This window comes from Nitrospirota bacterium (assembly GCA_016195565.1).
Classification (GTDB): domain Bacteria; phylum Nitrospirota; class Thermodesulfovibrionia; order Thermodesulfovibrionales; family UBA1546; genus UBA1546.
In genome coordinates, this window is the sequence record JACPZK010000004.1 from 1 (window position 1) to 115,343 (window position 115,343).

Below are 115,343 nucleotides of genomic sequence, written 5' to 3' on the forward strand. Positions count from 1 at the left end.
ACCATCAATTTCCAACGCATGCAAACACCTCCCTTCCAAATAGCTGTCTTTTTATTACTCCGCCCAGTATCCAGTCATCTCCACCTCGCTTTGCGTAGATTGTATCGTCTCCGCCTCCGGCTTCTATCCGGTCATTGCCGGTTGTGTCATAAAGCGTATCTTTCCTGTTCGGTGAGGGGTTGCTCGCATCTGTGATGATATTGCCCCAGTCGTCGTTTCGGCTCTGTATGCCCCCGGCATCGGGATCAAAATCATGCGGTGTCAAATCGCCTATGGTGGTGTTGGTGGTTACTGGATTGGAAGGGGTATCCAATAAATTTATACCAAAATCACCACTCTCAAAGTTCTCATTGAGGATGGCAATCTTAGCGTTGGTAACAGCATCGTATATAACTAAATCCGTGCCTTCTATGGTTGCTTTTATTTTTCCGTCAGGGTTTTTATAAGAACCGTCCGGTTGTTTTAAGAGGAGTTTGATTTCCTTGCCATTAACAATAACTCTGTTATCGCCTTCTTTATCTTCAATGGTATCTGTGCCGTCTCCGGTGTTGATGTAGTAGATGTCGTTGCCCGCTCCGCCCTCTATATAGTCGTTGCCTTTGCCTCCTGTTGTCTTGTCGTTTCCTTCACCACCGTAGATAACATCATTACCCTTACCGCCACTCAACATGATATCGCTACCTTTCTCACCGAAGATAAGATCGTTTTTGTCAGTGCCGGTCAACTCATCCATAATTCTGTTTTCTTCCAGATAGGCATAACTTGAAAGACCGGCTCCTACCATTACTTCTCCGTCTATGGACATGCCGACGTTTGTGGCAAAATTGGCGATAAGATAGTCTCTGGCATCCTTTATATCAGTGAGTATATCCGCATAATCGGCGTTTGCCGGCGGGTATTTGGCTTCATATGCAAGAATTGCTTTTTTATTCCATGTATACATTCTTATCACTTCTTTTGCTTCGTTGGGGTCGGTGAATGTTGCTCCAACGTCATAAAGGCCGAATAGGTGGGCCTCAGCATAACGGCGAGAGGCATGCTGTTTGTCTGCATTTGAACCGTACCTGATTTCAAACCATGCTTCGGCTCGGTTATCGTTTTGAATGGCTGCTATTGTGGATTTGATTTTCTTGCTGATTTTATCAGCCACAGGATCAACCATTGTGTAGAGCAGTGAAAGAACGGCAATCCTTTCCTTTGAATCCATAAGCTGAGAATGGCCGCCAAGGGCGATGTCTAAGGCAGTTTCGTATTTGGTCAGTTTTAGTTGAAGCAAGGTGGTTGCTGCTGGTTCGGAGGGCAGGGTTAATGTTAGCCCATTCAGCACTTCATCTTTTGTTTTCTTGCCAGCATGATAATCATTCAACAATGTTTCATCAGATGGTGACAAGGTAACATTTATACTTGCCAAATCGCTTTTTATTGTCGCAACGCTGTTTTTTAGCAAGTCGTAACCATACCCGATAGCAATACTCCAGTTTGAGTTACTATCTTTATGTGGCTTCAATCCAGAAAAATCTGTGCCATCTCTTAATGGTGCATTTTCATAACCCTTAATATTGTAATCCCTATCTTTTTGATAAGATCCATTTTGCCAATTTGTATGTAATCCCGTGAGTGCCATTTTCATTGTCCTCCTTGTTTTTTGATCTTATCTTTTATAGAATTTTCTAATTTTTCCGTATTCTTTTGAATTATATCTTCTACATAATAGTTCGAAATAGGCTTGTTCATCTGCCGCAATTTCCACGATGCTATATAATGTTCCATAATATAGGCATCAGCTCCTTCAATAAGCAATGACAAGGAAAGGTCACCGGCACTATTATTCAAAGTTATTTTTTTAATATATGGCGGAAAACAAGCTATATCACCAAACTTAACAGAGTTTATTATTTTCTCGGCATCAATCCATAAACTAATGTACGATAGCGGATTTGCACCACATTGTCCCTGTGCTCGTGCTTCATCACGTCTGATTTCAATCCTAACTGTCTTATCTTTAAGCACACATTTTTGTTTTATTGTATCGCCGGGCCATAGTAAATATAAACCATATCTCTTTTCAAGATTTTTGAGATTATTCATATTTAAAGAAAAATCTTTCTTTACAAAATCACCTATATTGGACATTCCTGTCGATTGTATCTCCAAAAATTCAACTTCCTTTGCACAAGTAATCTTTACAAAATCATAATACTCGTCTCCATAAGCTGATACTGTCATCAACATCACAAAAACTAAAGCAAAAAATACTTTCTTCATCCCGCCCTCCTTTTTTAAAAGCTATCAGCCGTCAGCTTTTAGCTGTCAGCTATTGCATATTTCGCAGTATTTAAGCACATCCTCTTATAAATCTCACCTGTCATTTTTGACAGGTCGCCTCAAGCTGCAAGTTTGAATATGCCGTTATATAGTGCCCTTCGCCCACGAAATTCTATTGAGGTTGAACCTCCATAATTAAAGAAGTGCGCGTCTTTTTTATTTGAGCCGTAGAGAAAATCATTGCCTGCTGCTCCTGATAGTAAATCTCCTTTTTCATTTATGCTCTGTGCTGTTTCTCCTGCTGCTATGATGTCTTCCATCTCTCCTTTGTTTTCTCCGAATATCTGGTCGTCTCCTGTGCCTCCTGCAAGCACGTCTACTCCGCTTCCGCCTTCTATGATGTCAGCCGCTTGTTTCGTATGCGATGATTGCATCGTTGCCTTCTCCTCCTAAAAGCCAGTTATCTCCTCCGTTTCCTGCCCAGATGCCGTCATTGCCGCTTCCGGCTTCTATTCTGTCGTTAGCAGATGTGTCACGAATAATATTTGCAGCTTCGTTTCCAGTGATGGTGTTGTTGGTTACTGGATTGGCAGGGGTGTCGAGAAGATTAATTCCAAAGCTGCTAATATCTTCTCCAAGTTCTATTATCCCACCATCTGGAAGGACTATTTTATAAGGCGACTTCTTGTTGACCGATGCCGTTCCGTCAGGCGATGTCCATTCTGCATCTCCTGATTTGTAAAATGTCTTCATTACCATCGCCTTATTATTTGCATCTACCCAGATGATTGCGTTTTCACCTTCATTATCAATAATCTTGTCATTCCCATCTCCGCTGCTGAAGTAATAGTCGTCATTGCCTGCTCCACCTTCTAATATGTCATTTCCCTTGCCGCCGGAAAGAATATTGCTTCCATTACCCAGTCCGAAAACAAGATCTGCCTTATCGGTATATTTGGAATTGTTTGCACCGGCTAAAATGACTTGACCATCAATCGTGTTCAGATTGTCGGTAGACAAACCAAGACCCTGTAAAATTGACCTGATCGTCTCCTTATAATCCGTGGAACCCGCAGAAACCGACATCGCCACTTCTTGTCTTTTGGCGGTCAAATAATTGATGATATTGTCTTTGCGGTAAGTAATTAGGTCTTTGGTAAGCTGATTGAAATCAGTGAGACTATTCGCATTAAGCATCGGTGAAATATCATAGTCCTGCAACAGTTTCACATAGGTAGAAAAAGCTACGCCGTTCCCATCTGCAAAACCTGTGGTCAATAATGTAGCTGTCGATGAAGTTTGAATCACATTGCCCTGTGCGTCAGTAGTGAAGCAATCAGAATAAATTTCAGCCATTGCCTCTGCCATCTTCTTTGCTCCGACAAGATGTGCTGCTGCCGAAATACCTGCCGCTGTCAGGGTAATCGTATCCGTACCTACTGTTTGTCCGTTGGCATCGGTATAGCTGATGGTAATAGTTTTGCCAATGAGTTGGTCAAATTTAGTGCTTGAAAAATTGGATAGGGTATTGGAATCAGACCTTACAGCATAATATTTACTGACAAAGTTTTTTCCAATATCGGGAACTCCGCTGAATTCCATGATGCCTGCCAGTTCCAGCTATAGGATTGTTCGCAACATCTGAGAGAGATTGAGGAGTGATACCAAGCAGTTGTTTGCCGATCCCATCAAAAAAGTTCATATAGTTCAGTTGATCCTTGCCAACCTGGTATATCCCGGCATAGGCGTTGTTGTATCCCCCCAATCCGCCATATTTACCGGAATTTTCCATCCATCCAAGCGCATCCATAAAGCCTATCCAGTCAGTGCGGCTCACATTGTTGTTAATGAGCACATTATTATCCGTGTAAAAATTTTGTGTTTTGCTCCAAATAATATCGCCCATGATTATTCTCCTCCTTTAGTAAGTTCTGTTAGATTGCATTGATTGTTAAGAAAAAAGTTTTTGCCGTCAGTGGTCAAAAATAATGGCCCCATCCAATATGGCAGTTCGCATTTTTTCTGGGTTGGCGGGAAACTCCAGTGTCCAAAAGTATCATCTCCCTCACGCACCCATAACGGTCTCATTGCGAAATACTTGCTGCCGTATGAATAAATAATTCCACCGCCATAAAAGTAATCTTCTATTCCGTCGAAATTTGCATCAATTATAGCGTCAACTCTACCCCATAACAACTCCGGTGGAAACTTTGTGAGTGCTTTTAGCTTTCTTAAAATCTTAGATGCTTCTTCCTCGCTATACATTTTATCCAGCGACTTACCCTCGGCAATCCACATCCTCTGGTTGTCAGGATAAGGAATGCAGACATTTAACCTGTTGTCAGCCAAAGTAAAACTATATCCTCGTGTAAAAGAAATGAAATCAAAATCCAACTCCTTGTGATTATCATACCGAATGGTCAGATAAATATCCCTCGGAGCCACTTTTCCTTTTTTGATGATTTCAAATACTTTTTCTATCCCAATGCGCTCGGCACCTTCAAACACTGACAGATCGTAATCAAATCGTGGAAGGGATTTATCAATATGTATAAGAGCAAACGCCTCCCGTTCGTCTTTCTTTCCATTCTTGTAAAGATCATATCGGCTGTATCCAATCTTCTTTTCCTTATCTATCCACTCCACCTTCAAAAAGGCATCGCACATAGGGAATTTCTCTTTCAGTGCCTTGGGCGGGTTTTCCATAAACCCAATATTCTTGAAGACCAGTTTGGCGTTACTTTCACCTGCCTCTGCGGAGAAAGACTTTGCTGCTGCCATTGTAACGCTCAACATCAAAAGCATTATTCCTAAAATAAATTTATTATGCATAGACTGTCCTCCTTATTTTCCATTTTGGCTTCATGCTTCATTATGATTTTCCCCCGTTTTATACCACATCTCTTTTATAAATATCACCTGTCATTTTTGACAGGTCGCCTCAGGCGACTCGCCGAGGAGAGTATCTTAAGCTGCCATTTTGAATGTTTCATAACCTTTTGCCTCTCGCCTATAGCCTCTTGCCTGTTACCTTTCGCCGTATTGAACCACATTTCTCTTTATTCCTGTCACCTCTCAAAAATGACAGGGGAGGTCTGGCATAGTTTTTGACTTGTTTTGCTCATACCTTGTGCTATAATGTTTTTATGAATACAACAGTTAGCGAAATAGACCATATCAAAGAAATGCTTCCTGTGCTTCCTGAAACAGCCCTGCACGAACTCAGGACATTTGTTGACTATCTTGCCGATAGGGAACGGAGGCGTAAGGAACTGGTTGAGCGGGTATTGAAAGCGGAAAAGAGCCCTGAGACGATAAGATGCGCTACTCCTGATGAATTTATTCAGGCCATTATGAGCGCTGATAATGTGGAAAATTGATCCCGACAAGACTTTTCTGCGGCGCGCCAACAATCCTTTTGACCCAACGCTGCATACACATGCCCTCACAGGAGAACTCAAAGGCAAGTACGCCTGTTCGCTAACCCATGAGTTAAGGGTTGTATTTAAGCTACATGACGACATTGTTCATCTCCTTGATATCGGCACCCATGATGAAGTATATTAATCTCTTATGAAATATCAATCTATTATGTTATACAGGAAGTGGTATTTCCTGTTTTTCATACTTTGCTTGTACGGATGCGCATCTCCAATATACGTTAAAGATCATGCCAGGAACTGGATAGCAAGGCCGTTATCAGAACTTAAACAGGCAATGAAGAGTCCTGATTCGTATGCTTCAAAGAGCGGGTGGAAAGAAACTACTTACCAGCTTGCCAATGGGAATTCTGTGTATATCGAGCCTTTTAGCGAGGATTGTTTTATACACTGGGAAATAAGTCCGAGAGGTACAATTATTCGCTACCGTGCCGTAGGAAGCGGTTGTGCGCAGGAGTCGAGACCTGACAGTTTCATACGGACGGTTACGCCTCCCCCACAGTAGTAAAGCAAAAAATATTTCTGCTTTTTCGTGCTTCTATTTAATAGCATTTGATGCGGTTTGTATATACGGGCAGTAGGCGCGTTCGTGGCAGTTTCTGCAGGTCTGTTCATTCAATGGAAGGGCCGTAAAATCTCCTTTTCTTAAATCCGAAACTGTTTCTTCGAGATACTTGAGGCAGGTCTCTATGTAATCATCCATTGTGTTGCTATCTTTTTTCCCGGGCACCCAGGTGATTTTGGTGTCTTTGACAGAGTATATGCCTGCGCGGTTTACTTTGAATCCGAGGGATTTCATCAAAGCCGCATAAAGGAACAACTGAAGGCTTGCGCCTTTATTCACAATCTCTGTCCTGCTGAGCTGTGCTGCGCCTGTTTTGTAGTCAATGAGTTCAACTTCATTTTCATTGTTTTCTGAACTTTCAACTTTCAACTTTTCACTTTTCACTTTTTTATCTATTCTGTCTATCTTCCCTCTGAGCTTTATATTTTTTAGGACCTCTCCTTCGACGGGAGCTTCAGCCTTCATAAACGAATATCCCTCGTCTCTGAGTTCGCTTTCAATCTCATAGATTTCAGGAAGGATGGAAAGGAATGAATCCCTTATGAAATTTTTCCAGTAGTTTTCAAGAGGTTTTTCATCAAGCAGTTTTCCAAGGATTTTTTCTGCCTCTGCCTTCATCTCATCAAGGCCTGCAAAGGGTTTTGCCATTAACTCCGCCATGATTTCATGGATTATTGTGCCGAGAAGCATTGCCTCAATCTCATATTCTTTTGTTTCTGAAGGTTCAAGCCTGAGAATCTTTTCTATGAAGAATTTCCTGTGGCAGGCCCTGTATGAATCTATGTCTGTAACCCGTATCTTTGAGTTTTCGCCGAACTGTTTTTTTATCAGCCTGCTTTTGACGCCTATCTCTTTTATATGTGTTGAGAGTGGAATCTCCGTATTTCTCAGGAGTTCTTCTTCCCTGCACAGGATTCCAGGTATCTTCTCTGCGGCCTCAGCTTTCCACGGCAGGAAAGGCGAGGGCAGGAAAAGCCTGTCCGCCTCCATTGCAGGATAGGAGAGGTGGAGGTTTTTTGACGGCAGCGCTGCTGTCAGCCGCCGGAATATAAACTGCTGAAGGTTCAGGTATTGCTTCATATTAACAAGGCCTAATTTTGTCTTAACATTGTCAGGCAAAAGAAGGTCTATCTCAGGCATGGAAGGCAAATCTCCGTCTTTCAGTCCCCCGAGGTATAGATATTCAGGCTCTGCGCCGCGCAGTTCAAAGAAACCTGAAACCTGCACGCCTTCTCCTTCCGCCTCTTTCTCTGAAGTATTCAGGATATATCTGAGGCTGTCAATGAATTCCCGCAAACCGCCTCTGCCGACATCTGTAAGCATGAGATTGTCTATGAGGGACAGCTCTTTCAAATCTTTTAGAGGTTCTGAGACCTGTTCTTTGGTGTCTGCATCTTCTGTATCAGAGAAATCCAACTCTGAAAGAAGTTTGTGGAGAGCTTCTGATATCTGCTTGAAGGTCCCTCTGTCTTTCAGGGATTCAAGGGGGTTGAGTTTTTTAAATACCCACTTAAACTCTTTCTCAATCTCAGGGAGAACATCTCTTAGTGCAGGGCTCTTAACATTCGACAATGTTTTTGATAAGCCCAGCCATGAGTTTTTGCCTTTGATTATCCCTGAGTAAAGCGATATCTGCGGAATCCATTCCCTGAATATGGCCGACATCTTCTTGAAATGCGGGGATGTAAGGAACCGCGAAAATGGAAGCCTTGGATAGTCGTCTGCGACTGATTCAAGCATTGCTGTGAGGGCAAGGTAAGGCTCTGTCTTTCCTAATGGTTTTGAGATGGAGAACATGCAGGGGATGCCGTATCTCTTGAATACCCTCTGTACAATGTCATGATAAACATGCAGTTTGGGAAATGCGAGAATTATTTTATCTAAAGACCTGCACCTGCCTGATATGAACAGGTTTTTGATGTGCCGTGCAATGCCCTCAACCTCTTCGTCTATTCCCGGATATGAGACATATGACAGCCTTTTTTCTGATGACGGCAGGGGAATGGCCGCCTCAGAGCCGGAAGAGTGTGTTTCAATGCTAAAGTTATTCTTGATAAAATCGTCAAAACTATTTGTTATTGAAGTAAAATTATCATCATGTGGAATTGAGATAAGAGTTGTCTCCGTCTGCTCAATCAGGCTCTTCAGGATAAGCTCTTCTGAGGGTGTGATCTCGTAAAATCCGTCAAGAATAAGGATGGCAGGGCAGTAATTATAACCGCTTATAATAGCAGGGCACTCTGCCATGACATCGTTTTCATCAATGAGATCCTGCGCAGCCAGCGTTTCCTGATATTTCCTGAAGATTTCAATTGTCTCCATTGCCCTTTTTGAGCCTTCTTCAGGGACGTTGAGTTCTTCAAACACGCTTTTGAGTTCTTTGTTAATGACCTCAATGTCTTTGCAAGGGAAATACTGCTTTATCTCATCAATAAAGCTGCTTATGATTGAGGAGAAGCCAAGGCCTTTGCCTGAAAGCCTTGAGATGATGATGGGTATAATTGATCCGGATAGCGGGGTTTTATTTCCATGGAGAGAGTAGAGTTTCTTTGAGAGCTGTTTTATCGTCATCATCTCAGGCGGGATGTAAGTGTTTTTTGTCAGCTTATGAAAAATCCTCTGGCTCTCTCTTATTTTCCACGGGGTAGGGGAGAGGCAGAGGATTCCGGAATAATCATTGCCCTTTGTTTTTGAGAGGGCTGTTTTCAGCAGGTCTTCTGTAAAGCCTCTTCTGCTAAAAGGGACATAAAAAACCTTCACCTGCATTACGTTCTGTATTCTGCGTTGACTCTTATATATTCCTCTGTCAGGTCGCAGGTAAGCACCTTTGCAGAGGCAGCGCCTTTGTTCAGGTTTATCAGTATGCTGACTTCGCTGTTGTTTTTCAGATAACTATTCGCATCTGCGTCTTTTCCTGCGCCTGTGCCTTTATTTACCACCTTGATATTTCCTAAATGAATGTCTACGTTTTCGTCATTGAATTTTATGCCTGAATATCCGAGCGCAGCCATAATCCGTCCCCAGTTTGCATCATTTCCGTAAACTGCTGTCTTTACGAGATTGGAATTTGCAACAGAGAATGCAGCCTTTTCCGCCTCTTTCTCATTATCTGCGCCTTCAACCTCTATCGTGATTAATTTTGTGGCTCCTTCTCCGTCTTTAACGATAAGCCTTGAAAGTTCGTATGTAATATCATCAAGGGCCTTTTTAAAGATTTTATAGGATGCAGAGTTCTCTTTGATTTCAGAATTGCCCAGCATTCCGTTAGCCATTATCAGCGCCGTGTCATTTGTGGACATATCGCCGTCTATTGTTATCCTGTTAAATGATTTCCTCACAGAATCTTTTAGAGCCTTGCTTAGCGCTCTTTTTTCTACCGAGATATCAGTCATGATGAAACATAGCATTGTTGCCATATTCGGGGCTATCATGCCGGCGCCCTTGCATATGCCTGCAATGGTTCCTGTCCTGTTTTTGATTTTTATCTTTTTTGTGATAACCTTCGGAAATGTGTCTGTTGTCATTATTGCGGATGCGGCGTCACGAAGAGTGTGCCTGCCAAGATTGGCTGTGAGCATGGGAATTACCGCTTTTATCTTTTCCATGGGCATCGGTGTTCCGATGACGCCTGTTGAACAGACATAGACGAGGGAAGGTTTTATCTTCAGGTTTTTTGCCGTGAGCGACGCTGTCTCAGCGGCATCCTTTATTCCTTTTCTGCCTGAGCAGGCATTTGCATTTCAGCTGTTTACGATGATTGCCTGTCCCCTTCCTGATTTAATCCTTTCCATGTCAAGTTTTACCGGAGCTGCCTTTACCCTGTTTGTTGTAAAGGCCCCTGCGACGTTTGCCTCTGTCTTCGAATAGATTAGTGCGATGTCTTTTCTGCCCGGCTTTTTGATTGCGGCTTCTCCGGCGGAGAACAGAAAACCTTCTGGGATATGTGTCTTGTCTTTATTCTTTAGCATTGCACCTATTTTATCATATTTATAATGCATTAAAGACATTTCATTTCCATAAGTATGTTTTTTATAATCATGATTGTGTAAGATAATATCTGATGAGAGAAAATTCGGGATGGATAAAAATGTTTTCCGTGATTAAGGATAAAATCACCACCGGGTTCTCCGTATTCTGGCACTCAGTTAAATCTTTTATTAAAAACGATAATTCTTCTGCGGCTGCCTCGCTTGCTTATTACTCGCTTTTCGCGTTGATTCCGCTGCTGCTCTTGCTGTTTTTTGCTCTCAGTTTCTTTATAACATCCTCCAAGGCTATTATGCAAAAGCTTACCATACTCATCAGCCAGTTTATTCCTTATTACAGCGAGACCATACTTAATGAGGTTTACACACTGGCAAGGCATAAGGGCATGTGGAAGATAATAAGCCTGGTGGCGCTTCTGTGGATGTTAATGCCGCTGATGAGCGCTCTGAGAACTGTATTTTATAATATTTTTAAGGTTGAAAAAAGACCGTCTTTTTTGAAGACTAATATTCTGGATCTCAGCGTAATACTGCTTACATTGTCTCTTCTTGTTGTTGTCAGTTTCTCAAATGTGGCGTTTAAGAGATTTCTTGTTCTTGGCGGCAGCACACTCCCTTACGATATTGCATCTTACCTCCTTACTGCTGCTGTAATATCAATATTTTACCTTGTTTTCATACCCGTAAGGGTTCCATTCTCATATATATTTGCGGGCTCAGTGCTTACAACATTGCTGTGGGGGATAATCAGGCCGTTATTCGGTCTTCTGCTTACGTATAACCCTCAGTACGGTATCACCTTCGGCTCATTAAAGGCGCTGTTTATCATTATTATATGGATATATTACTCGTTCAGCGTGCTTCTCTTCGGAACAGAACTAATCGCCAATCTAAGGAGAAAAGACGTTCTGCTGCTGCGCGGGCTGTTTTATGAAACACAGACTGACAGGAGAACACAAAAGCTTAAAAGAAAGTTCGGGCGGGATTATAAAGCAGGAGAGATTATATTTGAGGAAGGAGAAAAAGGCAGCGAGATGTTTTATATTCTCTCCGGCAGTGTGAGGCTGATTAAAAAAGAGCAGACGCTGAGAATTATGCGGAAGGGTGAATACTTCGGAGAGATGGCGCTATTAATCGGGACCTCGAGGACGACAAGCGCACGGGCAGAGGAGGACAACACTTCTCTTGCCGTTATAACCCCTGAGAACTTTGAAATGCTTCTAAGGGAAGAGCCGAAGATAGCGATTTCATTTTTAAAGGAACTTGCTCACAGGCTTAAGAAGACAAATGAAATTCTGCAGTAACTCCTTGATGAAAATATATTTGATTTTCTGTATCATAAGGCTTGCCATTAGACAACAGGACGGAGGAAAAGGGGCGTAGATGGAATTAAACTCTTCCGCAGGAAAAGACAAAAGCGCACTGATAGAAAGACTTCTCAAAGAGCTTCCTGTTTTTAAAAGCCTTTCGAATAATTATCTGAGCCGTATTGCAAAGGATTTCATTGTCTTTCAGGCCAAAAAGGGTGAAACGGTATTTTATCAGTCTGACAGCAGCACAGACCTTTACATAGTTCTTGACGGCGCAGTAAGGGCATCGCTACTAAATCAGGAGGGGCAGGAGCTTGTTCTTGCGACCTTTGATAAGGGGGACTTTTTCGGCGAGATGAGCCTTCTTGACGGAAAACCGAGGTCTGCCACGATGATAGCAGTGGAGGACTCGGCGCTCGGAATGCTGAAGAGGGAGAGGTTTCTTTCTGCGGTCAAAAACGACCCCATGATTGCCATTGACCTTCTCTCCGCTGTAGTGCAGAGGCTGAGAATGGCAGACGGTATGATAGAATCCTTAGCGTTTCTGGATGTCAGCCAGAGACTGATGAAATTGCTTCTGCAGATAGCAAAGGCAGAAGGCGAAAAAGACAAGAGCGGCTTTTTCAGGATAAAAAAGCTCACCCACAAGGAGCTTGCAGCCCGCACAGGCGCATCAAGAGAGGCCATATCCAAGGTTATAAAAGTGCTTGCTTTCAAGGATGTTGTGAGAGAAGAAGGGGATTGCTTGCTTATCTCTCCTGAAGCAGAAAGCGGGATGTAAAAATGGTGAATTTTCACTTGACAGCGCAGCCTTATACCTTTACACTTTGATATATAGTGTAAAGATGTCTTCCGGTCTCATTTTAATGGGTTAAGTTCTAAATTCTTGCAAAGATAAATAAAGTAAAAACAGGGAGGTATCGTCGAGTGGGCAGAAAAATGATAGCTGTATTCCTTTTCGTATTTATTTTTTATGTCTCTGTTAATATTGCCGAGTGTTTTGCTGAATTAGAATGCGTTGATGCAGAGGGCGAGGCTGTTATTGTGAACAACGATGTGCCGTCTGCAAAAGCAGAGGCAATAGCAAGGGCAAAATGGAGCGCGATAGAGCAGGCGGTGGGTGTTGAGGTTAAGGCGCAGAGCGTGGTTCAGAATATGACGCTTGTTGACGATGCTGTAAGCAAACAGATAAGAGGCGTTATCTCTGGCTTCAAAGAGCTTGCCAAAGAAACGCGGAAAGATACCTTTTGGGTCAGGATAAATGCATGTGTTGAACCTTTAAAGGCTCAGGATGCACTTATGTCATTAGCCCTGAATAATTCCTTAGTGGTTTTTATTCCTGCAAGGAAACCAAAGGTCGTAAGCGAACATAGCAGCAAGCACAGCACTTCTCTTCAGACGGCTGATGAATATGATGAGACAAACATCCTTTCAGAAAAATTAATTGGAAAACTTATAGAGCAGGGCTATCAGGTTGTTGATGTGGCTCCAACTCATGCAATGGATGCCGCTGATATCGAAAAGGCGGTGAAGTCCGGGAATTATATGACAGTGAGGTCTTTGATGTATAAGTTTCTTTCAAATGTCCTGCTTATCGGGAAGATTGATTATACTATCTCAACAAAAAAGGGGGAGGATATCGGTTATGGCATTTCCATGCCGTTTCACAATGTCACTGTCAGGCTTACTTACAGGCTGATTACCAGAGATAAGGCAGGCAAGAATATTATTCTTCAGGCAGGCGCTGAAGAAGCAAAGGGACTGGCAATGAGCGTGGAGGATGCAACTGAGAAGGGTTTGCAGGCGCTCCAGGAAAAGATCACCCCGATTGTGTTAGAAGCCCTGTCAAAGCACATTAAAGGCGCTTCAAAGAAAATATCCTTTACAGCAAAGGACGTATCAGATATAAGCGTGAATTTCCAGATAAAGGAGATATTGCAGAACACCGCGTGGGTTACCTCAGTCGAGGAAAAGAAACTCGGGGAATTTCTGGTTGGTTATCCGGAAAATATAGTTTATCTTATAAACAGCCTTGTCCAGAAAGGATTCAGACTCACGAACTTTACTAATTTGTCTGTGACAATGGAATACAGGTAATTCATAAACTTACAGGCCTGATTTAATTAAGGGGGGATTGCATGAGAAAAGTATTTATCAGTTTTCTGGTTGTTGCCATTATATGTATTAGTGCTTTTACATCCGAGGCGGCAAAGAAAAAAGTAGCGGTTCTGGATTTTGAGTACGGGACAATAAGGGACCGGTGGTGGCCCGGAGACTGGGATATAGGTAAAGGCATATCAGATATGATGGTAACGCAGCTTGTAAAAGACGGCACTTTTTCAGTGATAGAGAGAAAACAGATTGAAAAGGTAATCAGCGAGCAAAAACTCGGAGCCAGCGGCCTGGTTGATGTTTCAACTGCAGCTCAAATCGGTAAAATCCTTGGTGTTAAGTATGTGATTCTGGGAAGCATTACCCAGTTCGGCATTGATACTAAAAATATTGATACCGGCGGCTTTGGAAGGATGTTTGGGCTTGGAGCAGATGTAGGTGTATCAACTGCTGTTGCTACTGTATATATTGATGCAAGAATGATTGATACTACAACTGCTGAGATAGTTGCTGTAGCTGAGGGCAAGGCTTCGGAAAGCAAAAGCAATGTGAAAATTTTTGCAAGTGATCGGCATCGGGGATACGGCCACGTGGCAATCGGCAGTTCAGGATTTGATGGTACCATTCTTGGACAGACCACGCGCAAGTGTGTAGAAGATGTAGTAAAGCAACTTTCAGGAAAGACGACCGGCGCGGGAACATCTGGAGGAGCAATAAAAACAAAGGTGGCTGATACTGATGCCGGGTCAAAGACAGTTTATATAGCCGCAGGCAGCGGCGAGGGGATAACAGTCGGCCAGACCTTGTATGTTGTTAAGGTAAAGAAAGAGATAAAGGATCCTGAAACAGGAGAGGTTATAAAAAGGGTGGTAGAGACAACGGCAGAGATGGAAGTGACCGAGGTTGACAATAAATCCGCAACTGCTACAATTGTAAAAGGAAACATAAATGACATAAAGATAGGAGACAATGTCAGTTCTACACCTTCACTTTAAAACAACAAAACAAAGGCATTACAATGAACAAAAATGATAAAGAGGAATTGACTATACTGAGAATGTTATCAATACTCGCATTGCTTTTATTAGCATCTGTCGCATGTGCGCCGCCAGCTATTAAGACCACTGCCCTTATGCCTGCAAAGTTTCATGAAGCTGCACAGTTAAAGGAAGTGGCTGTATTGCCTTTTGAAGGTGAGAGGGGAAGAGAGTTTTCAGCTGAAATTGAAGGAGTTCTGGCAGGCGTAAACATTGGTGATAAACAATATTTTTCTTTGGCAGATAGCTAAAAAACAGGAAAAATCGCCAGTTTAATTGACCTGAAAGGCGGTGTTTTTGTCGCTTTATAGAAACTTTTAAGGCGGAGGTGAATTTTACCTTTACATATATTGCTGTTAGTGGTAAATAGTAAGAAGAGACGATGCTAATGCTATTAATAACTTTAACGACAAAACGAAGGAGGTAGGTATGAAAGGCTGTATGAGAGTTCTGTTTATGGTTTTTATTCTTGCGTTTGTTTCTTCGTGCGGGAAGCAGGTTGCTAAATGCACGGACCCGACCGACAATCCGTCTCACCACTATTTAATGGGGATGCAGGCGCTGGAGGAGAAAAAAATTGATGTTGCGCAGAGCAAGTTTGAAAGGGCTAATTTTTGCGATGAAAAGTTCTCTCCTGCCCATGACGGTCTTGCCATTGTTTCAGCTTACAAGACTAAACAACAGGCTGACGCAGCATTTAAAAAAGTAGAGACTGAAAAGGCGATGGAACACCTCAAAAAAGCAGGCAAGCTTGCGGAAAGCGCTGAGGATAAATTTGACCACCTTGTGGCAACGATGAGAGTATACAGCGCCATTAAACCAACAAAAGACTGGCTGAAGACAGCAGAGGACGCTTTCAGCGATATTCGCGATCTGAAGGTTGAAGAAAAGAAGCTGACTTATTATCAGGGCAAAGAGGCTGCGGATTATTTTATGGGCAAGGCATATCTTAATGCATTAGAGTTCAGGCAGGCAAGAGATAAGTTTGCCGATGTCCTCAATGCAAAGAGAGAAGGCAAATGGAATGAGAAGGCTGATAAGGCGCATAAGCGAGTAGACAAGATAGTCCGCGCTATGGCAGGCATTACGGTAGGCGATGTCGGCAAGCAGATAGCTGTTAAAGATTCAGTCACAAGGGCAGACCTTGCGGCGCTTCTTATTGTTGAGATGAAACTTGACAAGCTTTTTGCAGGACGCATCCCGGTAAAATCACAGATTGACAAAATGAAGGCAGAGTTTACGCCGGCAGATGTGCTTAACCATCCATTTAAGGAAGAGGTGCTTACAATAATGAAGTGGAAGGTAAGGGGGCTTGAGCCGAAGTTTGACGAGACTACGAAGGCATATCTCTTTAAACCGTCGGATGTTGTAAAAAGAGGCGAAATGGCATTGATACTTGAAGACGTATTAATTAAACTCACAGGCAAAGAGGAACTTGCCACTGCATTTTTCGGACAGGATACATCACCGTTTCCTGATGTGAGAAAAACATCGCCGTTCTATAATGCTGTTATGAATATGACAACAAAAGGTATTATGGAAGGCGAGCTTTCAGGCGAGTTCAGGATAGATGCTCCTGTTGACGGAGCAGAAGCTATTCTTGCAATGAGAGTTTTAAAGCAGAGGATGAACATTTATTAGCATTAAATTAAAAGTTGGAAGTTGAAAATGAAAAGTTTTAAAACTCTTAATTCTAAACTTTTAACTCTTAACTTAAATAAAAGGAGGACGATATGAAACATAAGAGATGGCTTATCGGAGCGTTGATTTTACTCATTGGACTTGGAGGCATAGCTGTTGCCCAGCAATACCCGATGGATCAAATGGGAGGACAGCAGCCGCCTCAACAGCCTCCCCAGTCAGGCACTGTTCAGGTTGACGCAAGTTTTACTGCTGCAAATGAGTGGCTGAGCAAGAATAATCTTTCTTTAACCGGCAGCGCTGCAGGCAGGGATGACAATGCTGCTTTCAGTCAGGAAATGATCTTGTTTTACGGCGAGGCGTATGGCAATCCTGCGCATACTAATATCGCGCAAAGGGGAGGCATGGCTAAAAGGGCAGCAGTAGTTGTCGCTCAGAGATCGCTTGCAGAATATATGAACGGCTTTGCGATTGTCGGCGATACGCTGGTTAAAGACGGCGTAGCACAGTATGATGTAATCAGGTCTGCTGTTGCTGGGTTCATAAAAGGCATGCAGGTAGTATTTCAGGATTACAGCCCAGAGAAAGATACTGCCATTGCCATAATCAAGGTAGGAATGCACGGGCCGGATGGTTTTGCAACCAGCGTGTATAAAAAGATGTTTGTGTCCGAAAAAAAGATGGACCCCCAATTCGTAAAGGCTATTCATGAGGTAGACGGCAAACCTGCACCTAACTTTAAGGCAGCGGTAGTGCCTATTGAAAGTTACGATGGACTTATAATTGACGCTACTGAGCAGAACTTCAGGCCTGCCCTGATAAACAGGGTGTTCACTCCCAAGGGAGAACTGCTTTACGATCCATCAAAGATAAGCCAGAAAGTGCTTGTTGAGCAGGGATGCGGCGAATATACAAACAGTGTGGACAAGGCAAAGGCTGCGCTTGATTCAAGAGGCGTAAAAAACCCTCTTATTATTAAGGCAGTAGGCACGGTTAGCGTGTCTGACCTTCAGGTCTCCGATGATGACGCAGTGAGTATCTTTTCGGCAAACCAAAAGAAAGGTTTTTTTGCAAGCGCGAAGGTAGCATTTGTGTTGAAATAAATAACGTTAAAGAGTCAACCCCGAGCTGATCGGGGCATGGGTTTAAGCATGAGTGACAGACGATTAGAGCGTCTGTCACTCATGACGTTATGGGGATTCTTTAGGAGGTAAAAGGCTGATGGCTATCTTAATAATATTCCTATGCATGGTTGCAGTTTTTTCTCCCCTGCCGTGTTCAGCCAAGACCCTTATTCTTGACGGAGATCTGGAAAGCGGGATAAAGATGTCCCAGCAGATCAGCTTTGACGTCCAGCAGAGCGTAAAATCATTAACTTTTAAATTTGCTCTTCCGACTGAATTTTCCAATAAGGCAACGTCACAGGGTGTTGACAGCCTGAATATAAAATTTACGCCTGAACCGGTATCAGTTACAGATGATATAGATAAATTCGGCAACAGGTTTAAAAAAGTCAGGTGGGAGAACCTTAATCAGCGCGTCAATATTACAATATCATTCAATGCCCGCATAAAAGCGGAACTGCGTTCAATGGAGAGCACCGCCCCGTTCCCTTTAAACGGAATATCAGGCAATGACGCTGTATTTCTCAAGCCGACACAGATGGTGCAAAGCGACAATGAAGAAATAATGGCCCTCTCAAGGAGGCTTACAGGCAATGCAAGGACCACTCACGATGCCGTGAACGCAATACTTAACTGGGTAGCTGACAATGTGAAGTACACTTACAACCCTCCTCAATACGATGCGATACACACGATGAAAACAGGCAAGGGCAATTGCCAGAACTTTGCGCATCTCTCAATGGCATTGCTAAGAGCCGCAGGCATTCCCTCCAGAATTGTCGGCGGCATCAGCCTTAAACGCCAGTGGAAGGTCCCTGTTGAAAACGGTTATCTTGTGCAGGATATGGGGCAGGGCGGACATGCATGGATGGAGATATTCTTTCCTGATTTAGGATGGCTTTCCTATGATCCCCAGCAGTCAAGGCAGTTTACTTCAACAAGGCATATCAAACAGACGCACGGACTGGATTCAAAGGATATTAATGACTCATGGTCAGCGTCTCCCTATCTGCCGAAATACAGCGAGGACATAGAAGCTGTATTTAATAACGACAACATCAATATAAAACTAAGGTCTTCAAAGAGCGCTCCCGTATCTTATATAATGAGCAATAATCTCATGGCAAAAACAATCGCCCCTGAAAAACCACTGCCGCCGATTCCTAAACCTGAACCGCCTGTGACAAGGCCGGAACCTCCGGTTAAGCCTTCCCCTAAAAAGAAAGGCATTATCGAATTCGGCAATACGGACTTTCCAACACTTGTTGATGCCTATCAAACTGTTGGAAATGTTGCTACAAGGATTCTTGATAAAGAGACTGCCGAGTATGTAACATCACGGTATATTTATGCACAGGCGTTTACCGTGACTGATACGATGACAATGTATGAAGTGTCTCTTGCCATGCGAAAATTCGGAGGCGACGGCACGCTCTATATTGATATTGTTAAGGATGAAAATGGGAAGCCAGGTTTTGCCGGAGAAAGATCGCTGCCTGTTTTCCTTGGAAACATAAAGTTCCGTCCGGGTTATTACTGGATAGATTTTGTATTTGCTAAAGCTAATGAGCCGTCGCCTGTTCTTAAGCCGGGCAAATACTGGATAATACTCAGGCATTCAGGAGAGGCGATAGTAAACTGGTTTTATATTCCCGGCAATGCTTATGGGGACGGAGACGATACGCGTTCAACTGTTAAGGGCTATAAATGGGAAGACCTGCTGAATTACGACTTCGTGTTTAAGGTGAGGGGGAAAATATAATGAAACAATCATGTCTCAAGGAGAGACAAAGAGCAATGAAAGTGTCATTGCGAGGAGCGAGATTCCTCACTTGTCATTGCGAGACTCACAAAGTGAGACGAAGCAATCTCAAAACAGGTTCGGAACAGGCTCCGCAGTCTTTAGATGCGAGATTGCCACGCCTTCGGCTCGCAATGACAAGTTAGATGTATTTTCAGATGAAAATACTCAGTATACTGGCTGTTTTTGTTTTTTTCATGCTTTCGGCAGACGCCCTGTCTGCTGAGAAGGCGCAGAAACAAAACCCGCCCCTGTCCAAAGAAGAAATTCAGAAGTTAAGAGATATAGCAGTGATTATCGCGGAAGAAATAACAAGAAGAAACATAAAGTCTGTTACAATAATAGATTTTAAAGACATTGAAGGCAATCCCTCAAAAAGAGGGAAAACAGTTGCTGCTGAATTCCGAAAGCAGATGGAGGCTTTAGGCAAGGCAAATTTTACGGTTAAGGACAGCGGCGGAGGCGCTTTGGTTACGGGAATGTTTCTTCCGTTTAAGGGCGGCGATAAATGGAGGCTGGACATAAAAGTCATAGAAGCTTTGTCGCCTGACAACAGGCTTATTACCTCTTACAGCGGGTTTTTCAGAAAAACAAAAGGGGTGAAAAAATGAAAAATATATTGTCAGTCTCATCAATCCTATTTGTTTTAATATTCCTTTCATCATGCGCGCCGACACAGGAGATAAAAAAAGACACGCCTGAAGCACAGGCTGTTGCAGAAGAAGAACTTCCAAGAATCGTTGCAGTCCTGCCATTTCAGAACGATACAGAGGAAAGAGGCATAGCAAATCAGGTCAGGAAAGCATTTTACAACCATTTCAGTTCCAAACCTTACAGAGATATTGAGCCCTCAATCCTTGATGAAAAAATCGTGCATCTGGAAAAAGCTACAGGCAAAACTGTTCTTGAACTGAAACCTGCTGAGGTATGCCAATCGCTCGGATGTGACGGGCTGGTATATGGCAGGATCACTGACTTTAAAAAAGTTTACGCTGCTGTTTATTCCCAACTCGGTGTGGAAGCAGAGGTATGGATAGTGAATACAAAAACAGGGAAAGAGGTATTAAGGTTAAAGGACGCTGTGAGATACCACGAAGGCGGAGTTCCACTATCTCCGCTTGGAATAATAATGACTGCTGTGTCTACAGCTATGAATCTCAGGGAGATTCAGCAAGTAAGGCTGGTAAGTGAGCTTGCTTACAAGTTAAATGAAAAGATACCTTCTCCGTCAGGAATGGCCGCTGAGGACAGGCCTGTAATTAAGGAAGTGCTGACTAATATAAAAGAAGGGCCGTTCGGAAAAGGCAAGATAATCAGGGCAGGGCTTGAAGGCGACAAGTCAATGGTGGCAATGTTTGACATAGGCAATTACAAAAAGAACATTCCGATGAAAGAGGTAAAACCCGGCATCTATACCGGAGAATACCTTGTGCTGCCCGGAGATAACATAAAAGACATGCCCATCGTTGCTACGCTGAAAAAACCCGGCGGATATGAAAGCCAGTGGATGGATGTAAGCGGTTTTGTGACGATTGATACCACTCCGCCCCCTCAGGTCAAGGGCGTGAAGGCGAAAGGATTTCACGACAGGATTGAGCTTGCATGGGAGCCGTTAAAGGACATATCCGACCTCGCAGGTTATAAGGTCTTAAGAAGCGAGCAGCCTCTAAGCGGATATGCTGAGATAGCTAAAGTAGAAGTCAGTATTTTTGAAGATAAAACAGCCAAGCCTGATAAGATTTATTATTACAGGGTTTCGGCATTTGACCTGACAGGCAATGAATCAGACCTGCAGGACCCTCTCAGGGCCTCTCTCGTATCCAAAGAACCTGTCCCGCTTTCAGGCGAGCTTAAAAAAGATACTGTTCTTTCGGGAAATTATATTGTGAAAAACAGCCTCACAGTCCCCAAGGGTTTATCGCTGACGATAGAGCCCGAAACGCTGATTATGTTTGATGAGAATGCATCTCTCAATGTTTATGGCAAAATGATTGCAAGCGGAAAGGAATCTCCTGTTGAACTTATACCCGCAGGAGATAAAAAGTGGAAGGGCATAACCGCTGATGGAGCCAATATCGCGGTCAGCGGTTTCCGCATTAAAGGCGCAGCAACTGCAATGCTTTTGCGAAACACAGAGGGCTCAATGGAAAACGGTGTAATCACAGGCAGCAATATCGGAGTTTCTGTCTCGGGCACACCCTCTGTTGCAATGAAAGGCTTAACAATCTCAGGCAATAAAACAGGGATTGAGCTTCAACAGACAGATGCAAAGGTTCTTCAGGCAAACATCTTTCAGAATGCCGAAGGCATCCGCATAAAGGGATTTTCAGGAGAGATAAAAGACAATAACATCGTTGACAATGAGAAGAACATCTCATCCGAATCAAACATAAAAATTGGCGCAAACTATCTCGGCTCCATAAACGTAGATGAGATGAGAATAAAAGGAATCAGCTTAACAAAGACGTATGACAATAAAGTTCCTGACGGCAAGATTGTGGATGCTATTTTCAACCCCTATGCGCTTCTAAACAATGAGGAACGCCAGAAAAAGGCAACGGAATTTCTTATTGAGGCAGGCAGCTATTTCAGGCAGAGGAATTACGGCAAGGCAGTAACGCTTTTTGAAGAAGCATTAAAGGCATTCCCGACTGCTGATACATATTATTACATTGCGCTTTGTTATCAGGAGATGAAGGAAGATGAGAAGGCTCTGAAATATTTAAAAGAAGGCGTTGAGAAGTTCCCGAAAGATTCCACGCTCCAAAAATCCCTCGGCCTTATGTATTACCAGAAGGGCAGGGATGCAGAGGCCAAGAAGGCATTTGAAGAAGTCCTGCGGCTGAGCCCCGAAGACAGACAGGTTAAATTCATGCTTGAGAGGATGAAGTAATAGAAGTTCAACGGAGATGCAATCAAGGCAGAATACCCAATCCGTTCTACTGGGCGGTGTTTATATTGCATGGTGAGGGATAGTTGTTTTCAGTTATCAATAGATAAATGAACGAGGAGGGTGCGATGAACAGAACTATTTTTTCAGCCGCTATTCTGATTTTTTCTTTTGTGTTTTTAAGTAATGCATGGGCATCTCCTGCAGAGATAGAGAGTGTCCCGAAAATCCAGAACATTGTCCTTTATCCGGACAGCGCAATGATAAAGAAGGAGACGGTCTTTATGGTTAAGAAAGGCGAAAATATCATAAGGATTTCCGGATTGACTGTAAATTTAACGGACGAATCGGTTCAGGTGAATATTAAGGACAAGGCTGCTGTCAGGATATCCGATGTCAAGGTTGAAAAGACATATCTCCAGAAGACAATGCAGGACAAGATACAAAAGCTCCAGTCGAGGCTTGAAAGTATTAATGAGCTTATAAAGGAACACTCAAATGAAATCTCCGCAATAAACAGTTCCATCGAATTTTTAAAGAAGACAGTTCCATTCCCCCAAAACCAGAAGGTTACACAATCCGAGGTCGAAGGACATGCTAAGTTTATCGAAAAATCTTTATCGGCAAGCTACGACAGGACTGCAAAACTTGAAAATAAAATAAAGAAGCTTAATGAAGAAAAGAGGGCAGTGGAAAATGAGCTTAAAACCCTAAGCTCATCAAGGGATGAAAGCAAAACAATCGTGATCAATCTGCTTTCGAATGCAGACAGGGAAATTAATCTTGGGCTTTCCTACATTGTTGCAAATGCAGGCTGGTCTCCGCAGTACGATGTAAGGGCTGACTCTGCCACAGGAAAGATTGATATTGTGTGTTTTGCAGTCATAACCCAGTCTACAGGTGAGGACTGGAAGAATGCGAATATCGAGATATCAACAGCAAGGCCTTCTTATGGGCCTCCTCCGGAACTTTCCGCATGGTATGTGGATATTTACAAGCCGAGGCCTTCAAGCTATAAATATAAAAAGGCTGTTAAAAGTGAAGACTTAATGATGGCGGAGAAAGTATTTGAGGCAGCTCCGGAACAGCAATTCGAAGAGCCGAAGATAAAGGCAGAGGCCACATCATTCAGCTTTATAATCCCGGGCAAGGTCAATATTCCATCAGACAACCAGCCGCACAGGATATTAATCGCATCCTCATCCAAAGAGGCTAAACTCGACTATTATGCAGCGCCGAAGCTCTCAAGACACGCGCATTTAAGGGCAGGACTTAAAAACCCGCTTCCGTTTCCAATCTTCTCAGGGCAGATGAGTATATTTTTAGATGAACGCTTTGTGAATACAACATCTGTTAATAAGCAGATTCTTCCTGACGAGGACATGAGCCTGTCGCTCGGCATCGATGAAGGTATTAAGATAGAGAAAAAGCTCCTGAAGAAATTTACCGAATATTCCGGAGTGTTTTCAAAAGATACTCAGATAAACTACGAATATGCTATTGACATTGTCAGCAGCAAAGACAAAGAAATCGGAATTAATATCCGAGATAATTTTCCTGTCTCAAAGAATGAGCAGATAAAGATTGCCCTTGAATCTCCCAAAAAAGAAGATGCAAAAATCTCCGACGAGGGGATAATATCATGGGAGTTAAGGCTTAAGCCCAATGAGAAGAAAACCCTGAAAATAAAATTCAGGGTCGAGCATCCGAAGGACTTGAAGATTACCGGATTGGAGTAGGGTGCGAGTATTGGGGGAGGGAGGGAAATAATATGAACCCGAAGTTCGTCAAGACATTTGTTTGGGCTGCGGTAATCAGCATTTTACTCGGCATGGCTGTTATGTCCCCTGCCGGCAGCTTTTTTCTCTACTCAGTTGCAGTGCTTTTTGCTGCAATTCCGACAATCTTTGGCACTAAGAGAACGCGTACTGCAGCCATCGTGATATTGGCTCTATCCATTGCCTTGCTTGCCGTAACATATCCGAAATTTAATATTGAAATGACGAAATATAGAGAGCGTGCTCATAAGAAGTCTTCAGAGGGCTCGGCAGTGCCGACTCATCCGCAACAAGGGAGCAGGTAAACACTGAGATATTTGTGCAGACGGGATATTATTGAGGTGGGATAATAAGCCTTAAACAGTCTTTTGCTGTAAGGATTTTTAATAGCAGATTTAATCAAACAAAAAGAGTGAGCGGGTTATGAAATTAGAGAAAGTCGCAATGTGAAAATTACCTTTACCTATGAGAATAGTGCTGATATAATTTGGTTCAAAAAAGAGATGCACTATGAATAGAAAGATATTTATAAGCCTTTTTCTCTTTACGTTTTTCTTAACCCCTACCTTTGCCTCTGAAAAGCAGGAAAGTCCCGTAAAACCTGAAAATATTGTTTATGAAAAATACATATCAGAGGGTAATTTTTTTGTTGTATTGATCCCTAAAGGATGGGGCAAAAAAGAAAAGGATTTTTCACACGCTTACACAAGAACAGGGGATAAGGTATTCGGAGTAGAGCTTTCCGGACCGCATAATGCTGCTGGCTGTGTTCCAGTAGAAAAAGTACATGGATCTGGAGGTGAGGTTATCCAAATAAAGCAGGGAAATGTCGGCACTTTCCATGAACTCCGGATAGGTGTCACAAATATAATTAAAGCTGATTATCTTGATGAGGCTGGCATAAAAAAGCATGGTTTAATAGCTATATTGACATTATTTATTGAAGGGAATCCCCCGCAAGAAAAGGACTTTAAAGTTCATGCGGGGCAAAAGATAATAATGGATAAATACTTAGTGTATGTGGAAGAAATACGAGGAACTGTTAAAGGCTTAGTAATATTGCGGATAGAAGAGATTTCTAAATCTCCGTATAAAGACGAGGCCCGCCTGACAATCTCCGTTTTGTATTATGAGTACGGACAGTTTTTTAAAAGTTATGAGAGATATATCAACCTCAAAATAGGGACTTTCACACGCCTCGCCCCGGAAAAAGATGTCTATATTACAAATACGGCAGTGGCGGGAAGGGAGGCTAAAAAGTTTGAGATTGAAACATTTGAACTTATTCCCCTGCCTTTTAATCCGCCTGATTTCAAGGAAGGCATCATATATGAAATTGTCCCGCCTTCAAGGAAAGTTACAGTCATAGAAAGATACATTGTAATCCCTGTTGAGAAAGGTTTTTATGTATTGAACTACAGGGCATCGCCTGATATTGCAAAAAGTATTGAAGGGATATTTGAAAAGGTTTTAAACTCTTTTGAACCATTGATAAAATGAAAAAATTATACGGCTGGGAAATTTTTCATGGGAGGGGATATGCTTAGATTTAAGAATTTATTCCGCTTTTTATCAGTCTGGTTTTGGGTTATTGCCATATTGTCAATCAGCCATGTTGCTGTCTCTGCCGCTGAAAAGCCTGAGATTTTTGTGCAGATGGGACATACAAAAAGAGTTAACTCTGTAGCCTTTTCTCCTGATGGTAAATATGCCTTGTCAGGGAGTTGGGATAAAACCCTCAAGCTATGGGAGATTGCATCCGGGAGGGAAGTGCGTACTTTTTACGGGACAGAGAAAGTGACCTCCATAGCCGTAAGTCCGAACGGAAAGTATGTCATTTCGGGAGATGAAGATAGAGGAAAAAATCTAAAACTATGGGACATGGCGTCAGGGAAGAGGATAAGGACTTTCAGCGGGGATATACATAGAGATACCGACTATATACAAGATACCGACAATGTCATCTTCAGCCCTGATGGGAAGCATGTGTTATCAGGAGGTGAAAACCTTAACTTATGGGATATTGCATCAGGAAAAAAATTGCGGACTTTTAGAAATGCTAACAAGGATAACGCTAGAATTGTTTCAATAGTCATAAGTCCAGACGGCAGGTATGTAATTTCTGGGAGCAGGTACAACGGCCAAGTGCAAATGCCGGACGGAACGTTTACTAACGCAAAGAGTAGTGATAACACCATCGGAATATGGGATATCGTCACAGGTGAAAAGATAAGAGCCTTTAACGGGGGTAAGGGTTGGGTTACAGCGATAGCCATAAGCCCAGATGGAAAGCATGTTATTTCGGGGGACTATGAAGATAGCGCCAGGATGTGGGACATCGCCACAGGCAGACAGGTTAAAGCATTCAATGTGGAAGGGGTTTCCTCTATAGCTGTAAGCCCGGACGGTAAATATGCCCTATTCGGCGGCGTCATGAATATCAGGCTCTGGGATATTGAAAAAGACAGGGAGATAAAAACCTTCAGCGGACATAGTGGTTGGGTTCGGTCTGTCGCCTTCAGTCCTGATGGAAAGTATGCGCTTTCGGGGAGTGATGATAACGCCCCCATGCTATGGGATATTGCATCCGGCAAAGAATTAAGGAGCTTTGGCGGATATACGCAACAAGTTGCCTCAGTATCGCCAAGCGCAGTTGGCAAGAAAATTCTCATAGGTCAGGAAGTTGGTTTGCTGAATCTCTGGGACATTTCAAACGGCAGGCAGATCAAAACAATCAAACACACCCTTGGTGTTCGTGCTGTGGCAATCAGCCGCGATGGCACGTATGCTGCGGCAGGCGGGTGGGATTTTCCAGAAAGCTCTTCGACCATCAAACTCTGGAACATTACAACAGGCAGGGAAATACAGACTTTGAAAAAAGCAGGGGTGTATCACTGGGCTCGCCCTGTGGCAATAAGCCCTGGCAATAAGGATATTTTTTGGTCGGTTGGCTCCACGCTCATGTTATCGGATATTGCAACAGGGAAAGAAATAAAGACATACAGTGGTGGACACAAAGCAGAAATCCAATATGCAATGATGAGTGCTGATGGCAGATATGCCATTTCTAACGATGGTCTGGCGCTTAACATCTGGGATGTCTCTACGGGCAAAGCAATAAAAACTTTTGATAATAAAAATTGGGGATATCAAGGGACTTTTAGTTCAGACGGAAAGAACGTCCTCTTGATGGGTTTCGATTACGATAAAAGCAACAAGCTCATCTTCAAAATTTGGGATATTCCGACAAACAGAGAAATAAGCACATCGGCGGTGCAATACGACTCTAAAATCAAAACTGGTAATATCGACTTATTAGCCATGAGTCACGATGGCAGATTCGCACTTTGGTCGGAGAACATGACCTTGTACCTTTGTGAAATCTCGACCGGAAAAGTGCTAAGAACTTTATCCGGGCATGTGAACCGAATATCCTTCATAGGCATAAGTCCTGATGATAAGCATGTGTACTCCGGAAGTTATGACGGCACAACCCGCCTCTGGGACATCTCCACCGGCAAAGAACTCGCCCAGTTCATCAGTTTCACCGACAGCGAATGGGTTATCATCACCCCTGAAGGCTATTTCAACGCCTCACCGAATGGCGCCAAGCATCTCAATGTCCGTGTTGGCAACAATGTTTATTCCATAGACAACTTTTATGAAAAGTTCTTTAATCCTGTTTATGTTGCCTCTGTGCTACAGGGCAAAAAGGTTGAGGCGGTTGCAGATATAAGGAAAGGAATCTTAACGCCTCCTGATGTCAAGATTACCTCTCCTGAGCCGAACACATCATTCAGCACAGACACTGTGACAATAACCGTCTCTGCGAAGGATACAGGTGGCGGTATTGATGAGATACGGCTTTATCATAATGGCAAGGCAATTGGCGAAGATACGAGGGCTGTAAAGATCGTTCCAAAAGGCAGCGAAACAATAAAGACATACACAGTTGCCCTCGTTGATGGACTTAACACATTCAGGGCAACTGCATTCAGCAAAGACAGGACAGAATCAAACCCGTATGAACTCATGGTAAAACTCACAGCGCCATCAAAAGAGGTCAACCTTTATATCCTTGCAGTTGGCATAAATAAATACAAAAACCCTGCGTTGAACTTAAACTATGCAGAGCCTGACGCGCGGGGGATTGTGAATTTCTTCAGAGAAAAGGGCGGACTATTTAAAAAGGTCACTGTCATTGAGATATATGATGAGAAAGCCACCAGAGAGACGATAATCTCAAAGTTAAAGCAATTGCAAAACACCCAGCCGCAGGATGCAGTGCTGATATATCTTGCAGGACATGGCGAAAGCATTGGCGACAAATGGTATTTTATTCCCCATGAACTCACATATCCTGAAAGAGAGGAGGACGTAAAGACAAAGGGAATATCATCGGATGAATTTTCAGGCTATATAAAAAATATAACTGCACAAAAGATGCTCGTCTTGATTGATGCGTGCAAGTCAGGAGCAGTGCTTGTGGCATTCAGGGGTTTTGAGGACAGGAAGGCTCTATCGCAGTTGTCAAGGTCAACAGGTGTGCATATAATAGCAGCATCATCCAAAGACCAGTTTGCGGCAGAGGTAAAAGAACTCGGTCATGGGGTATTCACATACACCCTCCTTGAGGGATTAAAGGGCAAGGCAGCAGGCAAAGGTGAGACTGTTACAGTGAGAAAACTGATGGGATATATAGAAGAAAAACTGCCTGACATAACGAAGAAATACAAACAGGAGGCGCAATTTCCAGTAGTTGACTCAAAGGGAATGGATTTTCCGTTGGTAATAGTAAAATAGAACTGAAGGAGGTTGCGTTATGCTAAAAATATTTATTTCAGCGATTTTGAGTTTATTTCTATTCTCTAACCTTTACGCTGCACAATCAACAATCATTGAATCAGAAGGCTATGCATGCATGGGCGAGGATAAATCAATGAAGCAGACAGAGCATGCCGCTATGGCAGATGCAAAGGATAAAGCGGCAAAAAATGCAGCCACTTATATCAAGGGCGAGACAAAGGTAAAAGACTCACAGTTAGTTAAGGACATCATTGAGGCTTATAACAACGCTACAGTTGTAGTTGATAAGGAACTTGAAAAGGGCTGGTACACTGACCCCTCATTAGGCAAATGTTACAAGGTAAAGATAAAGGCAAATGTCATACCTGATGAAAATGCAATGAAAAGAATCTCTCAGGGAACCACAGATGATCCCTCTGCGCCTTTAAATGTACAGGTATGGACAGATAAAAAGGAATACAAGGAAGGCGATAAGATTAAGATTTACATGAGAGGCAATAAGCCGTTTTATGCAAAGGTTATCTATAAGGAGACAACCGGAAACCTAATCCAGATTTTACCAAACCCTTACAGGAAGGATAACTACTTTAACGGCGGTGTTATTTATGAAATCCCCTCAGGCAATGACAAATTTGAACTTGAGGTGAACCCTCCTTTCGGCGAGGAAAGCATTATGATATACGCAAGCGTCTCTCAGCTTGGAGATTTAGATCTGAAAAAAGAGGGCGGCGTCTATCAGGTAAAAACTAAGCCAAAAGATATAGGCATAAAGACAAGAAGCGTTAAAGTTAAGGAAGTCACAGAAGGGAAAACCCAGCAGGCAGCAGATTATTCTGAGGGGGAAGTTGTGGTAAAAACAGGGAAGTAACAGTATGCTGCTGCTATTCGGGCATAATTTTGTGGTTTTGAAGGATGTCCTATAAAAGGGAAAGTTTCTACGATATTCTGAAAAGAAGAATGTCTTAAACTATCTATAAACCTCTAACTTAAGGAGGGTGAAATGAAAACATTCAAAAAAATAACCATGCCAAGAATCGTGTTAATCACTTCAATTCTGTTCCTTACCTCATGCGCAATGGCAACGGCAGTCCCGGAGATCTATTTAAAGCAGAGCGATTTAAAGATGGAGCTCAACAAAGAGGCTTACGGCATAGATACAATGTATGTTTCAAAAGATGGAAAGTATATGCTAACTGGGAGTATGGGAGATGTTTTAACGGGACTCGGATTATCATCAAAGAGGGCTTCAATGCGGCTATGGGATCTGACAGAGGGAAAGCAGCTTCTAATGAAACCTACGTCGTCTGAACGAATGCACTCAGTTGCTCTATCGTCTGACAGCAGATATTCTGTGACTGGCGGGTTGGCTACAGTTCATGGTTGGCAATCAAAACAGGCAGCTATTCTTGAAATATGGGATATTGCTAATAGCGTTTTATTAAAAGATTTTAAAGATTTGCATGGTTCAGTAGTCAGCAGTGTGAATTTTTCTCCTGACGGGAGATATTTGCTTGCCACCGCAGGAACTGATATTCATCTGATTGACACAAAAACATGGAACATAGTCAGGACAATGAGTTATAAGTATCAAAAGTCATATTTTTCCTCTCCATATTTTTCCTCTCCATATTTTTCCTCTGGAGTCGCAACATTTTCCCCGGATGGAAAGTTCATTCTTTCGGGAGGACTGGATGCGGTAGTCCGATTGTGGGATGTTGAAACGGGAAGAGAGATCAGGCAGTTCCACGGGCATAAAAAAGGAATGTGGGGGGGTGTTAGTGCTGTTGCCTTTACTACTGACCGTTATGCGCTGACAAGCGGTTGGCATGACGATAATGTCATGCTCTGGGACATCAAGACAGGTGTTGAAGTTAGGCGATTTTCAGGATTTGAAAGTTATATGTTTACATACGTGTCCGGGCTTGCACTTTCTCCTGACGGCAAGCATGTGTTGATTGAGGGTTTTCCACTAAAGATTTGGGATATTCAAACGGGAGAAGGGTTGACAGATCTTAATTATATATGGAAAGGGATGAAAACTGCGAGTATTGGAAAAGCCCAGTATCATCCCAACGGACAGCATATTTTATTAACGTGGGGTGAACCCGCAGTTAGGATTTTCGATATCAAAACCGGCGAGGAAATAGCAGTCTTTATAGGCTTCGAAGACGGCGAGTGGCTAACAATTACAAGCGAGGGGTACTACAACGCTTCAGAGAAAGGCGCCCAGTATCTGACTGTTAAGATGGGTGATAAAGACTACATGGTCGAGAGTTTTTATGACGTCTTTTACCGTCCCGATGTTGTTACAGCCAAGTTGAGGGGGGATGACATAAGCGGTCTGATAACTATTACAATGAAAGACGCAATCAAAAGCCCTCCGCCTGTAGTTGAGATTAGCCCGATTGCGTCATCTCCAACATCTCCAAAGGCAAAAGTCTGCTACAAGGCAAAAAGCACAGGTGGAGGCATTGGAGAGATAAGGCTCTTTCATAATGGAAAACTTATCGAATCAGACGGCTACTACAAAGAAACGGCAAAGACATCAGACAAGATGCAATTAGCACAAATAAACAGCAAAACAATCTATGAAGACATGCGGAGCGTCAAAATAAAAGGCATAGGAGAGATAAGCCCGATAAAGAGCAAGACAAAAGGAGAACAATTTGAAGCCTGCAAAGAAGTGGACGCAATAGCAGGAGAAAACGAGATAAGCATAACAGCCTTTAATAAAGACAATACAGTACAGGGCTACATGCAGACAGTAAAATTCAACTCAACAATAAAACAGGAGGACGCTAATCTTTATATCCTTTCAATAGGCATAGACCAGTATAGGGACAACAGTGTCGCCCTAAAATATGCGGCAAGGGATGCAAAAGACATTGGAGAAAAACTGATGAGACAATCAGCGACATTATACAAGCCTCAGAATATTCATTACGAGCTTCTTGCTGACAATATGGCCACAAAGGCAAACACAATAAGCAAAATAAACGATCTTTCAAAGATAATCAAACCCACAGACAGCTTCATTCTCTTCGTAGCAGGACACGGAATACTTTTACAAAACCAGTACTACATGCTAACCAGCGAATATGACGGAAATGTAAATGAAGGCACAATGATAAGTTCAAATGAAATAGTTGAAATATCCAAGAAAATAAAATCCCTCTCACAGTTATTCATCTTTGACACATGCCATGCAGGAGGCGTGGATTATATCGTGAGCGGATTATATGATGCAAGGATGTCAGTGCTTGCAAAGAAGATGGGGCTTCACATATACGCATCAGCCAATTCAAAAGAGCAGGCAATGGACGGGTATCAGGGGAATGGTTTATTCACCTATACTCTACTTGACGGATTAAACAATAATAAAAATGCAGACAAAAACAAAGACAACAAAATCTCGCTCACAGAACTTGGAGAATACTCAAAACAGACCACAACAGATATATCAAAAAAGATTGGGCATGCACAGACGCCTCTAATCATAAACTTTGGAAAGGACAATACGGTTTATAATTTGAGATGAGGATATCAAACTATTGCAAATGCATTGAAGGCAGATGCGAATGGGGTAAAAAGGAATGAAAACAAAAAGGATAACTGAGAGTATTCTTGACACAATACTTTATCTTTCCGGACTTTTCAATTTAATCCTTAATGCATTTAAAAATCTTCCTTCCCTTAGAATCGGCCCTGTGCGCACTGTTTTCTTCAGGCAGATATATTTTGCCGGAATTGAGACTTTAGGCAAGATGATAATCATAGGGCTGTTAATCGGGATTGTCATAATAAGCCAGATTACAAGCCTCATAGGCGTCGGAAGAGGAGAGCTTATAGGGAAAATACTGGTTTGGGTTGTAATCAGAGAGTTAGGCCCATTATTCGCAGCAATAGTAGTGATTGCAAGAAGCGTTACCGCAATATCCGCAGAACTTGGCTCCATGAATGCGCAGGGCGAGGTTGCAAGCATTGAAATGATGGGCATAGACCCTGAGCGATACCTGATAATGCCAAGGATTATTGCGCTTACATTGTCAGCGGTCATGCTGACTTTTTATTTTGAACTTGCAGCCATACTCGGAGGCATAACTGTCACATCGCTATTCTGGGGCATTCCATTTGAGCAGCATACTACAGGGATACTGTCTTCCCTGACCATCCCGGAGTTATCCGCATCTCTTGTGAAAAGCCTTTTGTTCGGGCTGGTAATCTCAGCAGTAAGCTGTTCTCAGGGGCTCAAGGTCAGCGGAAGCATAACCAAAATACCACAGGCAACAACAAAGGCGACAATGCAGAGCCTGTTTTTTGTGTTTATCTTTGATGGTATAATAACCCTTATATTTTTCCTATGATTACACTTGAATGTGCAAGCCTTAAGGGATTTTTAGATTGCGCTTCACTGGCTATCTCCGGTGGAAAGGCCTGTGTTGTTTTGACAGAAACCGAGTTCGAGAAAAACCTTCTCCTGAGAATATTCACAGGGCTGACAAGGCTGGATTCAGGCAAGATTTTTATTTTTGAAAAAGAGGTATCATCTTTTTCATCCGGCGAGCTCAATGCCGCGAGGAAAAGAATGGGCATTGTCTTGAACAATGGAGGGCTTATAAGCAATCTCAAGGTCTGGGAAAACATAATGCTGCCCTTGTCTTATCATTCATCCTTATCACATCATGACATGGACGAGAAAATGATAAGCATTTTGGGTAAAATAGGCTATGACGATGACCTGACAATACTTCCGGGCCCTTTGCCTGTTTACAAAAAGAGGCTTGCAGGGTTTGCAAGGGCCATGCTTATGGAACCTGATTTGATTATCTACGATTCAGTTTTTGAAGGCTTAAGTCCTGATATCAGAAGTAAAGTGCTGGAAACCATTACTGCGTTCCAGCGTCAAAAAGAGGGCAGGGCATCTCTGTTTTTTGACATGGACGAAGGGTTGCCGGATTATATCAGAGCAGACAGCATTTACACATTAAAGAAGGGGAAATTTTATGAAAGAAACTGACCCGAGATTCCTAAGGCTGACAGGAAAAGTAGGATTGTTTTTTATTATTGCAGCCGCAGGCATAATAGCTACTGTGGTTTTTATTGGAATTGAACGCGGCGTCTTTACGGCTAAATACAGGATTAATTTTACGGTTGATAAAGGCACGGGATTTTTTGAGGGCATGCCTGTCAAGCTTTCAGGATTTAAGATCGGTAAAATAGATTCCATGTCGCTTGATGAAAATGCAAAGGTTAAAGTCACCCTTTTAATCAATAAGAAATACAGTAAATGGATACGGCAGGATTCAAAGGCAATGCTTACGAAAGAAGGCTTCATAGGCGAGGGTGTTATAGACATTAGCGTGGGCAGTACTAATAAGCCTGTTATCGGAGACGGAGGCATTATCCAGAATGAGAAGGCAAGGGGACTTGATGAAATTGCGGAAGAGATGCGTCCGGTAATAGGCGAAATTAAAGATATCATAACCTATATAAATGATCCGAAGGGCGACATTAAGCAGACCCTTTCAAACCTTAAAACATTGTCTTCCGGCCTTAATGCAACAAAGGAAAATGCTGACAAGCTTTTAAAGAACGCTGACAGTAATATTTCAGGCGTTTCGTCTGATGCTTCAAAAGCCCTTAAAAATATTGATAAAACTGTTTCGTCTATGAACGATAAAATAAATCCTGTAATCGATAAACTTAACAGGACCATGGACCATGCAGAGAAAACAACAGCAAACCTTAAGGATGCGGTGGAAAAAGCAGCTCCGAAAGTGCCGCCGCTTTTAAATAAAGGCGAGGACGCACTGAGCGACACCAGTGAAGTTGTAAAGTCTTTAAAGCAGATATGGCCTATACGCCTCTTTATTGAAAAGCCAAAGGACAGCCTTATTCATGGAGACAGCTATGAATAGCAGCCGGCAAGAGATAGTTAAAAGTTTAAAGTTGAAAATTAAAAGTTCAAAACTTAAGGCTGTTTGCTGTTTGCTGTTTGCTGTCTACTGTCTACTTCTGATTGGCTGCAGTGGCGCTCAAACCCAAACATTGTCCGCCGTTAATCTGAGGGCAATTGAATACAACCAGAACGCAGCGAAGGCTGTGGAAAAAGGCGATTATGAAAAGGCATTGGCTTATTACATGGAAGCCCTGAAGATAAACCGTTCAATTGAAAATACAGAGGGAATAGCCGTTAACCTTATAAACATAGCTGTGCTATATCAGAAAAAAGGGAATCCCTCAAACGCACATGAATTTGTAGATATAGCTTTTTCCATGCCTGATATAAGCAATGAAATCAGGTCAGATGCAGCGTATGAGAAGGCAAGGATTTATCTAAAGGAGAAAAATGCTGCGAAGGCAAAGGAGTGGGTTAATAAGTCTTTGTCCGTGGATAAAGGGCTCCGCGAGGGAAGCAGATGGAATCTGATGGGAAGAATTTCCTTCGCAGAAGGCAAATACGACGAAGCTGCTGCAATGGCAAATACCGCGCTTAACCTCAACAGGGAAAACAAGCAAAGGGCTGAAGAGTCAAATTCTTTAAGGCTGATGGCTGAGATAAATGCTCAGAAGGGCCTTTATTGGGAATCAAGAGAGTTATACAAAAAATCACTTGAGATTGATAAGGAGCTCGGAGACAGCAAAAAAATTGCCACGACTCTCAGGGGAATAGGAATGCTTTCTTTAAAACAGGGGCATTTTCAGGATGCCGCAATTTTTTATTTGAGGGCTTATGATGTCAGCAGCAACGCCGGGGATACGGAAGGGACATCAGAGGCGCTGGATTCCCTGTCAGATGCATACCGGAAATCAGACGATGATAAAAAGGCAGAGGAAATTTTGAAAAAGAAAGCCAATCTCGAAAAAGAGAAAAAGAAATAGATTCCAGATGAGATTTGATGTAATTACAATCTTTCCTGATATCTTTAATGCCTACCTCAATGCCAGCATCCTTAAGAGAGCAGCAGAAAGAAATATTATTGAAGTAAAGGTCCATAATCTGAGGGATTTCACGACTGACAGGCACAGAACTGTGGATGATTATCCTTATGGCGGCGGGCCGGGCATGGTGATGAAGCCCGAGCCGTTCTTCAGCGCGGTGGAGCATATTAAATCCGACGGCATTCCAAGGCGCGTTGTTATGCTGACGCCACAGGGGAAGACATTTAGTCAGGATATGGCGCTTTCTATGTCCGGACAAAATCAAAATATGATTCTTATATGCGGCAGGTATGAGGCTATAGATGAAAGGGTAAGAAGTCTTGTTGATGAGGAGATTTCCATAGGCGATTATGTATTGACTGGCGGAGAACTGCCTGCTTTGGTTATAATAGACAGTATTGTTAGGCTTATCCCGGGCGTGCTTGGAGATGAGCGCTCTGCTGAAGAAGAATCATTTGCATGCGGCGGGATACTTGAATATCCGCATTACACAAGGCCTCCTGATTTCAGAGGGCTTAAGGTGCCTGAGGTTTTGTTGTCAGGAAATCACAAGGCAATATCTCAGTGGAGAAGAAAAGAGGCTTTAAGATTAACCATTGTCAGAAGGCCTGATCTTATGTCCCAATATGTATCGGGGTTGAAAGACGAGGATAATAAATTGGTTTCGGAAATAAAGGAGGAAGAAAAAAAACATGAATATGATTGAATCAATTGAAAGAGGATACATGAAAGAAGTTCCCGCATTCAATGTCGGCGATACTGTCAAGGTATCCGTAAAAGTTGTTGAAGGAGACAAAGAAAGGCTCCAGCCTTTTGAGGGCGTTGTTATCGCAAGGCGCGGCGGCGGAACAAGAGAGTCTTTTATGGTCAGAAAGATATCTTTTGGCATCGGAGTTGAAAGGATATTTCCGCTGTATTCTCCAAACATAGATAAGATTGAAGTAATTAAACAGGGTTCGGTAAGAAGGGCTAAGCTTTACTACCTGCGAGGTAAAAAAGGCAAGGGCACACGCATAAAAGAGAAAGAAAGAGAATTTGTACAGCAAAAGGCTTAATGAATATCTTCCTGTATGATGAATCCCTGAGGCAAAAGGGGTTTTGCAGGATTGCCGGGATAGATGAGGCAGGAAGGGGGCCATTGGCAGGTCCTGTTGTGGCTTCTGCCGTGGTCATGCCTGACGGTAAAACAATAAAGGGACTGCGGGATTCAAAGAAAGTTCCTGAAGCCGAAAGAGAAAGCCTGTTTGACGATATAATGGGTTGCTGCCTTGACGTCGGCGTAGGGATAGTAGATGCCGGGGAGATAGACAAGATTAACATTCTCAGAGCTACAAAGCATGCGATGGAAAAGGCAATAAAAGCCCTCTCAGCAGAACCTGACCTTTTACTTATAGATGCCGTGAAGCTGCCCCAGGTGCATATTAAGCAAATTTGTCCGATAAAGGGGGAATCTGTCAGCGCCTCTATCGCAGCAGCATCTATCGTCGCAAAAGTAACAAGAGACAGGCTGATGCAGCAATATCACGAAATCTACCCTGAATACGGCTTCGAGAAGCATAAAGGATACTGCACAAAAGAACATATGGAAAAATTACTCAGCTATGGGCCTTGCCCTATTCACAGAAAAAGCTTTGATAAGGTAATGGATTTAGCACTGCCATTCGGGCAATAAAAGTGTTTAGTATCAGTGAATAGTGCCAGTAGTTTTCTGAACACTGACACCAAAAACTGACACTGGCAGAATGAGAGGGTATTATGGAACAGGAAAGAATAGATGAAGCGTTAGAGCTTATATGGTTGCTTGAAGAAGAGGGGCGCACGGAGTTCAACAGGTTTAAATTAAACTCCGATGATGTTAATTTTGATGAGATGGTTAATGAGATGATAAAAAGCAATCTTATCCTTCTTAAAGAAGACAAGGTTGGATTCACAGAAAAAGGCCGTATGCTCGCAAAAGGACTCATCCGCAGGCATCGTCTTGCAGAACAGCTCTTTACTGATGTTTTTGAGCTTCCTGAAACCGCTGTTGATGCTGACGCATGCAAGATGGAACACATCCTTAGCGAAGAATTGACAGAAAGCGTCTGCACTTTTCTTGGACATCCTCCAAAATGCCCTCATGGAAAGCCGATACCAAGAGGCGAATGCTGCAAGAAATATAAAATAGAAATAGAACCGCTGGTTGTCAGGCTGACTGACTTTGAGGTCGGGCTGAAAGGAAGGATAGTTTTTATAGTATCAGCCGAAACATCAAGGCTTAACAGGCTCAGCTCTATGGGCATAATTGCCGGAAGCGTAATAAAGTTACTGCAAAAAAAACCCTCCCTTGTTATTCAGGTTGAAGAAACGGCAATCGCAATAGATCCTGACATTGCAAAAGAGATATACGTTAAAAAAACCTCCTGATACAGAAGGAGGCTATGCCTGTTTTTCGGCAATATTAAACTACCATTTCAATGGTGCAGATGTTATACGATATATCAGCCTCTTACAAATTCTCATGCGGGGCTATCCGCTCCACTTCGTAGAGACTTCAGCCCCTATTCTGACAGACCCGTGAATCTTGCCTCAATCCAAACACAGCCTCCTTATTCATGCCTGCCTTGCTACAGGTTCATCCCGCATGTTAAATTTTAAGATGCAGCGAAAAGTGCATATTCATACATTCGGATGCCAGATGAATGTCCATGATTCTGAGAAAATGGCCGGCATTCTTAAGGCTGAAGGCTATATCAAGGCTGCAAATGCAGAAGATGCAGACCTCATAATCTTTAATACCTGCAGTATAAGGCAGAAGGCAGAACAAAAATTCAGAAGCGAACTCGGAAGGATAAAATTATTAAAAACCAAAAACCCGCTGCTTAAGATAGCTGTTGCGGGCTGCATTGCACAGCAGAGGGGGAGGGATATACTTAAAAAGAGCCCTCATGTGGATTATGTATTCGGCCCGCAGAATATCCACAAATTAGGCGCTATGTTAACAACAAATGCTATGGTTTGCATTGAAGATAACCCAGAGATTCAACACACCGACCTTCCTGCAGAGAGAAAGGAAAATGTTAAGGCATGGGTCTCCATAATGTACGGATGTAATAATTTTTGCAGTTATTGCATAGTGCCTTATACGCGGGGCAGAGAAAGGAGCAGGCCCAGTCAAAATATATATAAAGAAATACATGAGCTGGCTGAAAAAGGATTTAAGGAAGTAACTCTTCTCGGACAAAATGTTAACTCTTATAATAGCGATACTAATTTCCCCGGACTCCTGAGGAAAATAGACACCATAAAAGGGGTTGAGAGGATAAGGTTTGTCACATCACACCCCCGGGACCTTTCTGATGAACTGATTTTATGCATTAAGGAATTGCCAAAAACCTGTGAACATATTCACCTGCCGCTCCAGTCAGGTTCAAGCAGAATACTCAAGCTTATGAACAGGGGATATACCTATGAGGACTACATTGAAAAGGTCAGAAAACTCAAAGAAAGTATCCCACAGATTGCAATAACAACAGACCTTATTGCAGGTTTTCCCTTCGAAACGGACAATGACCATTCCATGACCATTAAAGCCTTAAGAAGCATTGAATTTGACGGCATTTTTGCTTTTAAATTTTCTCCACGACAAGGGACAAAAGCCGCAGAGATGGAAGGAAGCATTAATGAGGAGATAACGTCGCAGCGGCTCAATGATATACTCGGGCTTCAGGACGACATTACTCTAAGTAAGAATGAGGCGCTCAAGGGAACACTTCAGGAAGTGCTTGTTGAGGGTGCAAGCAAAACAGACAAGAGAAAGATAACAGGCAGAACAAGGACAAACAAGATAGTTAATTTTGAGGGTGATGAGGCGTTCACTGGCTGTTTAGTTAATGTTGAGATTAGAACAGCGATGAGGCACTCTCTTGAAGGCAGGCTCACAAGTCAAAGCCGATAATACCCACAAAGGTGCGTGTCTTGATTTAAAACCTAAAGTAAAACATTCAGAACTTCTTGAAACTATTTTAAAACAAACAACAATAAGGTATCTCAAAAATGTTCTAATAGAAGAGAACAATATGAAGGGTACATGCTCCGGGACAACAGGTAATCACTTGAAAGTTATCGTGCCCATTGATAACCATTCTCGCGGATCCCTTATTACTGTAAGGATTCAGAGCATTCAAGAGGGTAAGCTTATCGGCATCCCAATCTTTTGTCACAACTAATTGATTCTAAAGGTATTTCAGCCTGCCTAAAACTCGTTCATATCCGTAGAAACCTATACAGACATTGACCTGAGCCCCGCTACATATCGTCTTAATAACAACTTATCAACAACCTTTGTTTATAGCGTATGTCCGATAAGATATATTATGTTAAATTAACATAAACACAAAACCATAGGGTATCCTATAGTGGGGTTGATCGTGCGAGGCATGGAGTTATATGAAGGCTCCCCTGTCTTGTTAAGGAAGTGTTTTGTAATTGCCTTAAATTTCAATAAGTTCGTAGTCTCTGCTTCCAAGCCCCAGCCTCCCAGCCTCCTCTATCTGCATGCGGTAAGGCTTCCTTGAAAGCTTAAAAAGAATATCCTTGGTTTGCCTTCCTTGCTTTCCAGGCGCGATTGCCGCTGATTGCGGTAAGGGCTTTGCCTTTAAGAGTATATCAGTCGTTGCCTGCTCAATTGCCACTATGTCATCAGAGACAAGAATTCCCTGATCCTGCATGACCGGCACATCAGCAGCCGGCATGCAATCACATTCAGGCTGTATTTCTGTAAGGAAGTTTATATAAATCACTTTATTAGGCTTGAACGTACTTAAAACAGCCAAAGCAGCTTCTGCGAGGGCCTTCATGAATCTTTCATCATCTCCCGGCAGCATCAAGGCGCCTTCCGGACAAACCCTGGTGCACCTGCCGCACCTCCAGCAGTCATCTTCGTTATAGCCAAACATTTCGTTTTCGAACTTTATCAGTTCAAGAGGGCAGGTTTCTTCGCATTGAAGACAGAGCGCACATTTTTCTTCATCCCAAAGTAACCTGCCCTCACCTATTGTATGCATTGCGCCCCTTCCGCACTTCCATCCGCAGTGTCGATGACTGGAACTTATCCCTCCCATGGCAACGTTTTTAATTGCACCGGCATAGCCTGCCTGAATATGCCCCTTTACATGTGAACAAACGACCATTGCGGGAACATCATAGATAAGGCTTGCAACTGCTATTTCACCAAGAATTTCGCCTGCTTTAACCATTATATTATCATTGCCGTAAAGTCCGTCACCAAGCACAACAGGCGCTCCAACTGAGAGTGAATTTATTCCGTTCTGGTTTGCGACTTCAAGATAATCCAGTCCTTTTATACGTACCGTATCTGTCACAAAAGGCTTTGCATCTATACCCTTCAAAGCATCCACAACCTTTCTCAAAAATACAGGTCTTACAACCCTGTGGGCGCCTTCTGAACCGAAATGAGTTTTCACTGCTATCCATTCATCCTTATTAAAATGTGCCGAAAGATTAATTTCCTTAAGCACCCGTTCGAGTTTGCCGGGCATGCTGTCAGCATACTTCCATTTTTTTACTCTTGCTGATGCAAAATAGACCTTTGACATTTTCCCCTCATTTCACAAGCTTATTATAAATATAGCCGATCAGCACTGCGCTCACAAAGCCATCAGCAAAACCATAGAGCAGCCCAAGAAAACTTCCAAGCGGAGTTATGCTGTAACCCGGATATATGGATTGCGCAAGAACTTCCAGAAAAAGTTTGCCGTGGCCTGTGTAATAGGAAATCCATGTTGTTATAAACAGCGAAACGCCCCAGACTGATCCAAGCGCAGCTCCGAGTGCAATCGGTCTTAATTTCATATGCACCTCAATTTTTACCCTCTATCTTAATAACTCCGGTACTTATTTGTTATCGGGAACCGCCTGTCTTTGCCGAATGCCCGCGGTGTTATTTTTATTCCCGGAGGAGACTGCCTTCTTTTATATTCACTCCTGTCTATCATCTCTATGACCTTCCTTGTGCACTCAATATCGCATCCTGAAGGCAATATATCCTCAAAACTTTTGTCGTCTTCAACATATGCCTTGAGTATGGGATCAAGCACAGGATACGGAGGCAGAGAATCCGTGTCCTTCTGATCAGGCCTCAGTTCTGCTGAAGGTTCTTTCCAAAGCACCCTCTCAGAGATTAGCGCCCTCCCCTCATTAGAATTTTTCCATTTGCAAAGTTCATATACAAGGGTCTTAGGCACGTCTTTTATAACTGCAAAACCTCCTGCCATATCTCCGTAAAGTGTAGCATATCCGACGCTCATTTCAGACTTATTCCCTGTTGTCAGAACAAGCCGTCCGAATTTATTGGAAAATGCCATAAGTATATTCCCTCTTATTCTCGCCTGAAGGTTCTCTTCTGTTTTATCTTCAGGAAGCCCTTTGAATTGCATTTTAAGACTTTCACGATAAACTTCAAATATATTGCTGATAGGCGCCTCAATTATTTTAATGCCGAGACTTCTGGCGAGTTCATAAGCATCTTCCCTGCTTTCTTTCGACGTATACGGAGACGGCATAAAGATACCTGAAACATTTTCTCTGCCTATGGCGTCAACTGCAATTGCAGCAACGAGTGCAGAGTCAACTCCGCCGCTTAAACCTATTACAACTTGTTTAAAATCATTCTTTACCGCATAATCTCTGGTGCCTAAAACAAGCGCTTTATAAACCTCTTCTTCAAATCCCCCCTCGCCCCCCTTTTCTAAAGGGGGGATGGGGGGATTATAACCGTCCAATGCTATCTCTGAGATAATCATCTCTTCTTCAAACTGTTTTCCTCTGACTATAATCGCTCCTGTTTTATCAGTTATAAAGCTCCCTCCGTCAAAAACAAGTTCGTCCTGCCCTCCGACTGTATTTAGATATGCGATTACTATTTTATTGTCAGATGCCCTTTCAGAAATCATCTTTTCCCTTAAATGTGCCTTGCCCATATGATACGGGGAAGCATTTATATTCAAAATGACCTCAGCGCCTGCAAGAGCCTGATACTTTGCAGGGCCTTCGGGATACCATATATCCTCACAAATATTCACTCCGATATTTATATCCTCAATTCTATAGACAGGGGTTTCGTTCCCTGCCCTGAAGTATCTGTATTCGTCAAAGACCCCATAGTTTGGAAGAAACACCTTGTGGTACACGCCAATCATCTTGCAGTTCCGGATTATTGCTGCAGCGTTGTAAAGAATGCTGTCTTTTCTGTCAACAAAGCCGACAACAGCCGCTATATCTTTCGTATTTTCAATAACCATGCTTAATGCCTCAAGGTTATCGTCTATGAAATGGCGCTTCAGGAGAAGGTCTTCAGGGGGGTAACCCGTAATTGACAGTTCGGGGAATATAACGAGAGAAGATTTCTTTTCCCTTGCCTTCCGGATGTAATCGCAAATCTTTAAGACATTGCCTTCAATGCCGCCGACAGTAGGATTAATCTGGGCAAGGGCAATTCTGATTCTCTTCATCTCTCTCCTCTGTCATTCCGAGGTCATTTCGACCGAGGAATCTAATTATTCAGCGCACCAATATCATGGTTTAAGATTGCTTCGGCTTCGCCTCGCAATGACATTTACACCTTTACTCAATGATAATTTGAAGCGCTTCCATTTGTAAACCCCGTTTAGAAAACAATTGTTTTTCTAACGGGGTAAAGCCGCATAAAAATTTAAAGCAACTTTTAACTTCCAACTTCTAACTCTTAAGTTTTTATGTATAATACCCCATGGATTTTTTGGACATGCTGTTTCCTGTCTCCGGCGTGAAGACTAACATTCTATTGCCGCCGCTTATTGCAATGGTTATTTCATTCTTCACCTCAATGGCAGGCATATCAGGCGCATTCCTTCTTCTTCCCTTCCAGATGAGTGTGCTTAATTACACTGCTCCATCAGTGAGCGGGACAAATCATGTCTTTAACATCTTTGCGATTCCAAGCGGTGTTTATCGTTACATTAAGGAAGGCAGAATGGCGTGGCCGTTGACATGGGTGATAATTGCAGGCACTCTGCCGGGAGTATTTCTCGGTTTTCATGTGAGGGTTTTGTATCTCCCCGATCCAAAAGCATTTAAGTTTTTTGTTGGGTGCGTATTACTTTATATCGGAAGCCGCCTGCTTAAAGAATTCATAGGTAAAGGCAAAATAAAACCTTCTGCTGCAAAGGCCCTTGAAAAAAAGTTTAAACAGCAGCAAAGTTCAAGACTAACAGCAGGCATCCCGTCTCATGCGGTTGTAAAGACAAAACATATATCATTAAAAAAGATTGAATATGAGTTCTGGGGCGAAATTTTCTCATTTAACCCTATTGTCGTATTTATTCTGTCATTTGTTGTGGGAATAATCGGAGGAGCTTACGGCATCGGAGGCGGCGCAATTATTGCTCCTTTCTGTATTTCATTGCTGCACCTGCCTGCATATACGATTGCAGGCGCTACTTTAATGGGAACATTTATGACATCAATTGCAGGAGCATTGTTTTACAGTATTCCGCTGATAGTGAATAACACCTCCTCAATGCCTGACTGGCCTTTGGGCATTCTGTTTGGCATTGGCGGGTTTGCAGGCATGTATATCGGAGCGCGCCTTCAGAAATTTGTTCCGCAGCAGCTTATTAAGATAGTATTAGGACTGATAATTATTTTCCTGTCAATCAGATACATTCTGCAGTTTTTTGCATTTTTTTGAATTCAGGCTGCATATCATGTAAAATATCAGTAAGATGCCCTTAGCCAGAGAAGCTAAAATCTATAAAACATTTATGGTCTCCATAAGCCTGATGATTATTGCAGTCCTGTCAGGGATTTTTTTTATTACAACTGCAAGAACCCGACAGTTAATAGATGAGGAAAATGTAATAAGGGCCAGGACATTATTTAACAGTATAATTTTAACAAGAAAGTGGAATGCTAATCATGATGGAGTATACGTTGAAAAAAAGAAGGGGGATAAGTCTAATCCATATTTAACAAGCCCTGACATCAAAACAACTGACGGAAAGGTTTATACAAAAAAGAATCCAGCCCTGATGACCCGCGAAATTTCTGAATATGCTGAAAAGGAAGGGCTGTTTAAATTTCATTTAACAAGCCTGAATCTCCTCAACCCTGCAAATAAGCCTGACGATTTTGAGACAAGGGCATTGTCATTATTTGAAAAGGGGATAAACGAAACTTCCCATATTGAAAAGAAGAACGGCATAACATATTTCAGATATATGGCTCCGCTTTACATAGAGAAAGAATGTCTTCAGTGCCATTCAGCTCAGGGCTATAAGATAGGCGAAGTGAGAGGCGGCATCAGTATAACCTTTGATATTAAGAATATTCGCAGTAAGTTAGAAACCTATGCGAGCATTTTCGGTCTGCTGTCCGCATCTTTCCTTTTGGGGCTTATCTTTTTCTTTACAGCGCGGTTAATAAAGAAAACTTCGGAAATTCAGCAGCGATTCGAACACCTGGCTATTACAGACGGGCTGACAGGAATATTTAACAGAAGACACATAATGACAAGGTTTAATGAGGAATTCGAAAGAGCACAAAGGCTTAAGAAAAAACTGGGATGCATCATGATTGATATAGACAGGTTCAAATCCATAAATGATGAGTTCGGTCATCTTGTCGGAGATGAGGTATTGAGAGAAGTTTCAGTCCGTATAAAGAATTCCATCCGAATTTATGACGTCTTAGGCCGTTACGGCGGGGAAGAGTTTTTGATTGTATTGCCTGATACAGATTTTGATAATACAAGGAGCCTTGCTGAAAGAATAAGGGAAAATGTAAAAGCAGATATGTTTTTAGCGGCAGATATGCCTTTGCATATCCATATTACCATCAGCTTAGGCATTACGCGCATGACAGATGGGGACAGATCTATAGACGATATCATAAAGAGAGCGGACGAAGGACTGTATAAAGCAAAAAACAGAGGAAGAGACAGAGTTGAATGGCTTTAACTGAGGAATTCCTCCCAGTTTGAGTTGCCGACAAATCTTGTCTATAATAAGCAAGAACATTTACACACACAAGGAGGTGCTTTTATGTTAAAAACTGTTGTTGACTGGGATACATGTGTAGGGTGCGGCGCATGTGCAGAGGTCTGCCCTGAAGTCTTTCAACTTAGAGATGATAAGGTATGGGTTGTCGGACTGGACAAATGCAATACCTGCAATTGTCAGGAAGCTGCCGACATCTGTCCTGTTCAGGCAATAACCGTTACTGAGGAGTAACCGGTAAAACTATGAAGGTTATTGCATTTTTAGGAAGTCCGAGAAAGGACGGCAATACAGAGCTTCTGCTTAATGAAGCAATAAAGGGGATTATCGCCTCGGGGGACTCGGCTGGGCGAGAGATTCCCGGCTCTGCTGTGCAAATCTTTAACCTCAATCTCATGAAGATCTCTCCATGTCAGGACTGTGGAGGATGCGACGAGACAGGCAAATGCACTGTTGAAGACGAGATGTCTCAGATTTACAATACAATAAAAACTGCGGACAGAATCATCCTTGCATCGCCAATCTTTTTCTTCGGGCTAAGTGCGCAGACAAAGATAATGATTGACAGGTGTCAGGCATTCTGGTGCGAAAAGTATCTGCTCAAGAAACCAATCCCTGAAGGCAAATTCGGAAGGAAAGGGCTCTTATTGCTCGTAGGGGGCATGGAAAAAGAGGATGGGATTAAGTGTTCCGAGGCAACTGCAAAGGCATTTTTCAGAACCATCAGCGTGCCTGAACATAAGACGTTGAGTGTTCTTGGCGTTGACGCAAAAGGCGCAATACTTGGGCATCCCACTGCGCTTAAAGATGCATATGAGGCAGGAAAAGAACTGGTTAGGGGTTAACTCTCTTCCACCTTCTGTGTATCCACAGCCATTCTGATGGATATTCTTTTACATACGCTTCAATAAAACCTGAAAACTTTTTTGTATCTTCAATAACCGCTTTCTCTTTATCTGCAATATCTGATAATTTTACCTCCGGATAAATCGTTATTCTATGGCCTTTATCTGTTCTGTGAATAAATGCAGGCAGGACTGCTGCCCCAGTTTTTCTTGCTATGAGCGCCGGCATCTTTGTTATCCATGCCCCTCTTCCGAGAAAATCTATTACATACCCCTCATCTGAAAGCACAGCCTGATCCATCAGAATCCCTACGGAGCCGCCTTCTCTGAGCCTTTCAATAATATTCCGCAAAGCTCCTTTTTTATAAATGACACTGTTGCCGTACCTCTGTCTTGCCTTCTCTATAAATTTGTTTATATAAGGGTTATTGCTTCTTCTTGCCACTGCTGAAATGTCCAATAACTTGTAAGATGAGGCTATTGCCACGAGCTCCCAGTTCCCGCAGTGTCCTGTTATAAATAGAATACCTTTGCCCTCTGATTTGGTCTTGTATGCATTTTCAGCTCCCTCAATCTCTACAGCATCTATTATTTTTCTGCCTGCGCCGTAATATATTTTGATTATCTCGCTTAGAGACCTTCCTAAATTCCTGAAATTATTTCTGATTAGCTTTTCAGGCGTTTCCGTAATGCTGATCGCGTGAGATGATATTGAATTGCGGAGATTTTCTATTGCGATCTTTCTTCTGCTTCTCCAGAGATAAAAAAGCAGAATACCGAGAAATTCTCCGAACTTAAGCGGAAATACTGCCAAGGGCACGGACAGCGCTACATAAAGACAAGCCTCAAGAAACCACGCCGTCCGTTTCATGCGTTATTTTCTTTTTTGCCTTTCTCTTTTTCTTCTTCTTCCTCTTTTTCCTTCTTTCCCTTCAAGGCCTCTCTTATTTCTTCAAAGCGTTTTGCAACAAGGTAATTGATTGTGCCTTCCGGATAGGTTCCATCTTCCCTTAACTCGCCTGCAGGCAGGCCTGTGAGTATTTCAAGCCCTTCCTCAGCTCTGTTTATCGGGTATATTGTGAATTTTCCTGCCTTAACAGCATCAACCACATCCTTTTTTACCATCAGGTGTTTTACATTCCGCCTCGGTATTATGACACCGTGGCTTCCGTCAAGCCCTCTCAATCTGCACAACTCAAAGAATCCCTCTATCTTTTCATTTACACCGCCTATTGGCTGGACCTCTCCGTTCTGGTCCATAGAGCCTGTAACCGCAATGCTTTGTTTTAACGGCACATTCGCAATACTGCTTAAAAGAACATACAGTTCTGCGCATGAAGCGCTGTCGCCCTCCACCATATCATAAAGCTGCTCAAATGTTATTGAGGCTGAAAGGCTTATTGGCTTTTTTGAAGCATATCTGCTGCCAAGGTAGTTCGTTATTATGAGTATTGCCTTTTCATGTATCCTGCCGCTCATCTTGGTTTCTCTTTCTATATTCACAACTCCTGCTTTTCCTGTGTATGTCGAGGCAGTTATCCTTGAGGGCTTGCCGAAACTGTAATCCCCGAGGTCAAGAACGGCAAGTCCGTTAACCTGTCCGGTTTTTTCTCCTGAGGTGTCAACTATCAGTGTCCCCTCCGCAATCATTTCACGCATACGCTCTTCTATTCTGTTGTTTCTGTAAACCTTTTCGTTTATGGCTTTCTCCACATGCTCATTTGTAACTGTCTTGCTTTTTGCCTTTAAGGCCCAATAGTTTGACTCAACGATAACGTCATTTATTTCGCTGAACTTTGACGAGAGTTTTTCCTGATGTTCCGCAAGTCTTGAGCCGTACTCCACAACCTTTGCAATGCCTGTCCTGTCAAAGGGCAGCAGCTTTTCCTCCTTGCATTTCGCCGCAACAAAGGATGCGTATTTTTGTATGTTTTCATCGGTCCTGTCCATCCTGCTGTCAAAGTCAGCCTTGACCTTAAACAGTTCCCTGTATTCTTCATCAAGGCTGTAAAGCAGATAATAAAGATAGGGATTGCCGACAAGTATGATTTTAACGTTGAGCGGAATTGCCTCGGGCTTGAGGGTTGTTGTGGATATCAGCCTGTACTGTTCCCATACGTCTTCTATTTTTACTTCCTTATTCCTTAAGGCGCGTTTCAGCGCATCATAGGCAAATATATTTCTCAGAAGGTCCAGGACATTGATGACTATATAACCTCCGTTTGCCCTGTGAAGCGAGCCGGCTTTTATCATTGAGAAATCCGTTATTGCAATCCCGTACTGTATCTTATGTTCTATTCTTCCAAAGAGATCGAAGTATGTCGGGTTGCTCTCGAATACACACGGCGCGCCTTTAGTCTCTCTATTGTTCACAAGGACATTAACTATGTACCTGGTAAATGTCGGTTCGGTTTTCGGCATCCTCATAAATGGCAGCGCCGGCATTTGTTCCTCCGTCGTCTTAAAATCATCGAGGTGCGCAAGTATGTCTTCCTTAACGCCTTCAAGATACGCAGTTATCCTTTCATGACTGCTATATTTGTTTTTCAGTTCGTCTATCAGATGTCCGACAGCAGAAAGCGCAGCCTCTCTCTCAAGCCTGGCAAGGAGGTCCTTGACAAGCTTCTCTCCGTCTCTCAATGTCCTGACAACATCATCAAGTCTGTCCTGAAGCATTTTGCCCAGCTCTTCTATTTTTTTTCTGGTTTTTTCATCCAGGGCTTCAAAATCTTCTTCCTTTAGCGGCTCTCCTGTTTTTTTGATAGGAACTATCAGTAAGCCGCTGACGGTCTTTCTTATAGAAAATCCTTTTGCTTGCGCCTCATCTTCGAGCTGAGAGAAAAGGTCTTTCTGTTTCTTTTGAAATTCCTCAAGAATAAGGTTTTTCTGCTTTTCATATTCTTTAGACTCAAAGACCTTTGGTATCTCAACCCTGAGCACATTAATAAGCTCATCCATGTCTTTCTGAAAGATTGCAGCGCTGCCCGGTTCAAGCGGCACAGCTATCGGAGCATCGGCATCCTTGAAGTTATAGACATAACACCAGTCAGACGGAACCGGTTCATTTATTGCCTGTTTGGACAGTATGGACTTGATTGTGGTCATCTTGCCTGTTCCGCTTTCGCCAAGGATAAATATGTTAAAGCCTCTATTGTTAAAGCCTATTCCAAAATCAAGCGCCCTTAATGCCCTCTCCTGCCCTATTGTTTCCTCAAAAAGAGACAAATCGTCTGTAGTTTTGAACTTAAATATGTCCTGATTGCAGCATTTGTAAAGTTCATCAACGCTAAGTTTGTCAGGCATTTTTACCTCCACGACAATGTCAGTTTATAGTATGTAATTTATTACTATGAACAATTTAGCACAAAAAAAAGTTTTAATAAAGAGATGATGATAATGTAGGCATTTATCCCTTCCCCTCCACAATCGCCATCTCCTCCGGCGTGAGGCTGTAGAGGGCATAGACCATTTCGTCAATCTGTTTTTCGAGGGCGGAGGTGTTGGCGCTGAGCGTGAACAACAGTGATCAGTATTATCTTTTCCCATACAATTCATCATGACTCCCTACATCAAGCAGGACAACCTCTTTTTCCGATATAGCAACAGTCAGCGATACCCTGTATTTATCATTTATGCTTACTGCCTGAATACCTTTTAGTTTTCCTCCGAGATGATGGTATTTAAGGTGCGGCTGAAAGGGATCTTTTTCAAGGTCGCGCAGAATATCGGCAAGCCTTTTTCTCAATTCCGGATGGCGTTTTTTGAATTTCTCTCCTGAACGCGTAAAATGAGCAGTCCATGCAAGAGTGTACATTCCTCAGTCTTCCAGTTTTAATTCTTTTATTAAATCTTTTGCAGTCCCGCGCTTAACCCTGCCTGCCTTTATATCCTCAAGCGATGCCCGGATGCGCGCATTATAGACCTCATCCTCGGCCTCAAGTAATTCGCTGTAACGCTCTTCTGAGAGGACCACATACTGAGGCTGGTTGTTCTTGATGATGTGAACAGGGCCTTCTTTCAGGACTTCATCTACGGCTGAAATCCCCTTTCTTTTTATTTCCTGTGCAGCTAATGTATTCATATCAATACTCCTTTCAATACCTTTTATGGTACTTATAATAGCTCATCTTTTTACTACAGTCAACCCCATGTAAAAGTTCCATACAAATGCGACAGGCCCCCTTTCTGGATAAGGTAGTCAATCAGAGTCTCTATGAAGGATTGCGGATTCCAGCGACAAGGCCTCTCATTTCTGAATGGGCGGAATGATTCATGATTTCCGGGTGAAATGATTAACACCCTGCATCAGCCGCACCGCCGAAGACCAAAGACTGGAAAAGAAAAGCGGCTATTCGGCGTCGGGCTGGATGCCTTTGTTGTGCATGGCTTTATTATATTTTTTAATTCTATATTCTGGAGGTTGCAGTGGTATTTTCTAAATTGGGTCATCTGTGCTGCCATAGTGCGGATTGCAGGATACGACGATCTCATAGATTAGATCGCCTCCCTAATCTGCATTGCGGCGCCTCTGGGCGCAAAGGGATACCATACCTTTCTTTTCATATCATAACTGAAAGGATAGTATTGTCCCTGCGCATTCCCTTTTGTAAATTGATTGTGGCAGATAATATCAATTTCATCATTCCCGTCATCCCACGCCATGAAGGCGTTTGCATCAAATATCTTAAAGTATCTAAAATGGCCTCTTTGTTTCTTTAAATCCTGAGTAAAGATACAGCTATTACTTTCTGATGCCATTTTTTATAGTTCTCTTATTTTCTTCTGATTTTCGCGCAACTGTTGATGAGTAGATTTTGTTGGCATTACGATTATCCTTTTTTAATGGTTTTTAGTTTGCCGTTATTATGGCTACACAACAATGGATATCCGAACATTCCTCGAATGCAAATTAGCATTTACGCCCTGGGATGATGCTCTGTATATACCTTCTTGATTCTGTCGGTTGAGACCTTAGTATATATCTGCGTTGTGGATATGTCCGAATGGCCGAGCATTTTCTGAACAGAGCGCAAATCTGCTCCGCCTTCGAGCAGGTGTGTTGCAAAGGAATGCCGCAAAGAATGAGGCGAAAGGTTGATGCCAATCTGTTTTCCGTATTTCTTAATTGTCTGCCAGAAACGCTGCCTGGTCATTGCGCTGCCCCTGTTTGTGACAAAGAGATAGTCAGACTGCTTTTTCTTTAAGATGGCAGGCCTGAGTTCTTTTGTATATTTTTTAATTTTATCCGAAGCCCTTGAGTTTATCGGAACAAGCCTTTCCTTTGAGCCCTTGCCCATAATTCTCAGGAAGCCGGCTTCAAGGTTTACATTATTATGCTTAAGAGAAACAAGTTCGCTGACACGGAGGCCCGAAGAATAAAGAATCTCCAGCATTGCCGTGTCCCTTAAAAATGTAGCGCTGCCTGTCCTGCTGTCAAGGAGAGATATGACGTCTTCAAGGCTTAGAGCTTTTGGAAGCCTTTCCCACTTTTTGGGCGTCTGAAGATTTTCTGAAGGATCTTCTTTAATGATTTTTTCTATTATCATATATCTGCAAATGCCGCGCAGGGAGGATATAAATCTGCAGATACTGGTAGTTGAATATCCCTTGTCCTTCACATCACTCAGGAAATCTAAAATATCGGCTTTTGAGAAGGAGTCAAGCTCCTTGTTTTTTGAAGTCAGAAGCTTTTGAAACAACCCAATGTCTCTTGAATACGCCTCAACCGTGTTTTGAGACAGCCCTCTTTCCACGGATAGGTAGATAAGGAACTCTTTTAATATCTTCACAAATACTGTCCCTCCGGTTTTTACCTCTCGGGCCTTATGATAAATCCTTTTCATTTTCTGCTGCTAATTTGTTATACTGTTTGACAATAAATGTCTTTACTTTTTATTATACATATACGGCAGGCAATTGCCACTAACAGCGTCTAATACCATGACAGATATGAGATGGTATAGACGCTTTTTTGCCGGATAATAATGAGATTTGAGGTAATGCGGAATGTGCAGGCTGGCTGCGATAACATCAAATAAATATTTTTCTCCTATGGAGAATATCCTCGCCCTTGAAACGATGAAAGAAGGGCACGACGGCTCAGGGCTTGGACTTACGCTTAAAGGCCTCGGCGCTGAGTTCACGGAATTAAAGAAATACCCGATAATGTCAGGCATCTGCTCTAAAAAAGGCATCAAGGCGCTTGACGATTACATGAAAAAAAACGGGTTCAGGCTCAAGCATGTATGGACTCCAAAAATAAAACCGGTAAAAGGCATTGTCCCTCGGGATTACTACTTTGCGCGGGTTTATGATTATCCGTCTTCGTATAAGGATAAATCCTTTTCTGAAAAAGAAGGCCTTTTGATGAACACGCGGCTGGCCCTCAGAAAGATTGGCGAGTCTGACGAATCAATCTTTGTGTTCTCTTTTTATCCTGATGTTATTACCTTAAAAGAAGTAGGCGACCCTCTTGAGCTTGGTGAGTTCTTCGGGCTTGACAGAGACGGTTTAAAGGCAAAGATCATATTTGCGCAGGGAAGGCAGAATACAAACTACCAGATATACCTTTATGCATGCCACCCATTCTTTATTCAGGGTTATTGCTCTATGACAAACGGAGAAAATACTGCATTTGTTCCAATCAGAGAGTTTCTGACGAGCAGGGGATTTCCGGGCTATACAGGCTATAACAGCGACAGCGAGGTTTTCACGCATATACTTCACTATACAGCAAGACAGTTGAATTACCCCTTAATCTACTACAAAGACGTGATTACACCCCTTAAGGCATCAGAGATGAAAACCAGAAAAGACAGCGGAGCGCTCAGGCTTATCAAACAGTCATTGAGGCCTCTTTGTATAGACGGGCCCAATATGGTTATCGGATTCACCCCTGACGGAACATGCTTTATGGTGCAGGATTCAAAGAAACTTCGTCCGGGTGTAGTTGCAGGCGCTAAGGGGAAATATGCGCTCATGTCAGAGGAATGCGGAGTGGACAAGGCTGTTCCGAAGAGAGATAAATCCATGGATATCTTCCCTATGAAATACGATATGGTGATTATTGCACCCGGAGCAGAGGAGGTTAAGGTATGGAACCAGCTTCAGGGTTAAGGCTTGACCACAATCACAAGCTTTCTTTAAGAGAATTTCCGTACATAATCCGCTGGCGTGATGACAGGTGCAAAAGATGCGGTCAGTGCACTGCGGTCTGCCCTGTAAAGGCAATAGAAGCAACTGTAAAAGTTCAGAGATATGTTCAGTCCGAAGGTCCTGTTCCTTCTCCAAAAGCAGAAAGAAAGGTCATCCAGATTGTTGAGCAGGTAACTGATATGGAAAGATATTGTACAGGCTGCGGGACCTGCACACTTGTTTGCCCCAATGAGGCAATAGAGCCTGAATTTAATCCTCAGAATAAATTCCTCCACTATAAAAATAAAGGCGGAGAGGGATACAAGAGAGGCGGAAGGAGAAACGATCCGGCCATCTCAACTCTGGACAGGCTTAAGTTCACAAGAATCTCAATGCTTACCGACCCTGCGCTTGACGCTGGAAGGCATGAATTCCGCGTAAGGACTCTTTTGGGAAGGATACTTCCTCCTGAGGAGCTTCCATTAAAGATTGAAAACAACAAACTCTCCGTAAACAAGGACAGCGCAAAATTTATTCCGCCTGTGCGTGAGATATATCCCATAATGATCGGCAGCATGTCAATTGGCGCTCTTTCTCCCCCTATGTGGGAAGGCCTTGCAATGGGAGTTTCATACCTCAATGAAGTTGAGGGCATGCCTGTTGTAATGTGCTCCGGTGAAGGCGGAATGCCGCCGAGACTGCTGAAATCAAAATATCTTAAATACTTTATCATCCAGATTGCATCAGGTTATTTTGGATGGGATGAGATAATCCACGCCCTTCCCCACATGGTTGAGGACCCTGCCGCTATAGAAATTAAATATGGCCAGGGCGCAAAACCCGGTGACGGCGGGCTTCTGATGGCACAGAAGGTATTGAATCTCATAGCAAGCATTCGTGGTGTTCCCCAGTTTATTGATCTTGCTTCGCCTCCCACACACCAGACAAAGTACTCTATTGAGGAAGCGGTCGCAAAGATGATTCAGTCCATGTCAATGGCATGGGGATTCAGAGTGCCGGTGTATCCGAAAATCTCAGGCACAAGGACAGCAAGGGCAGTTCTCAATAATCTTGCAAGAAACCCATACGCTGCAGCCCTTTCAATCGACGGAGAAGACGGAGGAACAGGCGCAGCATACAATGTGTCTATGGACAAGATGGGGCATCCTATTGCCTCAAATCTAAGGGAATGCTATCTCGACCTCGTAAAACAGGGGAAACAAAATGAACTGCCTCTGATAGCAGCAGGAGGCGTGGGTAAAAAAGGAAATCTCGCGGCAAATGCGGCAGCGCTTATAATGCTCGGCGCATCTGCTGTTTCTATCGGAAAATACATAATGCAGGCAGCAGCAGCTTGTTTTGGGGATGAATACAACCGGTGCAACCTCTGCAACACAGGCAAATGCCCGCGAGGAATCACAACTCAGGATCCGAAACTTTACAGGAGGCTTGACGCCGACAAAGTCGCGGAGCGCGTTGTAGAGACTTTCAAGGCGGCAGATGTTGAATTAAGAAAGATCTTTGCCCCCATGGGAAGAAGTACGGAGCTTCCAATAGGAATGTCAGACGGCCTAAGCACGGATGACAAGGCAATGGCAGAGAGGCTGGGGATAAATTATGCGTGCTAAGAAGAAATTAAAAATTAAAAGTGAAAAGTTAAAAGTTAAGAAAAATATCTTAAACTCTCAACTAAAAGTTATAAAAATACACGGCACTATCAAAGGCAAGCGTGTTCCTTCACGTATCCTTGAGGAGCAGATACAGCAGGCTGTTCGTGATGGCGCAAGGCAACTACACATAATCGCAGACGGCCAGCACGGCATAGGCGGCAGGATCTGGCCGAGGGGAGAGACTGTAAAGATAACTGTCGAAGGACCTGTAGGGCAGCGGCTTGGAAGCATGGGAATGCCGGGCACCGAGATTATTGTAAATGGAAGCGTCTCCGATGATGTGGGATGGCTTAACTGTGGCGCAAAGATAACCGTGCTTGGTGATGCAACTAACGGCGCATGGAATGCCGCTGCGCAGGGAACCCTGTATGTGCAGGGAAGCGGAGGCGCCAGATGCGACACCATGACAAAGCATAACCCGAGATTCGATCCTCCCCAGTCATGGTATTTCAGAGATGTCGGAGATTCATTTGCAGAATTTAAAGCCGGAGGCATTGCGATAATATGCAGTGTTAATCCGAGGAACCCCAAAAATATCATAGGCTACAGGCCATGTGTCGGAATGGTGGGCGGAACAATATATTTCAGGGGAACTATCCATGGCTACAGTGAAAAAGACGTAAAGCTCGTGGACCTGGCCCCTCAGGACTGGGACTGGCTAAAAACAAATATGAAACCATTCCTTAAGGCAATTGACAGGCAATCGCACTACAATGAACTTACAAAGTCATCAGATGACTGGAAAAAACTTATTGCATATACACCGCAGGAAAAACGCGGCAAAAAATGGCTCAGGGTATCCCTTCCTGATTTCAGAAAAAACATGTGGGATAAAGAAGTCGGCAGCGGCGGTATATTTGCGGAATACCTGAATCATGAACTCTCTTTATTGCCGTACATTACTACGGGAACTGACAGGCGTAACACGCCGATATGGGCCAATGAAAAGTTTGCTCCTCCATGCGCTTATGCATGCCCTACACATATTCCCTCGCACAAAAGGGCTTCATTAATCAGGCAGGGCAAACTTAAGGAGGCGCTTGAGCTTGTATTGCAATACAGTCCCCTGCCGGCAACTGTCTGCGGCGAGATATGCCCTAACCTCTGCATGCAGGCATGCACACGGGCAAGGCTTGATAAGCCTCTGGCAGTAGACAAACTCGGAGAATTGTCGCTTGACCTGCCTGTCCCTGAAAAAGCAGCTCCGACAGGGCATAAAATTGCTGTTATAGGCGGCGGCCCTGCCGGAATGAGCGCTGCATGGCAGCTTGCGTTGAAAGGGCATACTGTCGACCTCTATGAGTCAACAGGAAAGCTCGGCGGCAAGATTGAACTCTGCATTCCGAGAGAGAGACTTCCTCATGAGATACTTGAAAAAGAAATATCAAGGTTTAAAGAGCTTGGAGTGAACCTGCATCTGAATACAAAGGTTGATAAAAATAAATTCAACGAAATCTATAAGGGTCATGAGGTTGTTGCCCTGGCATGCGGAGCACACCAGCCGAGAAAGATTTCATTCCCAGGCTCAGAGGATACGGTGTCAGCCTATGATTTCCTCAAAGACATAAACCTTGGGGAAAAACCTGAACTTAAAGGCAAGAAGGTTGTTGTTATAGGCGCTGGCAATGTCGGAATGGATGTAGCTTCAGAGGCTTACAACAGTGGCGCCGAATCAGTAGTTGCTGTTGATATCCAGAAACCCGCCGCGTTCGGCGAAGAGATGCGGATAGCAATGGCAAAAGGAACTCAGGCGCTCTGGCCCAAGCTTACAGACAGATATGATAAAAAAGACAGGAAGCTTTTTTTCAAGGATGGTTCATCTATTGATGCAGACTTTGTTGTGATGGCAATTGGAGATATGCCGCAATTGGATTTCCTTCCGCAATCTGTGCATACAGAAAAGGGGTGGATTCCTGTGAATGAGAACTACCAGACATCAGACGTAAAGGTCTTTGCCATAGGCGATGTGACAGGCCTTGGCCTTGTGACACACGCCATTGGCCATGGCAGGCTTGCGGCAGACTACATAAACTACCAGATAATGCATGCCCCACGGTGGCCGGAAATAAAACAGCCGATAGCCTACGAGAGAATAAAAACAGAATACTACGATGCCTGCCGGGGAGATTTCCCGATTGAGAAGGAAGCAGAGAGGTGCATGTCCTGCGCTACATGCCGTGATTGCCGCATGTGCGAGGCAACATGCTACTGGCAGGCAATAAGCAGGGTTGAACATAAAGACGGCTCGTACGAATATATTGTTGACGATAACCTCTGCATAGGCTGCGGTTTCTGCGCAGGAATATGCCCATGCGGCGTATGGGAAATGGCGGAGAACGTTTAACTTTGGTACTTAATAGAGGAATGATGAAGAGGCGCCTCCGCCTATAGAGCTGCAAGCTTTCCGCTGTTCATCCTTAAACGTCTTTCTGTCTTTTTTTACTTTTTAGGCATCCCGTATTATCCCCCCCCTACTCCTTTCCTTTGTGATTCTTTATTTATGTACGTAAAAGTAAAGAATGTTTTTGAGATGTAGAATAATCCATACATTAGGATAATCCATACATAACATATGGATTATCCTTAAAATTTCCTGTTAAAGGACTATCTTTTATTCGATTCTCTTAATCTCTACTGCATGAAAATCCATACAAAAGCCCCTTTAAGGTTAAGGCGCCTATCACAATATTCTAATTTAAAATCAAATACTTAAAGGATACTATTTCTTTTGGCGTGCCTCTTGCTTATAAAGAAAAAACGGCTTAACTTAACATTAATACAAGGGAAAGGAATGTCAAAAAAAGCACCTGTCTTTTTTGACAGGCGACAATGAATCTCAGGATATGCTATAAGAAAGGATATCAACCCTTATTTTAAGGGTACATGAGATTCTTGAAAGAGACTTTTATAATCGGACAGCTTATGAATACGGATATGGGTAACGCAGAGAATTACATCCCATTTAATTCGGCATTGAAACGCCTGCTCTCCAAGTGTGAAGGGGGTGATGAATACGGGAAGTAAAGGGTTTAGAGCAACCGACGATAACAAGTAAAACAAATTTTATAGTATAAGGAGGAAGTATAATGAGACTCTATAAACTGAGAAATGCAGTTCTAATACTGATGATGTTTTTTGTATTATCTCTTCTTTTTGTTTCTTTAGGGTACGCTGCCTCAGATCCCTCTATTAATGATTGGGGCACTCCTCCAGGAACACCACCGCCTTGGCAGACAACGGATATCTGGGTAGATAATAATGGAAACGGAATACCTAATGAAGTGGGTGAGCCCTCAAAAGGGATTAAGAACAGGCTCTTTGCAAAAGTCAGAAACCTGGGCACAACTGCAGCGAACAACGTCACGGTGAGATTTGCTTACGCACCCTATGGAGCTTGGGGATGGTCCTCATACTCTGATTTCAAAGAGATCGCTGTTGTGACAGGCGTTAATCTAACTCAATCTGGTACTCCAGATGCAGAGAAGACGATAGAAGTTGAATGGGACTTGAGGGATCTATCTGAAAACAATGGAGGGATATGGGGTGGTTACACAGTAGGAGACTTTGACCACTTTTGTGTTTGGGTAAAAATAGAGTATCCCGGAGACTCTGATACAACAAACAACAAGGCCAGGAACAATTTCACAAATGTCCAAACCGTTTTTGGCAAATCTTATTCAATGAAGTTTCTTGTTAAAAATCCTGAAAATAAAGATGCAGGCGCTGAATTAATTATTAAGGGTATACCTGAGAACTGGAGGTTTGCGATAGAAGGAGTCAAAGACTACAGAAAATTTGTGCTAAAGGCAGGGGAGTTTAAATTGCTTACATTAACATTTACTCCGCCACAACAGCCCATTTCTGCAACACAGATAAAGCAGAATGTGGATATTTCTCTTAAGTTAGACAACAAGATTATTGGGGGTATCTCATTTGTGGCAACTGTGGAGAAAGAAAAGCCTATGGCATTTACTCCATCCGGTGGGGTCTTGAGTCCTTATTTGATAGGGACATTTGATATGAGGGATGAAGCAAGAACTGTCCTCCATATCATTAATCCAACAGCAAAAAATCTCAGGTTTATGGTGGCATTTTTTGATGATAACGAGAAGCCCCTCAAATGTATCCACGATAAGCTGAGCCCTAATGATTTGTCAGAGATAGATGTGCGCAGATATAAGCTTCCAGCAAAATTCGGTGTTGTGAAGGTTGTCTCATTAAATGAAAAAGAAGACATGCCAGAATTAGGAATAGTCGGATACCAAAGGCATTTCTTTAAAGGAATAGGAGCTACTGAAACTATATTGCAGCCTATCCCGGCAGAGGTATTGAAGGATGACCTTAAGTACATCTGGAAGATATGTAAGTAGATAACATCTCTTAATAAAATAGACAAAAAAGGGGGGTTAACATGGCTACATTCAATATCCAAGGAAAGGTTATAAACAAAGTCACAAAGCTGAGTGTTCCATATGCAAGGGTGAAAGTCTACGAGATAGACAAAGTTACCGCAGGATATAAAAGCGACTTTTTGACAGAAGGATTAACGGATTTAAATGGTGTATTCAATATAACCTTTACATGGCCTTATGATATATCTATTCCTGGTAATCGTCCGGATATTATCTTTAAGGTAATCCAAAAAATAGATGGAGTCGATAAGATTATCTACAATGAAAATCCAGCCGCGCAGACAAGATGGAACATTGGAGATATCCTTTCTGTCACATTAGAAGCAGAAGATTGTATATCTATTATCCCTACACCTTCAGGAAGACCTTATGACACTCTATTCGTCTTTACAAGAGTAGGGGTTATCGGGGTTAACACCATTCACACTGTTGGAGCAGGAGCCAGCGGCTATGCCTATCCTGATATCGATCCAGCAGCGCCAAACAGCAGGGATGCAAATTCACCGTTTGGGTCTACCCTCGATATCGCGGGATGGTTCGGTCAGTTTACTGACACTGTTCGTTATAAGATACAGTATTCATCCGATGGTGTCACCTTTACCGATATTTCCGATCCGCTTTACAACAGCTACTACGAGTTTGATCCGAGCGGTGGAAACTGGATAACTATAGCCATGGGGCCATTTACTGAGGGCGGTCAAACAAATGTGTATAAGATGCCTTATGTTGAAAACCCAGGACAGCCATGGATATTTCCTGACCTTATCGCAAAATGGGATACAACAAAGGTATTGGACGGGCTGTATACTTTAAGGATACAGGGATTTAAGTGGAATGTATCACATACCACGTTAGTACCTTCTGTTGCACTATTAATTGACCCAAGCTATGGCACCTTGAAGCTGAGGATAGATAACTCTCCGCCTGTATCAAAGATAAACGCTGAGACTGGTATTAAATATAACGGGGCCATTAAAAAAGTCTGCGACATAGTAGATTTCACATCGGGGGCGCTGAGTATAGAATTTGAGGCCAGTGACAGCAAAGGCCATCTCAGGGAGTATGTGCTCAATGCCATGTATGGGCATAACAACGCTGTATCCCCTATCCCTGCTAATGGAGCAGATAACTATTCAAACCATATAGGTCCCAGCAGGCAGTGGAACGGTGGGACGTTTACTGTCAATTATGACACAACAACTTACACCCCAGCAAAGATGCCCACATGTGCCTATCAGTTTCGTTTGGGTGTGACCAAGAGAACAACGAATGGATACGGACTTATTTATCCATGGGTAGAGGATACAATTCACATCACACTAAAGAGGCCATAGAAAGGAGAAATGGTATGAAAAAAATGACGGGATTATCTCGCACCAGCATCAAATGGTTTGCTGTTATCATTGCCGTGCTTTGTTTGAGTCTGTTGGCTGGGACGGGTGTATTTGCAGAAAACAAGGAGCGGCCCTGCGCGGATGATGTGGCAAAGTTCTGCAAAGACGTCCAGCCGGGCGGAGAAGGCATAGCGAAATGTTTAAAGGAACATGCAAACGAATTATCACCCGGCTGCAAGGAAAACATTGCTGCAACAAAACAGAAGATGCAGGCTTTTTCTGAAACGTGTAAAAATGATATGTCGAAATTCTGCAAAGATGTCAAGCCCGGGGGTGGTCAGATCTTACAATGTCTCAAACAACATGAAAGTGAACTTTCCCCTGAATGCAAAGCCAATTTGCCGACTTCGCCAATCCTGAAACGGTAATCTGATTTGATAGGCAGGGAAAGGAATGTCAAAAAAAGCACCTGTCATTTTTGACAGGTGACGATGAATCTCAGGATATGCTATAAGAAAGGATATCAACCCTTATTTTAAGGGTACATGAGATTCTTGACAATAAATAAGCTTATAAAGGTTAGCTTAATGGAGGAAGATATGAGAAACGCTGATGAAAGGCGAGGCATGGGATGGCTCCCTGATTATCCTGATTTTCGGGATTATACAGAGGAGCATGAAAATGTTAGTAAGATTATTACAGCAACAGGGGTTACAAAAAAGGCCATAAGCCTCCCCTCATCTGCGGATCTAAGGGCATGGTGCTCGCCTGTAGAGGATCAGGGCTCTCTTGGTTCCTGCACTGCCAATGCAGGGGTCGGTATGGTGGAATATTATGAGAAGAGGGCATTCGGCAGATATATTGATGCCTCACGACTTTTCCTGTATAAAGCAACAAGGAACCTTCTTCACTGGACAGGTGATACGGGTGCATTTCTAAGAAGCACAATGGGCGCACTGGTTTTGTTTGGAGTCCCGCCAGAAGAATACTGGCCTTATAAGATAGCTGATTTTGATAATGAACCGCCTGCATTCTGCTACGCCTTTGCACAAAACTACCAGACCGTAAAATATTACAGGCATGACCCACCTGCAACACCAAAGGATCTCTTATTAAACCGTATAAAAACCTACTTGCAGCAGGCCACCCCTCCATGTTTGGTTTTACAGTGTATAGTTCAATTGCACAGGCAGGCACGACAGGAAAAATCCCATATCCATGCAAAGGGGAAAAGATAGAGGGCGGGCATGCCATTGTTGCAGTCGGCTATGACGATAAGATGAAGATTAAAAACACAGGACTGTGTGGAGTGGAGACAACTGGAGCGCTTCTCATAAGAAACTCCTGGGGCATGGGATGGGGAGACGCCGGCTACGGCTGGCTGCCTTATGAATATATCCTTAAAGGCCTTGCCGAAGACTTCTGGTCAGTATTGAAGAAGGAGTGGGTGGATACGGGGGAGTTTAAGGCGTAATGGAGAGATTTAAAATTTAAACAGCAACAAAAAGGAGGGTAATATGGAGATTATAATTCCAAGAAAGCATTTTGCTAAAGTGAAATTACTATTCTTGCTTTTGGCATGTGGAATCTTACTTTTAGCGAGAGCAGATTTCTCTTATGCAGTTACTAAGACAACAGTTGAGGAATTTTCTATTCCACTGCCGGGGCTAAAGCCGCAAGGTATTACATGGGATGGGAAACACCTCTGGGTTGTAGATGGAGAGACAAAAAAGGTTTATCGTTTGGATCCCCGTTCAGGCGCTATTCTTCAAACATTCGCTGTAGATCTGAAAAAGCCTAAAGGTTTAGCCTTCGATGGAAAATCTATATGGGTTGCCGATGAAGAAACCATGAAAATTCATGCACTCGATCCTCAGAGCGGCCAAATCGTGAAAACCATACCGATGGAGATTTCTAAGGAAAAAGGTTTTAAATCCTTTGAGGGTATGACCTGGGATGGGAAGCATCTCTGGACAGCCATTTACGCTGGATTTTCGAGTTCCTTTAATCAAATAGATACAGAAAGTGGTCGGATTGTAAAGAGCATTTTTGCCGAATGTAACCCTCGGGGAATTGCATCAGATGGAAAATATATCTGGAGCATCTGCTATAACGGAGAAAATTTACCATCCAAGATTGATAAAAGGAAAATCCTTGAAAAAGAGCATGAGATGCTCCGTTCTCGCATGTTTATCAGAGATATCGAGGGAAGAGACCCCGTAGGACTGGCATACGATGGCAAGTATCTGTGGTATACAGACAGGCAATTAAAAAAGGCTTTTATGATTTACCCTGGAAATCTGGAAAAGAAATAACTAATCTTGAGAAAGGAGGCATGTCATGGATAGGTTGATGAGAAACTTTATGCTTGGCATAATAGGTCTATTTTTTGTTTTTTCTGTAGGGTGTGCCCAAAAATACGCAGTACTTATCAGTACAAATGAGGTAACTGCCGATGATACAGCTATTCATTCCGAATGGTGGTACGATTTAATTTTACAATACAAAATATTAAGAGAGAACGGCTTCAAAGACGACAAGATATATGTCCTTTATGGAAATGGGACTGATTTTGCTACTGCACATGCTGCCTACAATTCTACCACTCAGTTTGGTCATACAATTACAAATATGGCTGTCAATAAGGCCAATATCCAGTCTATATTCAATACCCTGAATGGTAAGGTTACGAGTAAGGATTATCTGTACGTATGGTGGATGGGTCATGGGGGAGGTTCCGGGCCGGGTTCCTGCAACCTCTCTATGTCTATCAGTAATACAGGAGAGACAGTTACTGATACGGAACTGAGCACATATATTAATAATGTGTCAAATTATAAGAAGCGTTCGGTTGCTGTCATGACATGTCACTCTGGAGGAATGGTAGATAATATGAATACTGCGGGTAATAAAACTGTGGCCCTCACCTCTTCGACCTGCGCTCAAAACTCTTATGACGCTCCATCCACCTGCGATGGTATTTTACATGCAGAATTTAATTACACATTGCCAAATGGTTTGCGTATGATAACTCCATGTGGTACAGCCGTTGGGTCGGACTACGATAGCAACGGTTATGTATCATTATCAGAATCGTATCAATACAATACAGCAACTATGACTTCATCAACTCCCCAGATGGGTGATCCGGATAGCATTGCGACAACTACCTATATCAAGAAAGATGAACCGTAGATGATGATATGGCAGGAGATGCAGGCTATGTGACTGCCTTATGAATATGGATGAAAGGAGGTGATATTCATGCCTAAAGGTGAAAAACCGACGTACAAAATTGCAAAGTACGACAGAGCTAATAAGTGTTCGTGTGATTGTGAATGTCAATTACCGGTTACCGTTACTGTCCTCTATAGCGGGAAAATAAGAACTCCAAAAGGTCTGTCAACTTTAAAAGCAGAGACGCCGGACATTACGATCTTAAGCGAGTAGTTGCAGAGGTCTGAGAGGGGCCTGATTCCAGATCCCCTTTTAGACAAATAGGAGGATTTTGAGAATGGAATCATTATTGTTACGCCGCGAGCCGTTCGGTGGAGTATTAGCGGAGCGAGAAGGAACAAAAGTAAAGTTTCTTAATCACACAGGGTTTGAAATAACCTATGGGATTGCCAACGGCTGGTCGGAAGATGAAATAATCAATCACATCAAATCAAAATTCGATGTATCAAATATGCCTTTAGTCAAAAACGACATCAAAAAATTTCGCAGGATGGTCTCGAATATAAAAGATTGGGATTCCGGTGAAAGCCTTTGGAAAGACCCGTCAGAAAATAAGGAATCCTCTCCTATTCCGGCACTATCCGCACCATTGGATTTATACTGGGAAGTTACCAAGCGATGCAATCTTTACTGTCGTCATTGTTATAACGAATCAGGCAGTAGAGATTATGAGCCGAGCATGGAACAGATGCGTTCTGTCGTAAATGAGCTAAGTTCAACAAAACTGAGAAGCATTGCGATATCGGGCGGTGAACCTTTGATGCGGAAAGACTTGCGGACGATTATCGGATGGCTTCGTCCCCTGGCGACAAATCTTGTATTAGCCACTAACGGAACTTTGATAGACGAACAGAGCGTTGCATGGATGGGAGAAATGATCAATGAAGTAAATTTAAGCCTAGACGCAGGCAATAAATCAGCATACGAACAATTTAGAGGTCGAAGGGGAACCTTTGATAAATGTCTTCGAGGACTGGATCTTTTAGTAGAACAAAAAGTCCCTGTTATAATCCAGACTACTATATCCAGATTCAACATAGATTCTCTCAAAGAGATTGCAACTTTGGCAATAGAGAGAGGCGCTACGGCCTGGATTGTACGGCTGCCCGTGTTCAGTGGTAGGGCTGCCCGAAATGAAGGTGATTTTCTCAGCCGGAATGAATTAATTGAAAAAGAGCCGCTCCTGTCCGAAATCAGATTACAATACCAATCAAAATTCGCAGACTTACAATTGGGGGTCAACTTCATGTGGAGTTATCAGGAACCTTATACTTATGTTCAGATAGAGGACAGGGCGATATCATGTTCCGCAGGAACTGTGGGCGTGCTTTTGACTGCAGAGGGTACATTAGCGCCTTGTCCCTTATTTTCGGGGACGGACTTCAAGTCCGACGCAGTCTGGAATGGTAACTTTCTTAAAGAATGGAAAACGGCTCGATGCATGCAGACTATGCGCTCCCTTCGTTTAAATCAGATTGGGCAATGTTTCCATTGCGCACACTTCAAAGTAAAATGCAGCGCTGGATGCAGGGCCAAGTCTTATTTGAGTGGAGATTTATATTCAACAGATCCAGACTGCGGTTACTTGAACTAAAGACAATTTAAAAGGGCGATTAATCGACTATGAGCCAAAAAATAGGAACAGCGACCATTAATAAGAAACTGCCCGAACCGGCAGATAACAGAGTGCTTGAGTTTAACTCAAAGGCTACGCCCTTCTCAAACATTCGAACCGTTGTTGCAATTGGGGGCAGAGAGGGAGGAGGTGATAAATTTATTCCGTTATGGCGCTTTTTTGCTGTGTCATGAAGTAATCTGAATCAATTTGATTTCAAAGGAGGGCAACATGCAAAAAGATATACAGAAAAAGAAATGGACATCTCCCAAGAACGTTTATCGGACAAAATGGACAACGCGGTTAGATGCAAAAGTATCGGCTTCACCGGGAAAGCGGGTTGAAGTTAATCCATTAAAAGTTCTCCACCGCTTTGATGGAGGAATGGTATACGAGAGTGCCGGTAGAAAATTCTTGCTTACTGAAAACATTTTTGGTTCTTATCCCTTTCTCTTAGTTTTTGAGCTATCGGGAAAGGAAATTGAGGTAGAATCAACTTCTTTTCATGCCGTGCCAGAACGCATGCTTAAAAGTATCGCGCCAGCGTGCGAAAAAATAGCCCTTAGCGCTAAGCTACCCGAATCTTTGCATAATGTGGAAGTGGACATAACGCCCATGTTAAGCCAAGTCGTCAAGCTGCCAAGTGGTGTGGAATTATCAAAAGCTATCCTGAAGCTTGGCAAAGGGCCTGAGGTGGCATGTGACTGCGATGTGGATGGGCCTTGCGGGTACTGCTGTGACACGTGCGATTGTGATACATGCAAGATTGAGGATATCGGAATAGATCCTATGGAAATAGTGATCAGGGGGCGATAGTGGTCGACTCATTGTTGACAGCGTCAGTACCAAACAAGCTCACTGTAATTTTGACACATAGATGCAATCAACGATGCGAGTTCTGTTTTGATGCATCTAATGTGATGTGCGCATCGAGAGGGGCCGATATGTCAATTGGGACAATGGAATGTATCGTAAAAATGTTGCGAAATTCTCTCCCTGAAAACATGCCATTCAATATCACCCTTTCCGGTGGAGAACCCACGCTTCATCCAAAGTTCCTAACTATGGTTGAAATTGTATCAGATGCCGGCTTCCCAGTGACCATTTTGACAAATGGTCAGCGCCTTGCCGATGTGAGCTTTATGAAAAAGGTGATGAAATTCAACCTATGGAACTTTCAATTTTCAATTGAAGGTGCTTCATCGGAGATTCATGACAAGAGGGTCGGTTGTAGAGGGGCATTCAAACGAACTGTTAAAGCTATCGAGAATGCGCGTGATTTTGGGGTTCGTTTTATCACAAATAGCACGATGACTAAGGCCTCTGTGAGAGAAATGTATTCTCTTATCGATTTTCTTGATCACCTTGGTGTCCCCAAAATGAACATCGGTAATACTCTTCCCGAATGTGCTGGTCACAACTGGGCTGTTATGATGCAGTATCCCACAGTTGTTGATATTGCAGAACATCTTACATTGTACGCGCTCACTAAACGAATCAGTTTTTCCTTCATAACGCCTTTACCGATATGCCTAAAGGACAAACGTATAATTAGCAATCCATCCGTATGCTCAGCTGGAAGGGTTTCCATTGTGGCGGATGCTGACGGGACTCTGCGCCCTTGTTCTGTCTGTACCTCTGCAAAAGATGAAGCGCTTCGTATTCAGGATGTCAAAGATCTTAAGGAGATTTATCGCCGAATGGATTCAATAGTCTCGGATTTTGTCAAGATCGACATCCCGGATGAATGCCGAAAATGCGAGCGCATGAGTGAGTGCCGTGCAGCATGCCCTCTATATTGGAAGGCTAAAGGTGTGGCGCGACCATCTCAGTGGTGTCAAGACACATCGGTTCTTGCATGTGAATATGATTCCCAAATGCCACAAAGTGCCGGACAATATTGCACTTGAACCTGAAGAGCGTGAAGAGGAGTCTAACAAAATAGTGCCCCAACGGCAGATAACAGAGTGCTTGAGTTTAACACCCAAAGGCTTAGCCCTTCTCAAGCACTCTAAACGTTAGCCGGTCATGGCAGGCAGGGAAAGGAGGGTAAATAAGGGTATAAAAATGAATAGAGTCATGGTCCCCTTTTAGTTTATTACCAATCAAAATAGAAAGGAGATTAATATGTTAAAGCGGTTATCGCTATTCTTAGTGTTTTCCAGTTTTCTAATAGGCATGGTGGGGTGTACATGCAAGCCAGCCGTGATCGGGTCTCTGCCTGTAACGCTTCATCCTCAGGAAACTCAGAATTGGTGCTGGGCAGCAAGCGGGCAGATGGTAATGGATTATCTTGGCCATAATGTCTCTCAATGCACTGAGGCCAATAATCGTTTCGGCCGCAACGATTGCTGCAATATCGATCTGTGCCCGCCACCAACGGAGGCCACCCCACACGGTTGTGTAGTCGGTGGCTGGCCGGAGTTTGACAAATACGGGTTCACATTCAAAACAACTGCCAGTGCGCCGCTTACCTGGGACCAGTTGAGGGAACAGATTTCTAACGAATCTTACTGCAAGAAGAAGCCGTTCGCCTTCTCATGGGGTTGGCTGGGCGGTGGAGGGCACATGATGGTTGCCAAAGGCTATCTCACATTGGCAGGGACAAACTATGTAGTTATCATGGACCCGTGGGCGCCGTGCGTCGGGGACGAGCGTATAATCACTTATGACTTTTATAACGCCGACCCAACGGACCATACGCACTGGGACGATTACTATGACGTAACATACACAGGAGGTAAATAAGATGCGAATCTTGATATCCTTACTTATTGCTCTATTTTTAATGGCCTCACAGGCGAGCGCGCAGGAGACAAAAGTGCCTATTAAGGAGATACAACCCGTGGCACAAAGGTCTCTGGAGACCTTCAGCCAGCTTGTCACAAAGGAGAACTACAGGCAGATGGGTTTTGAATCTCCTGAAGAGGTGCGCTCTGCAACCCTCGGCGCCCCCGTACAGGACTTCATGGTGCGGCTCGACAAGTTGAAAAAATACGAGCCGGGCAGCAGACCTGATGAATTGTTAACGGCAACAAGCCAGGTAATTTATCCGGTGCTTGTAAAAGGTCAGGTGAGGTCATCAATAACCCTCTCAAAGACTAAGGAAAGCTGGCAGGCCGTGTCATTCGGCGGTTTCAACTTCGTGAAACTGGTTTCAAGTACGCTAATGGAGAGCTCAAAAGTGACAGGGCTCGATTACTCATCCTATTTCCTTGTAAGAGTTCCTTCATTAAATCTCTTTTTCCTCGGCTTTCGCTCGAACAACGAGCTGATGCTTGTGCCGCTTACGGACAATCCCAAGATGGAATTCAAGGCTGGAGCCAGCATGAAGGCAGAAAAGGTCTTTTCCGCAATTCTGCCCGATGCCAAGGCGCATAACGGTCTACCAAGATAGTAAAAGGTGAATGTCGTGAGCTTTGAGCAGGTCATGGAGGTATCAGAGGCAGTGGATAGTCTTGGTTAGGTTTAAAGCGATACCGGGGCAGGCATTGCCTGCCCCGGTATTAAAGATACACGGGAGGGTAGGAGGAAGAAATGAAATCAAAAATATTTTATAAGTGGTATCTTTTAGTATTATTGAGTATTCTGATTTTCTACATAGGTGGCTGTTGCCCTCCTTTTTGTAAGCCAGAACCACCAAAACCTGATGATAGAAAATCCATATTGTCTCCTCCCACGGTCATTCCTCCGCTCTACGAATGTGCAACTGCTGTGTCAGTTCAAGGCTTTGTACCAGGAGCTACAATCGACATCTATGCTAACGGTGCACGCATTGGGGGTGGTGTCTCAGATGCACCATGGGGGCAGAGATTCTCGGTTAACCCTGCTTTGGTTGTTGGGCAAGTTATCACTGCTACTCAGACAGTAAGCGGTGTAACGAGCCAGCTATCTGACGGTGTAGTGGTTGAATCCCTTTTTAAAACCCATCCTGAAGGACTTCCAAAACCAAAACTTGAGACCCCGTTATACGACTGCGGTGGGGCTATAGGTGTTAATAATTTGGCACCGGGTGGACTTCTTGAGGTATTTGCGGATGGAAATCTTGTTGGCGATGTAAACGGATGCGGAGCCGGGCAATGGCTTTTTGTGAACCCTCCTTTTGTCAAAAATCAAGGAGTCTATGCTGCTGAAACATTATGCCTGATTAGAGGACCTCAATCAGACTTGGAAACTGTGCAAGCAGCCCCTGCATCGCTTCCAACTCCCACGGTAAGGGATGTTTATGAAGGAGGGAAATACGCTACGGTGGATAATATAGTCAATGGCGCTATGACGAAAGTTTATAACGGGGCATTGCAAATTGCCGGACACTACTGTTCTGGGGGAAGCCAGATATTCAGGTTAAATCCTCAACCTGCGGCAGGAGACAGCCTTACCGCTGACCAACAGTTGTGCAATGTAAAAAGCAATCCATCGGATCCGACAACTGTAAAACCATGCCGTGAGCTACCGGCTCCGATGATACCTTCAATCTGTGCAGGAGATGATTCCATTACTGTATCAGGTACTGCCCCGGATGCCCGTATTCGTGTTTATGCCAATGGGAATCTTATTGGAGATGGGGGCGGAACCACGATAAACTTGACCCGCCCTGTAGTTGGCGGAGAATCAATCACTGTGACACAATCATTAGGTCAATGTACCAGCCCGCCTTCTACCCCTGTTCAAGTCGGTCAAGGATCGAAAGTGGCTTGCAGTATACCACCATACAGCCCGGCCTATTGGAACGACGGGGGATTTGTTGAGCTTCATAACAATTGCTATAACTATTCCAACAACAAAAGAACAGACACATTTGCCCAGCCTGGAAGGGCAGCAGGAGCTGTTTGGCATGATAGATGCGGAGATAAGCCTTGGGAGTGGGGTCCATGTGATACATGTAAAGACGTATATAATGCCGCCATTGCCGATGGCCTTAAACCTTTGCCAGCCTCAGGAATTTGTCCCTGCAATAAGGATAAATTGGCTCTTGTTATAGCACCTGGTTGGGATTATCATTGGTATCGTCTGGATGGTGGCGGAATGTGGTCTCACAAGCCCGGGGGGACGCCGGCAACCGACCACGATAATTCCGGCAATCCCGTTGCCAATCCTGAAACAGCAGATAGGGGGGAATATACCGACTTTTGCGGCTATTTCTGCTCCTGTTCGGATGCTGCTCAGGGCCAAGGTCATGAAAATATTAACTAATGCAAAATATTTAAATGGAGGTAGAAACGTGTCTATTTTATTGCGATCAAAAAGACTTTTCTGTATAGCTATGTCGATCATAACAATATCAGTTGTGATCCTATCAGGCATTACCAGTGAAGCACAAGAAAAAGGGATGGGTGAAAAAAAGGGTTTAAAGGTGACGATACTGCTTTTCTCAGGCCGTCCTGATCCGACTTATCTATTAGAAGATAAAGCTGCAATAGAGCGATTAAAAACCTTAATCGCCACTGCAAAGGTAAACGAGAAATTTGAAAAGGCCACTGTTATCCCTTCAATCCTCGGTTACAAAGGAATCATTGTAGATAACCAGACAAAAGTTCCAGCTATCCCTGCCCATCTTGCTGTTTACAAGGGTAATATTGAAGTGAAAAATGAACGAAAAAAATTCCTGATAGATGAAGGGGGTGCTATAGAGGATCTTCTTCTGAAACAGGCAATTGAAAAGGGAGTGATAGATGAAAAGATACTTAAACGTATGAAATCAGAGACCGCTAAATAAAGGGGTATAATATGAGTGTAATCATTGATGCTATCAAGTTCAACCACGATCCAAATTCTGCTGCCAATGATGCGGTTAATATCCGTAAAAACAAAACGCAATTTATCAATGTGCCTGAATGGGTGCAGGGAATAAGCACAAAGGCTGAAGACTCTCTCGCTGCTTATGCAATAAAGGAGACGCAAGGAAATACTATAACTATTCAGGCGAGGTTTCACGCAGACGAAGGCATAGAGCAGGCTGAGATCAGGGCAATAGATCCAACTGTTACACCCAGCGGGTGTATTGGATGGATTATCAAAATACTCATTGCTATATTCGGAAATGTTTTAGGTGAAGTAAAGAAGAAGCTGGTTACCTTTGGTGCCGGTGGAGATTCTGGTTTTGTTACCTTCGAACTCAAGAACCCAAAACTATGGGATGTTGGAGTTGGTATCCATTATACAACATGGAAATGGCAATACCGTTTAAATTGTCACAGTCCATGGATAGATATAGATACCACAAGGCATAAAATATATGTGTTGTTAGAGACCCCAAAAGATCCGTGGAAACAAACACCTTATAATGCTGCCAATGACCAGCTTCCATGGACTGAGGTAATAGATTATTCCTGCATATGGGCTATTGGTGCAAAGGACAGAGATACTGCAGCAGGAAAGGTTACAGAAAGGGTGAATGCACTCGGCCCATCCATTGTTGAGTATGACTGCCCTGGCGGTGGTGGAACACATTATTCATCTCCTAAATTTAACTGTACCGAATTTCTTGAGCGACTTAAGGGCGGTTCAGGACTCGGAAAGTATGTAAATTGCACTGATTGTGCGACAATCGTTTCAACATTTTCGAATATACTTGGATGTGACTTATGGCAGTCCAGAATGGGATCTGGATTTGGACTTAACGAGGTAATTTCTATAGGCTACTCTACATGGAGCACGCCTTGTGGCTGGTCAACATTTAACTATCATGAAGTTGCATGGAAGGGAGCGTGTGGCGTTGACGACGAGGTCTTCGATGCTTGTTTAAGAGTTGATGGGGATAGTAGTCCAAGAACTTCGCCTCACACACCGCTATTACCTATAAACATGAAGTTCGGAAATTGTGGGGACCTCTTATATCGAGATCGTTTAACTTCGCTTAGTGGATGCCCCTATTGTAATCCCCAACCGGCAACAAAGCAGCACCGACAAGTTATATAAAGGAGGATGACGAATGGCTAATAATCCTGAAGAAAGACAATACAACATTAGAAAATGGGCCGAACAGGCTGGGGTCGGTAAACCTTTACTTATCTGGAAATTCTTCATGGCAGGAAAAGAAATTCCAGAATGGACGTTAATAAAGGCGCTTCCCGAAGAAATTCAAAAAGATAAAAGAACCATCACCTATATGTGGCAAAAGGGTAAAGGTAAGGGAGAAGAATTAATCAGAGTAGATGTTATAGAATCCGTTTCCTGGCGCCGAACACACGAAATATTGTTAGAACAACTAACCGGCGACTATCAGGCCTTTCAACTTCCGGAGGCTGCATCCCGAAAGATTGAATTGGGAGATGTTGCCTACACCGGTTTTGGGGAAACTATTCAATCCACAATCTTTGCCCGTGCAAATATGATTGTTCGTATCCATAGTGTTGGAAAGCAAAATATATCAATTGTTGATATAGCAAAGCAGGTAGATAATCTGTTTATCTCTAAACCAAAACCATCTGAAAAGGGTGTCATCCCGGAGATTGAACTCTTTTCCCCGGACAAGATGATTACAAGAAGGGGCGAAAAAGTGGCATTGAACATTAAAGCCAGGGACCCTCTTGATAGGCCGCTATGGTATAAACTTATGGCAGAGGAAGGGGAGTTTTTTGTCGAAGGTGAAAAGGTGTACTTTTTATCAGAAAAAGCTGGTCAACCAAAGACCTCTCTATTCGTAATCAATGAAAATGGTTTTGTATCAGGCAGCAGCCTGAGTATTAAAGCAGAGTGAGGTGTGGTTGGTATGAACGCCTGTCAGAGGAAGGTGGTATTAATAGAGAGAGCTAAAGAGGTTTTCATGAAGAAAATTAAATACGGCGAATGGGCCGTCCATCCAGAGATTGCAGAGATGGTAAAAGTCCCGAAGGTTGCTACTGCGATATGGAAGAAGATGGCCACAAAACACGAAGGCGATGTTCTGTACTATAAGTTATGGAACTTCTGGGTAAGGGCCGGCGTTAAGGCTGATTTAAGGAGTGATATATTTTTCAGGGATTACGAGAGGGCAAATGCAGATACAGATGCCCTTTTAATAGATGTTGGTTTTCCATGGAGAAAGGCTGAAACTGAAGAAGAAGTCTGGGAGCGCATAGGCCTGGTCTGGAATTGGCTCAGAGACAATGTTCAGGTTAATAATGATGAATATAGCACCATATCCTCTGTGGAGGGTGAGTGGCCTTCTATCATGGATTATGCCAGATATTATGTGAGTCATGGGAATCTTGTCTGGGCTGCTTGCTTTTCGAAAGCACATCTCTTTGCCACATTGCTTGGAAGGATGGTTTATCCGAGATTCCGTTTTGCAATTGCCGAGGCGCATCATACAGAAAATGGGGCGCCTCCAACAGCAACGCATGTATATGTAGCAGTTTATGTGAGCGACCGCTGGTTTTATCTCGACCCCACAGCGGTTCATAGCGAGGATTTTCCTGACTTTAGACATAGAAAGTCCATAGGCGTGGATAGTTTTGATACAGTAGATTATGAACATCCGTATATGCTTATACCTGTTCCTTTATCAGGTTTTGAGCTTGTTCCTTATTTACCGAAGTGAAGGAGGTCGGGTGATGATCACCGACAAATCTTAAGAATTAAATTAAGAGGAGGTATTATGAAACTACGAGAAATCAAGGCCCTTGCAAAGGGGAAAGACGTTAAGGCCGGTAATATGAAAAAAGCAGAACTTATTAAAGCTATTCAAAAGGCTGAAGGTAATGCTGATTGTTTTGGGGCTGCAACATCAGGAGAATGTGATCAGACGAATTGTCTCTGGAGAGAGGATTGTTTGAACCTGAATAACAGGTGAGGATTATACGAGGAGGGTCAGATGAAGAAACTCATTGTCGTCGTTTTAATCTGTTGTTGTTTGGCCTTTGCCGCAGCCTGTGTTACACCGCTTAAGGTTGTGAATGTGGGCGCTCCGGCCATAAACTGCGTGTTTGATCCGTCATGTAGGGTTACGGTGACTGACACCACTGCCCCTATTCCCATTCCTGCAGGAGGGACTAATTTTTTACAGTCCAGAACATTTGCAGGTCAACCTGGCGCTCCGGCCAACGGCCTTCATGCGTATGAGTACAGGATTGATCTAAGGAATGCAATGGGTATCACATATATCCCCTGTATTAGCTCAATGACGCTTGAGTTCGGCCCTGTGGTCAGCACACTTGACTACGATGGAGACGGAGTGGCCGACCAAGTTTATGTCGTCACAAGCGGGGGGCTGGGTAGCATCGGCCTTGCTTCGGCGGAGAAGGAAGGCAACACGATTACCTTCAATTTTAGCGCTCCTGTATGTGCAGGTGGTCATCCTGGCGGCGGCCAGAGCGCCTATTTCTTCGGTTTGGTTTCCACACAACCCCCGGGACCTGTTACGGCGACCGTAAAGGAGACTACTGGTACGGTGCACAACGTCCCTGTACTCGCACCTCAATGAAGGACGGTTCTTTTTTAAGTCGCCAATCCAAAATGAGGGAGGTGATGACTAAGATTTAAGCGAAAGTAGAATGGCTGAACTTCTATCCTTATAGGGTTTAATTGGTTATATGAAAACACGGATATCTTATATCAAATATGAGGGAGAAACATGGAGGACGGTATGGAGAAAGTTAAAATCAAACCTTATATTGGAACTAAAATGATTCTGCTCGCCTTCAATTGGGAATCAGGAAAAGACAGAAGTGATTTTTTAGGATTTGCAATTAAAAGATCTCCGGGTTATGGAAAAGCAAAAGAGAACTGGCTGCCCAACAGAATCAGTTTCGATGGACCGGTTAAGGGAAGGGAGTTTCCCTCCAATAAAAGTCCTATCCAAAAATTTATGTGGTGGGACAATAGAGTCAATCATAAAGACAGGTCAATAGAGTATACGTATACGATTTATCCGGTTGTTGGCAGCAAGGACAACCTAAACTTAGTTGAGAATGCGAAGAGTTCAATCAAAACAAAATTACTGCCTGATGAATTCAACGGTGTGGGGACATACTTTAATAGAGCAGTTGTCAGTTCCCAGGCATTTTCAAAAAAATTTCCGAAGGGCGTAACAAGTGCTAATAAACTTAAAGCATTAAAATGGCTTGCCGATGGCTTAGAGCAGGTAATCCCAAGCTTTTTAAATAATTCGGATGCTGTCGAAGGAGCGATTTATCATTTAGAAGATAAGTATTGGATAATACCGGCATTCGAAGATTACCCGAAGTCTATATCCTTAGTTTACGATAATGCTAAGGGTGATGACAAAACAAATAGCTATGCTGTCTCAAAACTGGGGGGAACGGCTCATGTGCAATTACTGCCCCGGACACGCACGTCTATAATGCATAACAAGTTTTTAGTTAGATTAACCGGCAACAAGGCGACTGAGGTGCTGATGGGTTCAGCAAATTTCACTACCGATGGGTTATCGCAACAAGCCAACTACTTGCATACTTTCGCCTGTCCTGAGCTTGCCGGGCATTATCTGGGCAGAAAGAGGATTCTGGAGGATGATCCTAAAAAAGCAGAAACGGCAAAACTTGCAGAATGGTCGGATGAAATCACTTTTAACGGGTTGCAAATCCGAGCGTATTTTTCACCCGAGAAAAAACCGGGAAGAATTGCCATGTCTCCAATAATTGACGCAATTAATAACGCAAAAAAATCTGTAGTTTTCTCACTATTCAGTCCTACTGACTCTGAACTTAGGAATGTTATTTTTGAAGCTGCTGACCGAGGCTTAATGATGTTTGGCTTGATAAATAAAGTTGATGATACTAAACCGGAAAGAACAAGCGAAAGGGCTGATGTTGTGGCAAGAGTTGAAATCTACCACAGATCAAAAAATAATAAGGATGTTTACGGGCATTCTTACTTTAAAAAAGACGAAGCCCCTGATGGTTTCTGGTGGGAAAAAAGCGGTTTTGGAAAAAGAAAACATCCCGTTTATATTCATCACAAGTTTATTGTTATAGATGCTGAAACCGATAATCCAACCATTTATACAGGCTCTGCCAACATGAGCAGCAACTCCAATTACAATAATGATGAAAACCTTCTTGAAATCAAGGGAGGGAAAGAGCTGGCATCCATTTATCTGGCGGAATTTTTGAGACTTTATGAGCATTACAGGGCAAGAGTTCAATGGGATGACTTTATAAAAAAGGGGGAAAAATCAACTTATAAGCTTGCGGGAAATTCAAGATGGGCAAAAGACGATTATGACTCTAATAACCCAAAATCAAAGTCAAGGCTTTCAATGGTTGGGCAATAGTTTCAACCCTGCCCTCTTAGGAGGTCAGCCGTGCCAAAACATAGAAGTCTTTCGGGGAGCCCATTTATAAACCCTAACCGCAGGACATAAGAGAAAGGAGGAAAAATTCAGGATTTACAGGTGGCTTGCAACTGAAGGCGCCCTGATATTTGATTTCGGGGCAAAATAAACTGGACAGTTCACTGTGATGGGATTGTCCCAATAATTCAAGAGAGGAGATTACAAATGACTAAAACTGCATCAGTCAAAGAATTCAACTTAAAAGTAGCCAAGCTTATCAAGGAATTAAGCCCAGAGGAAATCGTGGAAGTTCTAAGCTCTGAAGAATCCTTAATTAATATGCCGCACGATAAGAATATTCATCGTCGTGTCAGCCCTGAAGCTAAAAGCCAAGTTAGTTAATTCAGCAGAACTAACTATCTGTGCCGCAAGGCACAGATAGTTAGTAATTTAGTGAGGCAACCAAAAAATGACAGACCTTTTACTTGTTTTTCCTCCTCAATGGAGCCCTTTTCAGCCACCTCTCGCTCCGCCAAGTTTATCTGCATGGTTAAAGCGAGAAGGTTTTGATGTGTCCAGTCAGGACGTAAATATATTATTTTTTGAATGGCTTCTATCGGATGAATGCGCAGAAATACTTATTAAAAGAGTTAGAAAACTGCCCTTAAGACAATCCCAAAAGGACGGATATGAAGCTGTATTGAAGAATGCTGGTGACTTTAGGCGGGATATATTTTCACTTCGGGACTTAAAAAAATCAAAAATATCTTTAAATCATGAGGATTTGATAAAAAAATACTATATCGCCACAAAAGCTCTTGAGGTATACCTGGAAGTTATTTCAAAGATATCTGATGCTTTTGCATTATATCCATATGATTTTCGATTGAAAGGAGGCAATCTTAATTTCAATACGTTAGAACAAATGCTGCTCAACCCTCCCGAAGTGTTCAGCATTTATGCCGAACAAATAATTGAGAAGAATATTATGCCTGCAAATCCAAAAATTATAGGATTATCCTGTCTAGGACAGGAACAATTATATTTCGTTCTTTTATTCGGGCAATTACTTAAATCCAGATCGGACATTCCTATTATTGTTGGAGGAACTTTCTTGACTAGAATATTTGAGCAAGGCTCCCTGAAAGCGAGCTGGTTTACGAAATATTTCGATATTATCGTAATAAATGAAGGAGAAAAACCGTGTCAAGAAATATTGTCAAATCTCAGAGACGGCTTTGCTCTTACCAAAGAAGTTTCCGGGATAATATTTTTGGAAGATAACACGATTGTCTCATCCCCTCCCGGCAGAGCATTAAATCCAGCAGAAATACCTATTCCTGATTTTGATGACATGCCCCTTGAGCGTTATTTTTCCATTGCGACTACCCTTCCACTTCTCGCATCAAGAGGATGTTACTGGGGCAAATGTGAATTTTGTCGTCATGGAATGGTTTATGGTGATAATAATTTTAAGGTTTATGAAATTAACAAGGTATTAGATACAGTGAACCATCTTTCACAAAAATATAACATTTCACAATTCTCATTTCGAGATGAAGCAATGCCGCCTTCCATCATTCGTCAATTAGGTAAAGTGTTTCCTCCTCATGTTGAAACGGGTTGGACCTTTTCAGGAGACGTTCGCTTCGATAAATCATTTACCATGGATGATTTCACAAATCTTTATAAGATCGGATTTCGATCTCTTCAGGTAGGATTAGAATCAGGATCAGAACATGTTCTGAAATTGATGAAGAAAGGAGATGATAATTACAGAAAAGAAACAATGATTAGAAATTTAGCAACTGCAACTGAATCCGGCATTTGGATACACTGCTTTTTATTTTTTGGCTTTCCCGGTGAAACCGATGAAGACGCCAGGCAAACTTATGAGTTTGTTTTGCATCATGCAAATACAATAGGCAATTTTGGATGCGGAACTTTTATCCTGGAACATAATTCGCCAATTTTCCGTCATGTTAATGATTTTGGCGTACGAATAATGAATCAGTCCGATAACACGCGCATGAACGTATTTTATGAACACGAAGTTTCCGAAGGTATTTCAATCAAGAGAGCTTTGGAATGGATGGAAACACTTGTATCGGCGTCAAACAAAATATCAAAATTTCACGCTGTCAGCTGGATACCCAGGGAACAATATCTCTGTATTCTATCCAGAATAGAACCTCATCAACTTATAGAAGAAGGACAGTCCATCCGCACATTTAAAAATTTACCCCAAAATGCTTCTTTATCGGAAATAGCCAGTTTGATTTCGCATCCAAGAGAAGAAAATACTGTTATATTGATTAATCGAATAAATCACCGGATTTTAAATCTAAAAGGCAAATCGTCTGAACTAATACGCTTATTTTATGAAAACGATTTTGAGTTGCTCAAAATGCATGAATATTGCCCAAATTGTATCGACTGGCTCTGAGGCGTTAAACCTCTTTAATTGTTCCGCGGCTCATCCTTAGCTGTCTCCCTGCCTTGCGAGTTCTATGCTGTGCGTTATAAAAATAAAGGTGTCGACTTCAAATTAAAACTTTAGGGCTGTGAGGGTTCCCCTGTTTCCTCTAAAAGTTGTCTTATATATTTCAGAGCTTCTTCGGCGGCTTCTTCATCCACTTTCTGTATGGCGAAACCTGCATGCACCAGGACAAAGTCTCCAATCTTTGCATCATCAGGCATAAGGAGAAGGCTTACACTGCGTTGTGCGCCATAGACCTCAACAGTGGCATTCAAATCCTGAATCGTTATTATTTTAGATGGAACTGCAAGGCACATTTTTTTCTCCCGTTAAAATAGTCTAATGCATTACTTCATAATCTGTAAACAGGCTCGTAAATCAAGGCTCTGTTGTGATTTTTGAATGATTCCCCAGCGCTTTTATTTTCTTGAGTTCATCAAAAACAAGTTCTTTAACCTTAGGCATTGCCATTCTGACTTCATCTGACAGTTCAAGCCCCCATAAAATGTTTTTCGGCTGTACAGCTATAATCACTGTTTTTGGCTTTGCGCCTGTAAGCGCAGCCATATCAAGGACGTCTGTGAGGCTTATCTGGTGAAGTGATATTTTCTGTTCTGAATGAAAGCTCATATCCTCTGGAGAAAACTTGAATATTGATCCCGGCGCGTCACCGGCCTCTACAACATCTATTACAATCAGGTAATCAATTGAACGAAATGCAGGGATAAGCTGGTGGCTTACTGTCCCAGCTTCAAGTATCTGAACATTGGGAGGAAATGCGGTTTCTTCAAGCGATTGAATTAGATGGACTCCGAATCCGTCATCTCTGAGCAGAATATTCCCCACGCCAAGAATTAAAACTTTAGGGGGAGGCGATACACCTCCCCCACTTTGCTCAAGAATACCCTTTTTTGTCATTGCGAGCAAAGCGAAGCAATCCCACTATTTTCTTGAGATTGCTTCGGGACTCCGTCCCTCGCAATGACACTCCTATAATAGATATTACCCTTTTCATTCATCAGAATTTTTTCTTGAGTTTATAGCCTGTAAAAATGGAACTGAAGGTCTTGTCTTTGTGGACAACAGACCATATCAAACCCATATACATATGGGCGCCGAGAAAGATGATGAAAACCCACATTGAAAGGAAATGCCATATTCTTGTGTAGGATTCACCACCGAGCATTGCATTAACCCATCTGAAACTCTCCTGAGCGTTGATGAATCCGAATGCATTTCCTTTATAAAGAGCCGCGCCTGTAAATGTTGTGAAGATTATCAGCACTGCAATTAAGAGATAGGCAAACGCCTGGAGCGGATTATACTTCCTGTAATCTTTATGCGTATCATTTACGAAGAGATAGTAAGCGAGCATATCAGGAAGATCTTTCAGGTTTTTAGTTATGCTGAAGTCTTTCCAGTCTCTGTCAAATGCAGAGTTGAATGCCAGGTATACTCTTACAACAAGCCCCAGGACAAGCGCATATGCAGCAACAGAATGAAAAAATTTCATCCAAGACATTACTGCGCTTTCAGCGCTCCCGCTTATAAACGGCCAGTGGATGTAAAACCCTGTGAATACGAGTGCCGCTATTGCAATGACCCTGACCCAGTGCTCTGCTCTTAACGCCAAACTCCATTCATATTTAAGTTCATTTGCCATATCTCCTCCCTATGACACCTTAAATTGCATTATCCTGTTGGATTCGGGATGTATCACGTGGACTGTGCACGCAAGACACGGATCAAATGAATGCACAACCCTCAAGACCTCAAGAGGTTTCTCAGGATTGACTACTGCCGTTCCGACAAGCGCCTCCTCAATCGGTCCCCTTACACCCTTGTCATCCCTCGGGCAAACGTTCCACGTTGTAGGCACAACGCACTGGTAGTTTTTAATCTTCTTCCCTTCAACATCTAACCAATGCCCCAGCGCTCCTCTGGGAGCTTCCCATAGTCCGATACCTTTTGCCTTGTCAGGTATTTCGTACGGCGTATAAACCTCTGCCTTGCCTTTTTTGATATTCTCTACAATATCAAGTCCCCACTGATACATGGAATCAGCAACCATCTTGCATTCAAGCGCACGGGCCGCAATCCTGCCGACCACACCCAGGAGAACCTGCGGCTTTCCTGCGTGCCCGATTGCAGCCAATGTGTTGTCAATCAGTTTTTTCGCTGTTGGCTGTCCCGATGCATACGCCACGAGCATTCTTGCAAGGGCGCCGGCCTCCATTGGTTTATTCTTCAATCTTGGCGCCTTTGCCCATGTGTATTTTTTGTTAGGATCGTATTCTGTATATTCAGGGTCTGTTTCACCAATGCTTGGATTTAAAGGTTGTGTGCCTTTATACCAACTATGTGAGGTGTGCTCTGTCACATCCTCTGGCTTTGCATCATGGACTTTCGGAAAGTCCTCGGCAAATATAGCCCCTCTCGGCAGAAGCCTCTTCTTGGGATCAAAGGATGCATCCTCAAAGACTCCCCATGAGAGGAAATTTGCATGTCCCTTTCCTACCCCGGCATAGTCAAGATAATAAGGGGCAATTGCAAGCACATCAGGAACATAGACAGTGTCTATCCAGTTCTGTAATTCTTTTATCCTGAAAAGATAATTAGCAATATCATCAACAGTAGGGACATGAGTAGAGCCGCCAGGAGGGCTTGTCATTGTCATAGGCATTCTTCCGCCGAAGAGCGCGCTCAACTGAGCCGCCTTTGCCTGCATATCCAGAGCCTCAAGATAATGAGCTACAGCGAGCAAATTTAAATCAGGAGGGAGTTTGTACGCGGGGTGTCCCCAGTATCCGTTTGCGAACGGCCCAAGCTGTCCTGATTCAACAAATGACTTGAGTTTTGCCTGCACCTTTTTAAGCGATGCTTCTTTGGGCTGCGCTTTAAGGGCAGCAACAACATCAACATAATCAAGCGCGGCAAGATGATAAAACCAGAGTATGTGCGAGTGAACAAACTGGCACCCTTCAACTATATTTCTTATTATCCTGCCATTGTCAGGAGGTTTTATCTTAAAAGCATCGTCCATGCTCATTGAAGATGTGTGTCCATGCGATGTGGGGCATACTCCGCAGATTCGCTGGGTAAGATGCCAGGCGTCTCTCGGGTCCCTGCCTTTCAGGATTATTTCAAAACCCCTGAACAAAGTGCCGCTTGTCCATGCGTCTTTAACCTTGCCGCCCTCAATCTCAACATCAATCTTTAAATGCCCTTCTATCCTTGTAACTGGGTCTATGGTTATACGCGCCATTATTTATTACCCCCTTCCTTTTCTCCCTTGCCTCTTCCTGATGATTTTGTAGCTATGGCATGGGCCGCTATGCCTACAGCAGTTGCAACTCCTGCAACAGCGCCAATCTTATCTGCTGTTGCCTGAATGCCGGGCAACTTTACATCCGGGAGTCGTTCATAAAAGCCCGCAAATTTATCAGGCCATCCATGCTCAGCGCAGCCTATGCATGGACCTCCGGACTTCACACACCAGCTGATTCTGTCGTTATACATAACCTTAGGGCATGCAGAGTAAGTCATCGGGCCTTTGCATCCCATCTTATATAAACAGTATCCCAAAGCCTCTTCGTTAGAACCGAATGTCTCTACAAATCTTCCCGCATCAAAATTCGCTCTTCGCTCGCAGTTCTCATGTATAGTCTGGCCATAGAACATCTTGGGACGCCCGAAGCTGTCAAGCTCAGGAAGTTTGCCAAGAAGCAGATAATTCACAACTACCGCCACAAGATACTCTACATTAACAGGGCAGAGGTCAAGGTTAACAACGGCTTTTTTTACTCCGACCTTCTTAAGCGCCTCTGTAACGCCTATAATTTGTGATGGATTGGGTTTTGCTGCCGGCACGCCGCCGAATGTAGCACAGCTTCCGACTGCAAGAATTGCCACCGCCGGGCCGGAAAATTCCTTAAGTATATCAAGCATCTCTTTGCCTGCTATCATGCCATGCCCTTTCTTTGTGGGAACACCGCCTTCCACTATGAGAATATAATCACCGGCCTTTTTTGAGTTCTGAAGAATTTCCTCTGCCTGTTTTCCTGCGGCAGCCATGATTGTCTCGTTGTAATCAACGCTCAGGATGTCAAGAACAAGGTCAGCGGCATTTGGATATGTTGCCTTGATGAGAGCCTCTGTGCAGCCTGAATCCGATGCAAAGTTAAGCCATACAACAGGCGGCCTTTTGGATGCCTTTTCTATAGCTGCTGCAATTTTAGGAATAAATGATTCCGACAACCCGAGAAGGGCAGCGGTAGCGCCGCAGAATTTCAGAAAGTCCCTTCTTTTAATTCCCTGAAATTCGAAAGTCCCGAGAAATTGCTTACTGATTTCTTCCCTGTCTCCCATAGAATTTTCCCCTCCTTCTGTTTTGATTCACTTTATAAAAGGTCCAAAGCTATTTCTCCTTACAGTCATTTAAAATTCTGATAATCTTAATGCAAATAGTATTAGACTTCATCTGCTTTGTCAAGGAGTTTTTTAAACTGAAGGTAAGCCCCTATTCTTCTTTCCCCACAACTCTTATATAGAGCGTTTTGTCCGCAACAACTGAGAGCCTGTCAATTTCAGCTACCGCCTTGATAACATCCTTTTCTTTTGCCGTATGCGTAAGCACAATGAGGGGTACAGCCTCTCCAAGTCTTCTTCCTTTCTGAATAACAGAGGTTATGCTTATGTTGTAACTGCCGAGCACCCCGGAGATGCTTGAGAGAACGCCCGGCTTGTCAAATGCGGTGAACCTGAAATAATACATTGCCTCAATGTCTTCTATGCCCTTAACCTTTAGCTTAGAGCGTGGAATCAGGACTGCTTTTTTACTCCTGACTCCTGACTCCTGACTCCTGACTATCTTCTTTCCAATATCTACGACATCGCTTACAACTGCGCTGCCTGTCGGCATATCACCTGCGCCCCTTCCATAGTAAAGGGTGTCGCCGACAGCATCTCCCTGCACATAAATTGCATTGAAAACACCGTCAACCTTTGATATAAGATAATCCCTTGGAACCATTGTGGGATGAACCCTGAGTTCCACCTTGTTGTCGGAAGCCTTTGCGATTGCAAGAAGTTTTATCTTATAACCCAACTCTCCTGCAAAGCCGATGTCCTGAGAAGTTATTCTGGTTATGCCTTCTTTATAAACGTCATTAAACGAAAGCGGTATGTTATACGCCAGCGATGCAAGAATCGCCAGCTTATGAGCCGAGTCAATCCCTTCAATATCATAAGCAGGGTCAGCTTCCGCATAGCCGAGCCTCTGCGCCTCTTTCAGAGCATCAGAAAACTCAAGGCCCTCGTCCGTCATCTTTGTGAGAATATAATTTGAAGTGCCGTTTATTATCCCATAGACTGCCAGTATCCTGTTAGCAACGAGTCCCTCTTTTATAATTTTGATAATGGGAATGCCGCCGGCAACAGACGCCTCAAAGCCTATCTCAACACCATGCTTTTCCGCTTCAGCCAATATTTCATTTCCCTCTGTGGCGATAAGCGCTTTATTCGCTGTAACCACATGCTTTTTATTCCTTATGGCTTTAAGGATAAGTTCCTTTGCAGGGTGTATGCCTCCGATAAGTTCAATAACTATATTAATCTCAGGGTCATTAAGTATCTCGTCAACATTAGCGGTCAGAATTCCTTCCGGCAGTTTAATCCCCCTGCTCTTTTTTATGTCAAGGTCAGCAATTTTTTTCAGGTTTATATCAAAACCGGTTCTCTGAGAAATAACATCTTTGTTTTCAAGCAATATCTTAGCCGTTCCTGCACCGACAGTCCCGAATCCTATAATGCCGACATTAATCATCTGCCAAGCACCTTCTTGATTCCCTTTGCCGCCTGTTTTATCCTGTGCTCGTTCTCAACAAGGGCAAACCTCACATGCTCGTCCCCGCCCTCTCCAAACCCGATTCCGGGAGCTACGGCAACGCCTGCATCTTTAATCAGAAGTTTTGCAAACTCCAGTGAACCCATCTTCCTGAACTGCTCCGGAATCTTCGCCCATACAAACATGGTTGCCCTTGGAGGCTCAATAATCCATCCTGCCTGATTTAGTCCCTTTATTAATACATTCCTTCTTGACTCGTATATTTTTCTGAATTCCTCAACACAATCCTGAGGCCCTCTCAGAGCAACAATGCTTGCAATCTGTATGGGTTGGAACATCCCGTAGTCAAGATAACTCTTTATCTTTATCAGCGCTCCGACAATATCCTTATTCCCAACGCAAAAACCGACTCTCCATCCTGCCATGGAATAGCTTTTTGTAAGAGAGAAAAATTCAACTCCTACATCCTTTGCTCCCGGAACCTGCAAAAAGCTCGGCGCCTTGTAATTATCAAACACAAGGTCTGCATAGGCAAAATCATGAACAACTATTATATTGTTTTCTTTTGCAAAATCCACGACCTTCTTAAAGAACTCCAGCCCTTCAACAACGATTGTTGTCGGATTGTGAGGGAAGTTCATTATAAGCATCTTAGGCCTGGGCCATGTTTTTTTAAATGCCTTTTCCATTTCTGCAAAAAAATCAATCCCCGGCCCTATCGGAATGCTTATAACCTCACCGCCTGCAATTATCACACTGTAAGGATGTATCGGATATGCAGGCGCAGGCGTCATAACAACATCTCCGGGCTGTATGGTTGCAAGGGCAAGGTGCGAAAGCCCTTCCTTTGACCCGATAGTTACAACTGTCTCGCTTTCAGGGTCTAAGTCAACATCAAATCTCCTCTTGTACCACTCGCATACCGCCATCCTCAACTGGGTGATTCCCTTTGATGCAGAATACCTGTGGTTCTTGGGATTATTCGCTGCCTCGCAGAGCTTGTCTATCACATGTTTTGGGGCAGGCATGTCAGGATTTCCCATGCCAAGGTCAATTATATCATCCCCGCGTTTTCTTGCCTCCATCTTTAGGCCGTTGACTATGGCAAACACATAAGGCGGAAGCCTCTTTATCCTGTTAAACTCAAACATTTAATTCCTCCAAAAAGTTAAAATTTGAAAGTTTAAAGTTAAAAATTAAAAGTTTTAAAACTCTTAACTCTTCACTTATAACTCATAACTGCTGTATGCATCTCCTCCGCATTCATTGAACTCCTTACAAGCGGAGCTGATGCCGCATATTTAAACCCTATTTTAACGGCTGTTTCTTTATATTCATTAAAAATCTCCGGCCTTACATATTCCTTAACAGGGAGATTCTGCTTGCCCGGCCTGAGGTATTGTCCTATTGTCACAGTATCACAGCCGGAATCTTTAAGGTCTTTCAATACGCTGACGACCTCATTGAAAGTCTCGCCCAGCCCTACCATCAGCCCTGATTTTGCGTTAATATCAAGCGCTATCTTTTTTGCATTTCGCAACACATTTAAGGATCTTTCGTAATTTGCCTGAGGCCTTACATGCGGATAAAGCCTTGGCACAGTCTCTACATTATGATTATAGACATCGGGCGCAGAATCAAGGACAGTCTTCAGTGCATCGTAATCACCTTTAAAATCAGGGGTGAGAACTTCCACCGTTGTCTTGGGAAGATGTTTTTTTACTGCCTTTACTGTTTCAGCAAAATGCCTGGCGCCGCCGTCAGGCAAGTCATCACGTGTAACAGAGGTTACAACCACATATTTCAATCCCATATCCTTTGCAGCCAGAGCAACCCTTTCAGGTTCCATTTCATCAAGAGGCTTAGGAGCAGAGGACTCTACAGAGCAGAACCCGCAGTTTCTTGTGCATGCAGAGCCGAGAATCATGAAAGCCGCCGCAGGTTTTGAAAAGCATTCTCCAATGTTCGGACATCGCGCCTCCTCGCAGACAGTTGAAAGGCGGTGATTCCTCAAAATCTGTTTAGTATCATGCCCCCCCATAGGGCTTTTTACTTTTATCCACTCCGGCAATCGCATGGTTATTAAACATAAAATAAATGGAAAAGTTTGTCAATCACAGGCAGGACTGAAAAATAGACATGGAAGGTTGTCATTGCGAGGCAAAGCCGAAGCAATCTGACACGAAGTGTCATTCCGAACGAAGTGAGGAATCTCAAGTGAGATTGCCACGGGCTACGCCCTCGCAACGACCTTTTAGGTCGGATTGCCACGAACCCTTCGGGTTCTCGCAATGACAGAAAATGCAATGTGTTAAAATGTTACCTATGCTTTATACGGAGGATATTGTTTCCCAATGAATAGAATGATGCCTTCTCTTTATATTCTGCTTGCCATATTCCTGTGGAGCGGTCTTGGTATAATCGTAAGGCTTTCCGGCGTTGAGGTACACATCCTCATTTTTTATTCGGTCATAACAGCCTTGATTGTTCAGGGCTTAATCTTATCACACAAAAATTACAGGAAGGAAATCCCTGATTTCAGGAGGCTTAAATATCCTGCAATATTAGGCGTCGCAGGGCTCCTGAATACGTTTTCTTATTTTCTTGCCTTTAAACATACAACGATAGCAAATGCAGTGCTCACTCATTACACTGCTCCTCTAATTGTTGCTTTTCTTGCCCCATTATTTCTGAGAGAAAAAGTAACACGAAAGATTATTGTTGCAATAGTCATAGCTTCAACAGGCCTGTGGATTATGCTTAACGGATTTTCGTTCAAGGAAGGACATGCTCTCGGAATAACCGCGGGGCTGGTATCGGGATTCGCTTATGCAGCAGTCATTATTTTCATCAGAGTTTACACGCAGAGCTTTAATCCTGTAGTGCTTGCCTTTTTCTCAAACGCAGTCATTGCAATCTTTCTTGCGCCTTTTGTCAGGGAGTTTCCGGTAAATGCGCTCTGGAGTTTTCTGGCAATGGGGATTGTTCATTCTACAATAGCCCCGATTCTCTACTTTAAAGGCCTTCGCTATGTCTCTGCCGGCAGAACTGCTGTGCTTGGGTATCTTGAACCCGTTATCGCGATAATCTTCGGCATAATATTTTTGAATGAATTGCCGGGAAAAGGCTCAATTATCGGAGGACTGCTGATAATATTTTCAGGGTACCTTACTTTAAGAGAGGGGAAATAAGCAGAGCTTCTCCGGAACTTTTGCTGATTTTTCCGCTCCGGGTTCCTTTAAATACTCAGAGTCCTTTCGTTATCCTTCAACCACTTTTGCCTTCTTTTAAAATCAGGCATGATGCTTTTTACTTTATCCCAAAATAATCTTGAGTGGTCTCTTTGTTCCAAATGCACAAGTTCATGCACAATTACATAGTCAATTATTTCCAGCGGCGCCATTATCAAACGCCAGCTGAAATTTACAGTTCTCTTTGAGCCGCTTGAGCCCCATCTTCTTTGAGCGCCAGTGATTTTGATTGAGAGCGGCTTATATCCGGTAAGGCTTGAATACCACTCGCAGCGCTCTTTTATCTTCTTTTCCGCGACTGATTTGTACCACTTTATCACAACATCCCTTGCATAAGGCACTTTTTCCAGAGATAAAAGCAGATTATCTTTAAGCTCAATATCAACACTAATACTATCCACAATTTCCAAATTATAGCTCTTTCCGAGACAAAAGAATGACTCTCCATTTACAAATTCCTTAGCTTTTGGCTTAGGCCTGCTCTGTATCTCCTGCAACTTTGCTCTAATCCATACACGTTTTTCATTAACCAGCTTTTCCAAATAATCAAAAGGAGTTTTGAGCGGTGCGCGGATAACGAGCGTTGCATCGTGTGTCAGCACAAGCGCAATCGTTTTTCTTTTTGAGCGGATTATTCTGCTGATTTTAATTTCTTCCATAAAGTGCGGAACTATTATAACAGACGGCGGAAGTTGAAAAAAATGGAAGGTAAGGGGGGGCTGGGATTTCAGATTCTTGAGAGGGCGGAGTTTAAGACGTGAGAGCGGAACGTTCCAATGATACGCTAAGAGTTGCCACTGAAAAATCGTACTCTCTTTTCATAATATCAAGACCTCCTTTCAATATATTGAATCTCTACTTTCCCTTCTACTCTATGAGTCGCAGACAATCGCAATCTCCTCCGGCGTGAGGCCATAGAGTTTATAAACCATTTGGTTAATTTGTTTTTCGAGATTGGAGATGTCAGCATTGGGGCTTTTTGTTTGGCGGAGAGGATTTGGTCAACGAAATATGAGAAAGGTTGTAACTCGTTATTGTACTGCAATTTCTTCGGGCTTAATCCAGACAATTTTCCCATCACGCCAGACAACAATCGGGTTGCCGGCCTGTTTATGCTTTAACAAAGCATCACGAACACCTTGAGCCAATGCCTGAGTGATCCTTTCAGGGTCTGCAAAAGCCTCAGCGATTTTGTCTTTATGTTTTTCCTTTATTGCCATATGCCTCTTTAATATTATGCCAAAGAGAGGGATTGTTTACAAGCAGACTTATATCTTTTTCACCATAAGCCAGCAATTTGGGATTCCCTCCTCCTGAGTTGTCATAAAAAAACCATGTATCCGCCAAAGGACGATAGAGTTTGAAAAAATTCCGAATGCCAGAATGATAACGCCGCCTGATAGTTTCCTCCGGCACATTGTGCCCGCCCATACGGACCCGCTCAGCGACGCGCGCAATAGCAAAATCCTCATTTGGCAGCCATAGAAAAACCAGATGAAAGTCGTAGTCTGTTTTGCTCAGGTCAGCAATCCATGGAGCAAAAGTACGACTTGCCAATGTTGTCTCAAAGGCAAAATTAACACGTTTTTTTGCAAGATAATGTATGCGCTCAAGCATTACGCGTCCTGCATGAAAAACTGCACCCTCAGGCTGAAATCCGGATAGACCTTGTGCGATTAGGTCTGCATTAACAAACTCAGTAACCTTAAGCGTACCTTTCAGTAAGGAAGGCGCAGTTGTTGATTTTCCTGCACCGTTTGGGCCTGCTATGACTATAAGATTCTGGCGCTGAATTTTCATAAAGATTTATTTCTTCCCCTCCACAATCGCAATGTGCGGTTTGAGTTGAACTATTATAACAGACAGAGGAAGTTGAAAAAAATGGAAGGTAAAGGGTGGCTGGGATTTCAGATTCTTGAGATGGCAGGATTTAGACGTGATTGACCTGCCCGCAGTAGGGGTCTGGGGGGATTGCGGGCGGGTTTCTGACTGGGGGTTTCGGAAAGGAAGCTGCTATGCAAATTACTATTGCGGTTTGATTTTCTGTTGAGGTTGTGACCCAACGAAAATCTGCTGAAATTGCTTGCCCCACGATACACCGTGCGCGCTTTCGTACAATTTCACAAACGGACTGACGTTGAAAAATCCATTGAGTAAGATATATGACTCCCATAACAAATCTTGAAGCGTATCGTCAGCAAGTTCAATTTTCAAACCAAAGGCGGTAAGCTTATCCATAGGCAAAGGTCGTGAGTGCATCAAATGCGTATCATAATCGGAAAAGTAGCTCACCGCCTTTTTGATTTTTTTACCAACATTTTTTTTACCCTTAAACATATACTTTTTTAGCCAAGTTGAAACAAGCTCTTTTGATAACTTTTCCGAATCCTCGCAAAGCTCCAATAGCTCAAGCGAGTATTTTTCAATGAGCGGGATATATGCGGGCAAAGCCTCGGGGCCTTCTTTGGCAATTCTCTCTTTTGCTTTCTCAAAACCTCGCTTGATAGAACGGGCGGGAACTCCGTTTATTTGTGGGTCAATTGGCCCCAAAATTGCGCTAGAGTGCAAAACAATAGAATTGCCGGACAAAGCCAACATCGTGGCCGCTGAATAGGCAGAGTGTGGAATAAGAAAATTTATTTCTTCAAACTTATCACGCAATAAACAAACAAGACGCTCCGTTGCGTCTGGTCTCCCGCCAGGACTATGCAAAAGCACATCAATGGATTTACTGCCCTTTACTGAATTGATAAGATCAGTGAAACCGTCTACATCGGAAAGGTCAATCGTATTCGGAGCGTTCTGCGGCACACCCTCCAAAAATTTCGTAGCGTAAATTAGAAGTGGGCGGCCACGATGCTTTTCAATTTCCTCATAGCAAGCATTACGAAGCGCAAATAAATCCTTGGTAGTTATTGGTTGCCCTGCTTGTTGTGCAGTACCAAAATAATCATGCCAATCTTGCGTAGTCTTAAACTTTTTACGTTGTGGTTGAGGCGATTCCATACTGGTTAATTTCAAAATTAAGCGTTGAACCAGTCGCCGCCTTAAAAGTCGGTTTCCTGCCCATCGCTATGTCTGCCCTCTCAATAAGATCAGAGGTTTTTTTGTAATGGTCATAAGACTTCAACGCCTCGGAGTTTTTTTCCAAAACCTTCCTTGAAACTACTTTAGAGATTAGTTTTTGAGGGGATTCTTTCGTCATTATAGTAAGTATACTATATTCAAACAAATAAACAAAATCAATCTTTTTATGCTAAAACTGTTGGTGGAGGCGGCGGGAATTGAACCCGCGTCCGAAAGCACTACTCTCAGGTTTCTACATGTTTGTTCTGCCTACTTAATCTCGGATGATGAACCGCCGGCAAACGGGCTATTTCATCACCCCATCTCCCTTTATCTTGCCTCAAGTTCAGGAGAAAGACCTGAGGCCAGCCTGCTGCCTTCGCTGCATCCAAAACACAGGCAATCTTGGAGCAGCGTGCCGCTTTAATTAAGCAGCAAGTGCCAGTTCGTTGTTGGCTTTTGTGTTTTTTCCCATCTTTTTACGTGGTGATGGAGCCACGACATGCCACCTAAGCCTCGTAACCCCCGTCGAGCCCTTTCGCCCCCGAGGACAAACTCTACGTTTATAATAACATTTATCTGTTGTGTGTTGCACGCCGGACTGACTTCAGGGAAAATAAGGAATACACTTATGATTGCGCTGTAATGTCCCTGTATAATGCAGTTATGGTTTATCCCTTCTTCTTTATCATTATCAGGTCATTGGTCATTCGCGTGACATCGTCGTAAAACTTTTTAACCTTCTCGTATTGCGCCGCTGGAGTGCGGGACTCTTTGTATTCATACACCTCTATCCCGGATATGGTATTTCCATTGACATGGTATGTGCGTTCGTATCTCGCAAAAATATGGTTCAGCGCCACTATCTTGGGCAAATTCACAATCTCATACCCGTCAGGGATCAAATAGGTCACATGCTTTTCTTTTCTGGCATTGTCGGTAAACACAATAGGATATTTCCTTTTTGGCGTTGTAAATAGTGTTCCACGCGGCCTCTGGGGCATCCCGAACATCATCATGTCTCCAACGCGCTGAACCCTGTGTGAGTTCTCATATTTCAGTCGCACAGTGATTTTAGTATGGGGAGTACTCAGGTTTTTCCATTCTCTTTCAAGCACCTTTCCGCCAGAGGAAAAGGCGGACTCGAAAGTAGCGAAAAATTTCTGTTGTTCATCGTTAGGCATGTTCCTAAACCTTTCCCTAATTGAGATAGAGAGTTCCATGGGAAGTAATGCAGTCGCCTCGACGATAGCAATTCCATCATCCTGAATCACGGCATGTTCCTCGGTAATGGTCACCACTTCTGACTCATCCATCAACGGTATAGTGCTGAAAAAGCCGCCTTTCTCGTTTACCACCAAAACTGTCCTTTTAGACAAGGCAGCTGGAATTTCGTAAAAATAGTATCCTTTATGCAAAAGGTCATAGTAATATTTTTTACCATCTATCTAAAAGAAAATAATGGCATGGTTGAAATAGGTTGGCATGGGCAGCAGTCCTTCTTTTTTGAAGACCGTGCTCGAAGGGAAGAGCACGGGATATGCTTTTACGCCTATCTCGGAAAGCATAGCCATCCCCATGAGAGTATAATCCTTACAGTCTCCATATTTGTTGGAAAACATCTGGTCCGAGGGATGGGGCTCATAGCTGTGGAAGTCCATGTTCATAGCAACATAGCGAAAATCATCCTGTATATATTCGATAATGGCCTGTACCTTATCGGAGAGTAATTTCTTGCCCTTGGTTATCTCATTTGCCTTCTTCTTCATTTCGTCGGATAGGCGCAGGTTCTTACTGAAGAGGTTCCATGCCCATATTGACATCTCTTCCCACGAATCCAGCGTAGAAATTGCCACAGTCTCATATACCTCTTCCCATGGCGGCATATACTCTTCAAATTCTATTTTATCAATGTCCGATATCTCCCATGTATAGATAACATTATCTTTAGAATAGGTAACAATCGGCTTTCTGTCAGTATTGATATATTTGAAATGCAGTTTCATGTCCTTAGGTGCGACCATGGTATATTTCTGCACCTTCACCGGCACGGCAGAGGAGAGGGAAATCATGTCGTAAAAGTTCTTTTCAATTACCGGTTTTGTGGTTTCGACAGCCACTTGCCAGTCGATTACACTTCCCACCACCACATGAGGCATCGTAATAAGTTTTGTCCGTTCGTCACTGTAAACAGCATATCCCTTTTTCAAAGCTAAGTCCTGTATTTCCCGCGACTGCAGCTTCTCGCCTCCTGGAGTTATGGTGAAGGCCTGTATGTCCTTTACTACCTCCCTGCTCTTGTCGTAGTCGACAGATATCTCCCCCATGTCTTTTGCACCATCTTTTTGGATCCTTGCCACAAACCGGGTCGTGGTCAAAGTGGTAAAATCTTTTCTGAGTTCAACTGTCCGTTCAGAGCGCAGAAATACATACGGCTCATCCCTATACTTCTCTTCCCATGTTTGTGGTGTGTCTGACGCATACGATGACAAGAATATGCATAGCACTGCGGCCATTACAGTGAATGTTATGTACTTTGGTCTTCTCATATAAGCCCTCCATTAAGAATGCAAAATATATATCTTATCCAAACTTTTACCTGCTTTTCATCGCCCTTTCTATTTCTCTGTCAGCTTCTTTTTTCTTTATAGCATCTCTTTTTTCATACTGTCTCTTGCCCTTTGCAAGCCCTATCTCAACCTTTGCGAAAGAGCCTTTGAAATATATCTTTAAAGGAATAAGCGAGTAACTTTTTTGCGCCACCTGCCCCCTTAATCTCTCTATCTCTTTTTTGTGCAGGAGCAGTTTTCTCGTTCTAAGCGGTTCATGATTTGTGATGTTGCCGTGGCTGTAAGGGCTGATGTGACAATTAATAAGAAAGAGCTCGCTATCCTTTGCAAGAACATAGCTGTCTTTCAGATTCCCCTTCCCTTCCCTCAGGGATTTCACCTCAGTTCCCAAAAGGGCAATGCCGGCCTCTGTTTTTTCCTCTATGTGATAATCGTGGTATGCCTTCCTGTTCTGGCAGACTATGTTCATTGATTATGATAACATGTCCCTCTTCTGCATTTCCTTTCTTTAAAATCCGAAGCGTCCAATTTAATTTTCATTCCCTTATGCTCTATTGTTGTCCCCACTGTAATTATTTTATTTAAGTCTTCCCTCTGCTGCCTTCCAGTCAATGTTCTTAAAGAACGCCTCTATATAGTCAGCCCTCTTAAGTCCGTAATCAAGCATGAATGCATGCTCGAAAACATCCATGATGAGAATTAGACTGCATCCTGCGGGATGGGATACATCGTGCTCGTTTATCCAGAAATTAATCAGCCTTCCGCTCTGGCTGTCGTGATAGAGAGCAGCCCATCCGATGCCTCTCATCGTTCCTGTTCCCCTGAAATCTTTTTCCCACGCCTCATAACTGCCGAAGCCCTCTGCGAGTTTCTTTGCAAGCTTACCGCCTTTGTCAATTCCACCCTTCCCTCCGAGGTTCTCGAAGTAATACTCGTGAAGCCTCATTCCGTTAAACTCCCAGCCAAGCCTCCTTTTGAGTTCTGCAAATTCAGGGGCGCCGGTTTTCCCGTCCTTCAGCATCTGGTCAAGCGTATCCAGCACTTTATTGGTGTTAGTAACATACCCCTGATAGAGCGTGAAATGATTCTTTAGCAATGTCTCGCTGAACCCCTCCATCCCTATGAGTTTTGAATAGTCCTTTGCTGCGTATGGCATAACCGTTACCTCCTTTTGCTGTACTTATGCACAGCTTCTACGGCCGCAATGGCATTCTTTACAGGCGTCTCCGGAAGTATCCCATGCCCGAGATTGAATATATGCCCTTTTGCGCTTTTCCCCTTTAATAATATGTCCTGAACTTTCTTCCCAATCTCTTCTTCCGGTAAAAAAAGCGCGCACGGGTCTATGTTGCCCTGAACAGCCACTTTTTTGCCGAGCCTCTTTATCGCATCAGCAATATCAATCCTCCAATCAATGCCTATAACATCAGCGCCAGATTTTTTCACCTCTTTAATAATTCCGGCGCAGTTATTCGCAAAATAGATTACAGGCGTTTCAGGATGCTGCTTCTTGAGGCTGGTTACAATCTTTTTCACGTATGGAAGTTCAAATTCTTTATAGTCGTCAGGCGCAAGTATGCCTGCCCATGAGTCAAATATCTGGACCGCCTGAGCGCCTGCAATTATCTGGCTTGAAAGGTATGAGATAACTGTCTTTGTCAGTTTTTTCATCAGATAATCAAATACTGCCCTGCTCTGAAACATCATCTTTTTTGTATTTAGAAAGTTCTTTGAGCTTCCGCCTTCAATCATGTATGTGGCAAGCGTAAATGGAGCCCCGGAAAATCCGATGAGAGGGACTTTTTTCTCAAGCTCTTTCCTCAGAATCTTTATCGTATCCAGAACAAATGGCATTGAATCTTCAGTGTCCGGCACTACAAGCCTGTCAACAGCGGATTTAGTCCTGACTGGTTCGCTCAAAACAGGCCCCTTTTTTTCCGAGAATTCAAGGTGCATCCCCATTGCCTCAACAGGGATGAGTATGTCCGAAAAAAGTATTGCTGCATCAACGCCTAATATGTCAACGGGCTGAAGAGTTACCTTTGCGGCAAGTTCAGGGGTTTTGCAGAGAGTAAGAAAATCAACCTGCTCCCTTACGGCCTGATATTCGGGAAGGTATCTGCCTGCCTGACGCATAAACCAGACCGGAGTGTAATCCACCTCTTCACCCCTGCACGCTTTAAGAAATGTATCGTTCATTAATCCTCCGCTATCATTTAGGATAAATCATTTGGACTAATTCTTTATAAAATTTGGGTAGAAAAGTTCTCATATTCATATTAGGTTTTTTTGCTGAAAAAGCCACATCGCGACCTTTTACACAATAAATTCCCAATAGTTCATTTCTTTCAGGAAAGCCACAATAAAGCACGAAATTTGTAGTATCAATACCAACAGTAGATTGATTTATTGTCAGTTGAAATTCTTTGCTCCGAGAACCTTTTATTTCCAATCTGCTATTGTCCGAGACGCGCTTTAAATCATTAGACCCCTCTCCTTTAATAAAATAAATACCATTTTGAAGATATGCTTCTACACAAACGGCAGCAATATTAGAAATAGTTTGACCACGTAGCTTATTTTTTTGCAACTCTTTCTCCCATCCAGAGATAATCTTCTTTTGAATCTTTTCATCACGGAGAAACGCAAGTATTTTAGAGCATTTCTCCTCACTTTGAGATTTGTTTAGTTCATCTATAATTCGCTCAAAAAGGGTTTTGCCCGGAGAAACAGCTTTTAATTTTATGCTCTGAATAAAAACATCAAGAAATCTACCGATAAATTGAATATCTGAAAAAGCACTTGTGATTCCGTTTATTAATTCTTGTTGCTCTTCTTCTTTTAGGATTTTTGGCATTTTTCCCTCCTTAATTTCCTTTGCGCTTCTAATAAATAATTTTCATCGATTTCAAATCCAACAAATAATACATTTAATCTATACGCAGCGATAGCGGCGTTGCCGATACCTAAGAATGGGTCCATAGCAAGCCTGATTTTATTTATTCCGTGAAGTTTATAGCAAAATTCAACCAATTCAATAGGAAAAGTCGCTGGATGCGGACGCTCGGCATCTCCGTTTTGTATTGTCTTATATGGAATAAACCAAGTATTTCCACGGCAACGGATATCGTCTCCAGCCGTCTGCCAACGTACAACATTCGATTTATCGGAATATGGTACGCCAATGGCCTTTCTGTCCAATTCCACATCGCCATTCTTCGTTAAATGAAATATAAACTCATGACAGTCATTTAGAAAACGTTTACTATTAATCGGTTTATAATGACCAAGGGATTCTACTGCACCGTTTTTTCCTACCGAAATAGATTTGATCCAATGAATGGTGTTTTGTAAACAAAAAAGCTCTCTTAGGGTAAATAAAACCTCATAAGGAACCCATGGATCAGACGGTTTTCCGCCAAGGTTTAAAAATAGAGAGCCCTTATCCGATAAAATACGTTTCAAAGCGAAGCCCCAATTGTAAATCCAGTTAAGGTAATTTTTCCGAGGTATTTTGTCATCATAAGAATTATACTTTACTCCAAGATTATAAGGGGGCGATGTGACGACAATATCTACGCAGCCTCTATCCATCATTTTCATTCCAGTTAAACAATCTTCCAAGTATAGATGAATTCTTTCTTGCTTATTTTCAAACAATAATCGTTTTCCCTTCTTTTGTGTTTCTGTTGAAAAAGTGGCAATGGATTCCCCAATTGAATCCGGAAAAACAGCAGTTGTCCTTCCTACAGTCTTTAAGCGGGAATTCCGAAAGTTGATTGCTTTTGTTGCTTTCACTTTTTTTACGAAAGAACCTCTTTTTTTCATTTATTCCCCTGAACGATTTTCTTTTTCATCTTAATAGGCACGTATCCGCAGAACGGCTCCTCTTCAAGATAATCGCCGTGTATTGAATAGGACCTTGCCCTGCAGCCTCCGCAGACGTTTATATACTCGCATGAACCGCACCTGCCTTTATATTTCTTGAAATCGCGAAGCTCTTTGAAAAGCCCTGAATTTTCCCATATATCTTTAAACGACTGCTGCCTTATATTCCCGGCAGGCTTCGGGAAATAACTGCATGGAAGCACATTGCCGTCCACATCAATCAAACATATAAGCTGTCCTGCAATGCAGCCTTTTGCGCCGCCTGTGGAAAACTTCAAAGTCCTTTTTTCAAACTTAGCGCCTTCCTCTTTTGATTTTTGCAAAACCACCCTGTAATAGTGAGGCGCGCATGTCGGCCTTACAAGCATATCCTTTTCATCTTTCTCCATCTGATAATGCCATTCAAGAATCTCTTCGTAGGCCTCTTTGGAAATGAGTTCGCTCATTATCTCCTCGCCCCTTCCCGTGGGCACTATCATGAACATATACCATGCAGTTGCGCCGAGTTCTTTTGCAAGTTTATATACCTTGGGTATTTCTTCCTGATTTCTCTTTGAGAAAGAGGAATTGACGATAAATTCTATCCCGTGCTTCTTAAAAAGCCTTGCAGCATTTATCGTCCCTGCAAACGCACCCTTCTGATTTCTGAAGTCATCATGCACCTTTTCATCAGAGCCGTCAATACTTATAGAGACTATTTTAATTCCTGAACTCTTTATCTTTTCGCAGGACTCATCGGTAACCAGCGTGCCGTTTGTGGCAAGGCACATTCTCAGCCCTTTTTCTGTGCCGTATTTGGCGATCTCAAAGACATCTTCCCTTACCAGCGGTTCGCCGCCTGAAAGAACAACAACGGGCTTTGCATAGCTTACAATGTCATCTATTATCCTGAAAGCCTCTGAGAGAGGAAAATCAGGATGCCCTTTTATCTCCATCTCTGACGATGAGCGGCAGTGCACACAACGCAGGTTGCATCTACGAGTTATTTCCCATGCTATCCACTTAGGCGCAAATTCCATAGATGATTATTATACCTTTTCTGTATTCTGAAATGTAATTGCTACCAGATTCTCAACCAGATTTTGATTAAAATGGCGAAGGATTATGTTTTTAGGTTTTTGTAGAAACAGGCACTGGCACTGTTATTCTTAAAACTTGACCCTATGTTTTTCTTCCCTAACGGAATAACGCGCCTAAATTTTCTTTTTGCGTTTGCTTTTTATTTCCGACATAATATCTTGAACGCTCAGCCCTTTCAACCATCTCTCTCTCTCTTTAGTATAATCACCGGCTCCCGTTTCAAATTGCTGAAGGAAGCGAACCAAGCCTAAAGGACCTAAAGCCTTAGCTACCGCCTCCAGACCTACTTTTCTTAAAACCACGGGACTTATTGTTTGTGTGCTCATCTAATTACCTCCGCCACCCATTCAAGTGGGTTTCTTATTTCTATTTTTAAATTACTTCTGCGCTGAGCCGCCTTGCTTAATAAGCCGTCATCCGTTGTAAGCAAAACATCTGCATCGCCTTTCTCAGCGCAAGCGATGTGCAGAGCATCAAATGTCTTAAATCCTAATTTTTCAAGTTTTAAAGCTCTAAATTCAAGACCTCTATCAACGGCAATGTATGACTGATGCATTGATGCAAGAATGCTGACTTTAAGCTTTTTCTCGCTATCAGGCATTTTGGATATTTCTATGTCTATAGCTTCGCTGCCAATCACATTCCAATTCAAAGTCTGACTATAATTTAATATAGACAGGACTGCCTCTGATTCAAGATGTATCCTGGCCTGTGTTTGATCATCAAATGGGCGATTTAAACAACACACATCAAGATAAATCCTTAGTTTTTTCATACGATAAATTATACCAGATACTATTGAAAAAGAAACAATTCATATCTTACGAAGATGAGCGCTGACTCTGCTTTCCGCATAAAATCTGTAAAGCGTCCCTCAGATATCTCATTCCCTAAGAAATTAGGCGCTGACCCTGCTTATTCCACTAAAATGTATTTTTTAGGTTTGACCCCAGCTCCTATTCTCTCTTTGTGCCGTTTCAGGCAGAATTTTTTTAAATGAATTATGAAGGTTTGACCCTCATCTTCCCCCTCCTCCTTATTTTTCCCCTTCAAATTTCCCGTTATCCCAGATGTTTTTCTCTATTACATCAAGGAGCGGGTTAAATGTGGACTGTCTCAGGGCTGATACATGAATTGCATTGTAGCGGAGCGCTATATTTTTAATCTCATCCTCTGCAACCTTATCTGCCTTGTTGAATACAATTATTCTCTTTTTGTCTGACAGGTTAAGTTCTCCGAGTATGTTTTCAACGGATTCCATCTGCTGTTCAAACCTCGGATTGGATATGTCCACAAGATGCAAAAGCAGGTCTGCGTCCTGAAGCTCTTCGAGTGTTGATTTAAAGGCTGTCATCAAATCTTTTGGAAGGTCTCTTATGAAGCCTACTGTATCGGTTATGATAACATCTCTTTCTTTTGGGAATCTGAGACGCCTGCTTGCAGTGTCAAGCGTTGCAAACATCTTTTCTTCTACGAACACTTCACTTCTGGTAAGTGAGTTCAGTAGTGTTGATTTGCCTGCATTTGTGTATCCGATGATTGAGACAATAGGAATCATTTTTTCAACCCTTCTCTGTTTTCTCTGTTTCCTTGCCTCACTCAGGGATTTAAGCTCTTTTTCGAGAAGGGTAATCCTGTCCCTTACACGCCTCCTGTCTATCTCAAGTTTCATTTCACCGGGGCCCCTTCCGCCGATTCCTCCCATCAAACGGGACATTGCCGTTCCCTTTCCTGTCAGTCTCGGCAGCCTGTATTTAAGCTGCGCAAGCTCGACCTGAACCTTTCCGTCCCTGCTGTGCGCCCTTCTTGCGAATATGTCCAATATGAGCTGTGAGCGGTCAATAACCTTGAGTTCTGTAAGTTCTCCTATTTCCTTCACCTGAGACGGATTCAGATCCTGATCAAATATCAAAAGCGTTGCGCCTTTGTTCAGGGCATTGATTATCACATCTTTGAGCTTGCCTTCACCCATAAGATACTTAGGGTTTATATCTTTGGGCCTCTGGATTACTGCATCAAGCACAAGCACATTGCTCGAAAAAGCCAGCTCCTTCAGCTCTTCAAGCGAATCCTCCTGTTCATATTTCGTCTTCTTGGATACGCTTATGAGGATTGCCTTTTCCCTTAAATCCTTCCGGTCAAACAGCCTTTTCCTGTCCATCTCTTCTTCAAGCGACTCTATGAAAGACATGAAATCAAGATTAAACCTGTAGAAATTTACGGGGGGTGAGACATCCACCGGCTTTTCTGAGCCGCGCGGCATAAGATGCGCAGTATAAATATTGTCAGGAAGATTATCTTTCACTCCGATTGCGGCAATAATATCAAGCCTGAGAAGGGCAAGGTCTGTGAGGTCATCCTGACTGAGCGGCTCATTCTTCAGATGGGTGTGCACCAGGCGAATGCCGCGCAGCGCGCGCCTGCCGAGCGGAAAATCTTCAAGCCCTGAAATGAAAACACCCTTTGCATCGCCGACAATGACATGGGTAATCTTTCCGTCTCTAGTTATCAGAAGGCCTATCTGTCTTCCTATCTCCGATGAAAGCTCTGTAAGGTATCTTGCCAGTTCAGGAGTTATTACTTTATCGTCTGGAACCTTCCTGCGGTAAATCCTTTCAAGCGCATGCAGGTAGTTTCCCTTAAGCCCTGATATGTTGCCGTAGAGTGATGGAATTTTTTAACCCTCCATTTTTATTTTCACAGAGTTACATCAAACTCCATCTCGACATCTCCGAGTATAAACCTCTTTCTCAGCGCCTTAACCTTAACTGTCTCACCTTTCTTTTTATAGAATAGGTGTATTTTCATATCTTCCATACTGCCTATTGATTCGCTATCAAGGGAAAGTATTATATCTCGGGTCTTGAGTCCTGCTTTCTCAGAAACGCTGTTTTCAGGGAATCCCTCTATCATTAGCCTGCCATCTTCCTCTTTCAGTGAGGCCATTAGCTTGGGTGAGGTAATGCCTTCCATTGATTGCGGATAGAAGATATAATCGGCAATATTCTTCTCCATATTCGCATCACTCAGAATAACCGCATACTCATAACCGTTTCTCCTGAATGTTCTTTTGGGTATGCCTGACCCGTACTGGATATGGCCTCCTCCGACGATCACAACAAACTGCCCGTTTTGCTGAAAATCCTGATTCTTCTTAAAAAATTCATCTATGGACTGTGCCATGGTCTCGTCCCAGAGTACCTGTGATTGGTAAAAGAAGTCAAAATTCCTGTCTTTTGAGTTCTGGTGCATCTTAAAGACCTTCATAAGCCTGTCTCTGTATTCATTGTCAGAAAAGTCCATCTGCTGCGGTATCTCCTTTTTTTCCTCATCTGAAAGGGAATCGAGCCCGCTCTTTGAAACCTTATTCACAATCTCACGCCTGATATTAAGGGCAACAACAGGTATCTTCTCCTCCCTTGCAAAATCGAGTATTGGCTTGTAGAGATTGTAGTCAAACACCCATCTCTTGAAGTATTCGGATTTCTTCAGGAACTCCTTTTCGCTTATCCTGCCTGCTGCATAGTCGTCAAGCGCTCCCTGAAACGGCCGCTGAAACATCTCCATTCCGATAGCAAGCCTTTTATTCTTCGCATGCAGTCCTTTTATAACCTGAAGCTGAATATTGTGATGTGCAAACTGGTCATGTTGTTCACCGGTATAGATTACCTTCTTGCTGGAAACGCTGTTTATAACATCATTCAATGTCTTTAAGTCAGAGACCGCAACTGCAAGCGGCTGTTCTATGAGATTCACAACAACCCCCCTTTCTGATTCATCGATCCTTTTATAAATATTTTTGCCCATGTCAAAGGCGAGTGCGCTGTATTTTCCGTAGTGAAATATCTTTCTGAATGCTGCATCAATCTCGTCCTTTGACCTGCCGTTTATAATGCCTATGACCTTCTGATGATTCAATGGATTGGTTTTCACGGTTATGCTGAAGCCTGCATCTATTGTTTCAGGCTTTCCGTAAAGCCTTTTGACAAGCGGATTGTCATTGCCGATTATGATAATGGATGATGCCTTTATATCCGAATCCTTTATATCTTTAATTTCTTTCTGCAAGGCATCCTTTTCTTTCAGTATCTCGATAACGCCGCTGTAAAGCTCATTTTTAGAAACCGGCAATGCTATCAAAATTTTTTCATCGCCGCTAAGCCGCGCAATCACAGGCGGGATTTCTTTATTTGAGAGCCGCCTTACTATATCATAGTCCTCATCCATCACCATCTTTTCCGGCCCCCTGTCTACAACCATGCTGAAGCTGTTTACCTTTTTATCGACCCTGAATGAATCTTTAATTTTCATATCGCCGGCATATATTGTCACAGGCACATCCATTACATAGACCTTTGCGCCCTGAATTATGTCGAAGCTCACCTCGAATTTAGTGCCTTTATGGACTGTCTTTATATTCTCAAAATGGAGTTCAGGAATACCCTTCTCATCAAGCCACTGCCTGAAAAACCACTGCAAATCCTTTCCATAATTCCTCTCAAGTATAGCTCTCAAATCATCCCATGATGCCTTCTGAAATGCCTTCTCTTTTATGAAATCCTTTAAAGACTTGTAAAAAACATCTTCTCCTGTCATCCTTTTGAGTATATGAAATATCATTGCTGCCTTGCCGTAGCCTATTGCCTTTGATGCGGAGTCGAACCTGCCCTTGAACTCCCCGACAGGAAATTCATTTTTTTCATTTACATAACTTCCATAATCTATCAATGACTGCTTTCTGTACTCCCATCCTTTGCCCTTTTGTTCTTCATATAGGTGGTCTGAAAGGTAGGTTGTCAAACCTTCTGTCCAATTGCCCTTTTCATAGTCAGCATACACAAGATTGCCGAACCACTGATGGAGTATCTCATGACCGAGGGATGTCTCTACAATAAAGGGAAGCCTCACAACGTCCTGCCCGAGAAGCGTATAAGTAGGCATTGAGTATCCTGTAGACAAAAAGTTTTCAACTACCGAAAACCTCTTGTACGGATATTTGCCGATAATGCCTTCGTAAAGCTTGAGGTATTTTTTTGTGTATTCTATATATTTTTTAGCGAGTTCAATATCCTCATGGAAGAAATAGGCAAGTATTTCAATATCGTTAAAACTATCCTTTATTATTTTATAGCGCTTTGCAGCGACAAGGTTTATGCCCTCAATAGGATACGGAAATTCAAAGATGAATTCGGCGCTGCCGTTTTTTGTGGTTTTGATAATGCTTTCCGCCTCTGATACAGCCTCGTAGCCCTCAGGAAGGGTTGTCTTAAGCCTATATCTGAACAGTCCTTCTATCTGCGGATACCACAGACCTGTCAGCGATATCCCCTTTTCTCCGATCATATTATTGTTATCCCTGAATACCCCTTCATATCTTATTGCGACAATGCCTTTATCAGTTCCGGAGGTTTTCAATATTCCTTTCCGGATATCGAATGGGATGCGCTGTTTATTTAGGCTTACATCAAGAATCTTAAGCTGTCCTGTATTAACAGTTATATCCTTTGAGCGGGCATTAATCCTCGCAACGCCTGTTATCTTCGCATTTTGAATATCAAAGGAAACATCCAGATGATACTCAGGCAGTTCAGCTGCAGATGTAAAGGCAGGTAGAAATAAAAGCATGCTTATTAAAAATCTTCCGAACATTTTTTTTATTATACATCAAGCGGCATTATTCAGCTAAGATTATATCATTCCAAAAATACCAATCAATCATTTTTATGGCAGGCATGTGGGCTGAAAAAGCTTTACGGCAGATTGAATAAGTTCCTTATTGCCACGTCGCTATCTTTATGCCTTTCTTGTTGAATTTATCTGTAAGGGAGTTTAAAACAGGAAAGGTGGGGTTAATTTTGTCAACAAATAAGTTTTTTGTGATATATTAATGACATACAACTTATGAAGGAGGAATTTTATGGGACTATGGGACAGGGTTAAAAAGGACATCCAGAAAGGTGTTGATGAAAGTATTGCTGCTGTAAGAAAGGGAGCTACTGTTGCCGTTGAAAAGGCAGAGGAACTGGCAGAGGAAGGAAAGAGGAGATACAAAGTTTTTGAACTGAAAATGAAGGTTCAGTCTAATTTCACAGAACTCGGCGGGAAGGTTTACGACCTTGCTTCAAAAGGCGCCAAGAATCCCCTCCTTGACGCGAAAGTGCTATCTGCTATCAAGGGAGTAAAAAAACTTGAAGCTCAGATTGCAAAGCTTGAAAATCTCTCCCCTAAAAAGAAAGGCGCTCGTAAATCAAAACCAAAAAGAAAATAGCTGCGATAGAGACAACGAAAATAATCCCTCCTCGCCCCCCTTTAGAAAAGGTGGGATGGGGGGATTTACAGATAAATATTTGCGGCAATGCTTCCTGCAAATTGCGGAAAGCAGGATGCGCGGGATTTGCAGGATGTCCGGGATTTATGTCAAGATAGAATCCATAGCAAATTAAGCGAGCTAAATCTGGATTCCCACTTCCGTGGGAATGACACAAGGGAACTAAACAGGAGGAAACTAATGAAAAAACATCTGCTTTATCTTTTAATCTTGATAACTGTCTTCGCCCTTTCAGGCTGCGGTTATAACACAATGCAGGCAAATGAAGAGGCTGTAAAGGCAGCATGGGGTGATGTTGAGGCATCATACCAGAGGAGAAATGATTTAATACCGAATCTTGTAGAGGTTGTGAAGGGATACGCTAAACATGAAAGAGAAACACTTACCGCAGTTACAGAAGCAAGGGCAAAGGTTGGATCAATACAGATGTCAAAGGATATGCTCAACGACCCGAAGGCATTCACTCAATTCCAGCAGGCGCAGGGTGCGATGAGCAGTGCACTTTCCAGGCTCATGGTCGTTGTAGAGAAATATCCTGACCTTAAAGCAAACCAGAACTTCAGAGACCTTCAGCACCAGCTTGAAGGAACGGAGAACAGGATAAATGTTGCGCGGACACGCTACAACAAGGCTGTTGAGACTTTCAACACATCAATCAGGATATTCCCTAATAATCTTACTAACAAACTCCTGCTGCAGTTAAAGTCCAGAGAGCCTTTCAAGGCAGAGGCAGGGTCTGAAAAGGCGCCGCAGGTAAAATTCTAATTTGAAACTATTTACCAAGGCAGGATATAGTATTTGCGCTCATTCTCGTCCCGACAAGTCGGGACTCCGAGGTATTTTATCTCTTTATTTATCATATACAAACTGTTTGAATATCGATAAAATAAAACCGCTTAAAATACTATATCCTGCCTGTATTCTTTTTTTTATCTTTTTGTTTACTCTTTCAGCCCATGCCCTTGATGTGCCAAAACTACAGGGGCATGTTAATGATTACGCAAATATGCTATCCCCATCAACTAAGGCTGAACTGGAAAAAGAGCTTAATTCTTTTGAACAGACAGATTCAACGCAGATTGTCATCCTCACAATCCCCTCTCTTGAAGGAGAAGTCTTGGGGGAATTCAGCATCAAAGCTGCTGAGGCATGGATGATAGGACAGAAAGGGAAAGACAACGGCATAATCATCACTGTTGCAAAACAGGAAAAAAAGATAAGGGTTGAGGTTGGCCGCGGGCTCGAAGGAGTATTGACTGACCTTGCTGCGGGAAGAATCGTTAACCTTGTTATAGAACCTAGATTCAAAAGAGGTGATTTTGACGGAGGTTTTGTCGCGGGAGTGCATTCTCTTATTGACGCAACAAGGGGAGAGTTTAAGGCTGATAAAAATCATTTGCCCAAAAAGAAGGACACCATACACAGCTTCTTAACAATTCTTATCTTTGGTGGAATAGTTTTACTATTCATAGGAAGCATGTCACGCATCTTTGGAGGCGTATCAGGAGCAATAGGCCTTCCTGCGCTGGTACATCTGGCGCTTACTCCAATCGGGCTTATTGCATTTATCATCCTCTCTGCTTCAGGATTGCTTGCAGGACTTTTCCTGCCAAAACTTTTCTCCTCAGGCGGCCATCATGGCGGCGGTTTCTGGCCCGGCGGAGGATACTATGGGTCAGGCAGTGGTTTTAGCGGAGGAGGAGACTTTGGAGGCTTCAGCGGCGGAGGCGGCAGTTTTGGCGGAGGCGGAGCATCAGGAGACTGGTAATGGAAAATAATTCGAAGGCAAAAAGATTTTTCACTGAAGAAGAGAAAAAAAGGATAGAAGAGACAACCCGTGATGTTGAATCCCGCACCATCGGAGAGGTTGCCGTAATGGTTGTTGGCTGCAGCAATCAGTACATTGAGGCGGAAATATTGGGAGGGATATTTCTCGGAGGCATCATCTCGCTGATTATAACCGCCTTATACTTTAACTCGTCTGTCTGGTCCTTCATTCCTGTGAGTTTTATCTTGTTTTTCCCGGCAAGCTTTCTATTCAGGAAATTTCCTGTTCTTAAAATTTCATTTATCGGCTTCAGAAGAAAAGAGGAAACTGTAAGGCAGAGGGCTGTAAGGGCGTTTTATGAAAAGGGGCTTTATAAGACCAGAAAAAATACCGGGGTTCTGTTCTTCATCTCCATCCTTGAAAGAAAGGTCTGGGTGCTTGCCGATAAAGGAATTCATAAAAAGATAGAACAGGAGACTCTGAATAAATTTGCGATAACCGTATCTCAGGGGATAAAAGAAGGCCGTGCCTGCGATTCTTTATGTGATGCCATAAGAGAAACCGGAGCGCTTCTTGCAAAACATTTTCCTGTAACTCCGGGCGATACAGACGAGCTTTCAAATAAAGTGATGACTGAATAAGGGCTCAGCCATCACTTATATTCAACTCCTTACTTTGCAATCCTGTCTGAGTCAACCGGGATCAGAACTATCTCAATCCTGCGGTTCTTTGACTTTCCCTCTTCCGTGTCATTTGATTCAATAGGCTTGTATTCTGCATATCCCGCGGGGCTGAGAAGTTTAGGGTCAACACCTTTTTCCTGAAGATACCTTAACACATTCGTTGCCCTTGCGTTTGACAGCTCCCAGTTAGTCGGAAATTTCTTTGCTATCCTCGGCCCTATCTTGACATTATCCGTATGCCCTTCAATCCGTATCTGTTTGTCGGTGACTTTCTTGAGTATTTCGGCTACTCTGTCAAGCACCTTCTTCCCATCCTTTTTCACATCCGCGCTTCCTGAATCAAACAATATCTTGTCCACCATGCTCAGCGAAAGTTTATCTCTGAGCTGCGTAACCGCTATCTCGCCTTTCTTTATCTCGTCCTTTAATTCGTCAACAAGGTTGGTATATGTTTTTTTCAGCTCTGCTACCGCCTTGTCCTTCTCTTCTATGGCCTGCGATTTTTCCTTTGAGAGTCCGGCTATCTCTGTCTTTAACTCCGTTATCTGGGCGTTTTTTGACTTTAATTCATTTTCAAGTTCTTTTATCTTCTGTTCTTTTTCAGACAATTTTGCCTTAGTGCTGACCAAATCCCTTGTCAGTTCATCCTTATTTGCTTCAAGCATGGCCTTGAGCGCCGCCTTCTCCCCTTCCCTTGTCTTAAGTTTTTCTTCTAAAACCGAGACATCCTTTTTAAGATTATCAATATCACTGAGCCTTGCCTTATGTTCCTCTGTTGACACACAGCCGGAAAAGATCAGAATTCCCAGAACAACAGACAGCATTTTTATTGTTCTCATAAATACACCTCCCATTCTTAAATTACGAGTTAAGAGTTAAAAGTTATGAGTTAAGGATTTTATTTTTTTAACTTTTAATTTTACACTTCTAACTTTTAACTTGTTTCCTGATTATAACAATTCAGCAATGACTCTGCAATGCTCACATTTAGAACGCATGCCCGATGCTGAAATGCACCTCTCCCCTGCTTTCACCTGTTTCTCTGTCCAGTTTATGGCCATAGTCAATCCTCAGAGGGCCCACAGGCGTATTGTATCTTATGCCTGCACCGGCAGTATATTTTATCTCTGAGAGCTTTATATCGCCGTTTTTTTTCCATACATTGCCGCCGTCAAGAAATGTTACAAGGCCAAACCCCTTGCCAATAGATGTCCTGAGTTCAAGATTTGTCAGGATAAATGCATTCCCGCCTGTCGGAGAGCCGTCAGCGCCTTTAGGCCCCAGCGTATCCTGTTCATATCCGCGGACAGTAGTCCTGCCGCCGAGAAAAAACCTCTCTACAAGCGGAAGCTCTCTTGTCTTCTCAAAACCCTGAGACATCCCGCTTTTTAAAGAAACCGCAATAACAAAATTTTTACTCAACGCCTTATAAACACTTCCGTTGACTATTGCTTTTACAAAATCAGTTTCTGACAGAAGGTATCCCGATGCGGTTTTCACGGATATCCCGGCAAGCACGCCTTTTCTGGGGTCAAAAGGATTGTCCCTCGTATCGTAGACTATACCCGGCCTTATCCCTGCAATAGCAAGCGTTCCCACATCTTCTTTCGTAAGGATAACATCAGGCTTCACCTCAAAAGTTTTGACTAATGAAAAATCATAAAAAATCTCACCTTTCACCCTTTCGCTGAATTTCTTCTCAAAGCCTACGCTCGCAGTGTGCCTTCTCAGTTTATACCGCGTCTCACGGGTCTCCATGCTTTTCTCCGTCCTTTCTTCTTTTATGAGCAGCGCCTTGAAGGGAAGAGGTTTTTCTAAGAACCACGGCTCGGTATAATTCACTATATAACGCTGCTCAAGCGTACTGATTTCAGTCCTGAATGATAGCTGCCTGTTCATTCCAAAAAGATTTCTGTAGCTTACATCAAATGACCCCCTGAACCGCTCATAATCCCCGTATCCAACACCAAACTCAACAACCCCCGCATTCCCTTCCTTCACCCTGACATGAACATTCTTCACATCGCCTTCTTTTTCTATCGCATCCACATCCACCTCAGTAAACAAACCCAGCCTGTAAAGTTTCTGCCGCGTCTTCGTGAGGAGAGATGGATTAAAAGGAGCGCCGTTTTCGTAGAGCATTTCTCTCTTTATTACCTCATTCTTTGTCTCCGCATTGCCGCTTATTACTGTTTTCCCGAACAAGGTTAGTTTTCCTTCATCAATCTCAAAAATGATCTTCACCCCTTTTTCTCCGGCTTCCTGCTTTATATCAACCTTTGAGTCAATAAAACCGTTACTCGAATAAAGGTCAATAATCTTGTATCTTGCATCCGATATATCAACTTCATTGTAAGGATCCCCTGTTTTTATTCTGACGGCATTTATTATTTCTTTTTTTGAGATAAAAATTGCCCCCTTTATCTCAATACCTTCTATCAAGGTCTTTGCGCCTTCTTTAATTTTTATTATAAGGTCCGCCCTGGAATCTTTTACTGCAATCCTGACGTCATCTATCGCCGCGTTCAGATAGCCGAGCGCGTTATAAAACTCTGTTAATATTGCTTTGTCTGACTCTATAAGGTCTGGATTGTACAGCTTCCCTTTTTTTAAGAGCATTACATCTTTCAGATTTTTTTCAGATATGGTTATTCCTTCGAAAGTTACAGAATTAACAACAACCTCGCTCCCCTCAAAAATAAAAAACCTGATAATAACAGTGTCTTTGTTTGATGTTATAACAGGCGCTATCTGAACAAAAGGAAACCCCTTAGTGTAGTATAAGGACACAATCCTTGATATTGCCTCTTCAACCAGGTCATCCCTGAAGTCTTCAACCTCAAAAAACGGAGCCTCTTTAGTGAGAGTCTCTGAATTCAGCGCCGAGTTGTTTTCAAAAACGACTTCGAGCTTCTTACCCGGGTCTATGTTAATGTCAAGATTGCCATTGCTGAAAGTATAGGGGCCGACAACAGGCTTAAGAAAATTATTTTTCTTATAATAAAGCCTTATTCTCTCTATTTCTTTTCTTAAGTTAACCTGGTCATATATGTCGCCTTCCTCTATTTTAATCAGTTCTTTATGACCTTTCGCTTCCGCAGGCCCGATGATTTTGATGCTTTTTATTATCTCAGGCATTCCCTCGTCTATTGTAAGTAAAAGATTCACACTGTAAGGCGCGCCTGCATTCTCTACAGCCAGTTTTATATCTGCGTGAGGAAATCCCCTTTCATGCAATGCATTCTTAAGCTCCTTTACGGCATCTTCCATACGGTCATGACTCATAACTTGATCTTCTTTTAATGAAAAATGATTTCTTATTATCTTCTTTGAAAGGCGTTGGTTTCCGGCAATAACGATTTTCTTTATTATATCTCTCTCCCTGACCCTTATTATTATGAAGGTTCTGTCTTCATCATTAATTTCAACAGATATGTCCTCAAATATCCCCTTGAGAAACGCCAATTTCAATCCGGCGCGGACAGCTGAAGGGTTAAAGACATCACCAACCTTTATGTTTAAAAGGTCCAGAAGTTCTTCGCTCTTCATGGAATGCAGCCCTGAGACATCAACTTTACTGACTGCAGCGTATGCTGTCTCAGCAGATACAACAGAGGGATGAGCAAGAAACGGTGTGAAAATAAAAATCAGAGCTGATAAAAAAATAGTTTTTATCATTCTTCTGCGTTTATCTGGTAACCATAAGCATTTCATTTTGGATTCAGCCCTTTTTATTTAAATTCAAATCTGAACTTAATATCTCCGCCGACGCTGCCTTTTTCATCCCGCACGCCAACCAGTGAGACATTTTTATCAAGAATATACTCAAGTTTAAGCACCTGTTCCTCGGTAGAGCCCACGGCAGATGTGTAAGTCACAAAAAGTTTATCGCCTAAAAGCCTCTTTGATGCGGTAACTCTCGGGCCTACCGTGCCTGTGGACTTTGACACATAAGGGTCTACCTGAACCCTGTCAATGCCGGTTATGCTCTTTATCCTTTCTTCAAAGACATCCTGAACCTTGCCTGTCAGAAACGAAGCAGCTTCGCCGGCTCCAATTCCTCCCTCAAGGCCTTTTAATTGTTTCCCTATTTGCCCTACAGTAAGCAAGCTGAGGATATCCGTCTCCTCAAGTGGCGGATCAGAAACAAGAGAGAGGTTAAAACGCTCCATTTGTCCTTCAAGGCTCAGTCTTATGTTGTACCCTTTCACTATTGTCTGTGCGACGATCTCCATTACAGGGTTTATCCTGTTCTGGTCAGTAAAATCAGCGCTTGCGTTCAGTATTCTGAATTCATTGTTCCTGAAATAGACCTTGCCCTCTTTGGACTCAACCCTTCCGAAAAGGAGCGGATGCCCTATCGCGCCTCTCAAAACCATATCCACTTTCAACGGCGCACGCGCTATGTTGTTGTCCACAATGATATTCTCTGCTCCATATATCTTCACATTCAATACTGCTTTTTCTGCCCCTGTCAGTTCACCCTTCGGTCTTTCTGTAGTCTTTGCCTTGAGAAGCCAACTCTTCCATTCTACCCTCTCTCTATACCTAGCCCTGTTTACTCTTACATCGCCGGTAATATTCTGCGCATCAAGAGTCCCTTTATAGAGAACATTGCCGTGAAAATTAACAGAGAAATCTTTGGATACGGAAGTTGTGATGTTGTTCAGTTTTGTATCGAGATAAAACCTCTTAAGATTAAAACCGCTGATATAGACAACACCCGTCGCATCTATATCTCCGCCTCCAAGTTTTCCGGAGAGTTTACGTATAACAATCCTGCTTCCCTCAAAATAAAATAAACCGTTTATTGAACTAACTCGCTGGTGTATGTCCTTTAATCCGAACAGCCCGTTGCTCACATTGAGATTGCCGTTTATCTGAGGGTTGTCCCATTTACCTGCTGCAGTCAGGGCGAAATCAGCATCGCCCCTCAGAACGCCAATCTTATTTGAAAATCCCTTCAGAGGAGAAAGCGCTGAACTCCCTTCAAGCGATATATTGTACTCTCTGCCTATTTCCATACTGCCCCGCATGCTGAAAGAGGCATTTCCGCTCCGCATCGTAAATGCGGAAAACGACATCTTTCTATTATCAAATCTGAATTCTATATCCGAATCATTGGAAAAGCTGTGTCCATAAAGAGCCGCATTAACCTGATTTAAAACCGCAGAAGCTGAAAAGGTTTTTCTGGTTCCCGACATAACCGCATTTCCCTTCATATTGACTACAAGGTCCTCAGGAACATCCTTCAGCAAAGCTGACAGAAGAAAATCATATCTGCCTGATGTCATGGTAAGCTCTCCACTCCATGGCAGTAAATCACTCAGATATCCCTTTCCTTTCATAATCACCTTCTCATTAAAAAGCACTGCGCTGAACAGAATATCCTTATTTTTAATAGAAGCATTTATGGCGCCTGCGCCAAGCAGTTTGCCTTTAAATGTTCCGCCTGATAATTGCCCGTTTATAGTTATGGAGGGATTATCAAAAGTGCCTGAGCCTGTTGCATTTATATTCAATACCGCATCGTCAGGCATGCCTCTCAGTCCCATATCTTTCAAGAATAGTTTACTGCCGGATGCGCTGAATGAAAACTTCTCTATATCTGAAATCCTCCCCTCAACAGTCATTGCAGAGCCGCCTTTCTTAATAAGAGCCCTTTTTACTGCGATGTCTTTATGCCTATAGGAGAAATCAGTTGTCAGAGAGTCTGCTGAAAATTTATAAGCCTCTGCATTGATTACAGTTGCAGAGCCCGAATATTCAGGATAGGAGGCATTGCCTGTTAGCTTAAAGTCCGTATTCAGTCTGCCCTTCAATGGAAGTTTTTTATAAAAGGCTGTTACCAGCCTTTCAATATCAGCGCCTCTTAATGATACTGCAAGGTTGTAATCAGGCTGTTTCAAATCGAAAATCTTCTTTGCAGCGTTAAACTTTACATATCCTCTTGCAGTGTGCTCCTCATCTTTTGCTTTAACAGATAATTGCTTTATCTCAAGGATATTTTTCCTGTAAGACAGCTCGCCGGAAACATTATCAAGACCGTAACCTTTTAGGGATGCTGAATTCATACTCACTGCGCCGCTTATCAATGGGTCATCAAATTTTCCGGTTATTGTGCCCGTAAATTCGCCCGTCCCTTTCAGAAGGTCAAAATAAGGAGACGTGAGGTCTGCAATGTCATGAGTTATAAGCCTGCCTTTAAGGTTGAGCGCTGAAGCAGACATAGCAACTGTGCCGTTTATATCCAGCGCTGACTTATCAGTCCTGATTTCCGTATTAGAAAGAGAAAGCATATCACCCAGCACCATAAATTCACCTTTAATCCTCTTTACTCTCCCTATTAAATCACTCCCCGTATGCTCGCTGTTGTAACTGAACCATCCGGAGGGATTAAATTCGCTGTCAGAAGAAAAAAGCTCTCCTTTTACCTTGCCCTTCGGAGCCGCTATATCCATACCGATAAGCTTGAAAGCCGGCTGACTGTCAACATCCGTAAAATTCACCCGCACTGAATAATGATCAACTTTCGGCATTTTTAAAGCTGCCTCTGCGTCTGCCCTGCCATTGTAAAGCTCTGCCTTACCGTTTTTGAAACTCATGACTCCGTTGCCGTAAACTATATTGCATTTGAGTCTGTCCACAGCAACATCAAAAAGATTTCCTTTTTTTAACGTTGCGTCCGCTTGGCCCGTAATCTTTGAACCCGCTCCGCTTATCTTCCCGTCAAAATCCACCCAGCCTTCAACTCTCTCTTTTACTTTGAGAAGTTCCATCAAAGACTGAAGATAAAAATTGCCGCTGACTCTGATATCCACAAAAGGAGCGCCTTCTCCAAATTTTATATCGCCCTTTGCAAATATCTTTCCCTCACCGCTCCTCTTCAGCCCGAAAACTTTTTTTACAGAATCAGCGGAAAGCTCAATAGCTGTCTTTATATTGCCTTTTCCTTCAGCAGAATAAAAACCGCCTGCCTTCAGTTCTGAATCATAGGCCCTGAGAGTGACGTTCTTTATATCAATTCCGTCTTTCCTGAAAAACAATACAGCATCTGCGCTAACTTTCAATTCAGGGAAACCCTGAATATTGGAGATAAATTCTTTTATGCCGGCTTTCATTCGCGTGGTTTCACCTAACAGAATCTCACCGCTCAATCCCTTGCCCCTTAAAACAGCGCCATACGCAGGAT

At 42.9% G+C, this 115,343-nt stretch carries 106 protein-coding genes, 1 other RNA gene and 2 pseudogenes (1 of these 109 running past the window's edge); 63 read left to right on the forward strand and 46 right to left on the reverse strand.

What is annotated here, in order from left to right:
- Nucleotides 1-4: 4 nt before the first annotated feature.
- From HY035_00820 to HY035_00845, 6 genes are all read right to left on the reverse strand, one after another.
- Nucleotides 5-1,507 (reverse strand): hypothetical protein, encoded by a 1,503-nt coding sequence (locus tag HY035_00820; protein MBI3376932.1) that lies wholly within the window; start codon nucleotides 1,505-1,507, stop codon nucleotides 5-7.
- A gap of 119 nt (nucleotides 1,508-1,626) precedes the next feature.
- On the reverse strand, nucleotides 1,627-2,265 hold the full coding sequence (locus HY035_00825) for a hypothetical protein (protein ID MBI3376933.1): 639 nt from the start codon (nucleotides 2,263-2,265) through the stop codon (nucleotides 1,627-1,629).
- Nucleotides 2,266-2,384: 119 nt separating this feature from the next.
- Complete coding sequence (locus HY035_00830; GenBank protein MBI3376934.1) at nucleotides 2,385-2,699, reverse strand: hypothetical protein; 315 nt, start codon at nucleotides 2,697-2,699, stop codon at nucleotides 2,385-2,387.
- On the reverse strand, nucleotides 2,668-3,867 hold the full coding sequence (locus HY035_00835) for a hypothetical protein (protein ID MBI3376935.1): 1,200 nt from the start codon (nucleotides 3,865-3,867) through the stop codon (nucleotides 2,668-2,670). The genes HY035_00830 and HY035_00835 overlap by 32 nt, the downstream gene beginning before the upstream one ends.
- Complete coding sequence (locus tag HY035_00840) at nucleotides 3,821-4,171, reverse strand: hypothetical protein (protein MBI3376936.1); 351 nt, start codon at nucleotides 4,169-4,171, stop codon at nucleotides 3,821-3,823. The genes HY035_00835 and HY035_00840 overlap by 47 nt, the downstream gene beginning before the upstream one ends.
- A gap of 2 nt (nucleotides 4,172-4,173) precedes the next feature.
- Nucleotides 4,174-5,097 carry a hypothetical protein gene (locus HY035_00845; GenBank protein ID MBI3376937.1) on the reverse strand — a complete coding sequence of 308 codons (924 nt, stop codon included), beginning with the start codon at nucleotides 5,095-5,097 and terminating at the stop codon, nucleotides 4,174-4,176.
- Nucleotides 5,098-5,411: 314 nt separating this feature from the next.
- Between HY035_00845 and HY035_00850 the strand changes: the two genes are divergently transcribed.
- From HY035_00850 to HY035_00860, 3 genes are read left to right on the forward strand one after another with little or no spacing between them, the layout of a single operon-like run.
- On the forward strand, nucleotides 5,412-5,645 hold the full coding sequence (locus tag HY035_00850; protein ID MBI3376938.1) for a hypothetical protein: 234 nt from the start codon (nucleotides 5,412-5,414) through the stop codon (nucleotides 5,643-5,645).
- On the forward strand, nucleotides 5,632-5,832 hold the full coding sequence (locus HY035_00855) for a type II toxin-antitoxin system mRNA interferase toxin, RelE/StbE family (GenBank protein MBI3376939.1): 201 nt from the start codon (nucleotides 5,632-5,634) through the stop codon (nucleotides 5,830-5,832). The genes HY035_00850 and HY035_00855 overlap by 14 nt, the downstream gene beginning before the upstream one ends.
- Nucleotides 5,833-5,838: 6 nt before the next feature.
- A complete protein-coding gene (locus HY035_00860; protein MBI3376940.1) occupies nucleotides 5,839-6,210 on the forward strand; it encodes a hypothetical protein in 372 nt (123 codons plus the stop codon).
- Nucleotides 6,211-6,243: 33 nt separating this feature from the next.
- Here HY035_00860 and HY035_00865 read toward each other — a convergent pair whose 3' ends face one another.
- Together HY035_00865 and argJ are read right to left on the reverse strand one after the other, a co-directional pair.
- A complete protein-coding gene (locus tag HY035_00865; protein MBI3376941.1) occupies nucleotides 6,244-9,036 on the reverse strand; it encodes a PD-(D/E)XK nuclease family protein in 2,793 nt (930 codons plus the stop codon).
- A pseudogene (gene argJ, locus HY035_00870) lies at nucleotides 9,036-10,238 on the reverse strand (bifunctional glutamate N-acetyltransferase/amino-acid acetyltransferase ArgJ). Before argJ ends, HY035_00865 begins: the two are co-directional and overlap by 1 nt.
- A gap of 92 nt (nucleotides 10,239-10,330) precedes the next feature.
- Here argJ and HY035_00875 point away from each other — a divergent pair.
- The 25 genes from HY035_00875 to miaB all read left to right on the forward strand — a co-directional run bounded on the left by HY035_00875 (nucleotide 10,331) and on the right by miaB (nucleotide 39,634).
- Nucleotides 10,331-11,560 (forward strand): YihY family inner membrane protein, encoded by a 1,230-nt coding sequence (locus tag HY035_00875; protein MBI3376942.1) that lies wholly within the window; start codon nucleotides 10,331-10,333, stop codon nucleotides 11,558-11,560.
- Between the two features lie 79 nt (nucleotides 11,561-11,639).
- On the forward strand, nucleotides 11,640-12,347 hold the full coding sequence (locus HY035_00880) for a Crp/Fnr family transcriptional regulator (protein MBI3376943.1): 708 nt from the start codon (nucleotides 11,640-11,642) through the stop codon (nucleotides 12,345-12,347).
- A 146-nt stretch (nucleotides 12,348-12,493) separates the two neighbouring features.
- Nucleotides 12,494-13,663, forward strand: a complete 1,170-nt coding sequence (locus tag HY035_00885; GenBank protein MBI3376944.1) for a hypothetical protein — start codon at nucleotides 12,494-12,496, stop codon at nucleotides 13,661-13,663.
- A gap of 41 nt (nucleotides 13,664-13,704) precedes the next feature.
- On the forward strand, nucleotides 13,705-14,673 hold the full coding sequence (locus HY035_00890; protein ID MBI3376945.1) for a hypothetical protein: 969 nt from the start codon (nucleotides 13,705-13,707) through the stop codon (nucleotides 14,671-14,673).
- 23 nt (nucleotides 14,674-14,696) lie between these two features.
- The gene (locus HY035_00895) at nucleotides 14,697-14,966 is read left to right on the forward strand and encodes a hypothetical protein (GenBank protein ID MBI3376946.1); all 270 of its coding nucleotides are present in this window, start codon (nucleotides 14,697-14,699) and stop codon (nucleotides 14,964-14,966) included.
- A 190-nt stretch (nucleotides 14,967-15,156) separates the two neighbouring features.
- Nucleotides 15,157-16,356: an S-layer homology domain-containing protein gene (locus tag HY035_00900; protein ID MBI3376947.1), complete on the forward strand. Its 1,200-nt coding sequence runs from the start codon at nucleotides 15,157-15,159 to the stop codon at nucleotides 16,354-16,356.
- 92 nt (nucleotides 16,357-16,448) lie between these two features.
- Nucleotides 16,449-17,459 carry a hypothetical protein gene (locus HY035_00905; protein MBI3376948.1) on the forward strand — a complete coding sequence of 337 codons (1,011 nt, stop codon included), beginning with the start codon at nucleotides 16,449-16,451 and terminating at the stop codon, nucleotides 17,457-17,459.
- 118 nt (nucleotides 17,460-17,577) lie between these two features.
- Complete coding sequence (locus HY035_00910) at nucleotides 17,578-19,242, forward strand: transglutaminase family protein (protein ID MBI3376949.1); 1,665 nt, start codon at nucleotides 17,578-17,580, stop codon at nucleotides 19,240-19,242.
- Between the two features lie 197 nt (nucleotides 19,243-19,439).
- Complete coding sequence (locus tag HY035_00915) at nucleotides 19,440-19,892, forward strand: hypothetical protein (GenBank protein ID MBI3376950.1); 453 nt, start codon at nucleotides 19,440-19,442, stop codon at nucleotides 19,890-19,892.
- The gene (locus tag HY035_00920; GenBank protein ID MBI3376951.1) at nucleotides 19,889-22,174 is read left to right on the forward strand and encodes a tetratricopeptide repeat protein; all 2,286 of its coding nucleotides are present in this window, start codon (nucleotides 19,889-19,891) and stop codon (nucleotides 22,172-22,174) included. The genes HY035_00915 and HY035_00920 overlap by 4 nt, the downstream gene beginning before the upstream one ends.
- A gap of 125 nt (nucleotides 22,175-22,299) precedes the next feature.
- A complete protein-coding gene (locus HY035_00925) occupies nucleotides 22,300-23,910 on the forward strand; it encodes a mucoidy inhibitor MuiA family protein (protein MBI3376952.1) in 1,611 nt (536 codons plus the stop codon).
- Between the two features lie 32 nt (nucleotides 23,911-23,942).
- Nucleotides 23,943-24,254: a hypothetical protein gene (locus HY035_00930; protein ID MBI3376953.1), complete on the forward strand. Its 312-nt coding sequence runs from the start codon at nucleotides 23,943-23,945 to the stop codon at nucleotides 24,252-24,254.
- Between the two features lie 205 nt (nucleotides 24,255-24,459).
- Nucleotides 24,460-25,449 (forward strand): hypothetical protein, encoded by a 990-nt coding sequence (locus HY035_00935; GenBank protein MBI3376954.1) that lies wholly within the window; start codon nucleotides 24,460-24,462, stop codon nucleotides 25,447-25,449.
- A gap of 39 nt (nucleotides 25,450-25,488) precedes the next feature.
- Nucleotides 25,489-28,752, forward strand: coding sequence for a caspase family protein (locus HY035_00940; GenBank protein MBI3376955.1), 3,264 nt, complete (start codon nucleotides 25,489-25,491; stop codon nucleotides 28,750-28,752).
- A 19-nt stretch (nucleotides 28,753-28,771) separates the two neighbouring features.
- The gene (locus tag HY035_00945) at nucleotides 28,772-29,623 is read left to right on the forward strand and encodes a DUF4384 domain-containing protein (protein MBI3376956.1); all 852 of its coding nucleotides are present in this window, start codon (nucleotides 28,772-28,774) and stop codon (nucleotides 29,621-29,623) included.
- Nucleotides 29,624-29,755: 132 nt separating this feature from the next.
- The gene (locus HY035_00950; GenBank protein ID MBI3376957.1) at nucleotides 29,756-32,293 is read left to right on the forward strand and encodes a caspase family protein; all 2,538 of its coding nucleotides are present in this window, start codon (nucleotides 29,756-29,758) and stop codon (nucleotides 32,291-32,293) included.
- Between the two features lie 55 nt (nucleotides 32,294-32,348).
- Nucleotides 32,349-33,119 carry an ABC transporter permease gene (locus HY035_00955; GenBank protein MBI3376958.1) on the forward strand — a complete coding sequence of 257 codons (771 nt, stop codon included), beginning with the start codon at nucleotides 32,349-32,351 and terminating at the stop codon, nucleotides 33,117-33,119.
- Nucleotides 33,116-33,772 carry an ATP-binding cassette domain-containing protein gene (locus tag HY035_00960; GenBank protein MBI3376959.1) on the forward strand — a complete coding sequence of 219 codons (657 nt, stop codon included), beginning with the start codon at nucleotides 33,116-33,118 and terminating at the stop codon, nucleotides 33,770-33,772. Before HY035_00955 ends, HY035_00960 begins: the two co-directional genes overlap by 4 nt.
- The gene (locus tag HY035_00965; GenBank protein ID MBI3376960.1) at nucleotides 33,759-34,673 is read left to right on the forward strand and encodes an MCE family protein; all 915 of its coding nucleotides are present in this window, start codon (nucleotides 33,759-33,761) and stop codon (nucleotides 34,671-34,673) included. The genes HY035_00960 and HY035_00965 overlap by 14 nt, the downstream gene beginning before the upstream one ends.
- Entirely contained in the window at nucleotides 34,666-35,637 is a 972-nt protein-coding gene (locus tag HY035_00970; GenBank protein ID MBI3376961.1) for a tetratricopeptide repeat protein, read from the forward strand. Before HY035_00965 ends, HY035_00970 begins: the two co-directional genes overlap by 8 nt.
- 7 nt (nucleotides 35,638-35,644) lie before the next feature.
- Complete coding sequence (trmD, locus tag HY035_00975; GenBank protein MBI3376962.1) at nucleotides 35,645-36,403, forward strand: tRNA (guanosine(37)-N1)-methyltransferase TrmD; 759 nt, start codon at nucleotides 35,645-35,647, stop codon at nucleotides 36,401-36,403.
- Nucleotides 36,390-36,752 (forward strand): 50S ribosomal protein L19, encoded by a 363-nt coding sequence (rplS, locus tag HY035_00980; GenBank protein MBI3376963.1) that lies wholly within the window; start codon nucleotides 36,390-36,392, stop codon nucleotides 36,750-36,752. The genes trmD and rplS overlap by 14 nt, the downstream gene beginning before the upstream one ends.
- Nucleotides 36,752-37,369, forward strand: a complete 618-nt coding sequence (locus HY035_00985; GenBank protein ID MBI3376964.1) for a ribonuclease HII — start codon at nucleotides 36,752-36,754, stop codon at nucleotides 37,367-37,369. The genes rplS and HY035_00985 overlap by 1 nt, the downstream gene beginning before the upstream one ends.
- Nucleotides 37,370-37,452: 83 nt before the next feature.
- On the forward strand, nucleotides 37,453-38,103 hold the full coding sequence (locus tag HY035_00990; GenBank protein ID MBI3376965.1) for a metal-dependent transcriptional regulator: 651 nt from the start codon (nucleotides 37,453-37,455) through the stop codon (nucleotides 38,101-38,103).
- A 217-nt stretch (nucleotides 38,104-38,320) separates the two neighbouring features.
- Nucleotides 38,321-39,634 (forward strand): tRNA (N6-isopentenyl adenosine(37)-C2)-methylthiotransferase MiaB, encoded by a 1,314-nt coding sequence (gene miaB / locus HY035_00995; protein MBI3376966.1) that lies wholly within the window; start codon nucleotides 38,321-38,323, stop codon nucleotides 39,632-39,634.
- Between the two features lie 535 nt (nucleotides 39,635-40,169).
- Here the strand turns inward: miaB and HY035_01000 are convergent.
- Genes HY035_01000 through HY035_01010 form a run of 3 tightly spaced genes read right to left on the reverse strand, consistent with a single transcriptional unit; the run spans nucleotide 40,170 to nucleotide 43,208 of the window.
- Nucleotides 40,170-41,294 (reverse strand): DUF362 domain-containing protein, encoded by a 1,125-nt coding sequence (locus tag HY035_01000; GenBank protein MBI3376967.1) that lies wholly within the window; start codon nucleotides 41,292-41,294, stop codon nucleotides 40,170-40,172.
- 7 nt (nucleotides 41,295-41,301) lie between these two features.
- The gene (locus tag HY035_01005) at nucleotides 41,302-41,550 is read right to left on the reverse strand and encodes a bacteriophage holin (protein ID MBI3376968.1); all 249 of its coding nucleotides are present in this window, start codon (nucleotides 41,548-41,550) and stop codon (nucleotides 41,302-41,304) included.
- A 26-nt stretch (nucleotides 41,551-41,576) separates the two neighbouring features.
- A complete protein-coding gene (locus tag HY035_01010) occupies nucleotides 41,577-43,208 on the reverse strand; it encodes an NAD+ synthase (protein MBI3376969.1) in 1,632 nt (543 codons plus the stop codon).
- A gap of 272 nt (nucleotides 43,209-43,480) precedes the next feature.
- Here HY035_01010 and HY035_01015 point away from each other — a divergent pair, with 272 nt between their 5' ends.
- The 4 genes from HY035_01015 (at nucleotide 43,481) to HY035_01030 (ending at nucleotide 46,576) form a co-directional block, all read left to right on the forward strand.
- Nucleotides 43,481-44,425, forward strand: a complete 945-nt coding sequence (locus HY035_01015) for a sulfite exporter TauE/SafE family protein (GenBank protein ID MBI3376970.1) — start codon at nucleotides 43,481-43,483, stop codon at nucleotides 44,423-44,425.
- 34 nt (nucleotides 44,426-44,459) lie between these two features.
- Entirely contained in the window at nucleotides 44,460-45,692 is a 1,233-nt protein-coding gene (locus HY035_01020; protein MBI3376971.1) for a diguanylate cyclase, read from the forward strand.
- Between the two features lie 84 nt (nucleotides 45,693-45,776).
- Complete coding sequence (locus HY035_01025) at nucleotides 45,777-45,965, forward strand: ferredoxin (protein MBI3376972.1); 189 nt, start codon at nucleotides 45,777-45,779, stop codon at nucleotides 45,963-45,965.
- A gap of 11 nt (nucleotides 45,966-45,976) precedes the next feature.
- Nucleotides 45,977-46,576 carry a flavodoxin family protein gene (locus HY035_01030; GenBank protein MBI3376973.1) on the forward strand — a complete coding sequence of 200 codons (600 nt, stop codon included), beginning with the start codon at nucleotides 45,977-45,979 and terminating at the stop codon, nucleotides 46,574-46,576.
- Here the strand turns inward: HY035_01030 and HY035_01035 are convergent.
- The 4 genes from HY035_01035 to HY035_01050 form a co-directional block, all read right to left on the reverse strand.
- On the reverse strand, nucleotides 46,566-47,447 hold the full coding sequence (locus tag HY035_01035; GenBank protein ID MBI3376974.1) for a lysophospholipid acyltransferase family protein: 882 nt from the start codon (nucleotides 47,445-47,447) through the stop codon (nucleotides 46,566-46,568). The two genes, HY035_01030 and HY035_01035, sit on opposite strands and share 11 nt — an antisense overlap.
- Nucleotides 47,444-49,879 (reverse strand): AAA family ATPase, encoded by a 2,436-nt coding sequence (locus HY035_01040; GenBank protein MBI3376975.1) that lies wholly within the window; start codon nucleotides 49,877-49,879, stop codon nucleotides 47,444-47,446. The genes HY035_01035 and HY035_01040 overlap by 4 nt, the downstream gene beginning before the upstream one ends.
- A 229-nt stretch (nucleotides 49,880-50,108) precedes the next feature.
- Nucleotides 50,109-50,390 (reverse strand): type II toxin-antitoxin system mRNA interferase toxin, RelE/StbE family, encoded by a 282-nt coding sequence (locus tag HY035_01045; GenBank protein ID MBI3376976.1) that lies wholly within the window; start codon nucleotides 50,388-50,390, stop codon nucleotides 50,109-50,111.
- Between the two features lie 3 nt (nucleotides 50,391-50,393).
- On the reverse strand, nucleotides 50,394-50,657 hold the full coding sequence (locus tag HY035_01050) for a type II toxin-antitoxin system Phd/YefM family antitoxin (GenBank protein ID MBI3376977.1): 264 nt from the start codon (nucleotides 50,655-50,657) through the stop codon (nucleotides 50,394-50,396).
- A 207-nt stretch (nucleotides 50,658-50,864) separates the two neighbouring features.
- On the opposite strand from HY035_01050, the gene HY035_01055 reads away from it, so the two are divergent.
- On the forward strand, nucleotides 50,865-51,074 hold the full coding sequence (locus tag HY035_01055) for a hypothetical protein (GenBank protein ID MBI3376978.1): 210 nt from the start codon (nucleotides 50,865-50,867) through the stop codon (nucleotides 51,072-51,074).
- Here the strand turns inward: HY035_01055 and HY035_01060 are convergent.
- Nucleotides 51,071-51,334, reverse strand: coding sequence for a hypothetical protein (locus HY035_01060; GenBank protein MBI3376979.1), 264 nt, complete (start codon nucleotides 51,332-51,334; stop codon nucleotides 51,071-51,073). The genes HY035_01055 and HY035_01060 overlap by 4 nt on opposite strands.
- A 158-nt stretch (nucleotides 51,335-51,492) precedes the next feature.
- Nucleotides 51,493-52,419, reverse strand: coding sequence for a site-specific tyrosine recombinase XerD (gene xerD / locus HY035_01065; GenBank protein ID MBI3376980.1), 927 nt, complete (start codon nucleotides 52,417-52,419; stop codon nucleotides 51,493-51,495).
- Between the two features lie 163 nt (nucleotides 52,420-52,582).
- Between xerD and HY035_01070 the strand changes: the two genes are divergently transcribed.
- The 25 genes and pseudogenes from HY035_01070 to HY035_01190 all read left to right on the forward strand — a co-directional run bounded on the left by HY035_01070 (nucleotide 52,583) and on the right by HY035_01190 (nucleotide 79,639).
- On the forward strand, nucleotides 52,583-53,692 hold the full coding sequence (locus HY035_01070) for a glutamate synthase (protein ID MBI3376981.1): 1,110 nt from the start codon (nucleotides 52,583-52,585) through the stop codon (nucleotides 53,690-53,692).
- Complete coding sequence (locus tag HY035_01075; GenBank protein MBI3376982.1) at nucleotides 53,671-55,338, forward strand: 4Fe-4S binding protein; 1,668 nt, start codon at nucleotides 53,671-53,673, stop codon at nucleotides 55,336-55,338. The genes HY035_01070 and HY035_01075 overlap by 22 nt, the downstream gene beginning before the upstream one ends.
- Nucleotides 55,328-57,724 carry an FAD-dependent oxidoreductase gene (locus HY035_01080; protein MBI3376983.1) on the forward strand — a complete coding sequence of 799 codons (2,397 nt, stop codon included), beginning with the start codon at nucleotides 55,328-55,330 and terminating at the stop codon, nucleotides 57,722-57,724. The genes HY035_01075 and HY035_01080 overlap by 11 nt, the downstream gene beginning before the upstream one ends.
- A gap of 539 nt (nucleotides 57,725-58,263) precedes the next feature.
- Nucleotides 58,264-58,404, forward strand: coding sequence for a hypothetical protein (locus HY035_01085; protein MBI3376984.1), 141 nt, complete (start codon nucleotides 58,264-58,266; stop codon nucleotides 58,402-58,404).
- A 62-nt stretch (nucleotides 58,405-58,466) separates the two neighbouring features.
- Nucleotides 58,467-59,750 carry a hypothetical protein gene (locus HY035_01090; GenBank protein ID MBI3376985.1) on the forward strand — a complete coding sequence of 428 codons (1,284 nt, stop codon included), beginning with the start codon at nucleotides 58,467-58,469 and terminating at the stop codon, nucleotides 59,748-59,750.
- Between the two features lie 41 nt (nucleotides 59,751-59,791).
- Nucleotides 59,792-61,126, forward strand: coding sequence for a hypothetical protein (locus HY035_01095; protein MBI3376986.1), 1,335 nt, complete (start codon nucleotides 59,792-59,794; stop codon nucleotides 61,124-61,126).
- 14 nt (nucleotides 61,127-61,140) lie between these two features.
- The gene (locus HY035_01100) at nucleotides 61,141-61,554 is read left to right on the forward strand and encodes a hypothetical protein (GenBank protein MBI3376987.1); all 414 of its coding nucleotides are present in this window, start codon (nucleotides 61,141-61,143) and stop codon (nucleotides 61,552-61,554) included.
- A 171-nt stretch (nucleotides 61,555-61,725) separates the two neighbouring features.
- Nucleotides 61,726-62,600, forward strand: a pseudogene (locus HY035_01105) (cysteine protease).
- A gap of 43 nt (nucleotides 62,601-62,643) precedes the next feature.
- On the forward strand, nucleotides 62,644-63,441 hold the full coding sequence (locus tag HY035_01110) for a glutaminyl-peptide cyclotransferase (protein ID MBI3376988.1): 798 nt from the start codon (nucleotides 62,644-62,646) through the stop codon (nucleotides 63,439-63,441).
- 25 nt (nucleotides 63,442-63,466) lie between these two features.
- Nucleotides 63,467-64,321 carry a hypothetical protein gene (locus tag HY035_01115; protein ID MBI3376989.1) on the forward strand — a complete coding sequence of 285 codons (855 nt, stop codon included), beginning with the start codon at nucleotides 63,467-63,469 and terminating at the stop codon, nucleotides 64,319-64,321.
- A 319-nt stretch (nucleotides 64,322-64,640) separates the two neighbouring features.
- The gene (locus tag HY035_01120) at nucleotides 64,641-65,957 is read left to right on the forward strand and encodes a radical SAM protein (GenBank protein ID MBI3376990.1); all 1,317 of its coding nucleotides are present in this window, start codon (nucleotides 64,641-64,643) and stop codon (nucleotides 65,955-65,957) included.
- Nucleotides 65,958-66,209: 252 nt separating this feature from the next.
- Nucleotides 66,210-66,794: a hypothetical protein gene (locus HY035_01125; protein ID MBI3376991.1), complete on the forward strand. Its 585-nt coding sequence runs from the start codon at nucleotides 66,210-66,212 to the stop codon at nucleotides 66,792-66,794.
- Nucleotides 66,794-67,888 carry a radical SAM protein gene (locus HY035_01130; protein MBI3376992.1) on the forward strand — a complete coding sequence of 365 codons (1,095 nt, stop codon included), beginning with the start codon at nucleotides 66,794-66,796 and terminating at the stop codon, nucleotides 67,886-67,888. Before HY035_01125 ends, HY035_01130 begins: the two co-directional genes overlap by 1 nt.
- Before the next feature lie 268 nt (nucleotides 67,889-68,156).
- Nucleotides 68,157-68,726, forward strand: coding sequence for a C39 family peptidase (locus tag HY035_01135; protein MBI3376993.1), 570 nt, complete (start codon nucleotides 68,157-68,159; stop codon nucleotides 68,724-68,726).
- Between the two features lies 1 nt (nucleotide 68,727).
- Nucleotides 68,728-69,375, forward strand: a complete 648-nt coding sequence (locus HY035_01140; GenBank protein ID MBI3376994.1) for a hypothetical protein — start codon at nucleotides 68,728-68,730, stop codon at nucleotides 69,373-69,375.
- Between the two features lie 140 nt (nucleotides 69,376-69,515).
- Nucleotides 69,516-71,171 (forward strand): hypothetical protein, encoded by a 1,656-nt coding sequence (locus HY035_01145; GenBank protein MBI3376995.1) that lies wholly within the window; start codon nucleotides 69,516-69,518, stop codon nucleotides 71,169-71,171.
- On the forward strand, nucleotides 71,155-71,694 hold the full coding sequence (locus HY035_01150) for a hypothetical protein (protein MBI3376996.1): 540 nt from the start codon (nucleotides 71,155-71,157) through the stop codon (nucleotides 71,692-71,694). Before HY035_01145 ends, HY035_01150 begins: the two co-directional genes overlap by 17 nt.
- A gap of 11 nt (nucleotides 71,695-71,705) precedes the next feature.
- A complete protein-coding gene (locus HY035_01155; protein MBI3376997.1) occupies nucleotides 71,706-72,896 on the forward strand; it encodes a hypothetical protein in 1,191 nt (396 codons plus the stop codon).
- Nucleotides 72,897-72,909: 13 nt separating this feature from the next.
- Nucleotides 72,910-73,677 (forward strand): hypothetical protein, encoded by a 768-nt coding sequence (locus HY035_01160; protein ID MBI3376998.1) that lies wholly within the window; start codon nucleotides 72,910-72,912, stop codon nucleotides 73,675-73,677.
- A 66-nt stretch (nucleotides 73,678-73,743) separates the two neighbouring features.
- On the forward strand, nucleotides 73,744-74,499 hold the full coding sequence (locus HY035_01165; GenBank protein MBI3376999.1) for a transglutaminase domain-containing protein: 756 nt from the start codon (nucleotides 73,744-73,746) through the stop codon (nucleotides 74,497-74,499).
- Nucleotides 74,500-74,556: 57 nt separating this feature from the next.
- Nucleotides 74,557-74,751 (forward strand): SAP domain-containing protein, encoded by a 195-nt coding sequence (locus HY035_01170; protein MBI3377000.1) that lies wholly within the window; start codon nucleotides 74,557-74,559, stop codon nucleotides 74,749-74,751.
- A gap of 21 nt (nucleotides 74,752-74,772) precedes the next feature.
- Complete coding sequence (locus HY035_01175; protein ID MBI3377001.1) at nucleotides 74,773-75,381, forward strand: hypothetical protein; 609 nt, start codon at nucleotides 74,773-74,775, stop codon at nucleotides 75,379-75,381.
- Between the two features lie 162 nt (nucleotides 75,382-75,543).
- Nucleotides 75,544-77,193, forward strand: coding sequence for a phospholipase (locus HY035_01180; protein MBI3377002.1), 1,650 nt, complete (start codon nucleotides 75,544-75,546; stop codon nucleotides 77,191-77,193).
- A 225-nt stretch (nucleotides 77,194-77,418) separates the two neighbouring features.
- A complete protein-coding gene (locus HY035_01185; GenBank protein MBI3377003.1) occupies nucleotides 77,419-77,595 on the forward strand; it encodes a hypothetical protein in 177 nt (58 codons plus the stop codon).
- A 67-nt stretch (nucleotides 77,596-77,662) separates the two neighbouring features.
- Nucleotides 77,663-79,639, forward strand: a complete 1,977-nt coding sequence (locus HY035_01190; GenBank protein ID MBI3377004.1) for a radical SAM protein — start codon at nucleotides 77,663-77,665, stop codon at nucleotides 79,637-79,639.
- A 110-nt stretch (nucleotides 79,640-79,749) separates the two neighbouring features.
- Here the strand turns inward: HY035_01190 and HY035_01195 are convergent, their stop codons facing one another.
- The 8 genes from HY035_01195 to lipA form a co-directional block, all read right to left on the reverse strand.
- A complete protein-coding gene (locus tag HY035_01195) occupies nucleotides 79,750-79,989 on the reverse strand; it encodes a HypC/HybG/HupF family hydrogenase formation chaperone (GenBank protein ID MBI3377005.1) in 240 nt (79 codons plus the stop codon).
- Between the two features lie 61 nt (nucleotides 79,990-80,050).
- Nucleotides 80,051-80,590: a HyaD/HybD family hydrogenase maturation endopeptidase gene (locus HY035_01200; protein ID MBI3377006.1), complete on the reverse strand. Its 540-nt coding sequence runs from the start codon at nucleotides 80,588-80,590 to the stop codon at nucleotides 80,051-80,053.
- Between the two features lie 100 nt (nucleotides 80,591-80,690).
- Complete coding sequence (gene cybH, locus HY035_01205) at nucleotides 80,691-81,335, reverse strand: Ni/Fe-hydrogenase, b-type cytochrome subunit (protein MBI3377007.1); 645 nt, start codon at nucleotides 81,333-81,335, stop codon at nucleotides 80,691-80,693.
- Between the two features lie 9 nt (nucleotides 81,336-81,344).
- The gene (locus tag HY035_01210) at nucleotides 81,345-82,937 is read right to left on the reverse strand and encodes a nickel-dependent hydrogenase large subunit (protein ID MBI3377008.1); all 1,593 of its coding nucleotides are present in this window, start codon (nucleotides 82,935-82,937) and stop codon (nucleotides 81,345-81,347) included.
- Complete coding sequence (locus HY035_01215; GenBank protein ID MBI3377009.1) at nucleotides 82,937-84,040, reverse strand: hydrogenase small subunit; 1,104 nt, start codon at nucleotides 84,038-84,040, stop codon at nucleotides 82,937-82,939. The genes HY035_01210 and HY035_01215 overlap by 1 nt, the downstream gene beginning before the upstream one ends.
- Nucleotides 84,041-84,191: 151 nt before the next feature.
- A complete protein-coding gene (locus HY035_01220; GenBank protein ID MBI3377010.1) occupies nucleotides 84,192-85,496 on the reverse strand; it encodes a homoserine dehydrogenase in 1,305 nt (434 codons plus the stop codon).
- Complete coding sequence (gene alaC, locus HY035_01225) at nucleotides 85,493-86,668, reverse strand: alanine transaminase (protein MBI3377011.1); 1,176 nt, start codon at nucleotides 86,666-86,668, stop codon at nucleotides 85,493-85,495. The genes HY035_01220 and alaC overlap by 4 nt, the downstream gene beginning before the upstream one ends.
- Nucleotides 86,669-86,739: 71 nt before the next feature.
- Nucleotides 86,740-87,594, reverse strand: a complete 855-nt coding sequence (gene lipA, locus HY035_01230; GenBank protein ID MBI3377012.1) for a lipoyl synthase — start codon at nucleotides 87,592-87,594, stop codon at nucleotides 86,740-86,742.
- Between the two features lie 277 nt (nucleotides 87,595-87,871).
- On the opposite strand from lipA, the gene HY035_01235 reads away from it, so the two are divergent.
- Nucleotides 87,872-88,708 carry an EamA family transporter gene (locus tag HY035_01235; protein ID MBI3377013.1) on the forward strand — a complete coding sequence of 279 codons (837 nt, stop codon included), beginning with the start codon at nucleotides 87,872-87,874 and terminating at the stop codon, nucleotides 88,706-88,708.
- Between the two features lie 47 nt (nucleotides 88,709-88,755).
- Here HY035_01235 and HY035_01240 read toward each other — a convergent pair whose 3' ends face one another.
- The 18 genes from HY035_01240 to HY035_01325 all read right to left on the reverse strand — a co-directional run bounded on the left by HY035_01240 (nucleotide 88,756) and on the right by HY035_01325 (nucleotide 104,997).
- The gene (locus HY035_01240) at nucleotides 88,756-89,427 is read right to left on the reverse strand and encodes a M48 family metallopeptidase (protein MBI3377014.1); all 672 of its coding nucleotides are present in this window, start codon (nucleotides 89,425-89,427) and stop codon (nucleotides 88,756-88,758) included.
- A 372-nt stretch (nucleotides 89,428-89,799) separates the two neighbouring features.
- Nucleotides 89,800-89,988: a hypothetical protein gene (locus HY035_01245; protein ID MBI3377015.1), complete on the reverse strand. Its 189-nt coding sequence runs from the start codon at nucleotides 89,986-89,988 to the stop codon at nucleotides 89,800-89,802.
- Nucleotides 89,966-90,568, reverse strand: a complete 603-nt coding sequence (locus HY035_01250) for an AAA family ATPase (protein ID MBI3377016.1) — start codon at nucleotides 90,566-90,568, stop codon at nucleotides 89,966-89,968. The genes HY035_01245 and HY035_01250 overlap by 23 nt, the downstream gene beginning before the upstream one ends.
- Nucleotides 90,569-90,793: 225 nt before the next feature.
- On the reverse strand, nucleotides 90,794-91,774 hold the full coding sequence (locus HY035_01255; protein MBI3377017.1) for a hypothetical protein: 981 nt from the start codon (nucleotides 91,772-91,774) through the stop codon (nucleotides 90,794-90,796).
- On the reverse strand, nucleotides 91,749-91,973 hold the full coding sequence (locus HY035_01260; protein MBI3377018.1) for a hypothetical protein: 225 nt from the start codon (nucleotides 91,971-91,973) through the stop codon (nucleotides 91,749-91,751). The genes HY035_01255 and HY035_01260 overlap by 26 nt, the downstream gene beginning before the upstream one ends.
- A gap of 61 nt (nucleotides 91,974-92,034) precedes the next feature.
- Nucleotides 92,035-92,380: a transfer-messenger RNA gene (gene ssrA, locus HY035_01265) on the reverse strand.
- 125 nt (nucleotides 92,381-92,505) lie between these two features.
- A complete protein-coding gene (locus HY035_01270; GenBank protein MBI3377019.1) occupies nucleotides 92,506-93,192 on the reverse strand; it encodes a hypothetical protein in 687 nt (228 codons plus the stop codon).
- 90 nt (nucleotides 93,193-93,282) lie between these two features.
- Nucleotides 93,283-94,383 (reverse strand): DUF3857 and transglutaminase domain-containing protein, encoded by a 1,101-nt coding sequence (locus HY035_01275; GenBank protein MBI3377020.1) that lies wholly within the window; start codon nucleotides 94,381-94,383, stop codon nucleotides 93,283-93,285.
- Between the two features lie 46 nt (nucleotides 94,384-94,429).
- Nucleotides 94,430-94,873 carry an SsrA-binding protein SmpB gene (gene smpB / locus HY035_01280; protein MBI3377021.1) on the reverse strand — a complete coding sequence of 148 codons (444 nt, stop codon included), beginning with the start codon at nucleotides 94,871-94,873 and terminating at the stop codon, nucleotides 94,430-94,432.
- Nucleotides 94,874-94,981: 108 nt separating this feature from the next.
- Complete coding sequence (locus HY035_01285) at nucleotides 94,982-95,560, reverse strand: superoxide dismutase (GenBank protein MBI3377022.1); 579 nt, start codon at nucleotides 95,558-95,560, stop codon at nucleotides 94,982-94,984.
- Nucleotides 95,561-95,565: 5 nt separating this feature from the next.
- The gene (locus HY035_01290) at nucleotides 95,566-96,603 is read right to left on the reverse strand and encodes a uroporphyrinogen decarboxylase (GenBank protein ID MBI3377023.1); all 1,038 of its coding nucleotides are present in this window, start codon (nucleotides 96,601-96,603) and stop codon (nucleotides 95,566-95,568) included.
- A 13-nt stretch (nucleotides 96,604-96,616) separates the two neighbouring features.
- Nucleotides 96,617-97,261 carry a hypothetical protein gene (locus tag HY035_01295; GenBank protein MBI3377024.1) on the reverse strand — a complete coding sequence of 215 codons (645 nt, stop codon included), beginning with the start codon at nucleotides 97,259-97,261 and terminating at the stop codon, nucleotides 96,617-96,619.
- Nucleotides 97,246-98,007 (reverse strand): site-specific DNA-methyltransferase, encoded by a 762-nt coding sequence (locus tag HY035_01300; protein ID MBI3377025.1) that lies wholly within the window; start codon nucleotides 98,005-98,007, stop codon nucleotides 97,246-97,248. The genes HY035_01295 and HY035_01300 overlap by 16 nt, the downstream gene beginning before the upstream one ends.
- 221 nt (nucleotides 98,008-98,228) lie before the next feature.
- Nucleotides 98,229-99,311 carry a radical SAM protein gene (locus tag HY035_01305; GenBank protein MBI3377026.1) on the reverse strand — a complete coding sequence of 361 codons (1,083 nt, stop codon included), beginning with the start codon at nucleotides 99,309-99,311 and terminating at the stop codon, nucleotides 98,229-98,231.
- A gap of 174 nt (nucleotides 99,312-99,485) precedes the next feature.
- The gene (locus HY035_01310) at nucleotides 99,486-99,698 is read right to left on the reverse strand and encodes a hypothetical protein (GenBank protein ID MBI3377027.1); all 213 of its coding nucleotides are present in this window, start codon (nucleotides 99,696-99,698) and stop codon (nucleotides 99,486-99,488) included.
- Nucleotides 99,695-100,147: a PIN domain-containing protein gene (locus HY035_01315; protein ID MBI3377028.1), complete on the reverse strand. Its 453-nt coding sequence runs from the start codon at nucleotides 100,145-100,147 to the stop codon at nucleotides 99,695-99,697. The genes HY035_01310 and HY035_01315 overlap by 4 nt, the downstream gene beginning before the upstream one ends.
- 261 nt (nucleotides 100,148-100,408) lie before the next feature.
- Nucleotides 100,409-102,046, reverse strand: a complete 1,638-nt coding sequence (gene hflX / locus HY035_01320; protein ID MBI3377029.1) for a GTPase HflX — start codon at nucleotides 102,044-102,046, stop codon at nucleotides 100,409-100,411.
- 23 nt (nucleotides 102,047-102,069) lie between these two features.
- Entirely contained in the window at nucleotides 102,070-104,997 is a 2,928-nt protein-coding gene (locus HY035_01325) for a ChaN family lipoprotein (protein MBI3377030.1), read from the reverse strand.
- Between the two features lie 292 nt (nucleotides 104,998-105,289).
- Here HY035_01325 and HY035_01330 point away from each other — a divergent pair, with 292 nt between their 5' ends.
- The 4 genes from HY035_01330 to HY035_01345 all read left to right on the forward strand — a co-directional run bounded on the left by HY035_01330 (nucleotide 105,290) and on the right by HY035_01345 (nucleotide 108,109).
- Nucleotides 105,290-105,640: a hypothetical protein gene (locus HY035_01330; protein ID MBI3377031.1), complete on the forward strand. Its 351-nt coding sequence runs from the start codon at nucleotides 105,290-105,292 to the stop codon at nucleotides 105,638-105,640.
- 240 nt (nucleotides 105,641-105,880) lie between these two features.
- The gene (locus HY035_01335) at nucleotides 105,881-106,465 is read left to right on the forward strand and encodes a LemA family protein (protein MBI3377032.1); all 585 of its coding nucleotides are present in this window, start codon (nucleotides 105,881-105,883) and stop codon (nucleotides 106,463-106,465) included.
- A 241-nt stretch (nucleotides 106,466-106,706) separates the two neighbouring features.
- Nucleotides 106,707-107,468 carry a TPM domain-containing protein gene (locus HY035_01340; GenBank protein MBI3377033.1) on the forward strand — a complete coding sequence of 254 codons (762 nt, stop codon included), beginning with the start codon at nucleotides 106,707-106,709 and terminating at the stop codon, nucleotides 107,466-107,468.
- On the forward strand, nucleotides 107,468-108,109 hold the full coding sequence (locus tag HY035_01345; protein ID MBI3377034.1) for a TPM domain-containing protein: 642 nt from the start codon (nucleotides 107,468-107,470) through the stop codon (nucleotides 108,107-108,109). Before HY035_01340 ends, HY035_01345 begins: the two co-directional genes overlap by 1 nt.
- Nucleotides 108,110-108,138: 29 nt before the next feature.
- Here the strand turns inward: HY035_01345 and HY035_01350 are convergent, their stop codons facing one another.
- The 3 genes from HY035_01350 to HY035_01360 all read right to left on the reverse strand — a co-directional run.
- Nucleotides 108,139-108,990, reverse strand: a complete 852-nt coding sequence (locus HY035_01350; protein ID MBI3377035.1) for an OmpA family protein — start codon at nucleotides 108,988-108,990, stop codon at nucleotides 108,139-108,141.
- A 148-nt stretch (nucleotides 108,991-109,138) separates the two neighbouring features.
- Complete coding sequence (gene bamA, locus HY035_01355) at nucleotides 109,139-111,829, reverse strand: outer membrane protein assembly factor BamA (GenBank protein ID MBI3377036.1); 2,691 nt, start codon at nucleotides 111,827-111,829, stop codon at nucleotides 109,139-109,141.
- A gap of 53 nt (nucleotides 111,830-111,882) precedes the next feature.
- On the reverse strand, nucleotides 111,883-115,343 hold the 3' portion of the coding sequence (locus HY035_01360) for a translocation/assembly module TamB (protein MBI3377037.1). The gene runs 469 nt beyond the window's last position; the window shows 3,461 of its 3,930 coding nt (coding positions 470-3,930); its start codon lies beyond the right edge, outside the window — the gene reads right to left on this strand; the stop codon is at nucleotides 111,883-111,885.

Coding starts and splice junctions, on each gene's coding strand:
- HY035_01185 (MBI3377003.1), top strand. CDS start 77,419: ATGACTAAAACTGCATCAGTCAAAGAATTCAACTTAAAAGTAGCCAAG.
- HY035_00840 (MBI3376936.1), bottom strand. CDS start 4,171: ATGGGCGATATTATTTGGAGCAAAACACAAAATTTTTACACGGATAAT.
- HY035_01095 (MBI3376986.1), top strand. CDS start 59,792: ATGGCTACATTCAATATCCAAGGAAAGGTTATAAACAAAGTCACAAAG.
- trmD (MBI3376962.1), top strand. CDS start 35,645: ATGAGATTTGATGTAATTACAATCTTTCCTGATATCTTTAATGCCTAC.
- lipA (MBI3377012.1), bottom strand. CDS start 87,594: ATGCGATTGCCGGAGTGGATAAAAGTAAAAAGCCCTATGGGGGGGCAT.
- HY035_01345 (MBI3377034.1), top strand. CDS start 107,468: ATGGAAAATAATTCGAAGGCAAAAAGATTTTTCACTGAAGAAGAGAAA.
- HY035_01275 (MBI3377020.1), bottom strand. CDS start 94,383: ATGAGAAGACCAAAGTACATAACATTCACTGTAATGGCCGCAGTGCTA.
- HY035_01300 (MBI3377025.1), bottom strand. CDS start 98,007: ATGAAAATGATGGATAGAGGCTGCGTAGATATTGTCGTCACATCGCCC.
- HY035_01140 (MBI3376994.1), top strand. CDS start 68,728: ATGCGAATCTTGATATCCTTACTTATTGCTCTATTTTTAATGGCCTCA.
- HY035_01115 (MBI3376989.1), top strand. CDS start 63,467: ATGGATAGGTTGATGAGAAACTTTATGCTTGGCATAATAGGTCTATTT.
- HY035_01245 (MBI3377015.1), bottom strand. CDS start 89,988: ATGGCAATAAAGGAAAAACATAAAGACAAAATCGCTGAGGCTTTTGCA.
- HY035_01120 (MBI3376990.1), top strand. CDS start 64,641: ATGGAATCATTATTGTTACGCCGCGAGCCGTTCGGTGGAGTATTAGCG.
- HY035_01045 (MBI3376976.1), bottom strand. CDS start 50,390: ATGTACACTCTTGCATGGACTGCTCATTTTACGCGTTCAGGAGAGAAA.
- HY035_01180 (MBI3377002.1), top strand. CDS start 75,544: ATGGAGAAAGTTAAAATCAAACCTTATATTGGAACTAAAATGATTCTG.
- HY035_01240 (MBI3377014.1), bottom strand. CDS start 89,427: ATGGAAGAAATTAAAATCAGCAGAATAATCCGCTCAAAAAGAAAAACG.
- HY035_00895 (MBI3376946.1), top strand. CDS start 14,697: ATGAACAAAAATGATAAAGAGGAATTGACTATACTGAGAATGTTATCA.
- cybH (MBI3377007.1), bottom strand. CDS start 81,335: ATGGCAAATGAACTTAAATATGAATGGAGTTTGGCGTTAAGAGCAGAG.
- HY035_00920 (MBI3376951.1), top strand. CDS start 19,889: ATGAAAAATATATTGTCAGTCTCATCAATCCTATTTGTTTTAATATTC.
- HY035_00825 (MBI3376933.1), bottom strand. CDS start 2,265: ATGAAGAAAGTATTTTTTGCTTTAGTTTTTGTGATGTTGATGACAGTA.
- HY035_01155 (MBI3376997.1), top strand. CDS start 71,706: ATGAGTGTAATCATTGATGCTATCAAGTTCAACCACGATCCAAATTCT.
- HY035_01330 (MBI3377031.1), top strand. CDS start 105,290: ATGGGACTATGGGACAGGGTTAAAAAGGACATCCAGAAAGGTGTTGAT.
- HY035_00835 (MBI3376935.1), bottom strand. CDS start 3,867: ATGGAATTCAGCGGAGTTCCCGATATTGGAAAAAACTTTGTCAGTAAA.
- HY035_01080 (MBI3376983.1), top strand. CDS start 55,328: ATGCGTGCTAAGAAGAAATTAAAAATTAAAAGTGAAAAGTTAAAAGTT.
- HY035_01195 (MBI3377005.1), bottom strand. CDS start 79,989: ATGTGCCTTGCAGTTCCATCTAAAATAATAACGATTCAGGATTTGAAT.
- HY035_01250 (MBI3377016.1), bottom strand. CDS start 90,568: ATGAAAATTCAGCGCCAGAATCTTATAGTCATAGCAGGCCCAAACGGT.
- HY035_01235 (MBI3377013.1), top strand. CDS start 87,872: ATGAATAGAATGATGCCTTCTCTTTATATTCTGCTTGCCATATTCCTG.
- HY035_00850 (MBI3376938.1), top strand. CDS start 5,412: ATGAATACAACAGTTAGCGAAATAGACCATATCAAAGAAATGCTTCCT.
- xerD (MBI3376980.1), bottom strand. CDS start 52,419: ATGAAAAGGATTTATCATAAGGCCCGAGAGGTAAAAACCGGAGGGACA.
- HY035_00960 (MBI3376959.1), top strand. CDS start 33,116: ATGATTACACTTGAATGTGCAAGCCTTAAGGGATTTTTAGATTGCGCT.
- HY035_01290 (MBI3377023.1), bottom strand. CDS start 96,603: ATGAACGATACATTTCTTAAAGCGTGCAGGGGTGAAGAGGTGGATTAC.
- HY035_01150 (MBI3376996.1), top strand. CDS start 71,155: ATGAAAATATTAACTAATGCAAAATATTTAAATGGAGGTAGAAACGTG.
- HY035_01215 (MBI3377009.1), bottom strand. CDS start 84,040: ATGGGAGACAGGGAAGAAATCAGTAAGCAATTTCTCGGGACTTTCGAA.
- HY035_01135 (MBI3376993.1), top strand. CDS start 68,157: ATGGTGGGGTGTACATGCAAGCCAGCCGTGATCGGGTCTCTGCCTGTA.
- HY035_00940 (MBI3376955.1), top strand. CDS start 25,489: ATGCTTAGATTTAAGAATTTATTCCGCTTTTTATCAGTCTGGTTTTGG.
- HY035_01035 (MBI3376974.1), bottom strand. CDS start 47,447: ATGAAACGGACGGCGTGGTTTCTTGAGGCTTGTCTTTATGTAGCGCTG.
- HY035_01190 (MBI3377004.1), top strand. CDS start 77,663: ATGACAGACCTTTTACTTGTTTTTCCTCCTCAATGGAGCCCTTTTCAG.
- HY035_01055 (MBI3376978.1), top strand. CDS start 50,865: ATGATTAACACCCTGCATCAGCCGCACCGCCGAAGACCAAAGACTGGA.
- HY035_00970 (MBI3376961.1), top strand. CDS start 34,666: ATGAATAGCAGCCGGCAAGAGATAGTTAAAAGTTTAAAGTTGAAAATT.
- HY035_01255 (MBI3377017.1), bottom strand. CDS start 91,774: ATGGAATCGCCTCAACCACAACGTAAAAAGTTTAAGACTACGCAAGAT.
- HY035_01160 (MBI3376998.1), top strand. CDS start 72,910: ATGGCTAATAATCCTGAAGAAAGACAATACAACATTAGAAAATGGGCC.
- HY035_00845 (MBI3376937.1), bottom strand. CDS start 5,097: ATGCATAATAAATTTATTTTAGGAATAATGCTTTTGATGTTGAGCGTT.
- bamA (MBI3377036.1), bottom strand. CDS start 111,829: ATGATAAAAACTATTTTTTTATCAGCTCTGATTTTTATTTTCACACCG.
- HY035_01305 (MBI3377026.1), bottom strand. CDS start 99,311: ATGGAATTTGCGCCTAAGTGGATAGCATGGGAAATAACTCGTAGATGC.
- HY035_01070 (MBI3376981.1), top strand. CDS start 52,583: ATGTGCAGGCTGGCTGCGATAACATCAAATAAATATTTTTCTCCTATG.
- HY035_00880 (MBI3376943.1), top strand. CDS start 11,640: ATGGAATTAAACTCTTCCGCAGGAAAAGACAAAAGCGCACTGATAGAA.
- smpB (MBI3377021.1), bottom strand. CDS start 94,873: ATGAACATAGTCTGCCAGAACAGGAAGGCATACCACGATTATCACATA.
- HY035_01145 (MBI3376995.1), top strand. CDS start 69,516: ATGAAATCAAAAATATTTTATAAGTGGTATCTTTTAGTATTATTGAGT.
- HY035_00925 (MBI3376952.1), top strand. CDS start 22,300: ATGAACAGAACTATTTTTTCAGCCGCTATTCTGATTTTTTCTTTTGTG.
- HY035_00915 (MBI3376950.1), top strand. CDS start 19,440: ATGAAAATACTCAGTATACTGGCTGTTTTTGTTTTTTTCATGCTTTCG.
- HY035_00955 (MBI3376958.1), top strand. CDS start 32,349: ATGAAAACAAAAAGGATAACTGAGAGTATTCTTGACACAATACTTTAT.
- HY035_01210 (MBI3377008.1), bottom strand. CDS start 82,937: ATGGCGCGTATAACCATAGACCCAGTTACAAGGATAGAAGGGCATTTA.
- rplS (MBI3376963.1), top strand. CDS start 36,390: ATGAATATGATTGAATCAATTGAAAGAGGATACATGAAAGAAGTTCCC.
- HY035_01315 (MBI3377028.1), bottom strand. CDS start 100,147: ATGAAAAAACTAAGGATTTATCTTGATGTGTGTTGTTTAAATCGCCCA.
- HY035_01110 (MBI3376988.1), top strand. CDS start 62,644: ATGGAGATTATAATTCCAAGAAAGCATTTTGCTAAAGTGAAATTACTA.
- HY035_00900 (MBI3376947.1), top strand. CDS start 15,157: ATGAGAGTTCTGTTTATGGTTTTTATTCTTGCGTTTGTTTCTTCGTGC.
- HY035_01025 (MBI3376972.1), top strand. CDS start 45,777: ATGTTAAAAACTGTTGTTGACTGGGATACATGTGTAGGGTGCGGCGCA.
- HY035_01295 (MBI3377024.1), bottom strand. CDS start 97,261: ATGCCAAAAATCCTAAAAGAAGAAGAGCAACAAGAATTAATAAACGGA.
- HY035_00945 (MBI3376956.1), top strand. CDS start 28,772: ATGCTAAAAATATTTATTTCAGCGATTTTGAGTTTATTTCTATTCTCT.
- HY035_01010 (MBI3376969.1), bottom strand. CDS start 43,208: ATGAAGAGAATCAGAATTGCCCTTGCCCAGATTAATCCTACTGTCGGC.
- HY035_01285 (MBI3377022.1), bottom strand. CDS start 95,560: ATGCCATACGCAGCAAAGGACTATTCAAAACTCATAGGGATGGAGGGG.
- HY035_00860 (MBI3376940.1), top strand. CDS start 5,839: ATGAAATATCAATCTATTATGTTATACAGGAAGTGGTATTTCCTGTTT.
- HY035_00905 (MBI3376948.1), top strand. CDS start 16,449: ATGAAACATAAGAGATGGCTTATCGGAGCGTTGATTTTACTCATTGGA.
- alaC (MBI3377011.1), bottom strand. CDS start 86,668: ATGTTTGAGTTTAACAGGATAAAGAGGCTTCCGCCTTATGTGTTTGCC.
- HY035_00950 (MBI3376957.1), top strand. CDS start 29,756: ATGAAAACATTCAAAAAAATAACCATGCCAAGAATCGTGTTAATCACT.
- HY035_01015 (MBI3376970.1), top strand. CDS start 43,481: ATGCTGTTTCCTGTCTCCGGCGTGAAGACTAACATTCTATTGCCGCCG.
- HY035_01020 (MBI3376971.1), top strand. CDS start 44,460: ATGCCCTTAGCCAGAGAAGCTAAAATCTATAAAACATTTATGGTCTCC.
- HY035_01340 (MBI3377033.1), top strand. CDS start 106,707: ATGCTATCCCCATCAACTAAGGCTGAACTGGAAAAAGAGCTTAATTCT.
- HY035_01000 (MBI3376967.1), bottom strand. CDS start 41,294: ATGTCAAAGGTCTATTTTGCATCAGCAAGAGTAAAAAAATGGAAGTAT.
- HY035_00930 (MBI3376953.1), top strand. CDS start 23,943: ATGAACCCGAAGTTCGTCAAGACATTTGTTTGGGCTGCGGTAATCAGC.
- HY035_01050 (MBI3376977.1), bottom strand. CDS start 50,657: ATGAATACATTAGCTGCACAGGAAATAAAAAGAAAGGGGATTTCAGCC.
- HY035_01170 (MBI3377000.1), top strand. CDS start 74,557: ATGAAACTACGAGAAATCAAGGCCCTTGCAAAGGGGAAAGACGTTAAG.
- HY035_01335 (MBI3377032.1), top strand. CDS start 105,881: ATGAAAAAACATCTGCTTTATCTTTTAATCTTGATAACTGTCTTCGCC.
- HY035_00990 (MBI3376965.1), top strand. CDS start 37,453: ATGGAACAGGAAAGAATAGATGAAGCGTTAGAGCTTATATGGTTGCTT.
- HY035_00890 (MBI3376945.1), top strand. CDS start 13,705: ATGAGAAAAGTATTTATCAGTTTTCTGGTTGTTGCCATTATATGTATT.
- HY035_01090 (MBI3376985.1), top strand. CDS start 58,467: ATGAGACTCTATAAACTGAGAAATGCAGTTCTAATACTGATGATGTTT.
- miaB (MBI3376966.1), top strand. CDS start 38,321: ATGTTAAATTTTAAGATGCAGCGAAAAGTGCATATTCATACATTCGGA.
- HY035_00910 (MBI3376949.1), top strand. CDS start 17,578: ATGGCTATCTTAATAATATTCCTATGCATGGTTGCAGTTTTTTCTCCC.
- HY035_01165 (MBI3376999.1), top strand. CDS start 73,744: ATGAAGAAAATTAAATACGGCGAATGGGCCGTCCATCCAGAGATTGCA.
- HY035_00830 (MBI3376934.1), bottom strand. CDS start 2,699: ATGCAATCATCGCATACGAAACAAGCGGCTGACATCATAGAAGGCGGA.
- HY035_00935 (MBI3376954.1), top strand. CDS start 24,460: ATGAATAGAAAGATATTTATAAGCCTTTTTCTCTTTACGTTTTTCTTA.
- HY035_00855 (MBI3376939.1), top strand. CDS start 5,632: ATGTGGAAAATTGATCCCGACAAGACTTTTCTGCGGCGCGCCAACAAT.
- HY035_00965 (MBI3376960.1), top strand. CDS start 33,759: ATGAAAGAAACTGACCCGAGATTCCTAAGGCTGACAGGAAAAGTAGGA.
- HY035_01085 (MBI3376984.1), top strand. CDS start 58,264: ATGAGATTCTTGAAAGAGACTTTTATAATCGGACAGCTTATGAATACG.
- HY035_01260 (MBI3377018.1), bottom strand. CDS start 91,973: ATGACGAAAGAATCCCCTCAAAAACTAATCTCTAAAGTAGTTTCAAGG.
- HY035_01200 (MBI3377006.1), bottom strand. CDS start 80,590: ATGACAAAAAAGGGTATTCTTGAGCAAAGTGGGGGAGGTGTATCGCCT.
- HY035_01175 (MBI3377001.1), top strand. CDS start 74,773: ATGAAGAAACTCATTGTCGTCGTTTTAATCTGTTGTTGTTTGGCCTTT.
- HY035_00865 (MBI3376941.1), bottom strand. CDS start 9,036: ATGCAGGTGAAGGTTTTTTATGTCCCTTTTAGCAGAAGAGGCTTTACA.
- HY035_01060 (MBI3376979.1), bottom strand. CDS start 51,334: ATGGCATCAGAAAGTAATAGCTGTATCTTTACTCAGGATTTAAAGAAA.
- HY035_01075 (MBI3376982.1), top strand. CDS start 53,671: ATGGAACCAGCTTCAGGGTTAAGGCTTGACCACAATCACAAGCTTTCT.
- HY035_01040 (MBI3376975.1), bottom strand. CDS start 49,879: ATGCCTGACAAACTTAGCGTTGATGAACTTTACAAATGCTGCAATCAG.
- HY035_01220 (MBI3377010.1), bottom strand. CDS start 85,496: ATGATTAATGTCGGCATTATAGGATTCGGGACTGTCGGTGCAGGAACG.
- HY035_01100 (MBI3376987.1), top strand. CDS start 61,141: ATGAAAAAAATGACGGGATTATCTCGCACCAGCATCAAATGGTTTGCT.
- HY035_01030 (MBI3376973.1), top strand. CDS start 45,977: ATGAAGGTTATTGCATTTTTAGGAAGTCCGAGAAAGGACGGCAATACA.
- HY035_01005 (MBI3376968.1), bottom strand. CDS start 41,550: ATGAAATTAAGACCGATTGCACTCGGAGCTGCGCTTGGATCAGTCTGG.
- HY035_00985 (MBI3376964.1), top strand. CDS start 36,752: ATGAATATCTTCCTGTATGATGAATCCCTGAGGCAAAAGGGGTTTTGC.
- HY035_01310 (MBI3377027.1), bottom strand. CDS start 99,698: ATGAGCACACAAACAATAAGTCCCGTGGTTTTAAGAAAAGTAGGTCTG.
- HY035_01125 (MBI3376991.1), top strand. CDS start 66,210: ATGCAAAAAGATATACAGAAAAAGAAATGGACATCTCCCAAGAACGTT.
- HY035_01350 (MBI3377035.1), bottom strand. CDS start 108,990: ATGAGAACAATAAAAATGCTGTCTGTTGTTCTGGGAATTCTGATCTTT.
- HY035_01325 (MBI3377030.1), bottom strand. CDS start 104,997: ATGCTTTTATTTCTACCTGCCTTTACATCTGCAGCTGAACTGCCTGAG.
- HY035_00875 (MBI3376942.1), top strand. CDS start 10,331: ATGAGAGAAAATTCGGGATGGATAAAAATGTTTTCCGTGATTAAGGAT.